Here is a 109129-nt window from a genome sequence, read left to right on the forward strand (position 1 = left end):
CACGGCACGCCCGTGCTGGAGATCCGCGCGGTCTCCAATCCCGTCGGCCCGCGCGACCGCGCCGCCTGGCGCATCGGCGACGCCCTGGCGGCCCTGACCGAGGGATTCGGGAAGCTCGCGCCCGTACTGGAGAGTTGGAAACAGGTATGACTGCCCACGCTGAGCCCGAGGCGCTGCGGATCGCGTACTCGCCCTGCCCCAACGACACCTTCGTCTTCGACGCCCTCGCCCACGGCCGGGTCCCGGGCGCGCCCGCCCTCGACGTCACCCTCGCGGACATCGACCTCACCAACGGCATGGCCGAGCGCGGTGAGTTCGACGTGCTGAAGGTGTCGTACGCGGTACTGCCGTACGTCCTCGACACGTACGCGCTGCTGCCGTGCGGCGGCGCGCTGGGCCGGGGCTGCGGGCCGCTGGTGCTGACGCGGGAGGCGGGGGCCGGGGGCACCTCCCACGCTTTCGGCAGTGGGGGACTCACGGGGGGCACGGTCGCGGTGCCGAGCGAGAAGTCGACCGCCTACCTGCTGTTCCGGCTGTGGGCGGCGGACACGCTGCCCGGCGGGGTCGGCGAGATCGTGGTCATGCCGTTCCACGAGATCATGCCGGCCGTGCGGGACGGGAAGGTCGACGCGGGGCTCGTCATCCACGAGGCGCGCTTCACGTACCGGAACTACGGGCTGCACAGGCTCGCCGACATGGGCGAGCACTGGGAGGACACCACCGGGCTGCCGATCCCGCTGGGCGCGATCATCGCCAAGCGCTCGCTGGGCGCGGACACGCTGCGGCTGCTCGCCGAGTCGGTCCGTACATCCGTGCACGCGGCCTGGGACGACCCCGAGGCCTCCCGGCCGTACGTCATGGAGCACGCCCAGGAGATGGACCCGGCCGTCGCCGACCAGCACATCGGGCTGTACGTCAACGAGTTCACCTCGGACCTCGGCGACGACGGGTACGCCGCGGTGCGGGGTCTGCTCACCCGCGCCGCGGCCGAGGGGCTGGTACCGCCCCTCGGGCCCGACGCGCTCTCGTTTCCCTGACCGGGCGGGTCACACGTCCAGCTGGTCGGCGACCGCCCGCAGCAGGCCGGCGATCTTCTTGCCGGAGGCCTTCTCGGGGTAGCGGCCCTTCTCGAGCATCGGAGTGATGTTCTCGAGAAGGGTCGTCAGGTCCTGCACGATGGAGGCAAGCTCGTCCGGCTTCTTGCGCTGCGCGGCCGCGACCGAGGGTGTGGGGTCCAACAGGATGACGGAGAGCGCCTGGTCGCCGCGCTGACCGGCGACGACACCGAACTCCACCCGCTGCCCAGGCTTGAGCGCGTCGACTCCGGCGGGGAGGACCGAGGAATGGACGAAGACGTCGCCGCCGTCGTCGCGGGAGAGAAAGCCGAAGCCCTTCTCGCCGTTGAACCACTTGACCTTGCCGGTGGGCATGTCTGTCCTCGTCCTCGTATCGTCGGAAAACTGCTTCTGGAAACAGTTCTGGAACGGCTCTTGATAGCACTGGGGCGGGTCGACCATGACCCGCCGGTACCAAGGCTAATGGTCTTGGAGCGGCTGACAAGACGTCGCCCGGTTGTTCCTTCGCGCTGGGAACTACCCTGGTCGGGTGCGTGACAAAACCCAAACGAATTCCGCCGCACCCGGTGACGGACTCATCCGCGCCGGTGCCGTCGTGTTCTTCCTCGGCGCCGTGGCCACTCTCGTCACCGTGGCCCCGCTGTTCTTCGGCGCGAAGCCTTTTCCCCCGTACATGTACGGCCTGTGCATGCTGATGGGCGTCGGCTTCCTGGTCGCGGGCGCCGGCGTGTTGCGGTCGATCGCGGCGGGGCGGCGCCAGGCGCGGGAGGCCGCGTCCCGCTGAGCGGCCCGCCCGCACATGTTCACCGTGGTGCGCGGCGCCCGGCTGTGGGACGACTCCGACGACGGCCTGGACTTCTGCATGTTCGACGACTCGCCGGTCCTCGTCGGCAACACCCTCGCCTGGGGCAACGGGTTCAACCGGTGGAACCTGCCCGACCACCAGGGCGACGGCAACGGGTTCAAGAGGGGCGGCAACGGCGTGGCCGCCGGCCACACCGTGCGCAACAGCACGGCCTGGGGCAACTCGGCCGGCGGCTTCGTCGACAACAACAACCCGGGCACGATGACGATCGACCACTGCACGGCGTGGAAGAACGCCAGGACCGGGTTCGACTTCAGCCGCTCCTCCAGCACGCTGACGAAGAACCTGGCGGTGGCCGACGGCACCGACGCCTCGCTGGGCTCGAAGTCCACCGGCAGCGGCAACTCCTGGAACACCGGCGGCACCTGGTCGCCGGCCAGCACCGACCCGAGCACGATCACCGGCGCCAGGACGGCCGCGGGCGCCATCCCGTCCTCCACCTTCCTGCGTACCGGCAACGGCGCGGACGCCGGAGCACGGTTCTGAGCCACTCCCTCAGGCCGCCGCCCGGTGATCCGCGAGCCAGGCCGGGAGTTCGGTCAGGTCGGTGAGGACCACGTCCGCGCCCGCCGCGCGCAGCTCCTGCGCGTCGCACGGCCCGGTCGCCACGGCCACGGACAGGGCTCCCGCCGTGCGTGCCCCGCGCACGTCACCCACGTGGTCGCCGACATAGACGCCCGCGCCGTGCTCGCGCAGCGCCCGCGCCTTCTGCTCGGCCCACAGGTCACCGACGACCGCGTCGGGCTCGATCCCGAGGTGGGCGAGGTGCAGCTCGGCGTTCGGCCCGTACTTGGCGGTGACCACGACCGTCCGGCCGCCGGCCTCCCGCACCGCGTCGATCGCCTCGCGGGCACCCGGCAGCGCGGGCGTCGCGGCGATGGCGATCGTCGGGTACATCTCCCGGTACAGCTCGCTCACCGCCGCCACCCGCTCGGCCGGGAACCAGTTGACCAGCTCGTCGGCGAGGGGCGGCCCCAGCCGGGTGACCACCAGGTCGGCGTCGATGTACGTCCCCGTCCGCTCCGCCAGGGCCCGCATGCAGGCGCGGATGCCGGGGCGGGAGTCGATCAGGGTCATGTCCAGGTCGAAACCGACGGTCAGCGGGAGTGAGGTCATAGGGGCCATTGTGCCCAGGCGGTACGGCACCCGGGCCCGCCCGGACTGTGAGCCGCGCAACCGTCGGCGTCGCCCGTCACCGTCGCTGCGAACGCCAGACCAGGAACAGCGCCGAGGCCACGGCCGCGCCGCGCACCACCCACGGCCAGGTCCCGGCCAGGGCGTCGTTCATATGACCCTGGGCGATGGGGGCGCCCCAGCGGCCCTCGTTGCGGCCCCACAGCCAGACCACGCCGGCCGCGAGCGCCAGGCCCGGCATGCCCAGCACGGCCCACTTGGTCTCCGCCGGGGTGAGCCGGCGGGAGCCGTACGCGACGAGCCAGCCCAGGAGCAGGACGAACGGGTTGCCCAGGACCGCCCCGGCCACGAGGGCGGCGGCGGCCAGCAGCAGCAGCGGGTTGGTCCAGCCTGCGGCCAGGCGGGGCAGCGGGAGCCCGCGGCGCCGGGCGGGGGCGGCGGGCTCCGCGGGTACGGCGGGGTCCGCGGGTACGGCGTCCGCGGGTACGGCGGGGTCCGCGGCGGCTGTGGCGGCCCCGGCGTCCCTCACGGCGGGCCCGGTCTCCTTCGCCGGCGCCTTCTCCAGGCTCGGCGGCTGCCTGAGCAGTTCGGGGATCTCCACCCCGCCGACGAAGCCCGGCACGCTGTCACCCGCCCCGAAGGGGCCGCTGTCCACCCGCCACCAGTCCGGCTGCGTGGCACTGTCGCCGAGTTCGTCCGCGCCCGCCAGATGCGGCGGGGCCGGGCCACGCGAGGGCGGGGCCGGGTCCGGCTCGGCCGGACGCTGCCGCGGTACGACCCGGCGCAGCCCTTTCGGTGTCCTGGGCCGCGCGCCGTCCTCGACGTCCCGCTGTACGGGCACCGCGGCGGGCGGCGCCTCGGGAACCCCGGCGGTGCCGCCCGCGGCCGCGACGACCTCGTCCGGGGTGCCGAGGCGGTCCAGGATGCGGCGGACCGCGGCGGGACTGTCCACCGTCGTCTTCGCCCGGTGCCGGTCGATCTCGTTGCGCAGCTCCGTCACCAGGCGCATCCGCGCGGACGACGGCAGCTGGCGTTGCTGGGCCACGTCGCCGACGCGGCTCAGGTATGCGTAGACGACCTGGTCGCTCTCGATCCCCACGAAGTCCCTCCGGGGGTTTGGCCGTTTGTCCCCGGGTCGAAGGTACCGCGTACGGGATGGGTGCCGGTGCCGGTGCGGCCGCCTGCCGGGGGCCGCCGCCCCCGGACCCCCGCGTCGGTCCTGAACCCGAACGGGCCTCGTCCTCGAACGCCGGACGGGCCGGGTGATCCGGACCGGGGTCACAGTGGACCGGGGTGACAGTGGACCGGGGTCACCGTCGTGCCCACCCGCTACCGTGGGGCAGATGAGCACCGACGACCGCCCGGCGCCCCGTTCCCTCGCGGAAGCGCTCCGCGCGTGCGACGACGCCTCCCTCGCCGCGCTGCTGCGCGCCCGTCCGGATCTCATCACGCCCGTGCCCACCGACCTCACCCAGCTGGCGACCCGGGCGGGGACCCGCGCCTCGGTGCTGCGGGCGCTGGAGCGGCTGGACCGGTTCGCGTTGCAGACGGCGGAGGCGCTGGCCGTGGCGGCGGACCCGGCGGCGTACGACGAGGTGCTGGGGCTGATGGCGGGGGACGCCGGGGATCCGGTGGTCGCGGCGGCGTTGCCGCGTGCCGTGGGGACGCTGCGCGAGCAGGCCCTGGTGTGGGGCGGGGACGACCGGCTGCGGCTGGTGCGGACCGCCCGTGAGCTGCTGGCGCCGTCCGCGCAGCATCCGTCGCCGACGGGGCTGGGGCCGACCGTGCAGGAGGCGACGGCGGGGATGTCGCCGGGGCGGATCCAGGAGATCGTCACCGCCGTCGGGCTGTCGTCCACCCATGACCCGGTGTCCGCGGCGGCGGCGCTGACCGCCCTGTTCACGGACCGGGAGCGGATGGCGGCACTGCTCGACCAGGCGCCCGCCCCGTCGCTGGAGGTGCTGGACCGGCTGGTGTGGGGGCCGCCGTACGGGCAGGTCACCGCCGATCCGGCGCCCCGGCTGCGCTGGCTGCTCGATCGCGGCCTGCTGCTGCCGACGGCGCCCGGCACGGTCGTCCTGCCCCGGGAGGTCGCCCTGCACCTGCGTGCGGGCCGGGCCCACCGGGAGCCGGAGCCGGTGCCGCCCGCCGTGGAGCCGGTCTCGGCGCACCGGCCGGAGATGGTGGACGCTACGGCGGCGGGGCAGGCGTACACGGCGCTGGCCACCGTCGAGGAGCTGCTGAAGGACTGGGACGAGGGCGGGCCGGCGGTGCTGCGGGCCGGGGGCCTGAGCGTGCGGGACCTGAAGCGGACGGCCGTCGCCCTGGACGTGGCCGAGCCGGTCGCCGCGTTCTGGGTCGAGCTGGCCTACGCGGCCGGGCTGCTGGCCTCCGACGGTGAGGCCGACGAACGGTACGCGCCGACCCCGGCGTACGACGAGTGGCTGGAGCGGCCCGCGGCCGAGCGGTGGGCGCGGCTGGCCGAGGCATGGCTGGCGGCGACGCGGACGCCGGGCGTGGTCGGCGGGCGGGACGCGAAGGACCGTACGCTGTCGGCGCTGGGGCCGGGTCTCGACCGGTCCGCCGCACCCGAGGTGCGCCACCGGGTGCTGTCGCTGCTGGCGGGGCTGCCGGCGGGCGGGGCGCCGTCCGCGGAGGCCGTGCTGGAGCGGCTGCGCTGGGAGCGGCCGCTGCGCGGACCGCAGCGGGGCGACGACCTGCGGTCCCGGCTGGCCACCTGGACGCTGTCCGAGGCGGAGCTGCTCGGGGTGACGGGCCGGGGCGCGCTGTCCGGGCACGGGCGTGCCCTGATCGGGGCGCCGGCAGCGCGTCCGGCCGGGGCGGCGCCCGCCGGGCCGGGGGACAAGCTGCCCGTGCACCACCGTCATCCGTACCAGCCCGCCGTCCGCGAGCCCCTGTCCGCCGCCGAGCAGGCCGTGGCCACGGCCGCCGCCGCCAAGGCGCTCGCCCCGCTGCTCCCGGAACCGCTGGACCACGTGCTGCTCCAGGCCGACCTGACGGCGGTGGCGCCGGGCCCGCTGCGGCGGCCGCTCGCCGACGTGCTGGGTGTGCTCGCGGACGTGGAGTCCAAGGGGGGTGCCACCGTGTACCGGTTCACGCCCGCCTCGGTGCGGCGTGCCCTGGACGCCGGCCGTGCCGCGTCCGACCTGCACGCCTTTCTCGCCGCGCACTCCCGTACGCCGGTGCCGCAGCCGCTCGCGTACCTGATCGACGACGTGGCCCGCAGGCACGGGCAGCTGCGGGTGGGTGCCGCGTCGGCGTATGTGCGCTGCGACGACGACGCGCTGCTGAGCGAGATCCTCGCCGACCGGCGGGCGGCGGCCCTGCGGCTGCGCCGGCTGGCGCCGACGGTGCTGGCCGCCCCGGCCGATCCGGCGACGCTGCTGGAGGGCCTGCGCGCGATGGGGTACGCCCCGGCCGCCGAGTCCGCCGAGGGCGATGTGCTGATCACCCGCGCCGACGCCCGCCGCACCCCGCCGCGCACCGCCCCCGAGCCGGTCCCGGACGGGCCGCCGCCGCCCGACGCCACGTTGCTGTCGGCCGCGATCCGGGCGATCCGCGCGGGCGACCTCGCCGCCACCGCTCCGCGCAAGCCCGCCGCCGGCGGTCCGGTGTCCGACGGCCACCTGCCGCGCACCGGTTCCGCCGAGACCCTCGCCACCATGCAGGCGGCCGTCCTCACCGGCGAAGCCCTGTGGATCGGCTACGTGAACGCCGAGGGCGCCGCCAGCCAGCGGGTCATCGCCCCGATCCGGGTCGAGGGCGGTTTCGTCACGGCGTACGACCACACGGCGGACGAGGTGCGGACGTACCCGCTGCACCGGGTGACGGGGGTGGCGGAGCTGGCGGAGGACTGAGCGCCGGCCTCGGGCAGCGGCCCCGGGCCCCGGCCTCGGGCGCCGGCCTCGGGCGGCGGGGTCCGGCAGCCACGGCTCGGCGGCCGGACCGGTGTCCCAGTTGCGTCCCGGCATACCGCGACCTCCTCACCGCGCCCGCACCCACCGCGCCGCCGCTGCCCTGGTGAGACAGCCGAACGGTAGGTGGAGTCGCCCCGGGGCGGGCCGGGATGCGGCGGGCCCCCGTTTCGGGGCGCGGTGCGGCACACTGGACGTTTGGTCCACGCGGAAGGAATGACGTACGTGAATGGTCCGCTGATCGTGCAATCCGACAAGACCCTGCTCCTGGAAGTCGACCACGAGCGGGCCGACGACTGCCGTCGGGCCATCGCGCCGTTCGCGGAGCTGGAGCGGGCGCCGGAGCACATCCACACCTACCGGGTGACGCCGCTGGGGCTGTGGAACGCGCGGGCCGCGGGGCACGACGCCGAGCAGGTCGTGGACGCGCTCGTGGAGTACAGCCGGTATCCGGTGCCGCACGCGCTGCTCGTCGACGTCGCCGAGACGATGGACCGGTACGGACGGCTGACGCTGACCAAGCACCCGGCGCACGGGCTGGTGCTCACCACCACCGACCGGCCGGTGCTGGAGGAGGTGCTGAAGTCCAAGCGGATCGCACCGCTGGTCGGCAACCGGATCGACCCGGACAGCGTCGCCGTGCACCCTTCCGAGCGCGGGCAGATCAAGCAGACGCTGCTGAAGCTGGGCTGGCCGGCCGAGGACCTCGCCGGGTACGTGGACGGTGAGGCGCATCCGATCGAGCTGGCCGAGGACGGGTGGGCGCTGCGTCCCTACCAGAAGCAGGCCGTGGAGAACTTCTGGCACGGCGGCAGCGGTGTCGTCGTGCTGCCCTGCGGTGCCGGGAAGACGCTGGTCGGGGCCGGGGCGATGTCGGAGGCCAAGTCGACGACGCTGATCCTGGTCACGAACACGGTCTCCGCCCGGCAGTGGAAGCACGAACTGGTGAAGCGGACCTCGCTGACCGAGGACGAGATCGGCGAGTACAGCGGTACGCGCAAGGAGATCCGGCCGGTCACCATCGCGACCTACCAGGTGCTGACCACGAGGCGGAAGGGCGTGTATCCCCATCTGGAGCTGTTCGACTCCCGGGACTGGGGACTGATCGTCTACGACGAGGTGCACCTGCTGCCCGCTCCGGTCTTCAAGTTCACCGCCGATCTCCAGGCGCGGCGGCGGCTCGGGCTGACGGCGACGCTCGTGCGGGAGGACGGGCGTGAGTCGGACGTCTTCTCGCTCATCGGGCCGAAGCGGTTCGACGCGCCGTGGAAGGAGATCGAGGCGCAGGGGTACATCGCGCCCGCCGACTGCGTCGAGGTCCGGGTCAATCTGACGGAGTCCGAGCGGCTGGCGTACGCGACCGCCGAGACGGAGGAGAAGTACCGTTTCTGTGCGACGACGGACACCAAGCGGAAGGTGACCGAGGCGATCGTGCGGCGGTTCGCCGGGCAGCAGATCCTCGTCATCGGGCAGTACATCGACCAGCTCGACGAGCTGGGCGAGCACCTGAACGCCCCGGTGATCAAGGGTGAGACCTCGAACGCCCAGCGCGAGAAGCTCTTCGACGCCTTCCGGGAGGGCGAGATCAGCGTGCTGGTGGTGTCGAAGGTGGCGAACTTCTCCATCGACCTGCCGGAGGCGACCGTCGCCATCCAGGTGTCGGGGACGTTCGGCTCCCGGCAGGAGGAGGCCCAGCGCCTGGGGCGGGTGCTCCGCCCGAAGGCCGACGGCCACCAGGCCCACTTCTACTCGGTCGTCGCCCGCGACACCATCGACCAGGACTTCGCCGCCCACCGCCAGCGGTTCCTGGCCGAGCAGGGCTACGCGTACCGGATCATGGACGCGGACGAGATCCTGGCCGACGACTGAGCCCGGCCCCCGGGCGGGGGCAGCGCGAGCACCAGGAACAGCGCGGCGGCGGCCGCCCGGAGGCGGAGTGCGCGCCGCCGGTGCGTACAGGGCGGCACCCGCGCGGTGACGACCGCCGCGCAGCCGACCCCTTCGCCGTGAGCGGCGCGACCCAGGCTCGGCGGTCACGCCCGGCCGGGTCCGCCGGGGCCGGGCGTCGCCGCCGCGTTGATGTGCTGTGCCGTCATACGGCAGGTCAGGCCCTGCGGGGCACGCCGGTGCGGGCGGGCGCGTCCCCGTCCGCCGGGCTCGCGGCACGCGCCGCGCACAGCGCGAGCAGGGTCAGGCCCAGCAGGGGGTACGGCGCCGCGAGCGGCTGCTGCCACCAGGGGAGCCGGAGGTCCTGGGCGCCCTGGTGCGGCACCAGCCACAGTGTGCGGGCCGTGAACACGACCGCCGTCACCGCCGCGAGGCGGACCCGGTGCTCCGTCAGGAGTACGGCGATGAGCGGCACGCACCACACCCAGTGGTGGGACCAGCTGATGGGGCAGACGAGCAGCGTGGTGAAGGCCGTCAGCAGGATGCCCCAGCGTTCCTCGCGGGCGCGGGCCGCCAGCCAGAGACCGGTCGCCCCGATGGCTGTCGCCGGGAGCAGCCAGGCCGGTCCGGGGGCCGGGTCCCTCAGCAGGCGCGCGATCAGGCCCTGCAGGGACTGGTTGTCGATGATCCAGGGTTTGCCGACGCGGTCGGTCTGGTAGAGGCGGCGGGTGAAGAAGTCGACGCTGGCGGAGGGCAGCGCGAGGGTGCCGAGCAGGACGGTCGCGGCCCCGGCCACGGCCGCCGTGGCCGCCTCCCGGGGGCGGCGGCGCAGCAGCAGGTAGCCGATGAACACGGCGGGCACGAGCTTGATCCCGGCCGCGACGCCCACGGCGGCCCCCTTGGCCCGGGCGCCGGCCGGCCGGGTGAGGTCCCACAGGCTCAGGCAGACGATCGCCAGGTTGATCTGGCCGAACACGACGGTCTGGAAGACCGGTTCGAGCCACAGGGCGAGTGCCGTGGCGCTGCGGAGGGCGGCCGGGGACAGGGTGCGCCCGGCGAGACGGGCGGAGAGGGCGACGAGGCAGACGAGCAGAAGCGCGTTGCCCGCGAGGAAGACGGCCTTGAGGACCGGGGCGGGGAGCCGGGTCGTCGGGACGAACAGGACCGCCGCGAAGGGCGGGTACGTCGCCGGCAGGTGCCATTCGGTGACGGTGAGGCCGTAGAGGTCGCCGCCGTGGACGACGGCCGCGCCCTCGGCCCGGTAGACCAGCGCGTCGGCCATCGGAACGCGCTGCCAGACGCAGAGGACGGCCAGGGAGGAGAGGGAGACCGCGAGCAGGACGCAGGACATCACCGACCGTGTGGGCACGGTGACGAACTTATGCGGTCACTTGCGGCGTATGCCCGCCTCCTCGCCGTACTCGCCGAGGATGACGACACGGAACGCCGCGCTCACGAACACCTTGATGGCGCGGAGCGCGTCGCCCAGGCGGTGGTGGGGGACGCCGTCGACGGCCGTCGCGCCGGCCGGGCGGCCGTGGGCCGGGTGGATGGTTGCTGCGCTCATGTATCCATGGTGGAACCCGGGCAGAGGAAACGCATCGGCCCCAGGGACCGGTTCCGGACGCGTTCCGGTCCACCCGTGGTCGGACCTCTCCGCGCCTTCCCCTAGACCCGGAGTACGAGCCCCCTAGGGGACGGAAATGGATTGGCCGACGCCGGCCCGGCCTCACTACAATCTCCGCTCTTGCCCGCCTCCCTCACGGAGTGCGGCCGTCCGGCCGGCAACCGGACGGCATCCACCCACACGCGCGCCCAGCGGGCCCGGCTTCGGAGGCACCCCCTTGTCCACGCCCACCCACGACCCCCTCGCCCGGGAACGTTCCCATCTCGCCGCCTCCCGCGCCGCCCTGCGCGCCATGCGCGAGGACGTGGAGTCGCTCGACATCAGGGATGTCACCGCGAACTGGGTGAACGCCGAGGTGCTCGCCCGCCAGATCGACGAGCGGATCAAGGCGTTGGCCGATCTGAGCGGCACCCCGCTGTTCTTCGGCCGCCTCGACTACCTGCACGCCCCGGGCGCCGAACAGGCCGAGGGCGCCGAGGGAGAGCAGTTCTACATCGGGCGGCGGCACGTGCACGACGCGGACGGCGACCCGATGGTGATCGACTGGCGCGCGCCGGTCTCCCAGCCGTTCTACCGGGCGTCCAAGAAGGACCCGATGGACGTCGGGCTGCGCCGCCGCTTCGGCTACACCGGCGGCGACCTCACGGCGTACGAGGACGAGCACCTCTCCGACCCCGCCGATCCGTCCCAGGCCGCCACCACCAGCAAGCTGCTCCAGCAGGAGATCGAGCGTCCGCGCGTCGGCCCGATGCGCGACATCGTGGCCACCATCCAGCCGGAGCAGGACGAGATCGTCCGCAGCGGGCTGGGCGGGACCGTGTGCGTGCAGGGAGGGCCGGGCACCGGGAAGACGGCCGTGGGCCTGCACCGGGTCGCGTACCTGCTGTACGCCCACCGTGAGCGGCTCGCCCGCACCGGCACCCTGGTCGTCGGGCCGAACCGGTCCTTCCTGCACTACATCGAGCAGGTGCTCCCGGCGCTGGGCGAGCTGACCGTGCGCCAGGCCACGGTCGACGACCTCGTGGACCACGTCGAGGTACGCGGTACCGACGACGCGGCGGCGGCGCTCGTCAAGGGTGACGCGCGGATGGCGGAGGTGCTCAGACGGGCCCTCTACTCGCACGTCACCCTGCCCACCGAGCCCGTGGTCGTGGTGCGCGGCTCCCGGCGCTGGCGCGTCCCGGCGTACGAACTCGAGGAGCTGGTGCGGGAGTTGCTGGACCGCGGCATCCGCTACGGTGCCGCCCGGGAGGCCCTGCCGCAGCGGATCGCGCACGCCGTGCTGGTGCAGATGGAGCGCTCGGGCGAGGCCCCGGACGACCGGGTGCAGGACGCGGTGGCCCGCAACAGCGCGGTGAAGGCGGCGGTGAAGGCGGTGTGGCCGGCCGTCGACCCGGCGAAGCTCGTCCTGCGGCTGCTGACCGACGCCGGCTTCCTCGCCGCCCACGCCGACGGGATCCTCGACGCGCAGGAGCAGAAGACGATCCTGTGGGCGAAACCGGTGCGCAGCGTGAGGTCGGCCAGGTGGTCGGCGGCGGACGCGGTGCTGATCGACGAGGCGACGGACCTGGTGCGGCGCACGCACTCGCTCGGGCACGTCGTCCTCGACGAGGCGCAGGACCTGTCCCCCATGCAGTACCGGGCCGTCGGCCGCCGCTGCACCACGGGCTCCGCGACCGTCCTCGGCGACCTGGCGCAGGGCACCACCCCGTGGGCGACCCGGAGCTGGGCCGAGGCCCTCGGCCACCTCGGGAAGGCGGACGGGGTGGTGGAGGAGCTGACCGCCGGCTTCCGCGTCCCGACGGACGTCATCACCTACGCCTCGCGGCTGCTGCCGCACATCGCGCCGGGCCTCACCCCGGTCGCCTCGGTCCGGGAGAACCCGGGCTTCTTCGAGGTGCGCGGCGTCGACGGCACCGCGGAGGTGGTCGCCGCGTGCGAGGAGCTGCTGCGCAACGAGGGCTCGACCGGCCTGATCGCCGCCGACGCCCGGGTCCCCGCCCTCGCCGAGGCGCTGACCGCGGCCGGGATCCCGTACCTGGCCCCGGGTGAGGAGACGACCGACCGGACCCGGCTGACCCTGGTGCCCGCCTCGCTCGCCAAGGGTCTGGAGTACGACTACGTGGTCCTCGACGAGCCGCAGGCCGTCGTCGACGGCGAACCGGACGAACGCACGGGCCTGCGCCGCCTGTACGTGACCCTGACCCGCGCGGTGTCGGGCCTGATCGTCACCCACACGGCCGCGTTGCCGCCGCAGCTGTCCTGAGCGGATGTCGGCCCCGGGCCGCCCGCGTCAGGGCCGGGACGCGTCCAGCGTCTCCCGCCACCGGGTCACCGCCGCCGCCGACACCGGCTCGCCCCAGCCGCCGGGTCTGGCCGCCCCGCCGATGTGGAAGCCGTCGATCCCCGCGGCGAGCAGGGACGGCACGTGGTCGAGGCGGAGGCCGCCCCCGACGAGGAGGCGCTGCCGGTACCCGGGCTGGCCGCGCCGGCGGGCCTCGGCGAGCAGGGTGGGCAGGCCGTCGTCCACGCCGGAGGCGGAGCCGGCGGTGAGGTAGCAGTCCAGGCCGGGCAGGTCGGCCAGTTGCTTGCGCAGGGCGGCGCGGTCGGCGGCGCGGTCGATCGCCCGGTGGAAGGTCCAGCGGCAGCCGTCCAGTGCGGCGACGACCCGCTCCACGGCACCGAGGTCGACCCCGCCGTCGGGGCCGAGGAAGCCGAGCACGAACTGGTCGGCACCGGCCGCGCGCAGCTCGCCCGCGGCCCCCACCAGCCGGTCGGCCTCCCCCGCGGCGAACCCGTCGGCGAGCCGCAGCATCACGCGCAGGTCGAGGTCGACGGCGGCACGGATCCCGGCGAAGGTCCGGACCGGCGGGGTGAGCCCGTCGGCGGCCATGTCGGTGACCACCTCGAGGCGGTCCGCGCCTCCGGCCTGGGCGGCGGTCGCGTCCTCGGGACCGAGGGCGATCACCTCCAGCACCGCACGCGTGCTCCTGCTCATCGGGCCCCTTCCGTCGGTGTGCCCTGGTGTTGTCCTGGTACCGCCCTGGAGCGCTTACAGGTCTAGTCCAATCTCAGGGTACGTCGGGAAGGCACCGGCCCGCGAGGGCGCTTCGGGCGGGGCGGCGCGTCAGGCCTACCCGGCCCGAAGATCAGGCCCGCCGGGCGGGGCCTCCGGTCTGGCCGGGGCGAGAGTCCGGCCGTTACCAGCCTCGTCGACGCAGCACAGGTACAACGGTCGGCCTGACCGCGTGACCGGCCGCGCGATCCCGGATGCGGACCTGGCCGCGCGAGGCAGGACGCGGGGGCGCGGGAGGGAGAATAGGGCCATGGCCGATCTCGACGTCCTGCGTGCCCGTTTCGCCCGTGCTCTGGAGGGGGCCCGCGGGTCCGGTGGTGGTCCCGACGCGGTGGCGTACGCCGACAACCTGCTGGCCCGGTGGCAGGAGCCGCAGCGGCACTACCACACGCTGACGCACCTCACGGCGGTCCTCGACCACGTCGACGTGCTGGAGGAGTACGCGGCCGACCCGGACGTCGTACGGCTGGCCGCCTGGTTCCACGACGCCGTCTACCTGCCCGAACGGTCCGAGAACGAGGAGCGGTCGGCGCGGCTGGCCGAGCGCGCGCTGCCCGAGGCCGGGGTGCCGGAGGGGAAGACCGCCGAGGTCGCCCGGCTGGTGCGGCTCACCGTGACGCACGACCCGGGCGACGACGACCGCGACGGCCAGGTGCTGTGCGACGCCGACCTGGCGATCCTGGCCGCGCCGCCCGCCGCGTACGCCGCGTACACCGCCGCGGTCCGCGAGGAGTACCACTTCGTGCCGAACGACGCCTTCCGCTCGGGACGGGCCGCGGTACTGCGCCACCTGCTGGATCTGCCGCGGCTGTTCAGGACGCCGTACGGGCGGGGGAAGTGGGAGGCGACGGCCCGCTACAACCTGGCCGGCGAGCTGGAAATGCTGTCGACCTGAGCGGCCCGGCCCGCCTAGTACTACAGCCGGTGGTTTCACGGTGAGTGAGCGCGGGTGCGGTAGTGGCTGGTGCGGGCCCGGGTCTGGTGGCGGGTGCGCCAACGGCACCGGACATAGGTACCCATGCGCGGCCCGGCACGTACGTTCCGATCGGGCGGGGGCCCTGCTGGGCCACGCAGGGATCGAACTCCTGAAGCGGGTGTCAGGAGGTTCGAATCCCGCCGGGGCACAGAGAGAAGGGCCGGCTCAGGAGAGGTTTCCTCCCGGGCTGGCCCTTCGCCGTATCCAGGCTCGTGCCACTACATCTGTGTGGAGGCCGGATCCCCTGGCCGAAGGTGTGCTGCGAACCGCGGCACGTACATCATCCCCCGCCCGACGAAGTCAGGCGAGCTTCTTCAGCTGCGCGTCGACGATGTCCTGGGGGATGGTCGGGGGTTGGAAGGGGTTGAGGGACAGGAAGGTGGCGATGGTGGAGTCCTGGCGGACGACCAGGATGGTGATGGGGATACTGGGTCCCCCGCTGTTGATGATCTGGGTGGCGTCGAAGGCGAGGGTCTCGTCGCCGTAACCGGAAACGGACCGGGACTGGGTACCGGAATACCCCAGCCCGGCACCCGGGTGGGCAGCGGACGGGCGCATCTCGGCGGTGGCGCACTTCGGAAGCGCTGCGCGCAGTTCGGTCATCACCGTGCGGGCGTCGGCAAGGGTGTAGGACGTCAGGCCGACACTCGCGTGCTGCCCGAGATCGTCGGAGCCGGACACGGCGTCCTGGATGACCTGGGCCGTGAAGTCGTGCAGGCTGCCCAGCTGTGCCGCCGCGAAGACGGGTCGGCAAGGTGAGGGTGTGACGGCGCGGTAGGTCGTGAGGTCGTCGTGGTTCACCGGGCTGCCCTTGCCCGTGACGGTGTTGACGGTATAGCCGGGGACGTCGTGCGCGGTCAGCGCCAGGCGGTCGAGGCCCTTCTGGTTGAGGCCCTTCCCGGCCGCGGAGGCGGGCGATCCGGATGCCTGCTGCGACGCCGAGCTCGCAGATGAGGCGGCCCCGGCGGTCGCAGACTGCTTACGTCCCCCAGCATCGTCCCCGCTGTCCGCACCGCACGCGCCGGTCAGCGCCAGCACCGACACGGCACCCGCCGCCGCAACGACCCGTCTTCCGACCGCAGAAGCATTCATCATTCGCCCACCCCCCGGCGCCCCGACTCGGAGCACCCGCACAAGAAGCCCCGGCGTGTGCCGAGGCTGAAGTTCACAGGGAGCCTAGCGGGAACAGCCGGTGGGTTCACGGTGAGTGAGCGCGGGTGCGGTAGTGGCTGGTGCGGGCTCGGGTCTGGTGGCGGGTGCGCCAGCGGTGCCAGTGCATGACGAGCCAGGTGAGGGCGGTGCGGGCGGGGGCGAGGACGATCCGGTCGTACAGGCGACGGATCTCGTTCACGGTCGGGGGTCGGGTGTCCTGTCCTGGAGTGCGGGGGCTGGTCCGGGGTTCGGCCTCGGGGATATGTGACGGCTCCGGACGGTGGCGAGGAAGGCCATGGCGAGCATGGCGACGGTGGTGTGCCGGTACCACGAGCACCACTTAGGACTGGGAACAGAATGAGGTGCTTGCCGCTTAGGGATGACGGGATATCAGTTCTCGTTGTCAGGCAGGGGGTGGGTGCGACCGAAACGCGCAAGCCGGGGCTGGTCGAGAGCGGGCACAGGAAGCCCAGGGGCTCTACGGCGCGGGCGACTTGCTAGGCGGCTCCCAGCCGTGGGTGAGGATGTCGAAGAGTGCCCCGACGGCGGCCCGGCGGTCCTGCCGGCCGCGAGCGAGGACCGGGATCTCGAGCACGAATCGAGCAAGTGCCACACATGCGAGGTTGTCGTGATCCACGCCGAACTCGTCTGCGATGGCTGCGGCGAGGCTGTCGGTGTACCGGGTCCACATGCGTTCGGCGTACGCGAGCAGTACCGGCGTGGAGTTCACCAGGTTGATGAACTCGACCGCCTGAGGATGTGCCCCGATCGCTGGCCAGGTGTCCAACAGGTGCTGTCGGAGGGCATCGAGGATGCTCTGCCCAGAGGACCGCTGCCGCACTGCGGCGATCAGTTGTGACTCTCGGTCTTCGTCCTGGTCGAAGACCAGCGCCTCCTTGCCGCTGAAGTGCTTGAACACTGTAGCGGTCGACACGTCGGCAGCTTCGGCGATGTCACGGATGCTCACCTGATCGTAGCCGCGCTCCAAGAAGAGTTGCAGTGCGGCGTCGGCGATCGCTTGCCGGGTGGCCGCCTTCTTGCGGTCGCGGCGGCTGACAGAGGGCACGGTCATGGGTAGAGCATACCCGACAGTCGAATCAATCGCTAAGTAGAGTCGTTGCACTTTTCCACTTGCTCTGATTTTATGAACGCTGTGCGTACCTGACCGGCACATCGTCGTCGGCCTCCTCATCGTCTGCACTGCGCCGACCTGTTCATCGGGGAGGCCCCCTGCGTGGCACGTCCGGTGCCGAGATTGACGATGCCCGGCCCTGCTCGCCCCTCTTCGCCGACTGAAGGGAACAACCATGAACTCCCCAGCGCCCGCCCGGGCCCGCATCAGCATCATCGGTGCCGGCCCCGGAGGACTGACCTGCGCCCGCATCCTCCAGCAGCGCGGTATAGCGGTCACCGTCTACGACCGCGACCCTGGTCCCGACGCGCGCAACCAGGGCGGCACCCTCGACCTGCACGCCGACAACGGCCAGATCGCCCTGCGCGAAGCCGGCCTGCTCGACGAGTTCTTCAAGCTCGCCCGCCCCGAAGGGCAGGAAATGCGCCAGATGGACCCGACCGGCACGATCACGTCCCATCAAGTCCCGGAGATCGACGAACTGTTCAAGCCGGAAATCGACCGTGGGCAGCTCCGCAACCTGCTGCTCGACTCCCTGCAGCCGGGAACCGTGCACTGGGGCCACGCCCTCGACACGATCAGCGGACCCGCCAACGGGCCGCGGCAATTGCACTTCACCGACGGCACGACCATCCAGACCGATCTGGTCATCGGCGCCGACGGCGCCTCCTCCCGGGTACGCCCGGCCCTGTCCCCCGCCACCCCCAAGTACACCGGGGTGAGCTTCCTGGAAGCATGGTTCTCAGACGTCGAGAACCGGCACCCGGACATCGCTGACCTGGTCGGCCAGGGCAGCGCCCACGCAGCCGACGGCGAGCGCGGCCTGTTCGCCCAGCGCAACAGCGGAAACCACATCCGCGTCTACATCATCCAACGAGTCCCAGTCGACTGGATCAGCACGAGCGGCCTGACCGTTGAGGACACCGATGGCATCCGCGCCCTCCTCCTCGGCGAGTACGCCCACTGGTCGCCCCGCATGCGCCAGATGATCACCGAAAACGACGGCCCCTACATCGACCGCCCGATCTTCGCCCTCCCTGTCCCGCACACTTGGGAACACAACCCGACGGTGACCCTGCTCGGCGACGCCGCCCACCTCATGCCCCCGCTCGGCGTCGGCGTCAACCTCGCCATGCTCGACGCCAGCGATATCGCCCTCGCTCTCGCGAACGCCGCCACCATCGACGACGCGATCCGCACCTACGAGAAGACCATGCTCCCCCGCTCCACCGAGACGGCCAAGGCCCTCGAAGACGGCGCCGAGCACCTGCTGTCCGCAGGCGTACCCGACTTCAGCAGCGACAACGACGCCCAGCCCTGAGAACTGGGATCAGACTGAGGTCTTCAGTCGTCGCCAGCAGATGATGGCGCAGCCGAGGGTGACGAGGGCTTGATGAATGTCGTCGCGGATCTCCCAGCGGATGCGAAGACGCCGGAACCAGTGCAGCAGCGCGATGGCGCCCTCTACGACCCAGCGGTGGACTCCGAGGCCAGAGCCGTGTTCGGCGCCGCGTCGGGCGATAACCGGGGTGATTTCGAACCGGCGGACCTTGTCGCGGTAGACGTCGTGGTCGTAGCCGCGGTCGGCGTAGACCCGGCGGGGGCGGCGCAGGGGTCGGCCGCTCCTGCCACGAATCGGCGGAACGGCCTGGATCAGCGGGATTAGCTGTGTGACATCGTTACGGTTTCCACCGGTCAGGGTCACCGCCAGAGGGATTCCGTGCGCCTCGACAATCACGTGGTGCTTGCTGCCGGTCTTGCCCCGGTCCACCGGGGAGCGTCCGGTGGCCGGGCCGCCCTTCATCGCGCGCACGTGCGAAGAGTCGACGGCAGCCCGGGAGAAGTCCAACATCCCGGCCGACCGCAGCTCGGCCAGCAGCAGCTCGTGCAGGCGCTGCCACACCCCGGCCTGGTTCCAGTCCCGCAGCCGCCGCCAGCAGGTCATCCCCGATCCGAAGCCGAGCTCCTGCGGCAGGTACCGCCACGGGATGCCGGTGTACAGCACGAACAGGATCCCGCACAGCACCCGACGGTCATCGATACGCCGACGCCCCGGATACCGGAAACGCCGCTCGACCACCGGCAGCAGCGGCTCGATCCGCTCCCACAGACCGTCCTCGACCAGCCACGGCTTGCTCCCACCACGCACCTCGGCCGGACCCACCCCCTTGTCCAGCAGGTACCAACCTGAACTGACAGCCCGTCATTCCCGAGCAGCGAACACCTCATTCTGATCCCAGTCCTTACGCACCTCGTGCTCGTCCAGGCCGACCTGTCCTTTTGCGACCTGGAACGATTCCTCGACCATCCAGCGCTGGCCGGCGGCGGTGATCAGTTCGGCCAGGGTCGCGCCGGGGGCGGTGTGGCATAGGAAGTAGGCAATCTCGCGGACGAGTTGGCCGGTCTTCTTCTCCTTCTTGTTGGGCACGGTGGAGCGGCGGATCAGCAGGTGGCGCTCGAAACCGTCTGCGGTGGAGGCAAGTTGGACGGTGGCCCAGTCGTACTCGCGCGGCCCTTTGGCCCCGCCCGCGCACGAGCGGCGCTCGAACGCCTCCTCAGGCACGACCGCCCACAGCTCGCGGGCCTGCCGGGTGCGGCCGACCGGCAGGGGCAGCACCTCGCTCTTCGGGATCGCAAGCACGTAGCGCACCCGGTGCTCTTCGAGCCAGGCGCGCAGTGGCCGGCACTGCCCGTATGCCTCGTCGGCGAGGAAGTAGCTGAACGGCACCCCAGCTCCAAGGGCGCGTTCCAGCATGCGCCGGGCCAGCTCCGGCTTGGTCGCCACCTGCGCTGCTCGCTCGGGCGGGACGCCCTGCTCCGCGCAGCGGGCCTGGTGCTCGGCGGTGGTGCCGGCCCAGCCCTTGCCGAGGTAGAGCTCGCGGTCGATCAGAGTCCTGCCCCGGCTGGACCCGTACGAGAGGTGCACGCTGACCTGCGCGTTCTCGACCCGGCCCGCGGTTCCCGTGTACTGCCGCTGCACGCCCGCGCTCTTGGCGCCCTTCTTCAGGTCGCCGGTCTCGTCTGCGATCAGCACCGCATCCTGGTCGGCCAAGGCGGCGATAGCGTAGTCCCGTACCCGGTCCCGCAGATCGTCCGCGTCCCACGCGGCCTTGGCCAGGAAGCCCTGAAGCCGGTCGGGGTTCGGGTGCCCGGCCGCCTCCGCGAGCTGCCACACGTTCTTGCGCGGCACCTCGCTCAGCAACCCACGCACCATCGCCCGCAGGTTCTCCCGCGACGCCGGACGCGCGAACACGTCGTCCAGCCACGCGCACAGGTCCTCCAACTCCCGCTCCAGCAAACGGATCTCGGCCTCGTCCAGCTCACCCGTCCGCACACCCGGCTGCAGCATCAATCCCACGAACGGAGCAACGAGCCAACCGCCGTCACGTCACGTGAACAACCGGCTGTAGTACTAGGGTGCGGACTGTGCGTGCCATGGGTGGGGATCAGGTGGAAGAGGCCGTCGCGGGCTGCGTGGCGGCGCTGCGGCCGGCGGTGGAACGGGACTGGGAAGGGACCAAGGCCGGGGGGCTGGACTGGAGTTGCCGGGACACGGCGCTCCACGTCGCCGACGACCTCGTCGCGTACGCCGCCAACCTCGCGGGGCGCGCCCAGGACGGCTGGGTGCCCTTCGGGCTGACCCTCGACGACGGCACCGACAACGCGGGCCTGCTCCAGGTCGTCGAGGCGGCCGGCGCCCTGCTCGCCGCCGCCGTCCGCACCGCCCCGCGCGATGCCCGCGCCTTCCATCCCTACCCCTTCGGCAGCGCCGACCGCGAGGGTTTCGCCGCGATGGGCGTCGCCGAGGTGCTGCTGCACACGCATGACATCGCGCGGGGGCTGGAGCTCGCGTACGAGCCGGCGGAGGAACTGGCCGGGTCCGTCCTGACCTGGCTCTTCCCGCACGTCCGGCCGGGCCAGGCCGCCTGGCCGACCCTGCTGTGGGCCACCGGCCGGGGCGAGCTGCCCGGCCGCGCCCCGGTCACCGGGTGGCGCTGGCGCAACAACCTGGTCCTCCCCACCGAGCGCCTCACCCTGGTCGGTGTCCGCCCCGCCGCCGCCCGCGACCTGCGGCTGGGCGGTGACGGCGGCTTCGAGTGGATCGAGGGCGGGCCGTTCCAGGGCACGCGGGACGCCGCCGGGATGGTGGTCAAGGCGTACGAAGCGGGCGTGCTCCGGCCGGAGTTCGGGCTGTTCGTGCTGGTCCGCCGGGAGGACGGCCGCGCGGTCGGCGGCATGGGCTTCCACGGCGCCCCGGACGAGGAGGGCCGCGCGGAGGTCGGGTACGACCTCGTCGAGGCCGCCCGCGGCCGGGGTTACGCCACCGAAGCCCTGCGCGCCCTGTCGCGGTGGGCGCTCGCCCGGGACGACGTACGGCTGCTGACGGCCACCGTCGACGGGGAGAACCTCCCCTCGCAGGCCGTGGTCACCCGGGCCGGCTTCCACCGGGCGACCGTGGAGGAGGAGCGCACGGCTCACGAGCAGCAGGACGTGGAGAGGGCCAACGCGCTGCGGCTGTACCTGCGCCGCGCCTAGGGGGCCTGCGTCCGGGGGCGGTGCTTGCGCCTGCGCAGGCCGGACTCGTGCAGCAGCAGCACCACCTCGCGGCTGCTGACCTCCACCGCGCCGGCGCGCACGGCGTCCGCGTACCGGTGGGAGGGGATGTCGTAGTGGTCGCGCTCGAACGCCCGCCGGGGCACGCCCAGTTCCGCGGCGAAGGCGTGCAGTTCGTCGTACGACACGTCGCTCACCAGGTGCGACCACACGCGCCCGTGCCCGGGCCAGGCCGGCGGGTCGATGTACACCGTCACGGGAGCCTCACGAGAGCGGCTCCCCGCCCGTCGCCGAGCCCAGCGCTCCGACCGCCGCGACCTTCACGCCCACCTTGTGGCACACCCAATGCGGGTCGGGCCCCAGTTCCGGCTCGACGTCCAGCGCGTGCGGGTCGCCGTGGCCGCACACCGGGCACAGCGGCCAGCGCCCGTACCGGTCCAGGAGCGCGTCCTGCACGTCCTGCGCGACCAGCCCGGCGACGTAGCCCATCCCGTCCGGCCACTGCTCGACCCACCAGCGACGCTGGACGACCGACTCCTCGACCAGCGAGACGACGTCCGCCTCGGCCACGTCGCCCGCGACCAGGTCGGCCAGCACGAGCGCGCGGGCCGCGTGCAGGGCCTGCTCCAGGGGGCTGATGGGGTTCATGCACCCATTGTGCGCACTCTTGACCAGGACACCGAGCCGAAAATATCTTTCATGGGTGACTCGTGACGTGAAGGAAATTTTCGGCGGCGCCCTGGCCGCCAAGGTCCGCACGCTCGCCCCGTCGATGACCCGCTCCATGCAGCGCGTCGCCGAGGCCGTCGCGAGCGACCCGGCGGGCTGCGCGGCCCTCACGGTCACCGGCCTCGCCGAGCGCACCGGCACCAGCGAGGCCACCGTCGTGCGCACCGCCCGGCTGCTCGGCTATCCGGGCTACCGCGACCTGCGCCTCGCGCTGGCCGGCCTCGCCGCCCAGCAGCAGTCCGGGCGCGCGCCCGCCATCACCACCGACATCGCGGTCGACGACCCGATCGCCGACGTCGTCGCGAAACTCGCCTTCGACGAGCAGCAGACCCTCGCCGACACCGCCGCCGGCCTCGACACCGTGCAGCTGGGCGCCGCCGTCGCCGCGCTCGCCGGGGCCCGGCGGACCGATGTGTACGGGATAGGCGCCTCGGGGCTCGTCGCGCAGGACCTCACCCAGAAGCTGCTGCGGATAGGGCTCATAGCCCACGCGCACAGCGACCCCCACCTCGCCGTGACCAACGCCGTGCAACTGCGCACGGGGGACGTGGCGATCGCCATCACGCACTCCGGTTCGACGGGCGACGTGATAGAGCCGCTGCGGGTCGCGTTCGAGCGCGGGGCGACCACCGTCGCCGTCACGGGACGCCCGGACAGCGCGGTCACCCAGTACGCCGACCACGTGCTGACCACGTCGACCGCGCGGGAGAGCGAACTGCGGCCGGCGGCCATGTCGTCCCGGACCGGTCAGCTCCTCGTGGTGGACTGTCTGTTCGTCGGTGTCGCCCAGCGGACCTACGAGACGGCGGCGCCGGCGCTGGCCGCCTCGTACGAGGCGTTGGCCCACCGGCACCGGAGTGGATCACGATAGACGCCCCCAGGGAAGCCGCACGCACCCGCACCGGAAAGAGCCGCCCCCATGACCTCCGCCTCCCCCTCCCGTGACGCCTCGCACCCGAGTGCGCTGCGTGACCAGTTGGCGACCCTGACCACCGAGGCCTTCCGACCGGAGTTCGCCGAGATCGACCGGCTGCCCACCCTGGAGATCGCCCGCCTGATGAACGGCGAGGACACCGCCGTGCCCACCGCCGTCGCCGGGCAGCTCCCGCGGATCGCCGCCGCGATCGACGCCGTCGCCGAGCGCATGCGGCGCGGCGGCCGGCTGGTGTACGCGGGCGCGGGCACCGCCGGACGGCTCGGCGTGCTGGACGCCTCCGAGTGCCCGCCGACCTTCGACACCGACCCCGACCGGGTCGTCGGCCTGATCGCGGGCGGCCCGGACGCCCTGGTGACCTCCGTGGAGGGCGCGGAGGACTCCACGGAGCTGGCCCGCCGCGACCTGGACGCGATCGAGCTGACGTGCGAGGACACGGTGGTCGGCGTCTCCGCCTCCGGCCGTACGCCCTACGCGGTCGGCGCCGTCCGACACGCCCGCGCGCTGGGCGCGCTGACCATCGGTCTGTCCTGCAACCGGGACAGCGCGCTCGCCGCTGCCGCCGACCACGGCATCGAGGTCGTCGTGGGCCCCGAGCTGATCACCGGCTCCACGCGTCTGAAGGCGGGCACCGCCCAGAAGCTGGTCCTGAACATGCTGTCGACGATCACGATGATCCGGCTGGGCAAGACGTACGGGAACCTGATGGTCGACGTACGGGCCTCGAACGACAAGCTGCGGGCCCGCTCGCGCCGTATCGTCGCGCTGGCCACGGGGGCGGCGGAGGAGGAGATCGAGAAGGCGCTGACGGAGACCGGCGGCGAGGTGAAGAACGCGATCCTGGCCCTCCTGGCCGGCGTCGACGGTCCGACGGCCGCCCGCCTTCTGGAGGAGTCCGGCGGCCATCTGCGTGCCGCGCTGGCGGCAGCGGCCGGCTGACCGCACGCTCGGGGTGTGCAGACCTCGAACGAGACCGCCGCCGCCCTGCTCCCCCTGGTCGGCGGCCCCGCGAACGTCACCTCCGTCGCCCACTGCGTGACCCGGCTGCGGCTGGGTCTGGCCGACCGGTCGCTGGTGGACGAGGAGGGATTGCGGGCGCTGCCCGGCGTCCTGGGGGTCGTGGCCGACGACACGTACCAGATCGTGCTGGGCCCGGGAGCGGTGGCGGAGGTCACGGCACGGTTCGAGGCGCTGCTGGGACCCCGCACCAGGGCCGGCGAACTGGCCGCCTTGGGCGCCGAGTTGCGGGAGCGGCGACGGCAGCGCAACGCGACCCCGGCCAAGGCCGCGCTGCGCCGGATCGCGAACGTCTTCGTCCCGCTCATCCCGGCGCTGATCGGCTGCGGGGTCCTCGCCGGAGTGGCCGGGCTGCTGACCAACGCCGGCCTGCTGCCGGGACTGACCCCGGCCCTCGCCGCCGTCGCCTCCGCCTTCATGGCGGTCGTCGCGGTGTTCGTCGGCTACCGGACGGCGAAGGAGTTCGGGGGGACGCCGGTGCTCGGCGGGGCGGTGGCGGCCGTGGTGGTGTATCCGGGCGTGGCGAAGGTGACGGCGTTCGGGGTGCACCTGACACCCGGTCAGGGCGGGGTGCTCGGCGCGCTGGCGGCGGCACTGCTGGGGACATACGTGGAGAGGTGGTGCCGGGGGCGGGTGCCGGGCGCCCTCGACGTGCTGCTGACCCCGACGGTGACGGTGCTGGTCGCCGGGCTGGCGACGCTGTACGGGCTGATGTACGCGGCCGGCCTCGTGTCGTCGGCGATCGGCACGGCGGCCGACCGGCTGCTGGCGACGACCGGCGCGTTTGCCGGACTGGTCCTCGGCGGCCTGTTCCTGCCCCTGGTGATGCTGGGCCTGCACCAGGCCCTGATCCCCATCCACACCACCCTCATCGAACAGCAGGGCTACACGGTCCTGCTGCCCATCCTCGCCATGGCGGGCGCCGGACAGGTGGGCGCGGCCCTGGCGGTGTACGTCCGGCTCCGCCACGACACCTCCCTGCGCACGACGATCAGGTCGGCGCTCCCGGCGGGACTGCTGGGGGTCGGCGAGCCCCTCATCTACGGTGTCTCGCTCCCCCTGGGCCGGCCGTTCCTGACCGCCTGCGCGGGCGGGGCGGCGGGCGGGGCCTTCGTCGGGTTCTTCGCGATGCTGGGCGACCGGGTCGGGGCGACGGCGATCGGGCCGTCGGGCTGGGCCCTGTTCCCGCTGCTGGCAGGGAACAGGAGCCCGGCCCTGACCGCGGCGGTCTACGCGGGCGGCCTGCTGACCGGGTACGCGGTGGGCTTCCTGGCGACGTACGTGGCCGTCCGGCCCGGTGAGCATCGGAGCCCGGCGCTCACCGGTACCGGCGGGGCGTACGGGACCGGCGACAATGAGGGCGACGCGGGCGGCCCGCGGAACAGAGAGGTGCAGCCATGAACCACGCCCAGCTCACCGCGCTCGGCCGTGCCCTGCGGGTGCTCGGCGAGCACGGGGAGGCGCTGACCGCCGACACGCCGGACGCCAGGCTGCACGAGGTCAAGGCCGATCTGCGGCGGGCGCTGGAACTGCTGGAGGAGAGCGTTTCGAGCGCCGCCACGACCACGCGGTGCGCCGAGCACCCGACCGGGCCCGTGGACGAGAGCGCCCCGGATCTGTGCCTGTTGTGCGAGACCCGGCGGCGGGCGGCCCGGCGGGCCGAGTTCGGCGGCGGCCGGCCGCACGCGCCGGAAACGGCCGGTCCGGCCCCCTCCCGTTACGGGGTGCGCGGTGACCGTCCCCAGCCCCAGCAGCGCTGGCTGCCGGAGTTGTGGAACGGCCGGGAGTGGCAGCTGTGCGGCACGCCGCGGCGGGACCGGCGCGAGGCCGAGCTCTACCTCGCCGCCCAGCGGCGCGGCTCACGGCCCGCGATGGCGTACCGGCTCGTGCACGAGTTCACCGACTACGAGGTGCTGCGGGTGTGGGGCACTCCGGTGCAGGTGGACATCGAGCCGATGGGCCATCTGTAGGCCCGCCCCGGCCGCTCCAGGGCCGCCCGGCGACCTCGTGCCCGTCCCGGAGCCGGCTGCTCGCCTCCTCCGGGTGCGCCGGCACCGCGTCCGGGTCCGGCGCCGGACGCCGGCACGGCCGGGTCGCCCGTCCGCGCGTCCGCCGCCCGCGGCCGGCGGACGGGCGCCTGCGTGGCCGGTGTCCCGGCCCCCGCCGTCGCGGGGGCGCGGACTGCTGCTGATCGACGGCGCACTCCACCGCGACCCACAGTCCAGGAAGACCGTCAGCTGAGCGTCTTCAGCGCGGCGGCGTCGTACGGCTTCAGCTCGTCGAAGCGGTCGGCGAGCACCTTGGCCGCCCACTCCGGGTCCTGGAGCAGCGCGCGGCCGACGGCGACCATGTCGAACTCCTCGGTCTCCAGCCGGTCCAGGAGGTTGTCGATGGCCTTGACCGGGGAGCCCTCGCCCTGGAAGGCATTGACGAAGTCGCCGTCGAGGCCGACCGAGCCGACCGTGATGACCGGCTTGCCGGTGAGCTTCTTCGTCCAGCCCGCGAGGTTCAGGTCGGAGCCGTCGAACTCGGGGAGCCAGTAGCGGCGGGTGGAGGCGTGGAAGGCATCGACGCCGGCCGCGGCCAGCGGGGTGAGGATCGCCTCGAGTTCCTCGGGGGTCTCGGCGAGGCGGGCGGTGTAGTCCTGCTGCTTCCACTGCGAGTAGCGGAAGAGGACGGGGAAGCCGGGGGACACCCGCTCGCGGACCGCGGCGACGATCTCGGCGGCGAACTTCGTACGGGCCACCGGGTCGCCGCCGTAGGCGTCGGTGCGCAGGTTGGTGCCGGCCCACAGGAACTGGTCGAGGAGGTAGCCGTGGGCGCCGTGGATCTCCACGCCGTCGAAGCCGATGCGCTCGGCGTCCGCGGCGGCCTGGGCGAACGCGGCGACGACGTCGTCCAGGTCCGCTTGGGTCATGGCCTTGCCGGTGGGCTCGGCACCCGCGGTGACCAGACCGGACGGGCCCACCGCGGGGGCGTCCGGGAACGGGGGCTGGCCCTGCTTGCGGACCATGCCGATGTGCCACAGCTGCGGCACGATCGTGCCGCCCGCCTCGTGCACCGCTCCGGCCACCTTCTGCCAGCCCGTGAGCTGCTCCTCACCGTGGAACCGGGGCACGCGGTCACTGTTGCCCGCCGACTCGTGACCGACGTACGTACCCTCGGTGACGATCAGGCCCACCCCGGCGGCGGCACGACGGGCGTAGTACGACAGCACGTCCTCGCCGGGGACGCCGCCCGGGGAGAACATGCGGGTCATCGGCGCCATCGCGATGCGGTTCGGGACGGTCAGGCCGTTGATCGTCGTCGGCCGGGAGAGGATCTGGGCCGCGCGGGAGGCGTGGGGCGTGGCGGTCACGTGTGGGCTCCTCGTGAGGTGTGGGGACAACCGACTGGTATGTGCACGCGCATTGTTGCACCGCCTTAAGCAAAACACCCGCTCCGGGCCACGCATTCCGCACCCCGGTTCCGCCATCGCGTGATCCAGCACACACCCGGACGTCCTGACCGCCGAGGAGCTCAAGGACTACGCCGACTGAGGCCCACGAAACGCCCGAGGGCGGCACCCCCAGCCAGAAGCTGGACGTACCGCCCTCGGTCCGAAGGACAGGCGATCAACCGTCAGGCCGATCAGAAGTCCATGTCACCGCCCGGCATGCCGCCGCCGGCGGGCGCGGCGGCCTTCTCCGGCTTGTCGGCGATGACGGCCTCGGTAGTGAGGAACAGCGCGGCGATGGAGGCGGCGTTCTGCAGGGCAGAGCGGGTCACCTTCGCCGGGTCGATGATGCCCTCGGCGATCATGTCGACGTACTCGCCGGTCGCGGCGTTCAGGCCGTGGCCGACCGTCAGGTTGCGCACCTTCTCCACGACGACGCCACCCTCGAGACCACCGTTGACGGCGATCTGCTTGAGCGGGGCCTCCAGCGCGAGCTTCACGGCGTTGGCGCCGGTCGCCTCGTCACCCTCGAGCTCCAGCTTCTCGAAGACCTGGGAGGCCTGGAGCAGGGCCACGCCACCACCGGCGACGATGCCCTCCTCGACGGCCGCCTTGGCGTTGCGGACGGCGTCCTCGATGCGGTGCTTGCGCTCCTTGAGCTCGACCTCGGTGGCGGCACCGGCCTTGATGACGGCCACGCCGCCCGCGAGCTTGGCCAGGCGCTCCTGGAGCTTCTCGCGGTCGTAGTCGGAGTCGCTGTTCTCGATCTCGGCGCGGATCTGGTTGACCCGGCCGTTGACCTGGTCCGAGGAGCCGGCACCGTCGACGATGGTGGTCTCGTCCTTGGTGATGACCACCTTGCGGGCCTTGCCCAGCAGGTCGAGGGTGGCGTTCTCCAGCTTGAGACCGACCTCCTCGGAGATGACCTCGCCGCCCGTGAGGATGGCGATGTCGCCGAGCATGGCCTTGCGGCGGTCGCCGAAGCCCGGGGCCTTGACGGCGACGGACTTGAAGGTGCCGCGGATCTTGTTGACGACCAGGGTCGACAGGGCCTCGCCCTCGACGTCCTCGGCGATGATCAGCAGCGGCTTGCCCGACTGCATGACCTTCTCCAGCAGCGGGAGCAGGTCCTTGACCGAGGAGATCTTGGAGTTGGCGATCAGGATGTACGGGTCGTCGAGGACGGCCTCCATACGCTCCATGTCGGTGGCGAAGTACGCCGAGATGTAGCCCTTGTCGAAGCGCATACCCTCGGTGAGCTCCAGCTCCAGACCGAAGGTCTGGGACTCCTCGACGGTGATGACGCCTTCCTTGCCGACCTTGTCCATGGCCTCGGCGATGAGCTCGCCGATCTGGGTGTCGGCGGCGGAGATGGAGGCCGTGGAAGCGATCTGCTCCTTGGTCTCGACGTCCTTCGCCTGCTCCAGCAGGGCGGCGGAGACGGCCTCGACGGCCTTCTCGATACCGCGCTTGAGGGCCATCGGGTTGGCGCCGGCGGCTACGTTGCGCAGGCCCTCCTTGACCAGGGCCTGGGCGAGAACGGTCGCGGTGGTCGTACCGTCACCGGCGACGTCGTCCGTCTTCTTGGCGACTTCCTTGACCAGCTCGGCGCCGATCTTCTCGTACGGGTCCTCGAGCTCGATCTCCTTGGCGATGGACACACCATCGTTGGTGATCGTGGGGGCGCCCCACTTCTTCTCGAGGACGACGTTGCGGCCCTTGGGGCCGAGCGTCACCTTGACGGCGTCCGCGAGCTGGTTCATGCCGCGCTCGAGGCCGCGCCGCGCCTCCTCGTCGAACGCGATGATCTTGGCCATGTGAAGTGGTCCCTCCAGGACTGGGGGTGATTCCTTCGGACCGCGCCCGCGCCCGCGACGGACGGCTCGCGGACCTCGTGGTTCCTTGCCCCACTTGGCCTGCGGGCCTCACCGACCCGGTCCTTCGCTGTCACTCTCACCTTCAGAGTGCTAACGCCAATGATTAGCACTCGGCATGCCTGAGTGCAAGGCGCGCCCGCGAAGCGGGCTCGATGAGGGGTGGCGGTCGGGTGACGGGCGGGCGCAAGCGGCTACGGGGGTCCGGGCGGGGCGCTGCGCCGTGCGCGAACAGGCCGCGCGGCGCCCTCCGGGCAGGGCGAAGGGCCCGCATCCTCCCGGATGCGGGCCCTCCACCCTGTGAAAACGTTCAGGCGGTGACGCGAACCATGTCGGCCTGCGGACCCTTCTGGCCCTGCGAGATCTCGAACTCGACCCGCTGACCCTCTTCCAGGGTGCGGTAGCCGTCCATCTGAATCGCGCTGTAGTGGACGAAGACGTCCGCACCACCGTCGACCGCGATGAAGCCGTACCCCTTCTCCGCGTTGAACCACTTGACGGTGCCCTGAGCCATGCCTAACTCCCCTATTACTGGCCCTTGCACGGATCCACACTTCGCGGATCCGGGTCAGACCTCACCCCCCAACTGGTCTGGGGGCGTGCGCCGGAACGCGTCGACCGCGGCCGAATGTATCTGTCCAACTGCCGTCTGCAACAGGTCAATCGGACGAGAAATCTGGACGGCAGCGGTCGGGAATCTGCCAAAAATTCGGCTGAATTCTGGGCAAGTCGGGCTCCACAAAAGCTGCATAAGGCGCAAAAGGTTCGCACACTTTGGCTACTTCTTGTCGGGTGTGCGATACGAATCCGGGGGCCCTGCCCCGGGTTCCGGGAGCGCGTTCCCCAACTCTACCGTGCTCAACCACACTGAATTGCCCCCTCCGCTTCTCTCGCGGAGGGGGCAATTCGATGAACTCTCGGTGCTACGCATTACCGACGGTAATGTTCGGTCATTCGGTCAGCCGCCGGCCACGGCCGGAATGATGGAGACGCCCGCGCCGTCCGGGGTCTCGGTCTGCAGACCCTGCTCGAACCGCACGTCGTCGTCGTTGACGTACACGTTGACGAAGCGACGCAGCTTGCCCTGGTCGTCCAGGACGCGGGCGGCGATGCCGGTGTGGTTCTTCTCCAGGTCGGCGATGACGTCGGCGAGGGTCGCGCCCTCGGCCTGGACCTCGGCCTGGCCGCCCGTGTAGGTGCGCAGGATGGTCGGGATACGAACGGTGACGCTCATGCGGTGTGACCTCCGATGGGTGAGCGGGGCGGGACGCCTAGGCGAGGCCGGCCTGGCGGAAGGAATCGAGGGTGGGACGGATCGTGGCGGTCAGACCGGTGCCCGCCACCGCGTCCAGCGTCTTCAGCCCGTCGCCCGTGTTGAGGACGACGGTCGTCGCGGCCGGGTCGAGGAGGCCGTCCTTGATCAGCTTGCGGGTGACGCCGACGGTCACCCCGCCCGCCGTCTCGGCGAAGATGCCCTCCGTGCGGGCCAGCAGCTTGATGGCGTCCACCACCTCTTCGTCCGTCACGTCCTCCACCGCGCCGCCCGTGCGGCGCGCGATGTCGAGGACGTACGGCCCGTCCGCCGGGTTGCCGATGGCGAGGGACTTGGCGATGGTGTTCGGCTTCTGCGGGCGCACGACGTCGTGGCCCGCCTTGAACGCGGTGGACACCGGCGAGCAGCCCTCGGCCTGGGCGCCGAAGATCTTGTACGGCTTGTCCTCGACCAGGCCGAGCTTGATCAGCTCCTGCAGACCCTTGTCGATCTTGGTGAGCTGGGAACCGGAGGCGATCGGCACGACGATCTGGTCCGGCAGCCGCCAGCCGAGCTGCTCGCAGATCTCGTACGCCAGGGTCTTGGACCCCTCGGCGTAGTACGGGCGCAGGTTGACGTTGACGAAGCCCCAGCCCTCGCCCGCCGGGTCGCCGATCAGCTCGGAGCAGAAACGGTTCACGTCGTCGTAGTTGCCCTCGATGCCGACGAGCTCGCCGCCGTAGACCGCGGCCATGACGACCTTGCCCTGCTCCAGGTCGTGCGGGATGAACATGCAGGACCTGAAGCCCGCCCGGGCCGCGGCGGCGCCCACCGCGCCGGCCAGGTTGCCGGTGGAGGAGCAGGAGAGGGTGGTGAAACCGAAGGCGCGCGCCGCCTCCAGCGCCTGGGCGACCACCCGGTCCTTGAAGGAGTGCGTCGGGTTGCCGGAGTCGTCCTTCACGTACAGGCGCGACGGCTCGATGCCGAGTTCGCGGGCCAGGTTGTCGGCCTTGACGAGCTTGGTCCAGCCGGGGTTGAGGTTCGGCTTGTCCGCCACGTCGGCCGGGACCGGCAGCAGCGGGGCGTAGCGCCAGATGTTCGCGGGGCCCGCCTCGATGCGCCTGCGGAGCTCCTCGGTGTCGTAGGACGAGAAGTCGTAGGCGATCTCGAGCGGGCCGAAACACTCCTCGCAGGCGAAGACCGGTCCGAGCGGCACCCGGTGGCCGCACTCCCGACAGCTCAGAGCGGCGGCGGGGCCGAGGTCTACGGTGGAGTCGGTGGTGCTTGCAACAGTCTGCACAGCCATGTGAGGCGAGGCCCTTTCTCCTCATCTTCCTCACGACGCATCTCGCCGTGAGACGGATTTGGCACCTTCCCTAGCCGGGAGCCTCGCGGAACGATCAGCTGTGCTGGCACAGCGACCGGTACGAGAACCGACTGGAGGGTTGCCGGGGCTTCATCGGGCCGTGTCCCTCTGCCCCTCTGGATGAGCGGTATTCGGTTGTGAACAGCGGTGACCTCGGACATGCGATGGTCATCCGCGTTGTTCAAGACTGTAACCGAAGGCCGGGACAGTTGAGATAGTCGTCCGAACCGCGAGACAAACAGTGAGGAGCCGCGCACCGTGCTGGAAGAAGTCGAGCGCTGGCTGGGCACCCGCTCCTGGTCCGTGACCGATCGTCCCCTCCACCAGATCCTGGCCGCCAAGCAGCGCACGGGCCAGTCGGTCAGCGTCGTGCTGCCGGCGCTCAACGAGGAGGGGACGGTCGGCGACATCGTCGCGATCATCCGTCACGACCTCATGCAGCAGGCCCCGCTCGTCGACGAGATCGTCGTCGTCGACTCGGGGTCCACCGACCGCACCTCCGAGGTGGCCGCCGCCGCGGGCGCCCGGGTCGTCCACCGCGACGCCGTCCTGCCGCGGATACCGGCCCTGCCCGGCAAGGGCGAGGTCCTGTGGCGGTCGCTGCTGGTCACGAGCGGGGACATCGTCTGTTTCATCGACGCCGACCTGAGGGAGTTCTCCTCGGACTTCGTCTCGGGGATCGTCGGCCCGCTGCTGACCGACCCGGGCGTGGACCTGGTCAAGGGCATGTACGACCGTCCGCTCGGCGGCACGGCGGGCCAGGGCGGTCGGGTCACCGAGCTGATGGCGCGACCGCTGCTGAACATGCACTGGCCGCAGCTGGCCGGCTTCGTGCAGCCGCTCGGCGGGGAGTACGCGGCCCGCCGCTCCCTGCTGGAGCAGCTGCCCTTCCCGGTCGGGTACGGCGTGGAGCTCGGCATGCTGGTCGACGCGCTGCACCTGGTCGGCCTGGACGCCCTCGCCCAGGTGGACGTGGGGGTGCGCAAACACCGCCACCAGGACGGGCAGGCGCTGGGCCGGATGGCCGCCGCCATCTACCGCACCGCCCAGCTCCGGCTGGCCCGCGGTCACCTCGTCCGGCCCGTCCTCACCCAGTTCGAGCGGGGCGAGGACGGCTTCGAGCCGCGCACCTTTTCCGTGGACACGGAGGAACGGCCGCCGATGGTGGAGATCGCGGAGTACGCGGCACGGCGGGTGGCCTGAGCCCGCCCGTATTCCCGTCCGCATCCCGTCCGTATCCCGCCGGTGTCACCGCGCGGGGGAGGGAACGTACGTTTGAGCGTTTGCGGGCCGGGCTAGGTTGAGACTCATGGCTTCCACGCACGGTGCTGAGGTGCTGGTCGCGTCCAATCGCGGCCCGGTTTCGTACGAGGTCCGGCAGGACGGTTCGCTGCACGCCAAACGGGGCGGCGGCGGGCTGGTCTCCGGGCTGTCGGCCATCGGCCCGCACACGGACGCGGTGTGGGTGTGCGCCGCGCTGAGCGACGCCGACCGGGAGGCCGTGCGCCGCTCCGGCGGCGGCCGGCGGCTGTCCGTCGACGAGACCGGCGGTCAGCAGGTGCGGATGCTGGACATCGACGCGACGGTCTTCTCCGACGCGTACAACGGCATCGCGAACTCGGCGCTGTGGTTCGTCCACCACATGCTGTACCAGACCCCGCTGGAGCCGGTCTTCGACGCGGAGTTCCGGCGGCAGTGGGCGTCGTACGAGGCCTACAACCGGGCGTTCGCCGAAGCCCTGGCCGAGGAGGCGGCGCAGGGCGCGGCCGTGGTCGTCCAGGACTACCACCTGGCCCTGGCCCCCCGGATGCTCCGCCGACTCCGCCCCGACCTGCGCATCGGCCACTTCTCGCACACCCCGTGGGCACCGCCGGACTACTTCCGCCTCCTGCCCGACGACATCGCGGCCGAGCTGCTCGGCGGGATCCTGGGCGCGGACCGGGCGGCCTTCCTCACCCAGCGCTGGGCGGACGCGTTCACCGCCTGCTGCCACGCGGTCCTCGGCCCCGGCATCCCCTCCGGCACGCGCATCGGGGTGCACGGGCTCGGCGCGGACGCGGACTTCCTGCGCGAGCGGGCGCACCGGCCGGACGTGGCAGAGCGGATGGCGGCACTGCGGGCGGAGATCGGTTCGGCGCCCGGCGGAGCGGCCCGGAAGACGATCGTCCGGGTCGACCGGACCGAGCTGTCGAAGAACATCGTGCGCGGGCTGCTGGCCTACCGGCAGCTCCTCGACGACCACCCCGAGTGGCGTGAGCGGGTGGTGCACGTGGCCTTCGCCTACCCCTCGCGACAGGACCTCGCGGTGTACCGCGACTACACGGCCGAGGTGCGGCGAGTGGCGGAGGAGATCAACTCCGCCTACGGCACGCCGGACTGGACGCCGGTCGTCCTGCACGTCAAGGACGACTTCGCCCGCTCCCTGGCCGCGTACCGGCTGGCCGACGTGGCCCTGGTCAACCCCATCCGGGACGGCATGAACCTGGTCGCCAAGGAGGTCCCGGTCGTCTCCGACGCGGGCTGCGCCCTGGTGCTGTCGCGGGAGGCGGGCGCGTACGAGGAGCTCGGCGAGGACGCGGTCACCGTCAACCCGTACGACATCACGGGCACGGCCCAGGCCCTCCACCAGGCGCTCACCATGCCGGACGGCGAACGGACGGAACGCACGAAGCGGCTCGCCGCCGCGGCCACGGCACTCCCGCCGACCCAGTGGTTCCTGGACCAGCTGCACGCACTGGATGCCTGACCCACGCCGGACGCCTGCGGCGCCTCGGCCGTACCGGGCCGCCCGACCGGCGCCGGGCGGGCGGCCGCGGCGGCTGACGGCCGGCGGCGGCCGGCCAGTCGTACGGCGGACGGCCGAGTCAAGGTGCGGCCGGCACGCGGGAAGGCCAGGCAGACAGCGGGCGACGGGCAGCCGGGTGAGAGCGCGGCCCCCGCTGGGCGGCCGGCGGGAGGCGGCCGGGCGGCGGACAGCCGTGAACGGCCGAACGGCCGACGACCGGATGCGGGCGACGGCCGGCACCTGCCGGCCCGAGGTCAGGCAGACGGCAGGCGGGCGGCGCACGGCGGACCCGCAGGAGTCGAGTGCGAGCGCGGCCCACGCCGGGTGGTCGGGTGGCGGGGGCGGCGAGCCCTTCCGTGGTCAGTCCAGTGCCGTCGCGAGTCCCCGTAGCAGTGACATGACTCCCCCGGGGCCGTCCACCACCAGGTCGGCGCGTTCCGCGAGTTCCGTGACCTCTGTGCTGCCGCTGCAGACCAGGAGGCCGGGGACGCCCTCGGAGCGGAGTTTGTCGACGGCGGCGAAGGCCGGGAGGTCGCCGAGGTCGTCGCCGGCGTAGAGGACCGACCCGGCACCGATTTCGCGGACGTACTTCAGGAGGGCGACGCCCTTGTCCATGCCGGGCGGGCGGAGTTCGAGGACCATGCGGCCGGGCTCGACGATCAGGCCGTTGCGGGTGGCGAGGTCGGTGAGGGGTTCGCGCAGGGCCTCGAAGGCGGCCTGCGGGTCGTCGGCGCGGCGGGTGTGCACGGCGAGGGCGCGCCCCTTCTCCTCGATCCAGGTGCCGTGCCAGGCGCCGATGCGGTCGAGGAAGCCCGGCAGTTCGGCGCGGACGGCGGTGACGCCGGGGTGCGGTGCGGGGGCGCTGACGTCGCCGGTGACGGCCTCCCAGCGTTCGGCGCCGTAGTGGCCGAGGACGACGAGGTGCTCCAGGCCGGGGACGCCCGCGAAGCCGCCGTACCGCACCGCGACGCCGGCCGGGCGGCCGGTGACCACGGCGACGGAGGCCACCTTCGGGGCGAGCGCGGCGAGCGCGGGGACGGCCTCCGGGTGGGCGCGGGCCTGGTCGGGGTCCGCGACGATCGGGGCCAGCGTCCCGTCGAAGTCGAGGCCGATCACCGCGGAGCGGGGCCGGGTGAGCAGCGCGCGCAGCCCGTCCCGTCCGGCCTGGGTGGCGGGGGCCGGCAGTCCGTCCAGGGGGTTGTCCGGGTCCGTGGGGTCCGTCGTGTCGATGCCCATGGACCGACCCTATCCACGCAACCCGGGATGCACTCCTGGGAGCGTCGCGCGCGCCGGCCCCGCGCGGCGGCCGTCACCGCTCCGAGCGGCGGGCGTCCCGGATCCGGCGCAGGCGGTTGACCGTGACCGGGTCGTGGGCCAGGGCCCGTGCGTCGTCGAGGAGGGCGTTGAGGAGTTGGTAGTAGCGGACGGGGGCCAGGCCCAGTTCCTCGCGTATCGCCCGCTCCTTGGCGCCGGGGCCCGTGAAGCCCCGGCGCTCCAGCGCGAGGATGTCCTGTTCGCGTCGGCCGAGCCGGTCCCGTTCCATGTCCCGAACGGTAGCGCGGGGCACCGACAGCGCCTCAGTTCTGGGCGCTGCTCTCCGCCTCGGTGGCCGACGTCTGGAGCCGGCTGAGGATGGCGGAGGGGTTGCCGCCGGGGGCGACCGCCTGGCCGATGGTCTTCTTGATGTCGGCGCTGACCGCGGCCCAGGAGGTCTTGCCGAAGGGGTAGAGCTCGGAGGTGGGCAGTTCCGAGAGGAAGGGCCGCAGCGCCTTGTCCCGGGACGAGTCGGCCATGATGTCCGACGCGGAGGTGGTGACGGGCAGCAGCCCGTAGCGGCGGGAGAAGTCGAGGACGTTCTTCTCGCTGTAGACGAAGTCGAGGAAGTCGCCCACCTGCTCGGCGTGGCCGTTCTGCTTGAAGGCCATCATCCAGTCGGCGACGCCGAAGGACGCCTTGGCCGGCGCCGTCCGGCCCGGCATCGGCACGGTGCCGAACTCCACGCCCTTCTTCTCGGCCTGCTGGATCAGGGCGGGGTGGCCGTCGATCATGCCGACCTGCCCGTCGGTGAACGCGGCGAACGCGTCGGCGCGGTTGAGCTTGCCGGGGGCGACCGGACCGGTCAGGCCCTTGCCGACGAGGTCGTCCTTGAGCCAGGTGAGGGTGTCGGCGTTCTGCACGGAGGTGAGGGCGTAGCCGCCGATGTCGTCGGTGTAGCCGCCGCCCCCGCTGAGCAGCCACTGCATGGTCTCGGCCTGTGCCTCCTCGGGGCCGAGGGGCAGCGCGTAGGGGTACTTCACGCCCTTCGCCTTGAGCTTCTCCGCGTCGGACGCGAGTTCGCTCCAGGTGCTGGGCGGGGTGAGGCCGGCCTTGGCGAAGAGGGTCTTGTTGTAGAAGAGCACGCGCGTGGACGCGGCGAAGGGCATGCCGTACTGCGTGTGCTTCCACCGGCCGGCTTTGGCGAGCTGGGAGACGAAGTCGGCCTGTACGGGGATGGAGAGCAGGTCGGAGACGTCGTACAGCTTGCCCGCGGCGGCGTAGTCGGCGTAGGCGCCGATCTGCGCCAGGTCGGGCGCCCGGCCGGCGGTGACCATCTCGTTGACCTTGCGGTCGACGTCGTTCCAGGAGTACACGGTGACGTCGATCTTCACGCCGGAGTGCTTGGCCTCGTACTCCTTGGTCAGCTCGTCCCAGTATTTCTTGGAGCTGCCCGCCGTCGAGTCGCCGTAGTCGGCCGCGACGAGTCTCAGAGTCACATCGGACGGTCCGGTGCTCCCGCAGCCACCGAGGACCGCGGTCATGCCCAGTGCGGCGACCGCCGCGATCGTTCCTGCCGTACGACGATCCACTGCTGTTGCCCCAAACCCTGCTGATTCATCGTTCAATAACTGCACTGGTCAGTGTCTACACCACGCGAGTGGACTAGACCTCTCGCGGGTCCGCGGGCCACACTGTCCCCCGTGAGACATGTCATCGCCCTCGACGTCGGCGGTACCGGGATGAAGGCCGCCCTGATCGGCCCGGACGGCGAACTGCTCCACCAGGACCGCCGGGCGACGGGCCGCGAGCGCGGGCCCGACGCGGTGGTCGAGGCCGTCCTCGGCTTCGCCGCCGACCTGCGCGCCCACGGCGAGGAGCGGTTCGGTGAACCGGCCGCCGCGGCCGGCCTCGCCGTCCCCGGAATCGTCGACGAGGTCCACGGGTTCGCCGTCTACGCGGCCAACCTCGGCTGGCGCGACGTGCCCCTGCGGGACCTGCTGGCCGACCGGCTCGGCGTCCCGGTCGCCCTCGGCCACGACGTGCGCACCGGCGGCCTCGCCGAGGGCCGCACCGGCGCGGGCCGGGGCGCCGACCGGTTCCTCTTCGTCGCGCTGGGCACCGGGGTCGCCGGCGCCATCGGCCTCGACGGCCGGGTGGAGTCGGGCGCGCACGGCTTCGCGGGCGAGATCGGCCACATCGTCGTACGGCCCGGCGGCCTCCCCTGCCCCTGCGGACAGCGCGGCTGCCTGGAGCGGTACGCGTCCGCGGCCGCGGTCGGCGCGGCCTGGGCCGCGGCCTCCGGCACCCCGGAAGCGGACGCGGCCGACTGCGCGCGGGCCGTCACGTCCGGCGATCCGAACGCCGTCCGGGTCTGGCAGGAGGCCGTGGACGCGCTGGCCGACGGCCTGGTCACCGCGCTCACCCTGCTGGACCCGCGCACGCTGATCATCGGCGGCGGGCTCGCCGGTGCCGGGGCAACCCTGTTCACCCCGCTCAGGCAGGCCGTCCGGCGGCGCGTCACCTTCCAGAAGCTGCCGTCCGTCGTCCCCGCGGCCCTCGGGGACACCGCCGGGTGCCTGGGCGCGGGGCTGCTCGCCCGGGATCTCCTCGACGCAACCACTGCCCCCTCGGAGGTAACCGCCTGATGCCCCCCACCAAGGTTCTCGCCGGCGCCCGGGTGGTGCTGCCCACCGGGACCGTGTCCGACGGGCGCGTGATCGTCGAGGACGGCCGGATCGCGGCCGGTGCCCGCCCGGACGCGGAGGTCGTCGACGTCAGCGGCCACTGGCTGGTCCCCGGCTTCGTCGACCTGCACAACCACGGCGGCGGCGGAGCCTCCTTCTCCGGGCCGGCGGACGAGGTGCTGAAAGCCGTCCGCGCCCACCGCCGCCACGGCACGACCACGACGGTCGCCTCCACCGTCACCGGCGGGACGGACTTCCTGGCCCGGCAGGCGGGGCTGCTGAGCGAACTGGCCGAGCAGGGCGACATCGCCGGCATCCACTTCGAGGGCCCGTTCATCTCACCGTGCCGCAAGGGCGCGCACTCCGCGGACCTGCTGCGCGACCCCGACCCGGCCGAGGTCCGCAGGCTCGTCGACGCGGCGCGCGGACAGGCGAAGATGGTCACCCTCGCCACCGAACTCCCGGGCGGCATCGACTCCGTACGGCTGCTGGCCGAGCACGGCGTGATCGCGGCGGTCGGGCACACGGACGCCACGTACGAGCAGACGGTCGCGGCGATCGACGCGGGCGCGACGGTCGCCACCCACCTCTTCAACGCGATGCCCGTCCTCGGTCACCGCTCCCCCGGCCCGGTCGCCGCCCTGCTCCAGGACGAGCGGGTCACGGTCGAGCTGATCAACGACGGCACGCATCTGCACCCGGCCGCGCTGGAACTGGCGTTCCGTCACGCGGGCGCCGAGCGGGTCGCGTTCATCACGGACGCGATGGACGCGGCCGGGACCGGGGACGGCCGCTACCTGCTCGGCCCGCTGGAGGTCGAGGTCCGCGAGGGGGTGGCCCGGCTGGTGGAGGGCGGCGCCATCGCGGGTTCGACATTGACCCTGGACCGTGCGTTCAAGCGGGCGGTGACGGTCGACCGGCTGCCGGTGCGGGACGTGGTGGCCGCCCTGTCCGCCAACCCGGCCCGGCTGCTGGGCCTGGACGACCGCGTCGGCTCCCTGGAACCCGGCAAGTACGCCGACCTGGTGCTGCTGGACGAGGAGTTCGACCTCAAGGGCGTGATGCGCCGGGGTGAATGGGTGGTCGATCCACGACTGGGTTGATCCGTCCCCGGGCCGGGAGGCGGTGGCCGGTCCCGCGGACTGGGCCGGTCGCCGTCTGTTTGGCATGATCTGGCTTTTGGAAACGGAATACACGTGTCACGCCCTGGGGGGAGGCCGGCCCGAGTGATCCTGACGGTCACACTGAACACCGCTCTCGACATCACCTATCGCGTACGGACCCTGCGTCCGCACGCCTCCCACCACGTCCAGGAGGTCGTCGAACGGCCGGGCGGCAAGGGCGTGAACGTGGCGCGGGTGCTCGCGGCCCTCGGACACGAGGTGACGGCCACCGGATTCGCGGGCGGCGACACGGGGCGCGCGGTCCGGGAGCGGCTGGCGGACACCCCGGGCCTGGTGGACCGGCTGGTGCCGGTCGGCGGGGCCACCCGGCGCACCGTCGCCGTCGTCGACGAACTGACCGGCGACACGACCCAGTTGAACGAGCCCGGCCCGCACGTCACCCCGGCCGAGTGGGCCGCCTTCCAGAACATCTACGGGCGGCTGCTGGCCTCGGCGTCGGCGGTCGCCCTGTGCGGCAGCCTGCCGCCGGGGGTGCCGGTGGGCGCGTACGCCGGGCTGATACGCAGCGCCCGGGCCGCCGGCGTCCCCGTCCTGCTGGACACCGACGGGGAACCGCTGCGGCGCGGGGTGGCGGCCCGCCCGGACCTGGTCAAGCCGAACGCCGAGGAGCTGGCCGAACTCACCGGCTCCCACGAGCCGTTGCGTGCCACCCAGGACGCCCGGCGGCGCGGCGCCCACGCGGTCGTCGCCTCCCTGGGCGCCGACGGCCTGCTGGCGCACACCCCCGAGGGCCGCTGGCGGGCCACCCCGCCCGCCCGCGTCCACGGCAACCCGGCCGGCGCCGGCGACTCGGCCGTCGCGGGCCTGCTGTCCGGGCTGGTGGAGGGCCTGTGCTGGCCGGACCGCCTGACCCGCGCGGTCGCCCTGTCGACGGCGACCGTGACGGCCCCGGCGGCGGGAGAGTTCGACCGGGCGGCTTACGAGGAGCTGGTGGGGCGAGTGGCGGTGACCTGCGAGGCCAGTGCGGCCCGAGAGCCGCGGGCTACTTCCAGCCCGGCTTCAGCCAGAGCTGGTCGAAGTTGACGTCGCACTGGTTGCCCTGCTCGCAGGAGATCTTGACGGTGTTGGTGCCCTTGTCGAGGGTGATGTCCGCGTAGGTGTTGGTCCAGCCCTTCTTATAGTCACCCTCTGGACCATGGGCGAAGTTCGCCAGGTTGAGCGGGCGGTTCTGGGCCTTGTCGTTGACCGTGAGGGTGGCGTTGGCGTCCTTGCCGGGCACGCCGTAGGTGACGAACAGCGTGTACTTGCCCGCGGCGGGGATGTCACTCACGTTCCAGGTGAGGGACGCGCCGGTCTGGTTGAAGCCGGACACGTAGAAGCCGCCGTCGGCCTTCGCGCCCTCGACGTCCGAGGCCGTGGTCGCTCCGCCGTCCAGCCGCAGGGCCTTCGCGTCGGTCGTGGGGAGGTCTGCCGAGTTCCCCGAACCGCTGCTGGACGGGCTGGGCTTGGTGCTCTGGGACTGGGTCGGCGCGGCGGAGGTCTCGTCGCCGGCCTTCTTGTCCTCGTCCGAGTTGCCGTTCAGCATGGCGATGCCGATGCCGACGACGACCGCGGCGACCACCGCGACCGCGCCGATCAGCAGGCCCTTGGTGTTCGGGCCGCGGCCCCGGCCGCCGCCGGACCCGCCGCCGGGCATCGGCTGCTGGGTGGTCGGCGCGCCGCCCGGGAAGGTCTCCGGCGCCTGGTAGGCGGCGGCGTTCGGCTGGCCGTAGCCGCCCTGCTGCGGGGCGGCCTGGCCGTACTGCGCCTGCTGGCCGCCGTACGTACGCTCGCCGACCGCTCGCACTCTGCTGACCGAGTTCGGGTAGCCGTAACCGCCGCCGGACGGTGGCTGGGCGCCCCTGGCCTGCCCGTCGGCGTACAGATAGCCGAACGGGTCGTCGTCCTCGGGCGTGCTCGGGCCGTTTTCGCCGGGGCTCATCCCTTGGTACTCCTCAACAGGTGCGGGTGGATGCGGTACATGGTGAGAAGGGCGAGCCTACCCGCTCCGTGTGACCCAAACAGGTGACTCCCGTCGCATCGACCCGCTGACCTGGGGATCAACCGGCCCGTCGGTGCTGTTTGGGACGAGATCGTTTCTCGACGTACATCCGTTCGTCAGCGGACTTCAACACTTCGTCCGCCGTCATTCCACAGTGTGCCCATCCGATGCCGAAGCTGGCGCCCACCCGGACGGCCCGGCCCTCGGCCCGGATCGGCTGGATGATCTCGTTGCGCAGGCGTACCGCCAGGTCCTGGGCGTCGGCCTTGCCGAGTCCGTCGGCGAGGATCACGAACTCGTCGCCGCCGAGCCGGGCCACCGTGTCGCCGTCCCGCACGGCCCTGCCGAGGCGGCGGGCGACCTCGACGAGGACGGCGTCGCCCGCGTTGTGCCCGAACCGGTCGTTGATCGACTTGAAGCCGTCGAGGTCGCAGAAGAGGACCGCGAGACCCTTGGTGCCGTCGTCCTGCTCGCCCTCGGGGGCGATGGTGTGCACGTGGTGGTCGTAGCCGTCGAACGACTCCGCGTTCTGCGTGAAGTCGAAGGCGTGGCCGGGCGGGTCGAAGGCGGGGTGGCCGTAGGCCGCGTCCAGCGACTCCAGCGCGCCGGGCTGGGTGGGCCGCTGACAGAGGCGGGCCGAGAGGCGGGAGCGCAGCTCGGCGGAGTTCGGCAGGCCGGTCAGGGAGTCGTGGGAGGCGCGGTGGGCGAGCTGGAGCTCGCGGCGCTTGCGCTCCTCTATGTCCTCGACGTGGGTGAGCAGGAAGCGGGGGCCGTCGGCGGCGTCCGCGACGACGCTGTTGCGCAGGGAGACCCAGACGTACGTGCCGTCGCGGCGGCCGAGGCGCAGCTCGGCGCGGCCGCCCTCGGCGGAGGTCCGGAGCAGGGTGCCTATGTCCTCGGGATGGACGAGGTCGGAGAAGGCGTAGCGGCGCATCGCGGAGGCGGGGCGGCCCAGCAGGCGGCACAGGGCGTCATTGGTGCGCAGGATCCGGCCGTGCTGGTCGCCGCCCATCTCGGCGATGGCCATGCCGGAGGGGGCGTACTCGAACGCCTGCCGGAAGCTTTCCTCGCTGGCGCGCAGGGCCTGCTGCTCGCGTTCCAGGCGGACCAGGGCGCGCTGCATGTTGGCCCTGAGCCGGGCGTTGCTGATCGCGATGGCGGCCTGGAACGCGTACATCTGGAGGGCCTCGCGACCCCAGGCGCCGGGCCGGCGGCCGTTGCGCGGCCGGTCCACGGAGAGCACGCCGAGCAGCTCGCCGCAGGGACCGCCCGGTCCGCCGGGCGTGTACATGGGCGCGAAGAGCCGGTCGGAGGGGTGCCACTCGTCCTCGAAGCGCGGGGCGGGGCCGTCCGTGAACCACTGGGGGACGTCGTCGTCGTCCAGCACCCAGCCCTCGGTGTGCGGTATGAAGCGCAGGTCGCCCCAGGCCTCGCCCATGCCCAGGCGGCGGTCCCAGGAGGCGCGGGAGCCGACGCGGCCGGTGATGAGGGCTTCGGCGGCGGAGTTGCCGGCGAAGGCGGCGACCACGAGGTCGCCGTCGGGGCGTACCAGGTTCACGGCCGCCATCTCGTACCCGAGGGCGTTGACGACGCCGTCCGCGACGGTCTGCAGTGTGTCCGCCAGGCTGCGTGCCGTGTTCATGTCGGCCATGACCTGGTGCAGCTGTCGCAGGGACGCAAGGCGGACGTACGGTTCCGACTCGGTCTCCATGCTCGCCCTCCCCCCGAGACCTCGCAGCGAATCAAGGGTTGTTCTTCGGCGTTTCCTTTCGGTGGCGCCTTTGCTGTGCTCTTGTGGGTTCCCCGCCACTGAATCACAGCGCGCTGCCCACTCGGTACACAGGGTCAACAATTCATGCCCCTTGTGACTCAAGTCACAGGGGAACGTGAACAATTGAGTGGAGTTTCTGCGTTTTTCCTGTGCGTTTACTGAACGCAAGCTTTGCGGGTGTGTGGACATGATGCACGAAGAGTCCGTATCAGGTGCTCCGGTCCAGGTCGGCGCGGTTCGGCGCAGGTCGGCTCGGGGGTCTGCGCGGGGCCGGCGTGGGTCCTAGGACCTTCTCCGGGGGCCCGGTCGGCCGGAGGCCCGATGCGGTCCGTCCGATGCGGAGATTAGCGTTTCCGGCGTGCCGAACATTCCTCCCGCCCCCGCCGTCCCCTTTGCCCCCGCCGCCTCCGGGCATGCTGAAGGGGTGAGCAACGACGAGTTCCGGGCCGCGATGTCCCGGCTGGCCGCCGGCGTGGTCCTGGTGACCGCGCAGGAACCGCCGCTCGATCCGGACGACCCCGGGGCCCCGGCGGGCGAGGACGTCGGCATGACCGCCACCGCCTTCATGTCGGTCTCCCTCGACCCGCCGCTGGTCCTGGTCAGCCTGCGGGAGGGCTCCCGCATGGACGACCTGCTCGCCGAGCAGCCGCTGTGGGCCGTGTCCGTCCTCACCGACCAGCAGCGCCAGACCGCCGGCCGCTTCGCCATGAAGGGCCGCGTCAGCGACCGCCTCCTCTTCGCGGACCTCCCCGTCACCCGTGGCGAGGCCACCGGCGCGCAGCTGGTCGGCGGCGCCCTGGCGACCCTGGAGTGCCGCACCGAGCAGCGCGTGCGCGCCGGTGACCACACGCTGGTGATCGGCCGGGTCCTGACCGCCCGGGTACCGGACTCGGCCGGGCGTCCGCTGCTGTATTTCCGGGGCCGCTACGGGCACTTGACATGACCGGGCCGGCGACGGCCGGACGCGCGGCGGCGCGGTCCGTCAGCCCCAGTCCCGCCCCGACCTGCCCCGCTTGGTGTCCGAACGCTGCTTCTTCTCGCGGAGCCGCCGCTCGTTGATGCCGCGCGGGATGCGGGTCGGCCTGCGGGGCTTCGGCGGGGGTGCGGTGGCCTCGGCGAGGAGTGCCGCGAGGCGGACGGCGGCGGTCTCGCGGTTGCGCCACTGGGAGCGGTGCTCGGAGGCGCGGACGGTGACGACACCGTCGGCCAGCCGCCCGCTCAGCCGGGCCAGCGCCCGCTCCTTCCACACCGGCGGGAACGCCTCGGTCCTCGCCAGGTCGAAGCGCAGCTCCACCTGTGAGTCGCTGGTGTTGACGTGCTGCCCGCCTGGCCCCGAGGACCGCGAGAAACGCCACATGAGCTCGGCCTCGGGCAGCGAGACCGAACCACGGACGACATAGGGACCGGACATGCCGTCCATGGTCCCGCCTCCGCCCGGTCCGCGTCACCCGGATTTCGGGTGGGTAAAAAAGGTAAAGGCACCCGGAACCATGGAGACCCCCCTCGGCGTTCTCCGGGGTGACGGTAGCTTCGTCCCCAGTACGAAGCCCGTACTGATGCAACGAGGGAAGGGACTCCCCCACCATGGCTGTAAGCCTGTCCAAGGGCGGCAACGTCTCGCTCACCAAGGAAGCCCCGGGCCTGACCGCCGTCACCGTGGGCCTCGGCTGGGACGTCCGCAGCACCACCGGCACGGACTTCGACCTGGACGCCTCCGCGATCGCGGTCAACACGCAGGGCAAGGTCTACTCGGACGCCCACTTCGTCTTCTTCAACAACAAGAACACCCCGGACAACTCCATCGTCCACACCGGCGACAACCGCACCGGCGAGGGCGCCGGCGACGACGAGGCGATCAACGTCAACCTCGCCGCCCTCCCCGCCGACGTCGACAAGATCGTCTTCCCCGTCTCCATCTACGACGCCGAGAACCGCGGCCAGAACTTCGGCCAGGTCCGCAACGCCTACATCCGTATCGTCAACCAGGCCGGCGGCGCCGAGATCGCCCGCTACGACCTCTCCGAGGACGCGGCCACCGAGACCGCCATGATCTTCGGCGAGCTCTACCGCAACGGCGCCGAGTGGAAGTTCCGCGCCGTCGGCCAGGGCTACGCCTCGGGCCTGGTGGGCATCGCGCAGGACTTCGGCGTCAACGTCTGAGCGTCGCCCGCTCACCGACGGAGCCCCGGCCGCGCTCGCCCCGCGGAAAATGACCGGGGCTCCGCCGTACCCGGGAGTAGATTGCCCGTCGTGATACTCGAACCCCTGCCCGCCGGCCAGGACATACCGGCGCCCGTCCTCACCGAGATCACCGCCCTGTACGCCTCCAACCGGGAGTTCTTCGCCCTCAGCGGCGACTTCCCGGACCCGGACGACATCCGGCCGGAGCAGGTGGCGGCCGCGCTGGCGGAGGATCTGGCGCATCCGGACGCGGAGGTGCTGCTGGCACGCGGTTCGGGACAGCTGGCCGGACTCGTCGGCACCCGCGCCCACCATCCGGACCCCGCCGACCCCGACCCGTGGATCGGGCTGCTGCTGGTGGACGCCGGCCGGCACGGCCAGGGACTCGGGCGGCGGATGGCGCAGCTGGTCGAGGACCGCTTCCGGGAGGCCGGCCGGGACGCCGTGCGGCTCGCCGTCCTGGAGAACAACCCCAAAGGCCTCGCCTTCTGGACCGCCCTCGGCTACGAGTGCATCGCCCGGCGCCCGGACCGTGCCCTCGGCCGCCCCTGCGCGGTCCTGCGCAAGGTGCTGCGCACCCCGCGCCGCGCGGCCCGGATCGCCGTGCTCGACCCGGAGGGCTCGGTCTTCCTCTTCCGGTACGACAACCCCGAGGTGGGCGTCCACTGGGCCCTGCCCGGCGGCGGCCTGGAGCCGGACGAGACCCCGCGCGAGGGCGCCCTGCGTGAACTGCGCGAGGAGACCGGCTGGAGCGACCTGGACACCGGCCCGCTGCTGTGCACCTGGGAACACGACTTCACCCGCTTCGACGTCCCCGTCCGCCAGCACGAGCACATCTACGTCACCCATGGCCCGCGCCGGGAGCCCACCGGGCCCGGCCTGGCCGCCGCGCACGCCCAGGACGGGATCCTGACCGGGCGCTGGTGGAGCAGGAGGGAACTCGCCCAGGAGGCCGAGCCGGTGTGGCCGCCGGGGCTGGCGCGCATGCTGGACGAGCGGGAGGCCTGAGCCGGTCCCCCTCCCGTCCCCGGACGCGGTCACGGGTGCGCCGGCTTGCCCTCCCCGTACAGCCAGTCGGACCAGATCGCGTCGAAGTCCTGGTCCGGGGCCCGCTTCTCGACGTAGGCGGTGAAGTCGGCGGTGTCCGCGTTGCCGTGCCGGTGGGCGGCGGTCCAGCCCTGGACGATGTCGTAGAAGGTGTCGTCGCCGACCTTCTGCCGGATCTTGTGCAGGACCATCGCGCCGCGCTGGTAGACGGGCGGGTCGGAGATGTGCGCGGCACCGCTCGGCTTCGCGGGTGGGAAGGCCCAGATCTCGTCGGGGTCGTCGACGTCGTCGGACGTGCCGTCGTAGAGCTTGGTGAAGGTCCGCTGCGCCGAGTCGCCGCCGTGGTCCTCCCGCCACAGCCACTCCGCGTACGTCGCGAAGCCCTCGTTGAGCCACATGTCCCGCCAGCTCCGCGGGGTGACGGAGTCGCCGAACCACTGGTGGGCGAGTTCGTGCACGAGGGTCTCGGTGTCCGGGGCGCCGGGGAAGACCGGACGGGTCTGGGTCTCCAGGGCGTAGTCCGCGTCCTCGGGGCGGTCGACGATCGCGCCGGTGCTGGAGAAGGGGTACGGGCCGAAGTTGTACCCCGCCCACTCCATGATCTCGGGGATCTTCGCCAGCACCGCCCGGCTCGCCCCCTCCTGCGTCGGGTCGACGGCCTCGTACACGGGCAGGCCCTTCCCGGTGGTCGTGCGCTTGACCGTGTAGTGGCCGATCGCGACCGTGGCCAGGTAGCTCGCCATCGGCTCGGCCTCGTGCCAGGCGAAGACCGTACGGCCGCCGGTGGTCGTCTCACGCGTCAACTGCCCGTTGGACACGGCCTGCAGGCCCTTGGGGACGGTGACCGTGATGTCGTACGACGCCTTGTCGGAGGGGTGGTGGTTGCCGGGGAACCAGGCCATGGAACCGGTGGGCTGGCCCAGGGCGAGCGCTCCGTCCGCGGTGCGCAGCCAGCCCTCCTCCGAGCCGTCGGGGTCGGTGATCGTCTCCGGGGTGCCCGAGTAGCGCACGGTGGCGGCGAACGTCTCCCCCTTGTCCAGGTCGTCGTGCGGGCGGACGGTCAGCTCCTGGCCGGCCCGGGCGAAGCGGGCGTCCCGGCCCTCGACGGTGACCTTCTCGACGTCCAGACCCTTGAGGTCGAGGTCGAAGGCGGACAGGTCCTCGGTGGCGCGGGCGGTGATCACCGCGGTTCCGGAGAGATGACGGCGGGCGGGGTCGTAGGAGAGGGTCAGACCGTAGTGGGTGACGTCGTAGCCGCCGTTGCCCGACTTCGGGAAGTACGGGTCGCGCACCCCGGAGCCGCCGGGGACGCCGTGTACGCCGCCGTCGCACGCGGAGAGCGGGAGAGCGAGCACGAGGAGGGCGGCCCCCGGGACAAGCCGCGCGGATCTGGACATGTCACCGATCTTACGGGCGCGGGGCCCGGCCGGCAGGCGGGCGGTGATCCTCCACGGGCGTGACACCATCACGTACGTGCTCGACATCGGCTACGCCCTCTCCACCCGCTTCCCCGACCCGCCGCAGACCGACTACCGGCGCGCGGACGTCCACGCCCTGCGCCACGACCTGTTCTCCGGCGACGTCTACCTCGCCGACACCAAGACGGACCGCGAGCTGTCCACAGCCTGGGGATGGGTGCCGGTGCTCGACTTCGCCTGGGCCCTGTGCGACATCGTCGAGCGCCTGGACCGGGACCCGGCGGGCTCCCGCGCCTCCCGCCCCCAGCGGGCGGAACTGGACTTCACCGAGTCCACCGACCGCATGCTGTTCGAGCGCCGCTTCGGCTGGGTGGACATCGCCGCCGACTGGATGCCGGCCGAGGAGGCCCCCCTCACCTTCTCGCACGCCGAACTCCGCCGCGAGGCCCGCGACTTCCTGCACGATCTGATCGCCGACCTGACCGACCTCCACGAGGACCTGTCGGAGAACCCGGCGATCTGGACGCTCCAGGCCCGGTTCCCAAGGGTCCCGTAGCTCGGTGGGAGCTGCCGCCGGGGGCTGCAGCCCCAGCCCCCAGCCCCCCGCTTCGGCCCGAACGGGTCACCCCTCCACCCGGATCCCCAGCTCCCCCGCCAGCACCGGCGCCAGATCCAGCAGCTGCCCCGGGCTGATCACCGCGCCCGCCAGCTGCCCCGCCCCCCGCGCGATCTCCAGCGAAGCGGCCCCGCGCAGGTCCACGTCCGTGAGCGTCACCCCGCTGAAGTCGACACCCTTGAGGACACAGTCGACGAACTCCACCCGCTCCAGGCGGGCTCCGCCGAAGTCGGGCTCGACGAGGACGCACCCCTCGAAGACGACGTCCCTGAGCCGGGCCGTGCGGAGGTTGAGGTAGTCGATCTTGCCGCCGCGGACCAGGACACGCTCCAGGACGGCGCCGTGCAGCTGGGTGCCGCCGAGGCGGGCGTCGTGGAGCTCGACGTCACGCAGCGTGGACTCGGCCAGGTCGGTGCCGACACCCCGTATCCCGGACAGCACCGTGTCCAGGAGCCGGGCGTGGCGCAGCCCCGTCCCGTCCACGGCGCACCCCGTCAGCGCGCAGTCCATGAAACGCGCGCCCGCACCGTCCTGCCCGGCGAAGTCCGCCTCCCGGAACTCCACCCCGTCATAGTCCCCGTCCGGCTCCAGCCCGCCGCCGGCCCAGGGCTCCAGCGGCGGCAGCCGAAGCTCCGGTCGCCGTGCCGCCTTCGTCCCCCCGGCCCCGCCGGTCACCTTCCTCGCCATGCCCCCATGCTGCACCCAGCCACTGACAATCCCTCCGGCCTGCGACGACGGCGCACCGCGCGCCCTCATGGTCCCCAGCATGATCCTCGCCGCCGCCGGCATGCTCGTCCTCACCCGCATGACGGTGCACTCCGACTACACCACCGAGATACTCCCCGCCCTGCTCCTCACGGGCCTCGGCATGGGCCTGACCTTCATGCCCGTCTTCGCCACCGCCACCGCGGGAGTCGCCCCGCGCGACTCCGGCGTCACCTCCGCCACCGTCAACACCTCCCAGCAGGCCGGCGGCTCCATAGGCACCGCGCCGCTCAACACCGTCGCCACCACCAGCAGCACCGCCCACCTGCACCGCCCCGCCCAGAAGGCCACCGTGATCCCGGCCGGCGTCGTCCACGGCTACACCGTCGCCCTCCGGTGGGCCGCCGGCGTCATGCTCCTGGCCGGCCTCGTCGCCGGCCTGATGGTGACCGCCAAGGCCCCCACGTACGGCGCGGCGACGACCACCCCCGTATCCGAGTCAGTGACCTGACGGCCCCCCGCCCAGCTCCGCCAGCGCCCCGTCCGTCAACCGGTACACCGTCCAGCCGTCCTGCGGACGCGCGCCCAGCGACTCGTAGAACCCGATCGCGGGCCGGTTCCAGTCCAGCACCGCCCACTCCAGCCGCTCGTAACCGCGCTCCACACAGACACGGGCCAGCTCCGTGAGCAGCGCCCTGCCGTGGCCGCCGCCCCGGGCCGCCGGACGGACGTACAGGTCCTCCAGATGGATCCCGTGCACACCCCGCCACGTCGAGAAGTTCAGGAACCACCACGCGAACCCGACCGTCTCACCGGTCGAGTCGTCCACGGCGACGTGCGCGAAGGCCGCCGGCCGCGCCCCGAACAGCGCCTCCCGCAGCTGCTCGGGACTCGCCTTCGCCTCCTGCGGGGCCTTCTCGTACTCGGCCAGCTCACGGATCAGGGCGTGGATGACGGGGACGTCGGCGGGGGTGGCGTTACGAATCATGGGGCGAGGCTAACCCCCCGGTGCCGGCAGCCGGCGCCCGGTCTCCAGCCACCGCTCCGCTCCTCGGGTCCCCGCCCACCCGGAATGTCGATCACCCGCCGGACGTTGTTCGTCTGCGTGAATCGGCTCATGCGAGAGAACCGGGGCCCCAGCGGAGCGTGGGCATACGTCCGCAGTGCTCCCGGCACGTACGCGTGGCTGCTGGTCCTGTTCTTCACGACCTTCGCGCTGCACACCATGTCTCCGGGGTTCGAGCAGCACTTCCTGCGGCAGCGGTCGACCAACATCCACGAGCTGTCGCAGAACCCGATGCGGGTGCTGATCGCCAGCGCGATGTGGACCGACGACGGGCACTGGCTGCCGTACGCCGTCCTGTTCACCGTCTTCCACGCCCCCGCCGAACGCTGGCTGGGCACCGCCCGCTGGCTCGTGGTCTGCGCGGCCGCACACGTGCTCGCGACACTCATCAGCGAAGGAGCCCTGCTGAAGGCGGTCCAGGACGGAATGGCGCCGCACTCCGCCGTCAACACCCTCGACGTGGGCGTCAGTTACGCACTCGCGGGAGTGGTGGGAGTGCTGGCGTACCGGATCGCGCCACCCTGGCGGTACGCCTACGCGGCCACCGCCGTCGTCCTCTTCGCCCTGCCGCTCACCACCGGACCGACGTTCACGGACCTGGGCCACTTCGTCTCCGTCCTGATCGGACTGGCCTGCTATCCCCTGGTCAGAGGGCGCGGAGAAGCATGGGATCCGAAGGAGACACTGGACTCCCTCAGGAGGTGACGTCCGGGCATGGGCAGTTCCGCGAGCAGTGTCGTGAACGACTGCGCCCGGCCGCGCGGTCCTCACGCCTGGCCCGGGCCGACCGGGTGGCGGGACGGCACTGACCACCACCGCACCGCCGGACGACCCCGGATGCCCCTGGCGGGCTCCGTGTGAATGAGCCGACGGCGCCTGCCCGGCACAGCCAGTGGTCCGGCAGCCACCGGCGGCGCATGACCAGGTGATGCTCGACAGCCTTCGCGGGCGGCGCGGGGTTGATCCCCCTGCGGCAGAACATGGAGAAGCCCAGGTCAGAAGAATTCGCTGACCTGGGCTTTCGAGCCCCCTGTCGGATTCGAACCGACGACCTTCGCTTTACAAGAGCGGCGCTCTGACCAGCTGAGCTAAGGAGGCCTGCACGCCCGCCGAGGGCGTGCCCGAGCAGTGTACCCAGGTCCCAGGGACCCCTGGCCGAAAATTTCCGCGAAGTTCACACCCCTCGGACTACTGACAGACCAGGTGAACGCCAGGTACCGTCCTGACCCAGTTCACTCCGGTGGACTACACCAGCAACCACCTTCCTACAACGGATCGTCCGGCACGTTCCTGCCGGTAGAAGGGGGCCCATTCACCATGGCCACTGTCTCGTTCGACAAGGCGACCCGCATCTACCCGGGTTCCACCAAGCCCGCCGTCGACGCGCTCGAGATCGACATCGAGGACGGCGAGTTCCTCGTCCTGGTCGGTCCGTCGGGTTGTGGAAAGTCCACCTCGCTGCGGATGCTCGCGGGGCTGGAGGACGTCAACGGCGGCGCCATCCGCATCGGTGACCGTGACGTCACGCACCTGCCGCCCAAGGACCGGGACATCGCCATGGTGTTCCAGAACTACGCGCTCTACCCGCACATGACGGTCGCCGACAACATGGGCTTCGCGCTCAAGATCGCGGGCGTCAACAAGGCGGAGATCCGGCAGAAGGTCGAGGAGGCCGCGAAGATCCTCGACCTCACCGAGTACCTGGACCGCAAGCCGAAGGCGCTCTCCGGTGGTCAGCGCCAGCGTGTCGCGATGGGCCGCGCGATCGTGCGTGAGCCGCAGGTGTTCCTCATGGACGAGCCGCTGTCCAACCTGGACGCCAAGCTCCGTGTCTCCACCCGTACGCAGATCGCCTCGCTGCAGCGCCGGCTCGGCATCACCACCGTCTACGTCACCCACGACCAGGTCGAGGCCATGACGATGGGCGACCGGGTGGCCGTGCTCAAGGACGGTCTGCTCCAGCAGGTCGACTCGCCGCGCAACATGTACGACCGCCCGGCGAACCTGTTCGTCGCCGGCTTCATCGGCTCCCCGGCGATGAACCTGGTCGAGGTGCCGATCACCGACGGCGGTGTGAAGTTCGGCAACAGCGTCGTCCCCGTCAACCGGGACGCGCTGAAGGCCGCCGCCGACAAGGGTGACCGCACGGTGACGGTCGGCGTCCGCCCCGAGCACTTCGACGTGGTCGAGCACAACGGCGCCGCCGCCTCCGCCCTGTCGAAGGACTCCGAGGACGCCCCGGCCGGTCTCGCGGTCTCCGTGAACGTCGTGGAGGAGCTCGGCGCCGACGGCTACGTCTACGGCTCCGCCAAGGTCGACGGCGAGCTCAAGGACCTGGTCGTCCGCGTCAGCGGCCGCGCGGTCCCGGAGAAGGGCGCCACGCTGCACGTCGTGCCGCGGCCGGGCGAGACCCACGTGTTCTCGACCTCCACGGGCGAGCGTCTCTCCGACTGAGACCGCTGCCCCGGGTGAAGTTCACCCGGTTGGACGAAGAGAGGCCCCGCAGCCTGCTGCGGGGCCTCTTCTCATGGCCGCCGGGCATCCCGGCAAGAGGGTCATTTCGAGCAGCGTGCGTCAACATCCCGCCCGGAACAGGGGGGTTCCCCATCCCCCGTAACGGTGACTGAATGTCTCCAAAACATTACGGCACGCTACTCTCACACGCGTGAAGCACTCCACCAACCCTCAGACGCGACGCGGCCACCGGGGCCCTGCCCGCCGGATCGGCCGCACCCTCGCCCTAGTCCTGCCCGTCGTCCTGGTGCTTTCCGGGACCCTCGCGGTCACCCGGGTCAACTGGTCGGGGAACCCCTCGAACTCGGTGCTGACCGCCTCGGACGTCGTCGGGGCCCACGGGGTCTCCCGGAACGTGACGCGCGCTCCGCAGGACGTGCTGCGCGGCCGACTGATGGACGAACTGCAGGAGAAGAACCCGGGCGTGGTTCTCACCCACCTCCAGCAGGCCGTCAACGGGCACCCGTCGCTGGCGAAGCACTGCACCTCGATCGCCCGTGCCCTGGGCCGGGCCGCGGTGCGCCGGTACGGCGCCCCCCGCGCGCAGTCGTACGCCCGTCCGGTGTGCGACACCTCCTACGCCTCCGGCGTGCTGGCCGCGACGCGCGGCTGATCCGGCCCGGAGGAACCCTGAGCGGTAAGCGGCGGGTAACGGCTGATTGAGGAGCCGGTTGCGTCCGCAAGCCGCGAGTGGGGCGCCGCGTACAGTTCGGGCATGACCGATCCGAACGCCGTGTCGCGCCCCACTCAAGCCGTTGTCCTGGCCGGTGGCCAGGGCTCCCGGCTGCGTCCGTACACCGACGACCGGCCCAAGCCGATGGTCGAGATTCCCGGCACGGGCACTCCGATCATCGGCCATCAGCTGTCCTGGCTCGCCGAGGAGGGCGTCACGGACGTGGTGGTCTCCTGCGGCCACCTCGCCGAGGTGCTGGAGAAGTGGCTGGCGAGGGCCGATCTGCCCGTCGCCGTCACGACCGTGGTGGAGTCGGAGCCCCTCGGCCGCGGTGGCGGCCTGAAGTATGCGGCCGCCCGTCTCCCGCACCCGGACCGCCCCTGGTACGCCACCAACGGGGACATCTGGACCCGTTTCTCGCTCCGCGACATGGCGGACTTCCACACCGAGCGCGACGCGGTCGCGACCCTCGCGCTGGCCCGGCCGCGCATTCCGTGGGGTGCGGTGAAGACGGACGGCTTCGGACACATCACGGACTTCATCGAGGCCCCGCCGTCGACCTTCGAGATCAACGCGGGTGTCTATGTGTTCTCGCCGGAGTTCGCGGGTCTGCTGCCCCAGCGTGGTGACCATGAGCGCACCACGTTCCCGCGTCTGGCGCGTGAGCGTCGGCTGGCGGGTTTCCCGATTCCGCAGGGCTCTTACTGGCGTGCCATCGACACGGCGAAGGATCTGACGGAGGCGGCGAAGGAGCTTGCCGCGCTGGGTCGCTGACGTTCGGCCGTCCGGTTCGGCCGTCCGGTTCGGCTGAGCGTGACGTCGGCCGAGCGTGACGGCGGCCGAGCGTGACGGCGGCCGAGCGTGACGGGGCCCCGCACCCTCGTGGGTGCGGGGCCCGTCGTCCGTCGCGGTGCCGCTAGCCGAGGAGGCCGTCCACCAGGCCCGGCTGGCCCGAGGAGGAGCCGTCGCTGCCGGGGCCTCCCATGGAGCCGCCGCCGGTCGCGGTGCCGCCGGAGGTCGGTCCCGAGGTGGTGCTGGGGGCCTGCTGGACCGGGGAGGTGCGCTGGGGCGGGGCCTGGCCCGCGGTGCCCTGGGGCTGGCTGGGTGTGCCGCCGGTGGTGGTACCGGTGGAGTGGGTGGCGCCGGGGGTGGTGGTGGCGCCGGAGGGGCTGGCGCCGGCACTGGCGCCGCCGGTGGACGGGGTGGAGGTCGGTGTCCTGCCGTGGGTCCTGCCGGGTAGCTCGGCGAGCGGGGAGCCGGGGAGGTTGTTGCGGGGGGCTTCGCCGGGGCCGGGGACGACCACGCGGTCGGCGTCGCGTACGGCGCCGCCGAGGAGCGAGCCGACGAGGAGGGTGACGCCGACGGTGAGGGCGGTGACGAGGGCGCCGCGGCGCAGGACGTAGCGGCGCAGCTCCCAGATGTCGGAGCGGGGTCCGAGGGTGCGCCAGGCGTTGCCCGCGAGGCGGCCGTCGACGGAGTAGACGGGCGCACCGGCGATGACCAGGGGCGACCAGGCGGCGAGGTAGATGATGTCGGGAGCGTCGTACGCGGGGACGGTCTTCCAGGTGACGGTGACGATGAGGGCGGCGGAGAGCATCGCGCCGAGGGCGGCGGCGACGCGCTGCCAGCAGCCGAGGATGGTCAGGACGCCGACGACGACCTGGAGGAACGCGATGACGAGGCCCGCGCCGACGGGGTGCTGGAGGGCGAACTGGCGCAGGGGCTCGGCGGCTTCCCAGGGGTGGAGGGTGTTGAGCCACTTCACCATGGAGCCGCGTTTTCCACCGTCGAAGTAGAGCGGGTCGCAGAGCTTGCCCATGCCGGCGTAGATGGAGATGAAGCCGAGGAAGAGGCGCAGGGGGAGCAGGACGACGCCGAGGTTCATGCGGCGGCCGGGGAAGTAGGCGTGCCGGGCCGGGTCGTCGGTGTGGCGTCTGGTGCGGGGGTCCGCCGGTGCGCCGTCGTGCTCGTCGTCGTATCCGCCGTCGTGTTCGTCGTCGAATTCGTCGTCGTATGCGTCGTCGTCCGGGCCGGCGTAGTGGCCTTGCGGGTCGGCGTAGGGGTGGTCGGGGTGGGCGGGCGGGTCGTAGGCACTGCCCACCGTGCGCAGCGGGGGCAGGATGCGGGTCTCGCCGGCGGCGGGGGCGCGCTGGTGGCCGACGACGGGGGTTTCGACGGTCTGCTGGAGCCCGTCGTAGGCGTCGTCGTGGCCGGTGGGGTAGCCGGTGGTGGGGTAGCCGCCGTGGTCGCCGACGCGGGGGATGACCTGCGTGGCTCCGGCGTCGGCGGCGGGTTCGTCGGCGTACCGGACGCTGCCGCCCCGCACGGCCTGGAGCAGCCGGTGGGCGCCGGTGTCGTCGGGGGCGGAGCGACCGCTCCAGACGAGGGGACGGCGACGGGGGGCGCCCACCGTGGGGACGCGGGCGGCGTTCTCGGTGGCGCTCGGGTACCGGGCGATCCGTTGGGATCGCGTTCGCCGGCTCGAGGCGCCCAACTGCACGCGGAAGCTCGCGTGGTTGACGATGACCTGCGCCGGATCGCTCGGCACCTTCACCATGCTCAGCGCGGGAGCGTCGTCGAATCCCGACGAGCGGTCCCCCGTGGGTGTGCGGGGTGTTCTGGTGTCCACACTCATCTAACCGAGTGACGTGGTGTTAGGACACTGCTGTGACCGGCCGGATGTGTCCGGACCGCGTCAATCTCGTACGTGTCGCCCGTCTCGACCCGTACGAGTGACCCCGAGTACGCCTGTTCAGCCGGGCCGGCCGGCCTCAGGCGCGCCGGCGCGCGGCTTCGTACAGCACGATCCCCGCCGCCACACCCGCGTTGAGCGACTCGGCGCCGCCCGGCATCGGGATGCGGACCCGGAAGTCGCAGGTTTCGCCGACCAGCCGGGACAGGCCCTTGCCCTCGCTGCCGACGACGATGGCGACGGGTCCGCCGAGGGCTTCGAGCTCGCCGAGTTCGACGTCGCCGTCGGCGGCGAGGCCGACGACCACGATGCCGGCCTTCTTGTAGGCCTCGAGGGCGCGGGTGAGGTTGGTGGCGCGGGCGACGGGCGTACGGGCCGCGGTGCCGGCGGAGGTCTTCCAGGCGCCGGCGGTCATGCCGGCGGCGCGCCGCTCGGGGACGACGACGCCGTGGCCGCCGAAGGCGGAGACGGAGCGGACGACGGCGCCGAGGTTCCGCGGGTCGGTGACGCCGTCGAGGGCGACGATGAGGGGGTCCTCACCCTCGTCGTAGGCGGCGGTGGCGAGGTCCTCGGGGTGGGCGTACTCGTAGGGCGGGACCTGGAGGACGAGGCCTTGGTGGTTGAGCCCGTTCGTCATCCGGTCGAGCTCGGGGCGGGGGGCCTCCATGAGGTTGATGCCGCCGCGGTCGGCCACGAGTTGCAGCGCCTCGCGGACCCGCTCGTCGTTGTCGATGAACTGCTGGACGTAGAGCGTGGAGGCGGGGACGCCCTCGCGCAGGGCCTCGACGACCGGGTTGCGCCCGACGACCAGTTCGGAGGCGGACCTGCCGCCGCGGCCCCGTGCCGTGGGGCGGCGCACGGCCTGCTTCGCCTTGGCGTTGGCGATGCGGTTCTTCTTGTGGCCCTTGCGCATCTCGGCGGGCGGGGTCGGGCCCTTGCCTTCGAGGCCCTTGCGCCGCTGGCCGCCACTGCCGACCTGCGCGCCCTTCTTGCCGGACATGCGGCGGTTGTTTGCGGCCATGACCTACCTGTCTGTGTGAAGCGTGCGTGTGTGCGTATAGGCAGTGTGCCGCCCGGAGAGCCGGGCGGCACAATCGATCAAGGAATCGACCAGCGGGGGGGTCAGCGCGGGCCGAGGCTCCAGCGGGGTCCCTGCGGGCTGTCCTCGATGGTGAGTCCCGACTGGTTGAGCTGGTCGCGGATGGCATCCGCGGTGGCCCAGTCCTTGCGGGAGCGGGCGGCCTCGCGCTGGTCGAGGACCATGTGGACCAGGCTGTCGACCACGCTGTGCAGGTCTTCGCCGCGGTCGGCCGCCTCGCCGGCCCAGTGGGCGTCGAGCGGGTCGAGGCCCAGGACACCGAGCATGGCGCGCACCTCGGCGAGGCGGGCGACGGCGGCTTCCTTGTCGTCGGCGGCGAGGGCGGAGTTGCCCTGCCGGACGGTGGTGTGCACGACGGCGAGGGCCTGCGGCACGCCGAAGTCGTCGTCCATGGCCTCGGCGAAGGCGGGCGGGACCTCGGCGGACGGCTCGACCGCTCCCCCGGCCTTCTCGACGACGCGCTGGACGAAGCCCTCGATGCGCGCGAACGCGGACTCGGCCTCGCGCAGGGACTCCTCGCTGTACTCGATCATCGAGCGGTAGTGCGGGGTGCCGAGGTAGTAGCGCAGGACGATGGGGCGCCACTGCTTGACCATCTCGGAGACCAGCACGGAGTTGCCGAGCGACTTGGCCATCTTCTCGCCCGCGATGGTGACCCAGGCGTTGTGCAGCCAGTACTGGGCGAAGTCGTCGCCGAAGGCCTTGGCCTGGGCGATCTCGTTCTCGTGGTGCGGGAAGATCAGGTCGATGCCGCCGCCGTGGATGTCGAAGGCGCGGCCGAGGTACTTGTGCGCCATGGCCGAGCACTCCAGGTGCCAGCCGGGACGGCCGGGGCCCCAGGGCGTGGGCCAGGTGGGTTCGCCGGGCTTGGCGGTCTTCCACATGGCGAAGTCGCGGGGGTCGCGCTTGCCGGTCTCGCCCTCGCCCGACGGCTGCAGCAGGTTGTCCAGCTCCTGCCGGGACAGCTCGAGGTAGCCGGGGAAGGAGCGCACGTCGAAGTAGACGTTGCCGTCGGCCTCGTAGGCGTGTCCGCGCTCGATGAGCGTCCGCATCATCTCGACCATCTCGGGCACGTGGCCGGTGGCGCGCGGTTCGTACGTCGGCGGGAGGCAGCCGAGTGCGTGGTAACCGTCGTTGAAGGCGCGCTCGTTCTCGTACCCGATCGCCCACCAGGGCCGGTTCTGCTCGTGGGCCTTGGTGATGATCTTGTCGTCGATGTCGGTGACGTTGCGGACGAACGTGACGCGGTGGCCGCGGTACTCGAACCAGCGGCGCATGACGTCGAAGTTGAGGTACGAGCGGACGTGCCCGATGTGCGGGGGGGCCTGCACGGTGGCGCCACACAGGTAGATCGAGACACGGCCCGGCTCGAGCGGGGTGAAGTCACGGATCTGCCGGGCGCTGGTGTCGTACAGGCGAATCGTCACGACTCCAGGGTAGTGGGCGCGGGGCAGTGCCTCGCGACCCTTCTACCGAAGGGCCACGTATTCGTGACACAGCGGGCGCCACGGGACGCCAGAGGCTGTTTCCCTTTCAACCTGTCCGGGCCGGCCGGCTCACGAACCCCCGCTCCCAAGGGCCCCGCTCACAGGGGCCCCGCTCCAAGGGCCCCGCTCACAGGGGCCCGGCTCACAGGCTCCCCACGACCTTCCGGGGCCGGACCCGCACGACCACGCGCTCCGCATCCTTGGCGGAGGCCGGGTTGAACTCGGCGTACGGCTTCCCGGTGTACTTCAGGCTCAGCTCGTCGATGAGCTCCTGGCCGCCTTCGGTGGTCATCTCGGCGGTGCCGCGGATCTCGGCGTACTCGTACGGGGACTCGGGGTCCTGGACGACGATGCCGGCCCGGGGGTCGCGGTCGAGGTTCAGCTTCTTGCGGCGGTCGACGGTGGTGGAGATCAGGACGTCGTCGCCGTCCCGCTTCGCCCACACCGGGGAGAGCTGGGGGCTGCCGTCGGGCTGGACGGTGCCGAGCACGACGAAGACCGGGCTGTCGAGCAGGGCCTTGAGGCGGTCGGAGAGCGCGGCGGGCATGAGGGTACCTCCTGGGCCTGGGTCAGTGGTCAGTGGTCAGTGGTCACTCCGCGGGTACCCTCGCACGCTCTCGGCTCACCCGCACCACGAGCGCCGTCGCCACGGCCATCAGGCCCTCGTCGCGGCCGGGGAAGCCGAGCCCGTCGGTGGTGGCCCCGGAGACCGAGACGGGGGCGCCCGCCGCTTCGGAGAGGATCTTCTGGGCCTCGTCACGGCGCTTGCCGATCTTCGGGCGGGGACCGATCACCTGCACGGCGACGTTGCCGATCCGGAAGCCCGCCTCGCGGACGATCCGGGCGGCCTCTGCCAGCAGGGTGGTCCCGGAGGCGCCGGACCACTCGGGGCGTCCGGTGCCGAAGTGCTGCCCGAGGTCGCCGAGGCCCGCGGCCGAGAAGAGGGCGTTGCAGGCGGCGTGCGCGACGACGTCGGCGTCGGAGTGGCCGGCGAGGCCGGGTCCCTCGCCCTCCCACCTCAGGCCGGCGCACCACAGCTCGCGTCCGTCCTCGAAGGCGTGGATGTCGGTGCCGATGCCGACCTGCGGCAGCACCGGCGGCGCCTCGGGAGCCCGCGCGGTCTCGGAAGTCCCCGCCGTCCCGGACGTCCCCGCCGTCCCGGACGTCCCCGCCGTCCCGGACGTCCCCGCCGTCCCGGACGTCCCCGCCGTCCCGGACGTCCCCGCCGTCCCGGACGTCTTCGCCGTCTCAGAACCCATCGTTGAGCCTCCTGCGGGCGAGGACCGCCTCGGCGAGGACGAGGTCGAGCGGGCGGGTGACCTTGAAGGCCTCCTCGTGGCCGGGGACGGTCACGACGCGCAGGCCGAGCCGTTCCACCATGCTCGCGTCGTCGGTGACGTCGCCGGTGACGCTCTCGTGGGCGCGTACGAGGGTGTCGCGGTCGAATCCCTGGGGGGTCTGCACGGCGCGCAGCCGCGCCCGCTCGGGCGTGGCGACGACCGGCTCCGGCTCGCCGGGGGTGGTGGCCGGCTCGACCTCCTTGACGGTGTCGGCGAGGGGCAGCGCGGGGACCACGGCCGGTGCGCCGTCGCGTACCGCCTCGATGACGGCGTCGACGGTGTCCACCGGGACGAGCGGGCGGGCGGCGTCGTGCACCAGTACGACGCGGTGGTCGGGCGGGAGGGCCTCGAGGCCGAGCCTGACCGACTCCTGGCGGGTCTCGCCGCCGGGGACGACCAGGAAGTCGGTCCGCTCGGGCAGCGCGTGCGCGTCGAGGAGGGATTTGACCTCGGCGGTGCCGTCGGGGGGTGCCACGACGATCACCAGGGCGACGGCGCGGGAGGCGGCCATCGCGCGGACCGCGTGGATGAGCATGGGTGTGCCGCCCAGCGCGCGGAGTGCCTTGGGGGCGCCCGGACCAAGGCGTACGCCCCGGCCGGCGGCCGGAATGACGGCGGCGACGGGCGCCGGCGCGGGCGAAGGGCGCGAATCGTCAGACATCGGTTCCTGTCAGGTTTGTGTGCGCGGCCTGCGTGGGTATGGCCTCAGCGTGCCACTGGGCGCGCGTCTTGACCGGACCCTTCCGTGACACCGGTCGAGTCGGCTGCCCGGGCCCGGCACGAGCAGTATCGGGGGCTTTCCCCGGTGGCGACGAAGCATCGGTGACTGCGGGTGGTTGCGGCAGTCGCGCAGGCGAGTCGTACCGGGTTGTACGGGTCGCACGTCATGTACGGCGGCAGTCATCACCAGTCACGTCGGCGACGGCGGCGACTGCGCGAGCACGCGTATGCACATGCCGCAGCGCCCGGCGACAGGTGGTGTGTCATCGGGCACCGCGGCATTTCGCTGTGACGAGCGTGCCGAACGGGCAGAGACTTTCGAAAGGCAGAGCCTGTCGAAAGTCAGAGCCTGTCGGAGGCCGGTCCGTCAGGACGCGAGGACCTCGTCGAGCAGGGCCTCGGCCTTGTCCTCGTTGGTGTTCTCCGCGAGGGCGAGCTCGCTCACCAGGATCTGGCGCGCCTTGGCGAGCATGCGCTTCTCACCGGCGGAGAGTCCGCGCTCGCGCTCGCGACGCCACAGGTCACGCACGACTTCCGCGACCTTGATGACATCGCCGGAGGCGAGCTTCTCCAGATTTGCCTTGTAGCGACGGGACCAGTTCGTGGGCTCCTCGGCGTACGGCGCGCGCAGCACCTCGAAGACCCGGTCCAGCCCGTCCTGACCGACCACATCACGCACGCCGACGAACTCCGCATTGTCCGCTGGCACACGCACTGTCAGGTCACCCTGGGCGACCTTCAGCACCAAGTAGGTCTTGTCCACGCCTTTGATCTGGCGAGTTTCGATGGCCTCGATCAGCGCGGCCCCGTGATGGGGATAGACCACGGTGTCGCCAACCTTGAACGTCATGTGACAGGTACCCCTTCCGTGGCTATCCAGGGTAACACGGATACGGCGTCTTCTGAATGGCGTTTTCGCAGGTCAGGGCATATCTCAGGGCTTGACAACAACGACAGGAACGTGCTTCGGACGGTGCGCGGAGGCAGGTATTCGCAGGTGGGAGCGGCTCTCCGGGCGAGGTGAAACGCGTACGTTACACACATCCGGAGACCCCCCCGATGGGCTGAACGTCCAGATTTGTCCGGTTCCAAGTGTGCGACTTGCGCTACTCCGTTCGGTGCCCGGAGCCGGATACGCGGCGAATCCGGAATTGATCACGACGCCGTCGCGAGCGGCCGGCTGATCGGCGTACTCATCAGTAGGTGATCAATGCGTGATCGATATCCGGGTGGCCGCGGATTCCTTCACCGAAGATTTGCGAGCCGCGTTATGTGAATGCCGGACGAGGAGCCGGTCAATGCGGTTCGGGAGTCACCGGAGGGGCCCGGCGTACCGCCTGCCGGAGGGAAGCGGGGGCGTTGGGGAGGGTCGGGTGCGGACGGTCGGGAACGGCTCGGTAACCTGAGGTCGCTGACAGAAACTTAGGGCGGCTTTATAAGGAGGCCGCCCCTGCGTTCAAGGAGTTGCCGCCGCCGTGAGCAGCAGCCTTCGACGCGGCGCCCTCGCCGCCTCCGCCATCGCGTTCTCGATCGCCTCGCTCGCCGCCTGCGGCGCCGGCAACGACTCACAGACCCTGCAGATCAAGCCGGACAACGCGGCCACGTCGGTGGGCACCATCAAGATCCAGAACGCCACCGTCATCACCCAGCCCGACATGCAGTCGACGGGCCCGGCCGTGGTCTCCGCCACCATCTTCAACGGCGGCACCACGCCCCAGACCCTCGACTCGGTCACCGTCCCCGGCACCGGCAAGACCGCCAAGCTCAGCCCCGCCAAGGGCCAGAGCCTCAGCATTCCGGCCGGCGGCTCGCTGATCCTCGGCGGCAAGGACAACGCCTCCGCCGTGCTGGACAACACCAGCGAGGCGCTCCAGGACGGCAACGCCCAGAAGGTCACCTTCACCTTCAGCAAGACCGGTGACGTGAGCCTGCGCGCCTTCGTCTTCCCGGCCAAGAGCTACTTCAGCTCGTGGGGCCCGAGCGAGATCCCGACGGCGTCGGCCGCCGGCTCGCCCGCGGCCGGCGCGACGGCGGGCGGCAACTCCAAGCCGTCGAAGGGCGAGTCCCCCTCCCCGACCGACTCCGCCACCGCCGACGCCACCCCGAGCGACTCCGCGTCCGCTTCGGCCGCGGGCCACTGAGCAACGCCCGAAGGGCGGCACCCCGGGAGGGGTGCCGCCCTTCGGACATCACGCACGACGTCCGCGTACGGCTCACGCCCCGCGCTCTGCGCTCTGCGCTCTGCGCTCTGCGGCCTACGGCTCGCCACTGCGCCTGACTCCGTCCGGCAGGCAGAGCCACGGCCCACCCGACCGAACGGACACCAGGGCCGATCAGGGCTCGAACTTGTACCCCAGCCCGCGCACCGTCACCAGATACCGCGGCGCCCCCGGGTCCGGCTCGATCTTGGCGCGCAGGCGCTTGACGTGGACGTCGAGGGTCTTGGTGTCGCCGACGTAGTCGGCGCCCCAGACGCGGTCGATCAGCTGCATGCGGGTGAGGACGCGGCCCGCGTTGCGCAGGAGCATCTCGAGCAGGTCGAACTCCTTCAGCGGAAGGTCGACCTTGGAGCCGGACACCGTCACCACGTGGCGGTCGACGTCCATCCGGACCGGACCGGCCTCCAGCGCGGCCGGGGTGACCTCCTCCGGCTCGCCGCGCCGGCGCAGCACCGCGCGGATGCGGGCGACCAGCTCGCGCGAGGAGAAGGGCTTGGTGACGTAGTCGTCGGCTCCTATTTCCAGGCCGACCACCTTGTCGATCTCGCTGTCCTTGGCGGTCACCATGATGACCGGGACGTTGGAGCGGCCGCGCAGCTGGCGGCACACCTCCGTACCGGGCAGCCCCGGCAGCATCAGGTCGAGGAGGACGAGGTCGGCGCCGTTGCGCTCGAACTCGTCGAGTCCGTCGGGGCCGGTGGCGGCGACGGCCACCTCGAAGCCCTCCTTGCGGAGCATGTACGACAGGGCGTCGGAGAAGGACTCCTCGTCCTCGACGACGAGCACTCGGGTCACGGAAGGACCTCCGGGGCGGGAAGCGTTTCGTACGCGGTTGAGTCGGGGGATGTGGAGGACGGCCCGGCCTCTTCGTCGAGGTCGGGGTGCTGCTGGGCGCGGTCACGGGCCGCACCGGCCTCCGGCAGCCGCAGGGTGAAGGTGGAGCCCTGGCCTTCGGCGCTCCACACCGTGACCTCCCCGCCGTGCGAGGCGACCACGTGCTTGACGATGGCCAGGCCCAGGCCGGTGCCGCCGGTGGCCCGGGAACGGGCCGGGTCGACCCGGTAGAACCGCTCGAAGATGCGCTCCTTGTCCTTGTCCGAGATGCCGATGCCCTGGTCGGTGACGGCGAGCTCGATCATGTCGCCGCCGGGCGCGCTGATCCGGCGGGCGGCTATGCCCACGCGAGTACGGGCCGGGGAGTAGTTGACGGCGTTCTCGACGAGGTTGCCCAGGGCGGCGGCGAGCTGCCCCCGGTTCCCCCAGACGTACAGGTCGGCCGTGCCGCCCGTCCGTCGTCCGCCACCACCCTGGTCGGCCCCTTCGGGCGTCCATACGTTCGAGGCCATCGTGATCTGTTTGGTGCCGGCCTGGTGCCGGCAGCGGTCGACGGCCTCGGCGACGAGTTCGTCGACGCGGACGGGTTCGGCGTCCTCGAGGGGGTCGTCGTTCTGCACCCGCGAGAGATCGATGAGCTCCTGGACCAGGTTGGTCAGGCGGGTGGCCTCGATCTGCATGCGGCCGGCGAAGCGCTGTACCGCCTCCGGGTCGTCGGAGGCGTCCATGACGGCCTCGGACAGGAGGGAGAGCGCGCCCACCGGGGTCTTGAGCTCGTGGCTGACGTTGGCGACGAAGTCGCGTCGTACGGCCTCGATCCTGCGGGCCTCGGTGAGGTCCTCGACGAGCAGCAGCACGAGCCGGGAGCCCAGCGGAGCGACCCGTGCGGAGACGGCGAGCGCCTCCCCCCGCCCCGTCCCGCGCCGCGGGAGGTCCAGCTCGACCTGCCGTATCTCCCCGTCGCGTCTGGTGTCCCGGGTCATCTGGAGCATGGGTTCGACGGCGAGCTTGCCGCCCCGCACCAGCCCGAGGGCGTATGCGGCGGAGCTGGCCTTGACGACGGCGTCGGCCTCGTCGAGCACGACGGCCGACGAGCGGAGAACGGAGAGGACCGTGTCCACTCCGGGCGGGAGTACGGGATCGGTGTGCAAGGAAGTCCTGGTGGGTCGCTTCTGGTCGCGTTCGCTCCAGCGGAACGCCAGCATGGCGATGACGCCGGTGAGCACCCCGGCGATCGCTGCCGCTGCGGCGACCGCCGCGTTCACGTCCATGCTGCAAGGTTAGGCATGGGATACCTCCTGGCCACAGCCGTCGACGTGCGAGCTCGAACACTCGTCGCCCAGAGTTCACCTTGGAGCCAGTATTGGTTCATTTGGGGTGGCAGAAACGGACGCGTACGGCCCGGAACGTGGGAGCGTGGGGGTCGCACCGCCCCGAAGCACACGTACGAGAGGGAACCCTGATGCGGGACGCGTACCACGAGGAACTGGACTCGATCGGCGACGGTCTGGTGGAGATGGCCCGGCTGGTCGGGTCGGCGATCGGACGCGCCACGACGGCCATCCTCGACGCCGATCTCAAGCTGGCCGAAAGCGTCATCGAGGCCGACAAGAGGGTCGACGAACTGCAGCACGACCTGGAGGCGCGGGCCATAGCCCTGCTGGCCCGCCAGCAGCCGGTGGCGACGGACCTGCGGATCGTCGTCACGTCCCTGCGCATGTCGGCGGACCTGGAGCGTTCCGGCGACCTCGCCCAGCACGTGGCGAAGCTCGCGCGCCTGCGCTTCCCCGAGCGTGCGGTTCCCCAGGACCTGCACGCCACCATCCTGGAGATGGGCCAGCTCGCCCAGCGCCTGATGGCGAAGGCCGCCGAGGTCATCATCACGAAGGACGTCGACCTCGCGCTCCAGCTGGAGCAGGACGACGACGAGATGGACCTGCTGCACCGCACCCTCTTCCAGCACCTGATCGACGAGCGCTGGAAGCACGGCATCGAGACGGCCGTGGACGTCACCCTCCTCGGCCGCTACTACGAGCGCTACGCCGACCACGCCGTCGCGGTGGCCAAGCGCGTCGTCTACCTGGTGACGGGCGAGCACGCGGACGAGATCCAGACGGACATCCAGCCGGTGACGGGGGTGGAGGGAGCGTAGCCCTCCGGGGGCCGGTCCGGGTCCGGGGCCGATCCAGGGGCGGGGCCGGTCCGGGTCCGGGTCCGGGGCGGAGGCAGGAGCCGAGGGCGGGGTCCGGGAACGCGGGCCGCCTGGTCAGGGTTTGCGCCCCACGGCCCGAGGGCCGGCGGCCCGGCGCGTCGAGCGGGTCGTCGCCCGGGGGGCTCGGAGGCTGCCGGGCGGGGCGGGCGGGCGCCACCGTGCGCCGTTGATGCGCCCGCCGGGCCGGGCATGAAATGGGCAAAGGCACCAGGCCCTATCCACTGGGAGGAACCATGGCCGAATCCCCCAGCACCACGCCCGACCCCACGCAGCAGCACGAGACCGACCAGCCCGCCGACCTCAGGAGCCTCCCGCTCATCGCCTCCTGCGGCTGCGGCTCGGGATGCGGCTGCGGGTGCCAGTCGGGCGGCACGTGCCAGTGCGGCTGAGGGCAGTTGCCGCCAGATACGTCGAGGGCCCCGGCGATCACTGATCGCCGGGGCCCTCGACGTACACCGTGGGAGATCGAACGGGCCCCCGGCCACTGCTGAGCGCGGTCGGCGGCCCGGGTTCCCCTTCTCAGGCTTTGCCCCTGCTCTGGGCCTCCGCCTCCGCGATCGTCTCGGCCTCGGGCTCGGCGAGCGCGAGGGCGAGACCGAAGGCCTTGGCCATGTGGCTCGCGGCGGACATGACGCGGGCCGTGCCCACCACGGGGGCGATGGCGACGAGGACGTCCTGCAACTGCTCGGTCGTCAGGTTCGCGTCGGCCGCGGCACCGGCATGGGCGAGGTAGGAGACCGCCGGCGCGTCCATGGCGACGAGCGCGGCGACACGGGTCAGGATGAGCGTGCTCACGTCCAGCCCACACCGTTCGATCGAGTCGACCGTCATGGCGGTGAGCGTGTCGAGGACGGGAGCGTCTGAAGCGGTGGCCATCTACGGACCGCCTTCCTGGGTTGAGAGCTGACGCTCTTCCTTGGTGAGAGCTGACGCTTCGCACGGTAGGACCCGGCACGGCATCCCCACTTCACCCTCTGGGGGTGAGAGCGTCGTCCTCGGCCTCTACGTCCTGGGCCGGGCACGCCACCGCCCCAGCGGCAGCCACCGGCACCGGCGACCCGCGCCATGTCGTCGACTCGGCGGTCATCGTCCGGGCCACGCCGGTGGTCGTCACCGGCCGCGCCGAGGCGCAGGCGTACGACGACCGGGCCGGCGCCGTCGCGGCCGTACCGTGGACCTCGTCCCGCGAACTCGCCGGCGGCGATCTCACCGGCAACCGCGTGACCGCCCTCGGCAGGACTTCAGGCCCGACACCGGCGTCATGGCGCGACGGTCAACGCCCGCCGTGAGCGCGCGAGTCGAGGTCGGCCACCCTGACTTCGTGATCGGCAGTGATGGTTGAGGGCGGGTCACAGGGACGCGGGGCAGCGGTCGTGGCTCTACGGGCGGCGGGAGCCGAGGCGGAGGCCGCAGGACGCGGCGTCAGACCTCGGGGACGAGGCTGAGGCGCAGGCGGACGTAGCGGGCGCCGCCGGGGCCGGGCCGGTGGTGTCCGTCCGGCTTCCACCCATGCCGGGCATAGAAGGCCTGGCCTCGGCTGTTGCGTTCCCAGGCCTCCAACACCCCTGTGTCCAGGGCTCGGTCGCGAAGAAACCGCACGAACGCCGCGTGCAGACAGCCGCCGATGCCCTGCCCCCAGAGGCCGGGGCGCACGTGGATCTGGTAGAGCTGCCCCACGGCCGTGGCATCGACATCGGCTTCGTAGGGAGGGCCCATCGCGAGTACGCCCACCACCTCGCCCTCTCGTTCCGCGCACAGCACAGTCCTGTCGTCGGCCTGGACGGCGCGCAGCCAGGCTTCCCGTCGGCCGGTGCGCGTGCCGGGAGAGACGAGGTCCGCCTCCGACAGCCCGCCTGCCCGGTAGTACGCCGTGCGGGCGAGTGTGTGCAGGTCGGTGATCTGGTCGACGTCGTCGGGGTGCGCGGTCCGCAGGAGGGGGCGAGAAGTCGTCACGGTCGGTCGACGCTCGGGGCGCGAGAGGTGGTTCCCCTGCCGGCCCTTGTCGGCCGCTGCCGAATGGTCGCCGCCGCGGCAGGCGAGGCGGCCGGTAAGGCGGTGACACCCGAAAGGACCATGATCGAAATGCGGTCCGCGTCGCGTGACTCGACGATGGCCATGAAGGGCGGAGCGCGAAGCTTGAAACGGCCGAGCACTCCGCCGAGTCATGCGCCAAAGAAAGAGGGAACCATGACGACAACGACGGAGACTCCCACTCGGGAAAAGGCTGGAGCGGGCCAGGAGGAGTTCGGCGAGGAATCCGCTATCGGCCCGCTCCTGCTGGCAACGATGCTGGCCCGTCGTGAGGAGCGTGGCGAGGAGTCGATCATCGAGCACCCCCTCCTGCTGGCCGCGCTCATGCGTGGCCGCCGCGAGGAGCGCGGCGAGGAGCCCATCATCCAGCACCCCCTCCTGCTGGCCGCGCTCATGCGTGGCCGCCGCGAGGAGCGCGGCGAGGAGTCGATCATCGAGCACCCCCTCCTGCTGGCGGCGCTCATGCGCCGCCGCCGCGAGGAGCGCGGTGAAGAGCCCATCATCCAGCACCCCCTCCTGCTGGCCGCGCTCATGCGTGGCCGCCGCGAGGAGCGCGGTGAAGAGCCCATCATCCAGCACCCCCTCCTCCTCGCCGCGCTCATGCGTGGCCGCGAGGAGCGCAACGAACCGCTGATCCAGCACCCCCTCCTTCTCGCCGCTCTGATGCGCCGCTAAAGGAATCGGTCCACGCCTGCCCTCCGATTGTTGCGATTCGTTGCGATCGTCAGCATCGGAGGGCAGGCCCCGTACGGCAATCGAAGACTTGAGGAACCACAATGGCAGCTGAGCCCGGCGGAGAATCGGATCGGGACCCCTTGGAGGCCTTCATCGACGAGGTCTTCGAGGAAATGGTGCGCGAGACCGGAATTCCGCACACCAGCACTGGTGTCAGGCATGGAAAGGACCCATTGGCGGGTGCCCTGATGGAAGCGGCCGTGGCAGCGCTGTCCCGGCCTCCCTCCCGTTCCTCGGAATTGGAAAGGATGCTGTTCGCGCAGACTCTGGCGACCGCCCTGGCGAACTCCCTCGCACCCGCCCTGGCAGATGTGCTGGCTTCGGAGATCATGAAGGTGCTGAACCACCACGCCGCCTCCCATCACAGCGACACCCAGGAATCCGTCGGCGGGGTCGGACGCGGCCACCGCGCCTCCGGTGGCGGCGGCGGACGCTCCTGAGCAGGCCCCGTGGACGCCGCGGATCGCCACCCGCGCCGGCACCAGGACCGACAGGCCCCCGACCCGCCGCTCTCCGGCGGGTCGGGGGCCTGTCGATACCGGTGCCGCGTTACTTCTTCTTGCCCTGGTTCTTGACCGCTTCGATGGCCGCCGCGGCGGCGTCCGGGTCGAGGTACTTGCCGCCGGGGGTGACCGGCTTGAAGTCGGCGTCCAGCTCGTAGGAGAGGGGGATGCCCGTGGGGATGTTCAGGCCCGCGATCTCGGCGTCGGAGATGCCGTCGAGGTGCTTGACCAGGGCGCGGAGGCTGTTGCCGTGGGCGGCGATCAGGACCGTGCGGCCGGCCAGGAGGTCGGGGACGATGCCGTCGTACCAGTAGGGGAGCATGCGGACGACGACGTCCTTCAGGCACTCCGTCCTCGGGCGCAGCTCCGGGGGGATCGAGGCGTAGCGCGCGTCGTCCGACTGGGACCACTCGGCGCCGTCCTCGAGCGGGGGCGGCGGGGTGTCGTAGGAGCGGCGCCAGAGCATGAACTGCTCCTCGCCGAACTCGGCCAGGGTCTGGGCCTTGTCCTTGCCCTGGAGGGCGCCGTAGTGGCGCTCGTTCAGGCGCCAGGAGCGGTGGACGGGGATCCAGTGGCGGTCGGCGGCCTCGAGGGCCAGCTGCGCGGTGCGGATCGCGCGCTTCTGGAGGGACGTGTGGACCACGTCGGGGAGCAGGCCGGCGTCCTTGAGCAGCTCACCGCCGCGGACCGCCTCCTTCTCGCCCTTCTCGTTGAGGTTGACGTCCACCCAGCCGGTGAACAGGTTCTTCGCGTTCCACTCGCTCTCGCCGTGGCGGAGGAGGATCAGCTTGTACGGTGCGTCGGCCATGCCCCAGAGCGTAATCCACGCATTCGGACCATGGCCCGGGCCGCCCGGAAGGTGGACGGTCCCGGGATCCACGGCAGGGGTCGGAGCCGGTGGCCGTCATCGGGTCCGTTAATACGGTGGCTCGCGCCCCCGTCGTTCACGTAATTTGTGCTCGCCGCATGAGCCACTTACACCCGGGGAGCCGAGCCCATGACCGCCGCCCGTATCGGACGCGCCGCCCGCGATACCGTCTCCGGTCTCCCCCGCGAGTTCTGGTGGCTGTGGACCAGCACCCTGGTCAACCGGCTCGGGGCGTTCGTGGCCACCTTCATGGCGCTCTACCTGACCATCGACCGGGGGTACTCGGCGTCGTACGCCGGTCTGGTCGCCTCCCTGCACGGGCTCGGCGGGGTCGCCTCCTCGATCGGCGCGGGTGTGATGGCCGACCGGCTCGGGCGGCGGCCGACGATGCTCCTCGCCCAGGTGTCCACGGCCGGGGCCGTGGCGCTGCTGGGGTTCGTGAGTGGTCCCGTCTCCATCGCCGCCGTCGCCTTCCTGGTCGGCATGGCGTCGAACGCGTCGCGGCCCGCCGTGCAGGCCATGATGGCCGACATCGTCCGGCCGGAGGACCGCGTCCGGGCCTTCTCGCTCAACTACTGGGCGATCAACCTCGGCTTCGCCGTCTCCTCCATGGCCGCCGGCTTCGTCGCCGAGGTCAGCTACCGGGCGGGCTTCCTCATCGAGGCGGGGATGACGCTGGCGTGCGCGATCGTCGTCTTCGCCCGGCTGCCCGAGTCGCGGCCGGCGCCCACCGCCAAGGAGAGCGGGGCCGACGTCGGTCTCGGGACCGTGCTGCGCGACCGGCGGTACATGGCCGTCGTGGGCCTGTCCTTCCTCGTCGCGCTGGTCTTCCAGCAGGGCTCGGTCGGCCTGCCGGTGGCGATGGGGTCGGCCGGGTTCTCGCCCGCGGACTACGGCATGGCGATCGCCGTCAACGGCGTGCTGATCGTCGCGCTGCAGATCCCCGTCACGCGGTTCATCGAGCACCGGGACCCGCGCACGCTCCTCGTCGTCTCCTCCCTCCTCGCCGGGTACGGCTTCGGGCTCACCGTCTTCGCCGGGTCGGTCGGCGTCTTCGCGCTCACGGTCTGCGTCTGGACGCTGGCCGAGATCGTCAACGCCCCCGTGCAGACGGGGCTCGTCGTGCGGCTCTCGCCGGTGCACGGGCGTGGCCGCTACCAGGGCGTGTACACCCTGTCCTGGTCGGTCGCCGCGCTGGTCGCCCCGCTGATGTCCGGCGCGGTGATCGACCGGCTCGGCGCCAAGTGGCTGTGGGGGATGTGCGCGGTCGTCGGGACGGTCGCGGCACTGGGGTACGGGCTGCTCATGCGGCGGCTTCCGCGGGAACGGCGGGCCACCGGGCCGGCCACGGTGGACGCCGGGCGCGAGGTCACGGCCACCTGACGGCAGAGGTGACGGCCACCTGACGGGACCGGCCCTTACGGTGCGCACCGGTGAGGACCGGTGCGCACCGGTCCTCACGGGTCCCACCGGTCCTCACGGGTGCAGCCGCGCGCCCTTCACCACCTTGTCCACCGCGTTCCTCGGCCCGTACACCGCCAGCCCCACCAGGTCCAGGCCCGCCGTGCCCACCGCCCGGACGGCCGCGCGGTTGTCACGGTCGTTGCCCGTGGCGAAGAGGTCCGAGGTGAACAGGGCTCGCGGCAGGGCGCGGGACAGCGCCCGGCCGTGTGCCGCCGTCAGCGTCTCCTTGGCGGCCTCGAAGACCAGCACCGGCTGGCGGAACATCGGCAGGTACGGCACCCCGTCGGCGTCCTCGTACGGCTCCCCGATCACCTCGGGGACCGTCGTACCGAGGCCGCTGACCAGGAAGGAGGTGACATTGAGGCGCTGCCAGGTCTCGAGGTCCTCGCGCAGCAGTACGGCGATCTTCGTGTCGAAGCGGATGGGTTCAGTGCTCATGGGACGAGACTGCCGACCGCCGTGCGAGGTGGTCTTGTACGTTCTTTGCATGACCGCCCGGCAGGAAGTCAGCGCGTGGCGCCCCCGTGTCCCGGGCGTCACCGAGGTCTTCCACGCCCACTTCACCGAGTACGCCTACCCGATGCACGTCCACGACGCCTGGACGCTGCTCATCGTGGACGACGGGGCCGTGCGGTACGACCTGGAGCGGCACGAGCACGGCACCCCGCACGACACGGTCACCCTGCTCCCGCCGCACGTGCCGCACAACGGCTCCCCGGCCACGCCGGACGGCTTCCGCAAGCGGGTGGTGTACCTGGACAGCAGCCGGCTGGGCGAGGAGCTGATCGGGGCCGCCGTGGACGGGCCCGACCTCAGGGATCCGGTACTGCGGCTGCGGGTCGGGCAGTTGCACTCCGCCCTCGCCCGGCCCGGTGACGAGCTGGAGGCGGAGAGCAGACTGACCCTCGTCGGGGAGCGGCTGCACGACCATCTGCGGGGCGGGGGCGAGGCGCCGCGGGCCCTGCGCGATCCGGGACTCGCCCGGGAGCTGCGGGAGTTGGTCGACGCCCGGGTCGTCGAGGGCGTCTCGCTGGAGGAGGCCGCGCGGCTGCTGCACGCCCATCCCGCTCATCTGGTCCGGGCGTTCAGCGGGGCGTACGGCATCGCGCCGCACCAGTACCTGATGTCACGCCGGGTGGAGCGGGCCCGCCGGCTGCTGCTGGACGGGCTGCCGCCGGGCGCGGTGGCGGCGGCGGCCGGGTTCTACGACCAGGCGCATCTCACCCGGCACTTCAGGAAACTGGTGGGCGTGACGCCGGGGCGCTACCGGCGCAGGTCCCGCTGAGCCCCGGGCACTGGGCGCCGGGCACTGGGCTCCGGGCGCCGGGCGCCGGGGACTGGGAACTGGGCGCCGGGCGCTGAGCCTCGTACAGGATGAGGCCGGGTCAGTCGGCCGGGCGCTGGGTGAGATGGCTGAACGCGTCGAGGTTGCGCGTCGACTCGCCGCGGGACACCCGCCACGCGTACTCCCTGCGGATCGCGGAGGCGAAGCCGAGCTCGAGGAGCGTGTCGAAGCTGCCGTCGGCGGCCTCGAGGACCTGGCCGAGCAGGCGGTCGGTCTCGTCGGCGGTGACGGCGGCGAGGGGCAGGCGGGTGGTGACGTAGATGTCGCCGAGCCGGTCGACGGCGTAACCGATGCCGTACAGCTTGAGGTTGCGCTCCAGGAGCCAGCGGTGGACGGCGGCCTCGTTCTCGTCGGGGTGACGGATGACGAAGGCGTTCAGGGACAGGGAGTGCCGGCCGACGAGGAGGGAGACGGTGGTCGACAGCTTGCGGGTGCCGGGGAGCCGCACGACGTAGTTGCCGGGCTCCGGACTCTCCCATTCCAGCTCGGCGTCCTTGAGGAATTCCTCGATGACCCGCGCCGCCCGCTGCTGTTCCGCGACCTCACCCATGGTGGGAGCGTACGCGACGGCGGTACGACTGGGCCGCGGCCGTGTACACGTCGGCGGTGGCGGCGGCCGAGGCGTCCCAGCCGAAGGACCGGGCGTGCCGGGCGGCGGCCGAGCCCATGCGGGCCGCGAGTGCCGGGTCGTCGGCGAGACGGCCGAGGACGCGCGCGTAGGCGGCCGGTTCGTGGCCCTGGACGAGGAATCCGGTCTCCCCGTCCCGCACGGCCACCGGGAGACCGCCGACCGCCGCGGCCAGCACCGGCGTGCCCGTTGCCTGCGCCTCTATGGCGACCAGCCCGAAGGACTCGCTGTAGGACGGCATGACCAGCACGGAGGCGGCCCGGAACCAGTCGGCGAGCTGCTCCTGCCCGACGGGCGGACGGAACCGTACGACGTCGGCGATGCCGAGCCGCGCGGCGAGCTTCTGCAGGCCCTCGGGCTTGGCGAGGCCGCTGCCGCTGGGGCCGCCGACGACGGGCACGACGATGCGGGAGCGCAGCTCGGGGCGCTCGTCGAGGAGGACGGCGACGGCCCGCAGGAGGACGTCGGGGGCCTTGAGGGGCTGGATGCGGCCCGCGAAGACGGGGATCAGGGCGTCCTGCGGCAGGCCCAGGCGGGCGCGGGCGGCGGCCCGGCCGTCGGCGGGGCGGAAGCGGTCGAGGTTCACGCCGGGGTGGACGACGGCGACCTTGGCGGGGTCGGCCGCGTAGTGCCGGACGAGTTCGTCGGCCTCCTCGGCCGTGTTGGCGATCAGCCGGTCGGCGGCGGCCACTATCTGGGTCTCGCCGATGACCCGGGCGGCCGGCTCGGGGGTGTCGCCGTCGGCCAGGTTGGCGTTCTTGACCTTGGCCATGGTGTGCATCGCGTGCACCAGGGGCACGCCCCAGCGCTGGGCGGCGAGCCAGCCGACGTGACCGGAGAGCCAGTAGTGGGAGTGCACGAGGTCGTAGTGGCCGGGGCGGTGGCCGGCCCAGGCCTGCATCACCCCGTGGGTGAAGGCGCACAGCTGGGCCGGGAGGTCCTCCTTGGCGAGACCCTCGTAGGGGCCGGCGTCGACGTGCCGGACGAGGACGCCCGGGGCCAGCTCGACGCTGGGCGGGAGGCCTCCGGAGGTGGCCCGGGTGAAGATCTCCACCTCGATGTTGATCGCGGCGAGGCGCTGGGCCAGCTCCACGATGTAGACGTTCATGCCGCCGGCGTCGCCGGTGCCGGGCTGGTGGAGCGGTGAGGTGTGCACGGAGAGCATGGCGACGCGGCGGGGCCTGCGGTGCAGCCTGAGCCGCGAGGGGGCCGCCGGAGAGCGACGCCCGAGCCTGCTGCCGTAGTGGCTCACGTGGCGTTCCTCCTTGCTGCGGTCATGCCTGCCGGAGGACCGCGCGCGCCCTCCGAAGGGGTGCAACAGCGAAGGAGTGCCCCGCCATTTCCCGATCAACCGTCTTTACTCAATCATGACCATTGATCGCTCAACCGTTCGAGCGCGTGGTGCGTGGGTGACGGGACGACACGTGGTACGTGAGCGGCACGCGCCGAGCACCGGGCACCGGGCGCGAGACATCCTGACGGCGTGTCCATGACCACCCCTTGACCAGCCGCCGACCACCCCTTCATCGGCTTTTGACCTGCGGTGATACAACCTTTGACAGCGCAGTCACGGGGCTTGTACACGTGGCGGGCTCCGGCTCGTCAACCGTAAGGACAAGCGTGTCCCCGTCCCGCCACTCCCGCCGCACCACCAGGGCGGTCCGCGTCCTGGGCACCTCGGCCGCCGCGGCCGTGCTCTCCGTCGCCGCCGCCCACACGGCGCTCGCCTGCACCATCGGCGACTTCTCCGCGGAACCCGTCTGTGACGCCGAGGGCAAGGGCGTCGTCCGCGTCACCGACAAGGACCCGTCCGGCACCCCGGCCACCATCAGCCTCTACGTGCAGCTGAGCATGCCCGGAGGGGAGCGGCACGTCGACACCCGGACCATCGACCACCCGACCGCACAGGGCGTGAGCGTCGACCTCACTCCCCTGGACTGGTACCCCGGCGAAACGTTCCGGGTCCACGTCAAGGCGGGCGACCGGGTCGACGAGGACATCGAGCCGATGGTGGTCGTGCCGGACGTCACGTGCGAGGCCTCCGCCTCGGCCTCCGCTTCCGCGTCCGCCTCCCCGTCCGCCTCCGCCTCGGCGCCCGCCTGGCCCTCGGCGTCGTCCGAGCCCACGTCCGGCTCCTCCCCGACCCCGCTCACGATCCCCTCGCAGAGCGGCAGCGGCGCCGCCCCCACGCCGACGGCGAGCAGCGCCCCGTCGGCCGCGGGCGGCGGCACCCACCTCGCCGAGACCGGCGCGGGCAACGGCACCCCGGTGGTCGCGGCCACCGCGGCCGCGCTGGTCGTGGCCGGCGGCGGCATCGCCCTCGCCCTGCGCCGCAGGACGGCACACCGCTCGCGCTGAGCGCCCGCCTACCCTCGTAGGCATGACATCCCGCGCGACGCCCCTCCCCCACGCTCGGCATCGCTCGAGCGGGGGGACTCCCGTCGTGGGAACGGTGACGCGCGGGACGACCAACCCCAACCGGCTGCGCCGCATGGACCGCTGGATCGCCGCCACGCACGGCGCCGCGCTGCGCCGGGCCGCCGACCCGGTGGCGGTCGACCTCGGCTACGGGGCCGCACCCTGGACGGCGGTCGAACTCCTCGGCCGTCTGCGCACGGTGGCGCCCCGCGCACGCGTCGTCGGCGTAGAGATCGAGCCCGCCCGGGTCGCGGCGGCCCAGCCGTACGAGCGGGACGGTCTGGTCTTCCGGCACGGCGGGTTCGAGGTCCCCGTCCCCGGACGGCCGCAGCTGATCCGGGCCGCCAACGTCCTCAGGCAGTACGACGAGGACCAGGTGGCCGCCGTCTGGGAGCGGCTGTGCGCGCGGCTCGCCCCCGCGGACGGGCACGGGCGGGGCGGGCTGCTGGTGGAGGGCACCTGTGACGAGATCGGGCGGCGGCACGTGTGGGTCGCGCTCGGCCCGGAGGGGCCCCGGACGGTCACCTTCGCCACCCGGCTGGGCTCCCTGGAGCGCCCCTCGGACCTGGCCGAGCGGCTGCCGAAGGCGCTCATCCACCGCAATGTGCCGGGCGAGCCGGTGCACGCCTTCCTGCGGGACTTCGACCGCGCCTGGGCAGCCGCGGCGCCCTACGCCTCGTACGGCGCCCGCCAGCGCTGGATCCGCGCGGTGCGGGACCTGGCCGCCGACTGGCCGGTGACGGACTCGCCGGCGCGCTGGCGGCAGGGCGAAGTGACCGTGACGTGGGGGGCGTTGGCGCCGCGGGGCTGAGCCCCGACGGAACGGTCTCCGTGAGTCGTTCGTCACAATGACGGGGAGAGCGTCATGCCGGGGAGGACATGGGGGGAGGCACCCGACCGGGCACGACCTCTGTCGTTTTGCGCCGCGCCGTGGCACGATCCCAGGCGTCCGTAAGTTACTGACGGTAAATCAGTTGGGGGCAGGGATGGGAACGGGCAAGCGCGGTCTGCTCACGGCTGCCGTGACCGTGGTCTGCGCGGTCACCGTGCTGGCGGCACCGGGCACGGCGTTCGCGAGCCCCACCCCCACACCGACGGCCTCGCCCGGCGCGTCCCCGAGCCCGAGCCCGACCCCGACGCTCCCGCCGAACAAGGACCTGGAGAAGGTCCGCGAGAGGCTCGACGACCTGTACCACGACGCGGCCGTCGCCACCGACGAGTACAACGCCGCCGAGGAGAAGGCCGACAAGCAGTCCGCCGAGATCGTCGAGCTGGCGAAGAAGATCGTCAAGGGCCAGAAGAAGCTGGACGGGCTGAAGGACCGCGCGGGAGCCGCCGCCCGCGCCCAGTACCGCTCCGGAGGACTGCCCGACGAGGCCAAGCTGCTGCTCAGCGACGACCCGGGGCAGTTCCTCGACGGCGCCGGACGGGTGCTCCAGGGACAGCGGGCCACCAAGGACCTGATCACGGAAATGACCCGCACCCAGGCCGACTTGAGGCAGTACGCGAAGGACGCCTCCGCCCAGTGGGACAAGCTGGAGGCGAACCGCAAGGCCAAGGCGGCCGCCAAGAAGAAGATCGAGAAGCAGATCGCGGCCGCCGAACAGCTCGAGGACCGGCTGAAGAAGCAGGAGAAGAAGAAACTCGCCGAGCTCGAGCAGCGGGCCGCCCTCAAGGCGCAGACCGCCTGGCTGGACACCGGCATCCTGGACGAGATCAAGGGCAAGTCGTCCGAGCAGGGCAAGAAGGCGATCGAGTTCGCGACGCACCAGATCGGAAAGCCGTACGTGTGGGGCGCGGAAGGCCCGGACTCGTACGACTGCTCCGGCCTGACCTCGCAGGCCTGGGCGAACGCCGGGCACCCCATCCCGCGCACCTCGCAGGAGCAGTGGAAGCGGCTCGGGCACGTCGAGGTGAAGGACATGCGCCCCGGCGACCTGATCATCTACTTCGACGACGCCAGCCACGTCGGCATGTACGTGGGCGACGGCGCCATCATCCACGCCCCGCGCCCGGGCCGGACGGTGACGCTCGCGGGAGCGGGGTCGATGCCGATTCTCGGCGTGGTACGACCGGACGCGTGAGGCGGACGACCGGAAGTTCGCCATGCCTCCTGCCCCGGCGTGATGCGCGCCATGTGACTCACTCCACCTCCGGCAACCTCCCAAACTCCGGCGGGACGTGACCTTCGTCATCCCCGCCCGCCCCTGCCCTGTCCAACTGCGGTAGGGAACGCGGCATATGACTCCGACGGGCTGCCAAGCGCCCCACCTCGCACCATTCCGCTGCGGCGGCCAGTACCGCTATGGTCCCCAGTCGGGTGGGTCGAGGTCCCTCGCCCCGCCACGCCCTCGGGGGGAGGGAAGGAACCCAGGACGATGCCCGCACCCATACCGCGGCAGAGAGCGATCCCGGCCGCGGAGAGTGGTCAGGCGCCGACCGCCGCGCCCAACGCCGGCGGCCCCCTCAAGGAAGAGGCCCACCGCGACACGCCCGCCGCACACACCACCGCGGCCGGCGCCACTCTCACCCTGCTGCTGATCGAGGACGACCCCGGCGGCTCGCCGATCGTGCCCGAACTGCTGGACCCGTCCGGCAAGCCGATCCGGGTGCGCACCGCCCGCAACCTCACCGAGGCCGAGCGGCTGCTCACCGACGACGTCCACTGCATCCTGCTGGACCTCGCGCTGCCCGCCCCCGGCGGCACCGGCGCCGACGACGAACTCGCCGTGCTCCGGCACGTCCTCGAGCTCGCGCCCCGGCACGCCGTGCTCGCGCTCACCGCCTCCGGCGACGCCGAGCGCGGCGCCGAGGCCGTGCGGGTGGGCGCGCAGGACTACCTCTTCCGGGACGAACTGGACGACCGGCTGCTCAGCCGCGCCATCCGGTACGCCGTCGAGCGCAAGCGCTCCGACACCGCCGAGCGCCGCCTGGCCGAGGGCCGGGTGCGGGCCCAGGAGAACCGCCGCCTGGAGCGGGGCCTGCTGCCCACGCCCCTGCTGGAGGGCTCCTCGCTGCGCTTCGCCGCCCGCTACCGGCCCGGCCGCTCCCGCGCCCTGCTCGGCGGCGACTTCTACGACTGCGTACGCACGCCCGACGGCACCGTGCACGCCATGATCGGTGACGTCTGCGGCCACGGCCCGGACGAGGCGGCGCTCGGCGTGGAGCTGCGCATCGCCTGGCGGGCGCTGACGCTGGCCGGGCTGTGCGGGGACGAACTGCTGAACACGTTGCAGCAGGTGCTGGAGCACGAGCGCGCGGACGACGAGATCTTCGCGACGCTCTGCACGGTGGACATCACCCCGGACGGCCGCCGCGCCGGGCTGTGCCTGGCCGGCCACCCCTCCCCGCTGATCGCCCGCCCCGGACGGCCCGCGGAACTCCTGCCGTACGACAACAACGGCCCCGCGCTCGGCCTGCTGCCCGGCGCCCGCTGGCCGCGGATGCAGGTGGAACTGGGCCCCGAGTGGAGCCTGATGCTCTACACCGACGGCCTGATCGAGGGCCGGGTCGGCGAGGGCGGGGAGCGCCTCGGCCAGGACGGCATGGTGGCGATGGTCCGCCGCCAGCTGGAGCGGGGCCTGAGCGGCGAGGACCTGCTGCGGACCGCGGTCAGCGAGGTGCGCGACCTCAACGGCGGCGAACTGACGGACGACGTGGCGGTGGTCCTGCTGGACCGGGTGCCGTAACGCTCGCCGCTGGGCTCAGTGCATCCCGGCTCAGCGACCGCCGCCGTAGCCGTACGACACGGAGGCGACCGGCCACCACCGACACGAACGGCCCGCCACCGGCCAGAACCCCCCGCGAACCACGCCCGGCGAGACACGGCTGCCGGGCCGACACGGCGTCGCCCCTGCCGAACCCGCTGCCGCAACGCTCGCGGCCAGGCCCGGACATCCCGGCTCAGCGACCGCCGCCGTAGCCGTACGACACGGAGGCGACCGGCCACCACCGACACGAACGGCCCCCTGGCGCTCGCCGCCGGAGGCGTTTCGTACGGGTTACCGGTTCAGCGGCCGCCGTTGTACGGGCCGTACGGGCCGTCGCTGCTGCTGCCGCGGCGACGTCCCCAGCCGCTGCCGCCGGAGACCTGACGCAGCGCGGGACGCACGTCGACGATGTAGACGATGCTCGCGACCGCGCCGGCGATCGGCAGGATGGACAGGATCGTGAACAGGTAGCTCACCACGAGCGCGATGCCCAGGATGATCAGCCAGAACACCTTGTTCTGCTTGTCGGCCGCGCGGAAGGCGTCCTCGCGCCGGAACGCGGCGTCGAAGAGCCCGAACGCGGCGAGGGCCATCAGGACGATCTTCAGCAGTCCCATGAACCCCGCGAAGCCCAACATCAGCATGCTGTCCACCGCCCGTTGTCTGCCATCCCTACGCGGCCACCGTACCCGTAGAACGGGCCGGACACCCCAGGGGTGCCCGGCCCGTACGTGCGCCGTCGGTCACTTGGCGGGCGGCGTGGTCTTCTTGGCGGCGGCGGGCTTGCGGGCCGGCGCCTTCTTCACCGCGGGCTTCTTCTCGGCGGACTCCGACTCGGCCTCGGCCGGCGCGGCGGGCTCGGCCGCGGCGGGCTTGGCGAACGTCGGCTCGCCCTTCGGCTCGACCACGATGGCGAGCTCCTCGATCTCCTCGGCGGCCTCGCCGCGCCAGCCGCGCACGGCCTGCTCGCCGTGCTCGGCGACCTTCTCGTAGGTCTCGCGGGCCTTCACGGCGTACTCGGCGGCGACGCCGACACCGCGCAGGGCGAGGTCCTGGGCCGACTCCCCGAGCTTCTTCAGGTCGCCGTCGATGCTGCCGAAGAACTCGGTGACCTTGGTCTGGAGGTTCTCCTGCGCCTCCTTGGCCCGTGCGGCGGCCTTCTCCTGCACGGCCTTGGGGTCGGTGTTGCGCACCGCCTCGATGCGGGCCGGGGCCTCGGCGCGCAGCTGCTCGACCAGGCCGGGCACCTTCCGGGCCTGCTGGATGGCCAGGTCGGCGGTGCCGGCGGCGAAGTAGAGCGGGGTCGGGTCGCTGAGGGTCTTGCGCAGGTCGTCGGTGATGGCCATGGTGATGGTCCTCCCGGATTCACGTTCGGCTGAGGGTTTTGTGGTCCGCGGCAGGGCGGCCGGCGCCCTGGTCCGGTTCAGCTGGCCGTCTGCTGCGGATCTGTGCCGGCGTCGTCGCCGTCGGCAGTGCGGGCGCCGCGCGCGGCGGCGGTGCCGCCCGCGACGTCCTCGTCCGTGCTCTCCTCGCCCGCGGCGTCGACCCCGAATCCGTTCTCCTTCCGGAAGGATTCGTAGATCTGCAGGAGCACCTGCTTCTGCCGCTCGTTCAGCGTCGGATCGGCGAGGACGACGGCACGGGTCGCACCTTCACGTCGCCGCTCCTCCCCGTCCCGCTCGGCGTCGAGGATCCCGGCCCGCACGTACAGCGTCTCGGCGGAGATCCGCAGCGCCTTGGCGACCTGCTGCAACACCTCCGCGCTCGGCTTGCGCAGGCCGCGCTCGATCTGGCTCAGATACGGATTGGACACCCCGGCGGCATCGGCGAGCTGCCTGAGCGAGAGCTGGGCGTTCCGCCGCTGCTCGCGCAGGTACTCACCGAGATTGCCGACGTTGAGCGATGCCATGCCTCCACCTTGCCCCAGTCGCGCTAACTATTGCAAGCATCTGCTTGCAATAGTGTGTCGTGTCACCTTCGGCAGACCCCGCGCCCGAGCACGCCGGTCCTGCTCACGAGCGAGGGCGCCGACCGCCGCCAGGGGCGAGTGTCGCGGTCGGGTACGGGCAGCCGACCGCCCGGGTGAGTGCCGCGAACAGCCGGTGCAGACCGCGTTCCTCGGTCTCGGCGACGGCGGCGGGCTCCACGGCGAGGACGTCGTCGGCCGGCCGGATCCGCCGCTTCCTGTGCCCACGCGGGCCGATCCGCTCATCCACGGGGACGACTATCCCAAGGCGCGGGCCAGGTACGGGTTGCCCTTCGGGCGGACCTGCCGGCCCAGTACGGCGGTGGCCGCCGCCAGTGTCATCGCGTAGGAATCGACGGCCCGGCGCACGTTGGGGGCGTCCAGGCTGGCGCCCGTCACCAGGCGGTCGAGGTCCACGTAGGCCGAGCGGACCGTTTCGATCCACCGGTAGACCACGCGGTCCCTCTTCCAGTTCCGGGTGTACCGGGACGGCAGGCCGCGCTCCCAGCGCCGGAACATGCGGTCCCGGATCTCCGGCCGGGTCGGCGTGAGGTGTATGTGGCGGACCAGGTCGTACAGGGGGTCCCCGACCAGCGCCATCTCCCAGTCGATGATGGTCAGCCCCTGCCCGTCGTCGTGGCGGACGAGGTTCCACGGGTTCAGATCGCCGTGCAGCAGGGCCGGCTTCCGCGGGCTCACGTCGTACCGCTGGAGGATCTGCCGCAGTTGTTCGGCGTCGGGCAGGCCGAGAAACCAGGCCACTTTCTGCGACTCCTTCGGCAGCCCCTCCACCAGGAGGACCAGCTGGTCGCTCAGCCACCGGTAGAAGCTCTCCCCGCCGCCGACCGGGTCGAGCGGGCGGTAGTCCACGTCCGTCAGGGCACAGAGCTGGTCCACCAGACTGTCCGCCTCGACCGGCCGCAGTCCGTCCACCGGGTGGCTCGGCGGCCGGTCGACGTCGTGCGGACCGACGTACGTGTGGACGGAGAACATCTCCCCGTCGTCGCCCAGCGCCAGGACCCGCGGTGCGGCGACCGGCGCGCCCGACTCCTCGATGGCCTGGAGCACGGCGTGCTCGCTGAGGAAGCTGGGCTCACGGCGGCACACCTTCGTCACCCTGCGGCGTACCACGACCGGCATGTCCACACCGGTGCACCGGACCACCGAGTTGAGGTGCGCCGTGCCCTTGAACACCCGGCCGGCCGGTGCCGCACCCTCGGCGCGCAGGGCCGCCAGAACCGCGGCGCGGGGGAAGTCCGGGCGCTCGGCGAGCCGCTTGTCCGGCGTCCAGTGGATCTCGCGGGCGGCCCGGCCGCCGGGCCGCCCGGGCCGGGACGCCAGCCACCGGCACAGCAGCCGTTCGATCTCCCGCTCGCCGGGCACACCGCTCAGGCCGAGGGGCCGCGCCGCCGCTTCCAGGGCCCGCCGCACGGAGGCGGTCGCCTCGTCGACGTTCTTCTGGTCGTGCGCGCGCTCCAGGGACTGCGCGGCCCGCATCACGTCGGAGTAGACGGACTGGGCTCGTTCGAAGTCGAGGTAGTGACGCAGGTCCTTGGCCAGACCGTTGACGGCACCGGGCCGGACCCGCCGCATCGCCACGGCCCACGCCTCGACCACCTCGTCCCACTGGTACGAGGGGTAGCGCATGCGCACGAGGTGGGTCGCCAGGTCGTGCAACGGGTCGCCGTACGTGGCCAGCTCCCAGTCGACGCAGATGAGCGGCGGATCACCGTCGTAGGCCACGATCAGGTTGTCCCGGTGCAGGTCGGCGTGGAGCAGGCTGTACGGTCGGCGCGTCATGGCCGGAACCCGGTCGGCCAGCCCCCGCAAGGCGTCCTCCGGGATGCCCAGCGCGGCGAACAGTCCACCGAAAGCAGTCCAGTTGGGCTGGCGGATCTGCCGGTCGGCCAGGTGCACCAGGGTGCGCAGGAAGCCCTGGCTGTCCGTGTCGTTGCTGGGCCAGGTGGGCGGCAGCGCGGGCAGAGTCCCGCGTCTGACCTGCGTCATCTGGGCGAGGAGCTCCGCGAGCGCCTTCATCAGCAGGGTCTCGACGGGTTTCCCGTTCGGGCAGATGCTGGACAGCGGCACACCCTCCACATAGCTGTGGACGGCGTACTTCCCGTTCTTCACCAGGCATTCCGGCACGTGCGGCAGGACACCGCGCAGGGCGCGCAGGATCGCCGCCTCGTCGTGCCAGGTCCTGATCACCACCGGCAGCGCGTCCTCGCGGGGCCGGCGCACCGTCACGCACGTCTGCGGGCTGCGGTGCAGAGCGGCCGCCAGTTCGTCCGTCAGCTGGAACACGAAGTTGTCGTGGTGGTGGCCGCTGATCGCGTGGCCCTTCTTCGCGGCGAGTTCCGCGAAGTTCACGACGACGAAGTCCAGCAGTGCGCCGGCGGCGTCCTCCCCGAACGCGCTCTGGGGAAGTGACACTGCGCCCACTGGCCGCTCCGAAAGTACTCGTGCGAGGGGTGGAAATGTATGACAGAGGCAGTGGTCTGATGACACACCACAGCACCGGAGTCACGGCTGAGTAGCCACAACGGGTGGTGGTGGACTATACGCACGAACACGAGCGGTTGCTCACACGGTGCGCCGCAGCCTACAGCACAGCCCTTGGACCACTCGGCAAGGTGTTTCCAGACGGAGTCGAACCACGACTGCATCGAGTCGACGAGCACCGACCCCGGCGAGTTCTGGTCGGCGTCCTTCACATGGTGGGTCAGGGTGGCCCCCGGGCCGAGGACGTCCAAGGCCGTTGTCTCGTCCCCGGTGTCCAGCACGACCGGGCGTTCGATCACCTCGTACAGGCCGTGCAGCGCCTCGGTGCGCCGCCCGAGCCGGACGGTGAGCGAACCGAGTACGCCCACCGTACCGCCCGGCGTCGGTGTGCCGTGTCGTGATGGAGTGCAGCCGGTCCCGCAGACCGTCGCCGACCGGGTACGGCAGCGGGCACTGTCCCGGGCCGCCCGGACTACGCCCGCAGCACGTGGAGCAACGGCTCGAGCGAGCCGACGACGGCCTTCGCTCCGGCTGCGCGCAAAGGCTTCACTTTCGCTTCGCCATGCGCATAGCCGAGGAACGGTACGCCGGCCCGGCACGCGGCTGCGAGGTCGGAGGGGGAATCGCCGATCATCAGCGCGTCGGAGGGCGTGGTCCCGGTCGAGTTCAGTGCGCGGACGAGGCAGTGCGGGTCGGGCTTGAGGAGGGAGAGATCCTGGCTGCGGCCGTAGACATGGGGGGCGAAGCAGCCCAGCAGGCCTCGGCCGGCCAGGTAGGCACGGACCGCCCGGGGCGAGTTGTTCGTGGTGATGGCCAGCCGGGAGCCGACGGCCGTCCAGGTGCGGATCAGCGGGTCGGCCCAGGGCGTGGGCCAGGCGGAGTCGGCGGCCCGGAGCTCCTCATGGGTGAGACGTTCCTCCAACTCTGTGACCAGGTCGCTCTCGGGATGCCGGCGCCCCACGGCGTTCAGCACCCCGTGCGGATCGACCGACTCGCGCTCCGAACGGGTGAGCAGGCCGTGCAGGCCCCGCCCCTCGAGCCACTCCACCAGTTCCGCGGCCACGCGTTCCGCCTTGTGGCGCGCGAACAGGCGGCAGACCGGGCCGTCGAAGTCCCACAGGACGACCCGCGCCCGCGTGATCAGTTCCCGGACGTCCTGCGCGCTGTCGGTCCCGCCGGCCACCGGTTCAGTCCCCGCCGTGTCAGAAGTCACTAGGAGAGTGTCAGGTCCGTCGTGATGGTTTCCCAGAGGGCGTCGAACCAGTTCTGCGACTGCTGTACGAAGGCCTCGTCCCGCTGCCCCCGCCGCTTCTCGAAGGAGAACAGCAGGGACTGCGATCCGAGGGTGTCGTACATCTCCAGGGTCCCGCTGTCCGTGGACTCCTCGCGGCGGGTGACCATGTAGTAGCCGAGCAGCGCTTCCGTGCCGTTGAGCAGGTAGAGCTTCACCGGCGGGGTGAAGGGGAGCGCGCGGAAGGTGACGTGGACGTCGATGTCGTGCGTGCCGCGCAGGGCCTGCAGGTTGTACCGCACGACCTGGCCCTGGGCGTTGCGCATGGCGAGCCAGCGCTGGTGGACCGGGTCGTCGTCGCCCCTCCCGTCGACCGGGACCGGGAAGGCCAGGTTGATGTCGCGGGACGGCAGGAGGATGCGGACGTCGATGCGCTGGGGGCGTGCCCGGCCTTCGTGGACCATGCGGAGCGGTTCGCTCAGGGCCAGCATGAACGTCTCGGCGGTCAGGCAGACGGCGTCGATGCGGACGTGCGGCACCGAGAAGGCCTCGGCCAGGCGGGGAGCGAGTCCGACCATGGTCGGCTGGGGCTCGTCGCGGGCGGGGGCCGGTTCGGCGATCCGCGGGGGGCTGCCCCGGCTCACGCTGCTGAGCAGGCCGTCCTCCTGGAGTGCCCGCAGGGCCTGGCGCACGGTGCCGCGCTCCACGCCGAACTCCTCGGCGAGCTCGGCCTGGGTGGGCAGGCGGTCTCCGGCCCGCAGGTCCCCGAGCCGGATCCGTTCCCGGAGGGTGTCGGCGATCTCCTGGGGCGTGAGCCTTCTGCTGCCGTTCACTGCCACGTTCTCCTGGGTCACGACCAAACGCTACAACTCGCACCTGGTCAACAGCAGTTGTCCGTAGGTTGTTTATCTATGGGTGCCAAGTGGGGACAACTTAATCAAAGTTGGTTGCCAACTTGGTCTAGTTGGCGGAAGTTTTGCTTCCTGGCAACCTGAAGGGGGAACCACTGTGCCTGCCCTCGCCCTCATCTCCGCGGTCTTCGTCGTCGGCTTCGAACAGATCGTGCAGTGGAAGTACGGCGCCACCGGCATCGTCGGTCTGCTGATGCTCAGCATCGGCCTCAAGGCCAAGTGCCCGGCCGTCAGCTCGGCCGGGGCCGTGCTGCTCGCCGTGCTGCTCGCCGGACCCGCCCTGTGAACCGCTCACGCCGTGAGCACGAGGTCCGAACTGATCGTCTCCCACAGCGCGTCGAACCACAGGTGCGCCTGCTCCACGAAGGCCGCGTCCCGCAGTCCGGCGCCCTGCTCGAAGGCGAACAGCATCGACCGCGTGCCCTCGGCGTCGTACAGCTCCAGGTGCTCGTGCTCGATCTCCCGCTCGCGCCGCGTGAGGGTGTAGTACGCGAACAGCGCCTCGGCCTCGTTGAGGAGGTAGAGCTTCACCGGCGGGGTGAAGGGGAGCGCGCGGAAGGAGACGTGCACGTCGATGCCGTGCGTGGCGCGCAGTGCCAGCAGGTTGTGCTGGAGCACCTGGCCCTGGGCGTTGCGCTGGGCCAGCCAGCGCCGGTGCAGCAGTTCCGTGGCCGACGCGTCCACCGGGGCGGGGAAGGCGAGGTCGATGTCCCGGCTGGGCAGCAGTACGCGGACGTCGACCTTGGCCGGTTTCAGGCGCCCCGCGTGGATCTGGCGCAGCGGCTCGCCGATCGCAAGCGTGAGCGAGACCGCGGTCAGGCACAGGGCGTCGATCCGGACGTGCGGGGCCGCGAAGGCGGCGGCCGTCCGCGAGGCCAGGGCCACCATGGTGGGCTCGGGCGGGGCCGGCGGTCCGGTCGGGGCGCGGCCGTGCGCCGGGCTGGGGGCCACGGTGGCGGGGCTGCCCTTGGTCACGTTGGTGAGCAGGCGCTCCGACTGCAGGATGCGCAGTGCCTGACGCACCGCCCCGCGCTCCACGCCGAACTCGTCCGCGAGTTCGGCCTGCGTGGGCATGCGCTGGCCCGGTGTGAGCACACCGGACTCGATCCGGGCGCGCAGTTCGTCGGCCACCTCGGTGTGTGACTTCTGTGGCCGTGGTGCCCTCTTCCGCCCATGGGCGGTGGCGTGTTCCGGGTCCACGGTCAAACAGTACAACTTTTCGCCATCTTGCGGCAGTTCAGTGAAAGGTGGTTATGAGACGCGTCCAAGCGGAGATAAGTACTGTGCAGTTGGCAGCCAACTTGGAGAACATGGTCAGTCCTCAGGTTGGTTGGACCGCCGGGTTCCTTCCCGGAGGGGAGCCGGGAGCCCGGCCCGAGCACAGCCACAACCGAACAGCGACAACTCAACACCGAAGCGTACAGCCACAACTGAACACCGCTACGGAACAGTCGGCACGGATCTCCGCGGGAGGGAGCGCAGAAGATGTCCGGGCGCCACGGCCGCCTGGACGTACGCAGCAGGGCGTCGGCCACACGGGCGGCGCCCGCTCGGTCTTCCCGGACCCGGCCGAGCGCCACGAGGCAATCCGCCGACTCACCGCCCGTCCCGGCCGCCGCACCCCGGGGCTCCGCCCGGACCCCGCCGGGGGCTCCGCCCCTGAACGCCGCGCGGGACTCCGCCCCAGACCCCGGCGAGGGCACCATCCCCACACCCTCCCCGCCCCGCCCGGCGGAGCACCGCCCCCGCACCCCCATCGGGTTCGGCCCCCTCCGCCCCACCGGGCTCCGCCTCCACAGGCCGGCCGGCGCATGCTCAGCCCGTCCTAGGACGGAGGACGAGGCCCGTTCAGGGCCGATGCGGGGGCCCGACAGCCCCTCACCAAGATCTTCGTGGGCCTTCTAGGCCAGCAGGTCGTCCACCTGTGCCTCGCCCTCCCGGTAGCGGCGGGTGATTTCCGCGCTGCAGTCGTCCGTCGTGCGCTGGAGGCGCTGGCGGCGGCCGGAGACCTGCTGTTCGTAGCGGACCAGGCGGCCCATCGCGGTGTCCAGTTCCAGGTCGGTGCGGGCCTGGAGGTCGGAGAGCTGGACCTCGGCGAGCATCTGGGCGGCCAGTCGCCGGTACTCCTCGTTGTGCGGGGTGCCGAGGGTGACGTGGCGGGCCGAGGAACGGTGGCGGGCCGGGGCGTCGGTGAGGATCTCGGGGAGGCGGGACACCACGGAGGCGACCACCGTCGCGTCCCTGGGGCCGTCCACGGCGACCGGCTTCGGGTCGCCCCGGCGGGCCAGTTCCGCGCGCAGGATGTCGATCCGGCCCTGCAGCAGCCGCCGTACGTAGCTGAGGTCCGCCTCGTCGCGCTGGGCGTCCCGGCGCAGGGTGCGCAGTTCGGGCAGGCTCAGCCGGGTCAGGTCGTGCTCGGACGGCTCCGCGGGCAGCGCAGGGCTGTCGCTGCGCTGCGTGGGCGGCCGCTGGATCCCCGGCAGGCCACCCGGCAGGTCACCCGGCAGGCCACCCGGCAGATCCCCCGATAGGTCCACCGGAAGATCCACCGGAAGATCCAGCCGCTCCGTACTCGGTGTGCTCATGTGCTTCTACCGTCCCCTCAACGCGTAGGGAAGCATCGTGCCACCCCAAGTGGCCGCAATGTGACCGAGTGCCCGCGAACAGCCCCAGATGGGGGCTAAGGAACCATAATGGGCCCCCTGTGACCTGTTCCCGGCCACCCGGCATCATGGTCCGCATGCGAGCAGTGGTGCAGAGGGTTGACGGCGCGAGCGTCGTCGTGGACGGGGAGACCGTGGGCGAGATCGTCGGCGAGGGACTGTGCGTCCTCGTCGGGGTCACGCACGAGGACACCAAGGAGAAGGCGGCCCAGCTCGCTCGCAAGCTGTGGTCCCTGCGGATGCTGCACGACGAGAAGTCGTGCAGCGACGTCGCCGCCCCGCTGCTCGTGATCAGCCAGTTCACCCTCTACGGGGACGCCCGCAAGGGGCGCCGCCCCACCTGGAACGCGGCCGCGCCCGGCGACGTGGCCGAGCCGCTCGTCGACGAGGTGGTCGCCCAACTGCGCGCCCAGGGTGCGACGGTGGCGACGGGCCGGTTCGGCGCGCAGATGCGGGTCTCGCTGACGAACGACGGCCCGTTCACCGTCCTGCTGGAGATGTGAGAGGCAGCGGGCCGAAGGGCGCACGACTCACAGGGCTCAAGGCTCAGGGCTCGACCACGACCTCCTGCGCCGCCGCCGTGTCCCCGGCCATCAGCCGCGCGTCCAGCGGCACGTTCCGCTTCACCAGGGCCAGGGCGACCGGGCCGAGCTCGTGGTGCCGTGCGGACGTGGTGATGAAGCCGATCCGGCGGCCGTCCGGGCCCTCGTCCGCGAGGCGGATCTCCGTGCCGTGCGTCGGCAGGTGGACCTCGCTGCCGTCGAGGTGGAGGAAGACCAGCCGGCGCGGGGGCTTGCCCAGGTTCTGGACGCGGGCGACCGTCTCCTGGCCGCGGTAGCAGCCCTTCTGCAGATGGACCGCCGTGCCGATCCAGCCCAGCTCGTGCGGGATGGTGCGGTGGTCGGTCTCGAAGCCGAGGCGGGGGCGGTGCTGCTCGACGCGCAGCGCCTCGTGGGCGAGGATCCCGGCCGGCGGGCCCGCGGACCCGGCGTACGACTCGAGGTCCGCACGCGGGAGGAAGAGGTCGCGGCCGTACGGCGTCTCGCGTACGACGACGCCCTCGGGCACCTCGGCGATGGAACCGGCCGGCAGGTGCACCACCGCGATGTCGCCGGTACGGTCGGCGACCTCGACGCGGTAGAAGAACTTCATCGACTCCAGGTACGCCAGCAGCGCCTCCTGGGTGCCGGGCTCCACATGCGCCCAGACCGTCTCGCCGTCGTCCACCAGGTACAGCGCGTGCTCGATGTGGCCGTGCGCGGAGAGGATCAGCGCCTCGGTGGCCCGGCCCGCGGGCAGCTCGCTGACGTGCTGGGTGAGCAGCAGGTGCAGCCAGCTCAGCCGGTCCGCACCGGTCACGGTGACGACACCGCGGTGGGAGAGGTCGACGAATCCGGTGCCGTCGGCGAGGGCACGCTGCTCGCGGAACAGATCGCCGTAGTGGGCGGCGACGCCTTCGTCCACGCCCTCGGCGGGGACGGCGCCGGGCAGGGACAGCAGAGGACTCTTCATATGCCAAGCCTACGACTCGGTACTTGAACTCTTGAGAGAGCAGTCCTTGCAGCGGCCGAAGATCGCGAAGTGCTTCATGTCCGTGTCGAAGCCGAACGTCTCGCGCAGCTTGGCCATGAACTCGGACGCCACCCCGACGTCCGCCTCGATCACGTTCTGGCAGTCCCGGCAGACCAGGTGGATGTGGTGGTGCCGGTCGGCCAGGTGGTAGGTGGGAGCACCGTGTCCCAGGTGGGCATGGCTGACCAGGCCGAGTTCCTCCAGGAGCTCCAGCGTCCGGTAGACGGTGGAAATGTTGACCCCCGACGCCGTCTTCCTCACCTCGCCGAGGATGTCGTCGGGGGTCGCGTGCTCCAGGGTGTCCACGGCTTCGAGCACGAGTTGCCGCTGCGGCGTCAGCCGGTAGCCGCGCTGCCTGAGGTCGCTCTTCCAGTCGGTGCTCACCACACACCCCAGTCTAGGGCGGGGCGGACCGGGTCACGGCTCGGCCGGCAGAACGCCGTTCGTCAGGGCGTCGGCGAGGGCGCCACGGTACGCGCGGGTCGCGCGGGCGATCTCGGTATGCGCCTGGATCTTGTCGTCGAGGGCGGATACGCGGCGCCGACGTACTACCGTGTTGCTGAACGTTCTGGGCTCGCCTCTGCATCGCAAGCCACCCAGGGCACAGCCTCCGAAGCCCCGGTCGCAGGCACTGTGCGACCGGGGCTCCGCGCATTCCCGAAGCCCGGTGCTCGCTCCCCCAAGACATCGTCACTGAAGCCACGCGCAGCCGCTCATGACAAGTGCATTGCCATGCAGTGCTTTTTGTTAATGCTTGCTCGGCATCAACAGCCTCATTGAGAGCGGTCAACAAAGCACAACGTCCCCCGGGCCCACTACGGCACGGGGGACGTGAAGAAGCCGACGACGCCGGCGGCGGCTACTTGAAGAAGGCGATGCCGTCGTCCGGGAGGTCGTCCGGGAGGGCCTTGGCCCAGCGCTCGACCTCCTCCGGGGTGACGACCTTCTTCAGGTGAGCCGACATGTACGGGCGCAGCTCGACCTCGGGGGTCTGCTTCTCGCCGACCCACATCAGGTCGCTCTTGACGTAGCCGTACAGGCGCTTGCCGCCGCTGTAGGGGCGGGAGGCGGCCGTGCGGGCCACGGCGTCCGTGACCAGGTCGATCTGCGGCTTCTTGTCGGCGAGCTCGCCGTACCAGATCTCGATGACGCCGTCGTCGCGGGTCATCGTGACCTCGACCTTGCGGTCGGCGTCGATCCGCCAGAAGCCGGACTCCGACTCGAGCGCGCGGACCTTGTTCCCGTCGTTGTCCAGCACCCAGGTGTGGGAGCGGTACTCCAGGAAGTCCCGGCCGTCGTGGGTGAAGCTGACCTCCTGGCCGAAGTTGCACTTCTCCGAGCCGGGGAAGTCGTGCACGCCCGCACCCGCCCAGTCGCCGAGCAGGAAGGCGAGGGGTACGAGGTCCTTGTGCAGGTCGGACGGGATCTCGATCATGATCGGCAGTTCCTAGGTATGGGTCAGCGCTGGCCCTGGTACAGCTTCTTCACGGTCAGCCCGGCGAAGGCGAGCACGCCGACGCAGACCAGGACCAGCAGGATTTCGTAGAAGATCTCCACGGGGGTGCTCCTTGAGCGGGGGTGGGCGTACACAGAGCCGCCCCCAGCTTACGCGGCCGGGATCCGCCGCTCTCCGCGAGGTGGGGGGTCGCGGACCCGGCCGTCGCGATGCGCCGCGGCGTTACCTGTGCCGGCAGGCGTCTGCCATGAACTCCGTCATGGAGACGGTGACCGTGGATTCGTCGCCGTCGTCCGAGACGCGGCACCGGCGGTGGGAGCACCGGGCATGAGGGGCGGCCTGCCGTACGAGGAGTGCAGGCGGCGACAGTACGCCGCACCGCGCGACCGGGCGCCGCTGTACCCGGCCTTCGCGGTCCCGCCGTTCCGTCCGCGCGCGCGGCGGCGGCGCGGGTGGCGGCCGGTCGACGGGGCCGTGGTGAGCGGCGTGCTCTGCGCGGTCTGCGTGGCCGCGCTGCTCGTGGCGGTCGTCGTCGCGGCTACGCTTCCCGCATGACCAAGAAGCTCGTGATCAAGGTGACGGCCGGGGCCGATGCCCCCGAGCGCTGCTCGCAGGCGTTCACGGTGGCGGCGGTGGCCGTGGCCAGCGGGGTGGACGTCTCGCTGTGGCTGACCGGGGAGTCGTCCTGGTTCGCGCTGCCCGGGCGGGCCGCCGAGTTCGAGCTGCCGCACGCGGCCCCGCTGCCGGATCTGATCGAGTCGATCCTGGCGGCCGGGCGGATCACCCTGTGCACACAGTGCGCCGCCCGCCGGGAGATCACCGAGAAGGACGTCATCGAGGGCATCCGGATCGCGGGCGCGCAGGTCTTCGTGCAGGAGGCGCTGGCCGACGGGACGCAGGCGCTCGTGTACTGAGACGCGGCCGCTCGGAGCGGGGGCGCTCGGAGCGGGGGCGCTCGGGCCTGTCTGACACATGAGCGCGGGAGCAGGAGCGGCGTCTGGTGCGTGCGATCGCAGGGCGCGGGAGCGTCCTCGTGGCGGAGCCACGTGGGCGTTTCGGCAACGCGGCGAGCGTGCGTGCCAGGCGTCGCGACGCCGCGGGCATGTGTCAGACACCCCCTAGGAGCGGGGGCGCTTCTTGCCGTCGAGTTCGTCCCACCACTCGTCGGACTGCGGATCGCCCGAGGGGTCGTCCCACCAGCGGTCCTCGGGCCCGCGCCGGTTGGCGACCATCGCCGCGACGGGCGGGATGACCATGGCCACCACGCACATGATGACCGCCGCGGTCACCGACCACAGGCGCACGACCCCCCACGCCAGGACGAAGAGGGCGATGCACACCCCCATCATGGCGAAGTAAACGCGACGTCGCCGTGCGTACATGACTCCAGGGTAGGCGGGCGCACGCCGCTCGGCACGGGCGGCGTGCGCCCGCCGACACCCCGGGCACGCCAAAGGGCCGCACCCAGGCGTCCAACCCGGGGGTGCGGCCCTCCAGCCGGTGCTGAGGTTGCTCAGACCGCGATCGCGACCTCTGCGAGTCCGCCCTGCTGGGCGACGACCGTGCGGTCGGCGGTGGCGCCGGGGACGAGGGCGCGTACGGTCCAGGTGCCCTCGGCCGCGTAGAAGCGGAACTGTCCGGTGGCGGAGGTGGGGACCTCCGCGGTGAACTCACCGGTCGAGTCCAGCAGGCGGACGTAGCCGGTCACCGGCTCGCCGTCGCGGGTCACCTGACCCTGGATGGTGGTCTCACCGGGCTTGATCGTCGAGGCGTCCGGGCCGCCGGCCTTCGCTCCACACATGTCTTTCTCCAGAGGGTCTTGGGGTCTGACCGGAAGGTCGGTCGGATGGGTTACTTGTTGGCGCCGAGCTCGATCGGCACGCCGACGAGGGAGCCGTACTCGGTCCAGGAGCCGTCGTAGTTCTTGACGTTCTCCACGCCCAGCAGCTCGTGCAGGACGAACCAGGTCAGGGCCGAGCGCTCACCGATGCGGCAGTAGGCGATCGTGTCCTTGGCCAGGTCGACGCTCTCCGCGGCGTAGAGCTCCTTGAGCGCGTCGTCCGACTTGAAGGTGCCGTCGTCGTTGGCGTTCTTCGACCACGGGATGTTCCGGGCGGACGGGACGTGACCCGGGCGCTGCGACTGCTCCTGCGGCAGGTGGGCGGGGGCGAGCAGCTTGCCGGAGAACTCGTCGGGCGAGCGCACGTCGACCAGGTTCTGCGAGCCGATCGCGGCGACCACGTCGTCGCGGAAGGCGCGGATCGAGGTGTCCTGCGGCTTGGCCTTGTACTCGGTGGCCGGGCGCTCGGGGATCTCGGTGCCGTCGACCAGCTCGCGGGCGTCCAGTTCCCACTTCTTGCGGCCGCCGTCGAGGAGCTTGACGTTCTCGTGGCCGTAGAGCTTGAAGTACCAGTAGGCGTAGGACGCGAACCAGTTGTTGTTGCCGCCGTAGAGGACCACCGTGTGGTCGTTGGCGATGCCCTTCTCCGACAGCAGCTTCTCGAAGCCTGCCTGGTCGACGAAGTCACGGCGGACCGGGTCCTGGAGGTCCTTGGTCCAGTCGATGCGGATCGCGTTCTTGATGTGGTTCTTCTCGTAGGCGGACGTGTCCTCGTCCACCTCGACGATGGCGATGGTCGGGTCGTCCAGGTGCTCCTGGAGCCAGTCGGCGTCGACCAGGACGTCGCTGCGGCTCATGCTCTTTCTCCTCCGGGGCAGGTGCGGCGGGGCGTGCGAGTGCGTGGGTACGCGGCCCGTTGCGGGCCGGCGCACGGATGCCCTGAGTAGGGCAGGGCGAGGGGGTGAGCGCGGAAGTCGGGCTTCCGCTCAGAAGGGGCGACAGAGCATGGCGGCAACGCGGCACAGGTCCACTGCCCGCCGCTTCGTGAGATCCGCCTGTCGCTTCATGCCGACGATCGTAGGGACGGAGAGCGGCGCGTGTCACCGGGGTGTCGCATGATGAGACGCGATCGTCCACAATGTGGAATGGATGGAGGGAAAGAGGTGCCCGCGTGAAGGATCCGGGCAGCGGCGGACCGGGACGCGCCTGCCTCGCGGACGTGGGCGTCTCGCCTTTCGGACGCCGTTGTCCACCGAGGACGCCGAGGAGGGTCCTACCCGGCGAGCCGGACGTTCGAACCCTGCACGGTGATCTCGACGCCGTCCCGCGCCGCCCGCACCGAGTCCAGCTCGATGCCGCCGGGCAGCTGGTCTATGGCCTGCTGGAAGTCGGTGATCGCGCGGACCCGGTTCTCGGCGAGGTCGGCGCCGCCGATCACGGGCAGGGCGTCGGCGTGCACCTTCACCTTGTCACCCTCGACGGTGACCGAGCTGAGCACGTGGACCGGCTTGGGCAGCTTGCTGCCGAGGACCGTCGCCTCCACCGCGACCTTGATCTTGCCGTTGCCGCCGTCGGAGAGGCCGACCACGCGGGCGGTGACGCCGGGGGCGATCTGGGTGGGCTCGGACTTCGCCGTCTTCAGCAGCTCGGCGTAGGAGACGGTCGCGGTGCCGGTGGCGGTGGACGCGGTGGCGGAGCTGTAGTCGCCGGAGAAGTCGACGCCCTTCATGTCGGCCTTCAGGTCGTCGATGCGGATCTTCTCGGCGCCGTTGCCGGTGGCCGCCTCGTAGTCCTTGATGCCGACCTCGACGTCGTCCAGGGAGCCGCCCGCGAGCTGGGTGAGGAAGGGGAAGCCCTTGATCGACACGTCAGGGGTGTCGGCGAGGCTCTCCGTCGCCTTCAGCCTGTCGGCGGCCTCGCCCTCCGCGAAGTGCACGGCGACGCGGTCGACGATCACGAATAAGCCGCCCAGGATCACGACGACGATCAGCAGTGCTCGCAGGGCGCGCATTCGTTGTTTTCCCCCGGCTAGGCGGTCTCGTGACACGTGCGGCCGCAGAAGTCGTGCGGTCACGGAAATGCGGTACGACCCGACGGTAACCCCGCGGGGCCGGCCCGCGGGGATTTTGTAGATCAGCTGTGACAGGGACGTACGCGCCCTTCCGTCCGCCTGCCCCGTCGACGCCGGTTACCCCAGCGCCCGCCCCAGTACCCACACCACCGGTGCGGCCGCCGCCAGCGGCAGGGCCACGCCCGCCGTGAAGTGGACGAACCGGGAGGGGTAGTCGTAGGCGGCGACGCGGTGGCCGACCAGCGCGCACACCGCGGCGGCGGCACCCAGGACGGCACCCTTGGTGCCCAGGTCCGTCATCCCGCCCAGCGCGATGCCGGCGCCCGCCGCGGCCAGCACGGCTACGGTCACGGAGGCCGGGGTCGGCAGCGGGAGGGCGCGGGCCAGGAGGGCGACCGCCACCGCCGCCGCGCCGACCGTCACCGCGTCGGGTTCGGCACCCAGGTAGCCGGTGGCGATGACCGCCAGCGCGCTCGAGACGACCGTCGCCATCAGGCCGTACATGCGCTCATCGGGCGAGGCGTGCGAGCGCAGCTGCAGCACCAGGGCGAGCAGGACCCACACCCCCAGGGGGCCGAGGATCGCGGCGGGCGCCTGGTCCCGGCCGGCCACCAGGACGGCCACGTCCGCGGTGAGCCCCCCGGCGAAGGCGAGCGCGATGCCCTGCCGGGCGGGCCACATGCCGTTCAGCCGGAACCAGCCGGCGGCGGTCACGGCCTGCAGCAGCACCAGCGGTACGACCAGGGCGTACGTGCCGATCGCCGCCGTACCGGAGAGCAGCAGGCCGAGCAGCGCCGTCAGCGCGGCGGGCTGCATACCGGGGTCGATGATCGGGGAGCGCCCCTCCAGCCGGGCGCGCTGGGCGTCGGTGATGCGGGAGTTGCCGGCGAGGGTGGCCGGTCCGTAGGCGGGCCCGGACCCGGACCCCGGTGCGGAGGGCTCCGGTGCGGCCGACTGCGGTGCGGGGGGCTGCTGGGCCGGGGGCCGCGGATGGGCGGGCGCAGCGTGTGCGCCGGGGGCGCCGGGCGTACCGGGGGCGGCGGGTCCGTAGCCCTGCGGCGGCAGGTACGCCGTCTCGGCGGCCGCGACCGGCGGCTGCACCGGCGGCTGAAGCTGCGTCTCCCAGGTCTGGCCCTGCCACTGCTGGGTGTGCTGCTCCTCGTACCCGGGCTGGTCGTACCCGGACCGGCCGTAGCCGCCGCCCTGGCCGTACCCGGACCGGTCGTAGCCGCCCTGGTCGTACCCCGCCTGCCCGGGCCACGTCTGCGGCTGCTGTTGCTGTTGCTGTTGCTGGTAGGGCTCGTACCCCCCGTAGCCCTGCTGCCCCTGCTGCCCCTGGTACCCGTCGTAACCGCGCTGCCCCTGATGGGGGTCCTGGCCCTCATACGGCTGGTCGGTCATGCTCACCCTCCTGCGAACGGCGGGAGCACCTCGACCGTGCCGCCCTCGGCCAGCCGTACCGTCTCATGCTCCCGGGTGCCCACGGGGTCACCGTCGACGAGGTACGAGCATCGCTGCAGTACGCGCACGAGTTCGCCGGGGTGTCGCTCCCGCACCGCGGTGAGCGCCTCGGAGAGGGTCGCCGCGTCGTACGGCTCCTCGGCGACCCCGGCCGCGGCCTTGGCGGCGGCCCAGTAGCGCACCGTGACCTTGGACATCTGGTTCCTCTGGTTCCTCTGGTTCCTCGATCGAGGCAAGGAGTGATGAGAGACGGATGAGGCCAGGCTAGCTGGCCCTGGCCACCGCCCAGGCTCCGATACGGGCGAGCAGGGCGTCCCCGGCGGCGTGCTCGGCATGGCCCATGCCGGGTTCCAGCCACAGTTCGCCGTGGTCACCGGCCGCGTCGGCCAGCATCCGGGGGTGGTCGAGGGGGAAGTAACCGTCGCTGTCGCCGTGCACGATCAGCAGCGGGGTGGGGGCGATCCGCGGCACCGCCTCGACCGGGGACAGGGGCACCGGGTCCCAGTCGCGGTGGTGGATGCGGGTGCGCAGGCCGTAGCGGCCGACCAGGCGGCCCTCGGGCCGGGTGACCAGCCAGTGCAGGCGGCGCATGGGGGCGGTGCCCCGGTAGTACCAGCGGGCCGGCGCGCTCACCGAGACGACGGCGTCCGTGCCCTCGGCGCCCCGGTGCAGCGCCGCGTGCCGCAGCACCACCGAGCCGCCCATGGAGAAGCCGACGGTGACGACGCACGCGTGCCCGAAGCCGCGGGCCCACTCGACCGCGGCGGCGAGGTCCAGCACCTCCCGGTCGCCGACCGTGGAGCGGCCGCCCGACGCGCCGTGCCCCCGGAAGGAGAAGGTGACCACGGCCCCGTACCGGGCGAGGACCCCCGCCACCCTGCGCACGTGCGGCCGGTCCACGGAGCCGGTGAAGCCGTGCGCGAGGACGAACACCAGGTGACGGGCGGGCGGCGCGGAGGCGTCGTATACGAACCGGCCCGGATCGTATACGGAATCGATCGCGATCCCGTCCGCCGTGTACAGAAACGTCCGCTTACCTGCGCGTCTGCTCGTCTCGGAGTGCGGACGAACGGCGGAACGTGCCGCGTGACCTGCCGGACCGTTGCTCATGTGGGCTATTCTGCTGGGCAGAGGACTCGGGCAGCGTAGCCCCCGGGTCCTTTTGTGCTTTCGGAAGCGTTGTATACGAAGCGGGAAACCGCAGGTGTACGGGGCCTTCGGGATCGCAGAGCAGTTCCGCACCGCACACGTCCTCGCAGGGACCGAGGAGGAACCAGACGTATGAGTTCTCTGCTGCTCCTGACCAACGCCCTCCAGCCGTCGACGGAGGTGCTCCCCGCTCTCGGCCTGCTGCTGCACAACGTGCGTGTGGCTCCGGCGGAGGGACCCGCACTGATCGACACCCCCGGCGCCGACGTCATCCTGATCGACGGCCGCCGCGACCTGCCGCAGGTGCGGAGCCTGTGCCAGCTGCTCCGCTCCACCGGCCCCGGCTGTCCGCTGATCCTCGTCGTGACCGAGGGCGGCCTGGCCGCCGTCACCGCCGACTGGGGCATCGACGACGTACTCCTGGACACCGCCGGCCCCGCCGAGGTGGAGGCCCGTCTCCGGCTGGCCATGGGCCGGCAGCAGATCGTCAACGACGACTCCCCGATGGAGATCCGCAACGGCGACCTGTCGGTGGACGAGGCGACCTACTCCGCCAAGCTCAAGGGCCGGGTGCTCGACCTCACCTTCAAGGAGTTCGAGCTGCTGAAGTACCTCGCCCAGCACCCGGGGCGCGTGTTCACCCGCGCCCAGCTGCTGCAGGAGGTCTGGGGCTACGACTACTTCGGCGGCACCCGCACGGTCGACGTGCACGTACGACGGCTGCGCGCCAAGCTCGGCCCCGAGCACGAGTCGCTGATCGGAACCGTCCGGAACGTCGGTTATCGATTCGTTACTCCCGAGAAGGGCGACCGCTCCCCGGACGAGGCAAAGGCCAAGGCCACCCGGTCACAGCAGGACGATGCGGACACCGCGGACACCGCTGCCGCCCTGGACGCCACCGAGATCACGGCCGACGCCTAGCAGTCGTACGGGCAGGGCATCGCATCCGCACAGCCGGGCCGCGATACGCCCTGCCCAGCGCGGGTCTCTCCGCGTAGACTCCGCGCGTGGCCAAGGTGACTCGGGATGATGTGGCGCGGCTGGCGGGGACGTCCACCGCCGTGGTCAGCTACGTCATCAACAACGGACCCCGGCCGGTCGCCCCGGCCACGCGCGAGCGTGTCCTCGCCGCGATCAAGGAGCTGGGGTACCGGCCCGACCGGGTCGCCCAGGCGATGGCCTCGCGGCGCACCGACCTGATAGGGCTGATCATCCCGGACGCCCGCCAGCCCTTCTTCGGGGAGATGGCGCACGCGGTCGAACAGGCCGCCTCCGAGCGCGGCAAGATGGTCCTCGTCGGCAACACCGACTACATCGCCGAACGCGAGGTCCACTACCTGCGCGCCTTCCTCGGCATGCGCGTCTCCGGCCTCATCCTCGTCTCCCACGCGCTGAACGACCAGGCCGCCGCCGAGATCGAGGCCTGGGACGCCCGGGTGGTGCTGCTGCACGAGCGTCCCGAGGCCATCGACGACGTCGCCGTGGTCACGGACGACCTGGGCGGCGCCCACCTCGCCGTACGCCACCTGCTGGAGCACGGCTACGACTACGTGGCCTGCGTGGGCGGCACCGCCGACACCCCCGCCGTCGGCGACCCGGTCTCCGACCACGTCGAGGGCTGGCGGCGCGCGATGGGCGAGGCGGGCATCCCGACCGCGGGACGGCTCTTCGAGGCGCCGTACAACCGCTACGACGCCTACAAGGTCGCGCTCGAGATGCTCTCCGGCCCGGACCGCCCGCCCGCGGTCTTCTGCTCCACCGACGACCAGGCGATCGGCGTGCTGCGCGCCGCGCGTGAGCTGCGCCTCGACGTGCCCGGCGAGCTGGCGGTGGCCGGGTTCGACGACATCAAGGAGGCGGCGCTGGCCGACCCTCCCCTGACGACGATCGCATCGGACCGCCCCGCGATGGCCCGGGCCGCGGTGGACCTCGTCCTCGACGACGGCCTGCGGGTGGCGGGCTCCCGGCGCGAGCGGCTGAAGACGTTCCCGTCCCGGCTCGTGGTCCGCAGCTCCTGCGGCTGTGCATGACCTGTACCGGCCCGTACCAGGGATGATGAAGACCGCCTGAGAACCCGCCCCCACCTGCGAGGACGGTCTTTACATCGGGCGAACGAGGTTCTGGCGGGCTTCTCAGGGAGCACTCAGCGGGCTCTCATGGTCGCGGGCGAAGCTCTCTGTCATGACCGAGAGCTTCCGCCGCAGCGGCGGTTACGAGGACCCCCAGGGTGACGCCTACCAGGGCGCGTACCCCCAGCAGCACACCTCCGCCTCCCCCGTGGACCCCCAGTGGCCGGCCCCTCCGGCGTACCAGCCCGCGCAGCCGGTCACCGTCGAGCCGGGCACCACCGTCTGGCCAGGGCCCCGGACCGCCACGGACGGCGGCGCCGACGGGCACGGCCACGGCGGGCACGGCGACCACGGCGGCGGAACCGCGGTCCTCGGCACCGTCCCGGCCGACGCCGGCCCGGCGCCCGAGAAGAAGCGCGCCCGGGGGCCGATCGCCCTGCTGGCCGCCGTGGCGATCGTGGCGGCGGCCGTCGGCGGCGGCACCGCGTACGCCTTCCAGGAGCTGACCGGCAAGGACACCACCGCCGCCTCCAGCACCACCACCAACGTGGTGCCCGCCGGCAAGAAGGGCGACGTCGCCGCCATCGCCGCCGTGGTCAGCCCGAGCGTGGTCGAGATCAAGGCGACCCTCGCCAACGGGTCCTCCACCGGCTCCGGCGTGATCATCACCTCCGACGGCGAGATCGTCACCAACAACCACGTCGTCTCCGGCGCCTCCTCGATCAAGGTGACGACCAGCGACGGCACGTCCTACACCGCCGAGGTCGTCGGCACCGACAGCTCCAAGGACCTCGCCCTCGTCAAGCTGCGGAACGCCTCCGGACTGAAGGCGGCCACCCTCGGCGACTCCTCCGGCGTCCAGGTCGGCGACACGGTCGTGGCGATCGGCTCCCCCGAGGGCCTGACCGGCACCGTCACCAGCGGCATCGTCTCCGCCCTCAACCGTGACGTGACGGTCTCCACGGACGAGAGCCAGGGACAGAGCCAGGGCCAGGGCGGCGACGGACAGTGGCCCTTCCAGTTCGGCGGCCGGCAGTTCAACGGCGACACCGGCTCCTCCACGACCACCTACAAGGCGATCCAGACCGACGCCTCGCTGAACCCCGGCAACTCCGGCGGCGCCCTGATCGACGCCGGCGGCAACATCATCGGCATCAACTCCGCGATGTACTCGTCGAGCCAGCAGTCGTCCTCGTCCTCCGACGCGGGCAGCATCGGCCTCGGCTTCGCCATCCCGGTCAACACCGTCAAGTCCGACCTGGCCAAGCTGCGGTCGGGCTCCACCAGCTGAACCACCGGCCTCGCACCGCGACGGCCCGGCACCCCAGGGAGTACGTCATGATCAAGCAGATCTCGCACCCGGTCACCGCCACCGGCCCGGCCGACATCACCCTGGCCCTCGGGGTGGCGTACGAGCTCCACACACCGGCGCCGGTGCCCGCGCCCCGCGCCCCCGAGGTCGCGGCCCGAGCCCCCGAGGTCGCCGCCCCCGCCGTCCCCCAGCTGATGGGTCTGCGTGTCCCCGCCACCCGCCCGCACCGCCACAAGGTCCCGCTGAAGCGCCTGACGGCAGTGCGCGGCTGACCCGGCCCCGGTCCCGGCGCCCCGGTCCCGGCCCCGTCCTTACTCCGCCGCCCGCAACCATGCGACGCTGAAAGCGTCCCCGCCCACCGCACCCCGAGGAACCGCGAGCGATGAGCCCCGCCGAAGGCGACCGTGACCCCCAGCGCATCCTGATCGTCGACGACGAACCGGCCGTACGCGAAGCACTGCAACGCAGCCTCGCCTTCGAGGGGTACGGCACGGAGGTCGCGGTCGACGGCGCCGACGCACTGGAGAAGGCGACCGCCTACCAGCCCGACCTGGTGGTCCTCGACATCCAGATGCCCCGCATGGACGGCCTCACCGCCGCCCGCCGCATCCGCGGCGCCGGGGACACCACCCCGATCCTCATGCTCACGGCCCGTGACACGGTCGGCGACCGGGTGACGGGCCTGGACGCCGGAGCCGACGACTACCTGGTCAAGCCCTTCGAACTCGACGAACTCTTCGCCCGCATCCGCGCCCTGCTGCGCCGCAGCTCCTACGCGGCGGCCGTCTCCGCCGAGGCCCAGGAGGACGAGGCCCTCACCTTCGCCGACCTGCGCATGGACCTCGCGACCCGCGAGGTCACGCGCGGCGGCCGCCAGGTGGAGCTGACCCGTACCGAGTTCACGCTGCTGGAGATGTTCATGGCCCACCCCCGTCAGGTGCTCACCCGTGAGCAGATCCTGAAGGCGGTCTGGGGCTTCGACTTCGAACCCTCGTCGAACTCCCTGGACGTCTACGTCATGTACCTCCGGCGCAAGACCGAGGCCGGCGGCGAGCCGCGCCTCGTGCACACGGTGCGCGGTGTGGGCTACGTCCTGCGCCAGGGCGGCGCCGAGTGAAACGGCTCGCACGCCGCTACCGAGCGCTCCCCATCCGCTCCCGGCTGGCGCTGCTGGTGGCGGCGGCGGTGGCGTTCGCGGTGGCGGCGGTGTCGGTGACGTGCTGGTTCATCGTGCAGGGGAAGCTGTACGACGAGATCGACGACCGGCTCTCGAGCCTCGGCGGCCGAGGGAGCATCCTGAACGCCGCGCAGGTGGCGGCGCTGGTGGACTCGTGTCCGCAGACCGTGAACTCGGCCGGCCGCCCCTCCTTCGTCTACCTCCAGGTCGTGACGGGGGACGGCAAGACCTGTGTCGTGCCGGACTCCGAGGGCGTGGTGAAGGTGACGGCCACGGACAAGAAGGCGGCCAACGACCCCAACCTGCGCGAACGCATCTTCCACAACAGCGTGGACGGCGAAGGCAACGACGTACGGGTGGTGACCACGGCCGTCCCCGTGGGCGGCGGGCCCGACGCCGTGCCGTACCCCGGTGTCGCGATCATGACGTCCGTCTCCCTCAAGGACACCCAGAAGACCCTCAACGACCTGGCGCTCGTGCTGCTCCTCGTCTCCGGCATCGGAGTCGTCGGCGCCGGAGCCGCCGGCCTCGCCGTGGCCCGCGCGGGCCTGCGCCCCGTCGACCGGCTCACCGAAGCCGTCGAACACGTGGCCCGCACGGAGGACCTGAGCATCCGGATCCCGGTCGAGGAGGACAGCGAGGACGAGATCGCCCGCCTGTCCCGCTCCTTCAACTCGATGACCTCGTCCCTGGCCAGCTCCCACGAACTGCAGCAGCAACTGATCGCCGACGCCGGCCACGAACTCCGCACCCCCCTCACCTCGCTCCGCACCAACATCGAACTCCTCACCCGCAGCGAGGAGACGGGCCGCCCCCTCCCCCCGGCCGACCGCAAGGCACTCCTCGCCTCGGTGAAGGCCCAGATGACGGAACTGGCCTCGCTCATCGGGGACCTCCAGGAACTGTCCCGCCCGGAGGGCCAGCGCGGCGAACGCGTCCAGGTGGTCTCCCTGGAGGACACCGTGGAGGCGGCCCTGAACCGCGCCCGCCTGCGCGGCCCGGAGCTGACCATCACGGCCTCCCTGGAGCCCTGGTACACCCGGGCGGAGCCGGCCGCGCTGGAGCGGGCGGTGGTCAACATCCTCGACAACGCGGTGAAGTTCAGCCCCGAGGGCGGCACGGTCGACGTGCGGCTCACCGACGGCGTCCTCACGGTCCGCGACCACGGCCCCGGCATCCCCGCCGACGAACTCCCCCACGTCTTCGACCGCTTCTGGCGCTCCCCCTCGGCCCGCGCCCTGCCCGGCTCCGGCCTCGGCCTCTCCATCGTCGCCCGCACGGTCCAGCAGGCGGGCGGCCAGGTCGGCCTGGCCCCCGCGGAGGGCGGCGGCACGGTGGCGACGGTACGACTGCCCGGGGCGCCCACGCCGCCACCGGAACTCGCGTGAGCCCCTCGGCCCGACCGCCCGTCAGCGGCGCTTCGGGCCGGTGACCGCTTCCCCGATCACGAAACCCTTGGCAGGGCCCGCCGGGATGTGGGCCTCCGTGCCGTACGGTGCCCGCACGACTCCCAGCCAGTCGGCTCTGTCCGGCTGGGGCTCGGTGAGGACGGTGACGGTGCCCTGGTTGTCGTAGTCGTCGACGATGACGTAGACGGGGATACCGGCTCGGGCGTATTCGCGACGCTTGCGGACACGGTCGCGGTCCAGACTGCGCTTGCCGGGAGACGTGACTTCGAAGACCACCCGCACGCCCGCGGCCGTCAGGCCGAGCCCGTCATCCGTCACATAGCGCTCAGGGTCCCGGGCGACGACGAACAGGTCCGGCACCCACGCACGGTTCTCGTGGATGATGTTCGTGTCATTCCGGGCGCCGTAGTCCCCACCCCTCAGAAAGTCCCCCAACGCCTCCTTGAGCAGGAAGACGATCTGACTGTGGGAATAGCGACCGGTGGGCGACACCTCGATGGCTCCCTCGATGATCTCAGCGCGGTAGCCCTCGGGGAGTTCCATGGCCTTCCATGCCTGCCACACGACCTCGTCCAGGTCAGGGCCGTTCCCGGGCGCGGCCTCGGTCCTGATCTCGGTCATGGTCTCGGACCTCTCGTAAGCAAGAGCGGTCATGGTGGCATCACCTCCTCAAGTGTGGGCTGGGCGTGCTCGCGGCACAAGCAACGCGACCGCGAGAGCGACGACCCCGGCACCCTCCTCACCACCGCACCCACCCAGCTCGCGGCCCTCCTCCACCACCTCAAGCGCGCCCCGGCTCCCACCACCGCCTAGCGAACACCAGTTCGCCCCCGATCTAGTCGAGCCGGGCCAGCAAGTGGGCGTCGAGGAAACCCCGTTCGGAGGCGGGGTCGTGGAGCAGGCGGGCGAAGGGGGCGAGTCCGGCTCCGGAGAGCAGTTCGGCGAACCGGTCCGGGGGCCAGCTGTAGGCGGGCGTCACCTTGTGGTCGAAGCGGACCGGCTCGGGGGCGTCGGTCGCGAAGAACGAGACCAGGAGCAGGCCCCCCGGTGCCAGGACGCGTGCCTGCTCGGCGAGGAGCGCGGGCAGTTCCCCGGGCGGGGTGTGGATCATCGAGTAGTGGGCCAGTACGCCGCCGAGCGCGCCGTCCTCGACCGGCAGGGCCTCCATCCGCGCCTCGTCGAACCGCAGCGCCGGATGGGCCCGCCGGGCGTGGTCGACCATGCCCGGGGAGAGGTCGAGCCCGAAGGCGTCCAGGCCCAGGTCGTGCAGCATGGCCGTCAGATGTCCGGGCCCGCAGCCGACGTCGGCCGCCCGCGGGTTCCCCGTCCCGCGCACCAGCTCGGCGAAGGTGCCGATCATGTTCCGCGAGAACGGGTGCGTCTCCAGCCGGCCGGCGAACATCGACGCGTACAGCTCGACGGCCCCGTCATAGGCCGCCCTGGTCTCGTGCTGGTGCTCCGTCACGGGAAGGGAAGCTAACACCCGGACACGTGCGCGGCCTCTCCGGTGCCCGCGTTAGCGATGGTGTTTTCCGGCGCGCTCGGATCGGCGAGCAGTCACTCGAACGGGGCAACCATTCGCTTCGCCGCGGCGACTCCAGGTCACCCCCCAACGGGATCGATCCGAAAAGGAGCCGCTCCATGACCACCCCCCACTCCGCGCCCCGCCACCACAAAGGCCGGACCGCCCTCACCCGCGGCCTCCCCCTCGCGCTGGCCACCTCCGCCGCTCTCGCCTCCGGGGTCCTCGTCCCCGGCGGCGTGCAGCCGGCCTCGGCGGCGGCCGCCGCGACCACGCTCACCGTCGCCAAGGACGGCAGCGGTCAGTACACGACCGTGCAGGCCGCGGTGAACGCCGTCCCCGCGAACAACGCCTCCCGCGTGGTGATCAGCGTCAAGCCGGGCACGTACCGCGAGCTGGTCAAGGTGCCGTCGAACAAGCCGCACGTCACCATCCAGGGCACCGGTGGCAGCCGGAACGACACGGTGATCGTCTACAACAACGCGTCGGGGACGCAGAAGCCCGACGGCTCGGGCACGTACGGCACCGGGGGCAGCGCCACCGTCGCCGTCGAGGCCGACGACTTCCAGGCCCGCAACCTGACCTTCTCCAACGACTTCGACGAGGCCGCGCACCAGGACATCAGCGCCCAGCAGGCGGTCGCCCTGCGCACCGCCTCCGACAAGGTGTTCCTCGACAACGTGACCGTCACCGGCGACCAGGACACGCTGCTGGTGGACACCGCGGCCAAGGAGAAGCTCGGCCGCGTCTACATGAAGAACTCCTCCGTGATCGGCAACGTCGACTTCATCTTCGGTCGCGCGACCGCCGTGCTCGACACGTCGGTCATCACCCTGAAGAAGCGCTGGAACGGCACCTCGGCCGGCTATGTCACGGCGCCGAGCACGGCCGCCGGGCGCCGGGGCATCCTGATCGCCAACTCGACCGTCAGCGGTGACGTGTCGGACCGGACCTTCTACCTCGGGCGTCCCTGGCACGCCGGCGGGGACGCCTCGCTCGACCCGCAGGCCACGGTCCGCAACACGGCTCTGAGCGCCGCGATCAGGACCGCCCCGTGGACCGACATGAGCGGCTTCTCGTGGAAGGACGACCGCTTCGCCGAGTACAAGAACACCGGCGCGGGCTCGGGCGCGGCGAGCAGCGACCGCCCGCAGCTGACCGATGCCCAGGCGGCGGACCAGGAGGTCGCGGACTGGCTGGGCGACTGGACGCCCACGGCTTCCTGACGCCCTTCGACGCCCACGAGGGGCCCGGTACGCGCGGGAAGCGCGTACCGGGCCCCTCGGTGTGCGGTGGCCGGTGAACGGTTGCCGGGGTGCGGTTACGGGACGACCGTGATCCGGCCGGTGGCCGGCGGCGCCAGCGGGCTCGCCGCCGAGGAGTTCGCCGTCAGGTACTTCTCCAGTGCCGTCAGGTCGTCCGCGCCGACCAGGTCGTTCGTGCCCTGTCCCAGCGTGGTGAAGCCGTCGCCGCCGCCCGCCAGGAAGCTGTTGGTCGCGACCCGGTAGGTGGCCGACGGGTCGATCGCCGCGCCGTTCAGCCGGATCGAGTCGGTCACCACCCGGTCGGCGCCCGTCTTCGTCAGGTCCAGCGTGTACGTCAGCCCGGAGGACGGCTGGAGGATCTTCGGCGCCGCCGCGTTCGCGCCGCTCACCTGCTCCTTGAGCGCCTGGACCAGCTGGGCCCCGGTGAAGTCCTGGAGGTTCACGGTGTTGGCGAAGGGCTGGACGGTGAAGCCCTCGGCGTAGGTGACGACGCCGTCGCCCTCAGCGCCCTTGGCCGCGTACGTCAGCCCGGCCCGCACCCCGCCCGGGTTCATCAGCGCGAGGTCGGTCCCGGGGTCCAGCTCCTTGCCGTAGGCCAGCTGCGCGTCCGCGATCAGGTCGCCCATGGGGGACTCGGTGCCGGTGTTGCCGATGTCGGCGGAGATGTAGCCGATGGGCCGGTTGCCGATCGGGGCGGCGAGGGTGTTCCACTTGTCGATCAGCGCGGTCATGTCGGCCGCCTTGGGGACGTCGCGGGTGACCACGCGGTTGGCCGACTTCACCGCCGTACGCGCGATGTCGCCGGTGAAGCGGTCGTACGTGAGGGTCGTGTCCGTGTAGAGGCGGCCGAAGGAGGCCGCCGAGGTGACCATGCGGGGGCGGCCCGCCGGGTCGTCGATCGTGCAGGTGTACGCGGTGTGGGTGTGCCCGGTGACCAGTGCGTCCACCGCCGGGGTCACGTTCTTCGCGATGTCGACGATCGGACCGGAGATGCCGTCGCCGGCGCCCGGGGAGTCGCAGTCGTAGTTGTACGAGCCCGAGGCGGGATAGCCGCCCTCGTGGATGAGCGCGACGATCGACTGCACGCCCTGGCGCTGGAGCACCTTGGCGTACTTGTCGATCGTCTCGACCTCGTCCTTGAACTTCAGGCCCTTGACGCCGTCCGCCGAGACGATGCCCGGCGTGCCCTCGAGGGTGACGCCGATGAAGCCGATCTTGACGTCCTTCTTCTTCCACACCCAGTAGGGGCGCAGGATCGGCTTGCCCGTCTTCTCGTCGAGGACGTTCGCCGCGAGGTACGGGAAGTCGGCGCCCTTGAACTTCTTGTCCGTGTAGCAGCCCGCC

Annotated in this window: 115 protein-coding genes, 1 tRNA gene, 2 pseudogenes and 1 riboswitch (2 of these 119 running past the window's edge); of the genes and pseudogenes, 52 read left to right on the plus strand and 66 right to left on the minus strand. The window is 71.9% G+C overall.

What is annotated here, in order from left to right; translation table 11 throughout:
* Positions 1–150, plus strand: the 3' end of a protein-coding gene (locus ABZX30_RS02020; RefSeq protein WP_355927616.1) for a futalosine hydrolase. The gene continues 549 nt to the left of window position 1, outside the view; 150 of the gene's 699 nt are visible here — the last part of the coding sequence; the start codon falls outside the window, past its left edge; it ends in the stop codon at positions 148–150.
* Positions 147–1037, plus strand: coding sequence for a 1,4-dihydroxy-6-naphthoate synthase (locus ABZX30_RS02025; protein WP_355927618.1), 891 nt, complete (start codon positions 147–149; stop codon positions 1035–1037). The genes ABZX30_RS02020 and ABZX30_RS02025 overlap by 4 nt, the downstream gene beginning before the upstream one ends.
* Before the next feature lie 9 nt (positions 1038–1046).
* On the opposite strand, the gene ABZX30_RS02030 is transcribed toward ABZX30_RS02025, so the two are convergent.
* Positions 1047–1430 (minus strand): cold-shock protein, encoded by a 384-nt coding sequence (locus tag ABZX30_RS02030; protein ID WP_355927620.1) that lies wholly within the window; start codon positions 1428–1430, stop codon positions 1047–1049.
* Between the two features lie 175 nt (positions 1431–1605).
* Between ABZX30_RS02030 and ABZX30_RS02035 the strand changes: the two genes are divergently transcribed.
* Together ABZX30_RS02035 and ABZX30_RS02040 are read left to right on the plus strand one after the other, a co-directional pair.
* Positions 1606–1860, plus strand: coding sequence for a hypothetical protein (locus ABZX30_RS02035; protein WP_355927623.1), 255 nt, complete (start codon positions 1606–1608; stop codon positions 1858–1860).
* Positions 1861–1875: 15 nt separating this feature from the next.
* Positions 1876–2427, plus strand: a complete 552-nt coding sequence (locus ABZX30_RS02040; RefSeq protein WP_355927626.1) for a hypothetical protein — start codon at positions 1876–1878, stop codon at positions 2425–2427.
* A gap of 9 nt (positions 2428–2436) precedes the next feature.
* Here the strand turns inward: ABZX30_RS02040 and ABZX30_RS02045 are convergent, their stop codons facing one another.
* Both ABZX30_RS02045 and ABZX30_RS02050 read right to left on the minus strand, forming a co-directional pair.
* Positions 2437–3066 carry an HAD family hydrolase gene (locus ABZX30_RS02045; protein WP_355927629.1) on the minus strand — a complete coding sequence of 210 codons (630 nt, stop codon included), beginning with the start codon at positions 3064–3066 and terminating at the stop codon, positions 2437–2439.
* 67 nt (positions 3067–3133) lie between these two features.
* Positions 3134–4174 carry a hypothetical protein gene (locus ABZX30_RS02050; RefSeq protein WP_355927632.1) on the minus strand — a complete coding sequence of 347 codons (1041 nt, stop codon included), beginning with the start codon at positions 4172–4174 and terminating at the stop codon, positions 3134–3136.
* A 244-nt stretch (positions 4175–4418) separates the two neighbouring features.
* On the opposite strand from ABZX30_RS02050, the gene ABZX30_RS02055 reads away from it, so the two are divergent.
* Together ABZX30_RS02055 and ABZX30_RS02060 are read left to right on the plus strand one after the other, a co-directional pair.
* On the plus strand, positions 4419–6953 hold the full coding sequence (locus tag ABZX30_RS02055; protein WP_355927634.1) for a helicase C-terminal domain-containing protein: 2535 nt from the start codon (positions 4419–4421) through the stop codon (positions 6951–6953).
* A gap of 282 nt (positions 6954–7235) precedes the next feature.
* Positions 7236–8879 (plus strand): DNA repair helicase XPB, encoded by a 1644-nt coding sequence (locus tag ABZX30_RS02060; RefSeq protein WP_355927636.1) that lies wholly within the window; start codon positions 7236–7238, stop codon positions 8877–8879.
* A 235-nt stretch (positions 8880–9114) separates the two neighbouring features.
* Here ABZX30_RS02060 and ABZX30_RS02065 read toward each other — a convergent pair whose 3' ends face one another.
* A complete protein-coding gene (locus tag ABZX30_RS02065; protein ID WP_355927925.1) occupies positions 9115–10248 on the minus strand; it encodes a glycosyltransferase 87 family protein in 1134 nt (377 codons plus the stop codon).
* Positions 10249–10284: 36 nt separating this feature from the next.
* Positions 10285–10464, minus strand: coding sequence for a hypothetical protein (locus ABZX30_RS02070; protein ID WP_355927638.1), 180 nt, complete (start codon positions 10462–10464; stop codon positions 10285–10287).
* A 352-nt stretch (positions 10465–10816) separates the two neighbouring features.
* Between ABZX30_RS02070 and ABZX30_RS02075 the strand changes: the two genes are divergently transcribed.
* Positions 10817–12790, plus strand: coding sequence for a UvrD-helicase domain-containing protein (locus ABZX30_RS02075; protein WP_355927928.1), 1974 nt, complete (start codon positions 10817–10819; stop codon positions 12788–12790).
* 27 nt (positions 12791–12817) lie between these two features.
* Here the strand turns inward: ABZX30_RS02075 and ABZX30_RS02080 are convergent, their stop codons facing one another.
* On the minus strand, positions 12818–13522 hold the full coding sequence (locus ABZX30_RS02080; RefSeq protein ID WP_355927641.1) for a copper homeostasis protein CutC: 705 nt from the start codon (positions 13520–13522) through the stop codon (positions 12818–12820).
* A gap of 328 nt (positions 13523–13850) precedes the next feature.
* Between ABZX30_RS02080 and ABZX30_RS02085 the strand changes: the two genes are divergently transcribed.
* A complete protein-coding gene (locus tag ABZX30_RS02085) occupies positions 13851–14495 on the plus strand; it encodes a hypothetical protein (RefSeq protein ID WP_355927644.1) in 645 nt (214 codons plus the stop codon).
* A gap of 381 nt (positions 14496–14876) precedes the next feature.
* Here ABZX30_RS02085 and ABZX30_RS02090 read toward each other — a convergent pair whose 3' ends face one another.
* The 3 genes from ABZX30_RS02090 to ABZX30_RS02100 all read right to left on the minus strand — a co-directional run bounded on the left by ABZX30_RS02090 (position 14877) and on the right by ABZX30_RS02100 (position 16800).
* Positions 14877–15614: a hypothetical protein gene (locus ABZX30_RS02090; RefSeq protein WP_355927647.1), complete on the minus strand. Its 738-nt coding sequence runs from the start codon at positions 15612–15614 to the stop codon at positions 14877–14879.
* Positions 15615–15774: 160 nt separating this feature from the next.
* On the minus strand, positions 15775–15927 hold the full coding sequence (locus tag ABZX30_RS02095; protein WP_355927650.1) for a hypothetical protein: 153 nt from the start codon (positions 15925–15927) through the stop codon (positions 15775–15777).
* A 279-nt stretch (positions 15928–16206) separates the two neighbouring features.
* Positions 16207–16800, minus strand: a complete 594-nt coding sequence (locus ABZX30_RS02100) for a TetR/AcrR family transcriptional regulator (RefSeq protein ID WP_355927653.1) — start codon at positions 16798–16800, stop codon at positions 16207–16209.
* Positions 16801–17035: 235 nt separating this feature from the next.
* Here ABZX30_RS02100 and ABZX30_RS02105 point away from each other — a divergent pair, with 235 nt between their 5' ends.
* Complete coding sequence (locus tag ABZX30_RS02105) at positions 17036–18181, plus strand: NAD(P)/FAD-dependent oxidoreductase (RefSeq protein WP_355927656.1); 1146 nt, start codon at positions 17036–17038, stop codon at positions 18179–18181.
* Positions 18182–18190: 9 nt separating this feature from the next.
* On the opposite strand, the gene ABZX30_RS02110 is transcribed toward ABZX30_RS02105, so the two are convergent.
* Positions 18191–19009, minus strand: a complete 819-nt coding sequence (locus tag ABZX30_RS02110) for an IS5 family transposase (RefSeq protein WP_355927931.1) — start codon at positions 19007–19009, stop codon at positions 18191–18193.
* Positions 19010–19063: 54 nt separating this feature from the next.
* A complete protein-coding gene (locus ABZX30_RS02115) occupies positions 19064–20209 on the minus strand; it encodes an IS701 family transposase (RefSeq protein WP_355927659.1) in 1146 nt (381 codons plus the stop codon).
* Between the two features lie 86 nt (positions 20210–20295).
* Here ABZX30_RS02115 and ABZX30_RS02120 point away from each other — a divergent pair, with 86 nt between their 5' ends.
* A complete protein-coding gene (locus ABZX30_RS02120) occupies positions 20296–21396 on the plus strand; it encodes a GNAT family N-acetyltransferase (RefSeq protein ID WP_355927661.1) in 1101 nt (366 codons plus the stop codon).
* On the opposite strand, the gene ABZX30_RS02125 is transcribed toward ABZX30_RS02120, so the two are convergent.
* Both ABZX30_RS02125 and ABZX30_RS02130 read right to left on the minus strand, forming a co-directional pair.
* On the minus strand, positions 21393–21671 hold the full coding sequence (locus ABZX30_RS02125) for a DUF4031 domain-containing protein (protein ID WP_355927663.1): 279 nt from the start codon (positions 21669–21671) through the stop codon (positions 21393–21395). The genes ABZX30_RS02120 and ABZX30_RS02125 overlap by 4 nt on opposite strands.
* A gap of 7 nt (positions 21672–21678) precedes the next feature.
* The gene (locus tag ABZX30_RS02130) at positions 21679–22062 is read right to left on the minus strand and encodes a hypothetical protein (protein WP_355927666.1); all 384 of its coding nucleotides are present in this window, start codon (positions 22060–22062) and stop codon (positions 21679–21681) included.
* 55 nt (positions 22063–22117) lie between these two features.
* On the opposite strand from ABZX30_RS02130, the gene ABZX30_RS02135 reads away from it, so the two are divergent.
* Genes ABZX30_RS02135 through ABZX30_RS02150 form a run of 4 tightly spaced genes read left to right on the plus strand, consistent with a single transcriptional unit; the run spans position 22118 to position 26064 of the window.
* Positions 22118–23014, plus strand: coding sequence for a MurR/RpiR family transcriptional regulator (locus ABZX30_RS02135; protein WP_355927668.1), 897 nt, complete (start codon positions 22118–22120; stop codon positions 23012–23014).
* Between the two features lie 48 nt (positions 23015–23062).
* Positions 23063–24016, plus strand: a complete 954-nt coding sequence (murQ, locus tag ABZX30_RS02140) for an N-acetylmuramic acid 6-phosphate etherase (RefSeq protein ID WP_355927671.1) — start codon at positions 23063–23065, stop codon at positions 24014–24016.
* Between the two features lie 15 nt (positions 24017–24031).
* Positions 24032–25495 (plus strand): PTS transporter subunit EIIC, encoded by a 1464-nt coding sequence (locus tag ABZX30_RS02145; RefSeq protein WP_355927674.1) that lies wholly within the window; start codon positions 24032–24034, stop codon positions 25493–25495.
* Positions 25492–26064, plus strand: a complete 573-nt coding sequence (locus ABZX30_RS02150) for a hypothetical protein (RefSeq protein WP_355927677.1) — start codon at positions 25492–25494, stop codon at positions 26062–26064. The genes ABZX30_RS02145 and ABZX30_RS02150 overlap by 4 nt, the downstream gene beginning before the upstream one ends.
* Positions 26065–26327: 263 nt before the next feature.
* Here ABZX30_RS02150 and ABZX30_RS02155 read toward each other — a convergent pair whose 3' ends face one another.
* The 5 genes from ABZX30_RS02155 to thrC all read right to left on the minus strand — a co-directional run bounded on the left by ABZX30_RS02155 (position 26328) and on the right by thrC (position 31962).
* A complete protein-coding gene (locus ABZX30_RS02155) occupies positions 26328–27452 on the minus strand; it encodes an NADH:flavin oxidoreductase (protein WP_355927679.1) in 1125 nt (374 codons plus the stop codon).
* A gap of 272 nt (positions 27453–27724) precedes the next feature.
* A complete protein-coding gene (gene groL, locus ABZX30_RS02160) occupies positions 27725–29347 on the minus strand; it encodes a chaperonin GroEL (protein ID WP_355927682.1) in 1623 nt (540 codons plus the stop codon).
* Between the two features lie 367 nt (positions 29348–29714).
* Entirely contained in the window at positions 29715–29918 is a 204-nt protein-coding gene (locus tag ABZX30_RS02165) for a cold-shock protein (protein WP_004986573.1), read from the minus strand.
* Between the two features lie 444 nt (positions 29919–30362).
* Positions 30363–30638, minus strand: coding sequence for a ubiquitin-like small modifier protein 1 (locus ABZX30_RS02170; RefSeq protein WP_355927684.1), 276 nt, complete (start codon positions 30636–30638; stop codon positions 30363–30365).
* A 37-nt stretch (positions 30639–30675) separates the two neighbouring features.
* Positions 30676–31962 carry a threonine synthase gene (thrC, locus tag ABZX30_RS02175; protein WP_355927686.1) on the minus strand — a complete coding sequence of 429 codons (1287 nt, stop codon included), beginning with the start codon at positions 31960–31962 and terminating at the stop codon, positions 30676–30678.
* An 18-nt stretch (positions 31963–31980) separates the two neighbouring features.
* Positions 31981–32149, minus strand: a riboswitch (SAM riboswitch).
* Positions 32150–32280: 131 nt separating this feature from the next.
* On the opposite strand from thrC, the gene ABZX30_RS02180 reads away from it, so the two are divergent.
* Positions 32281–33225, plus strand: coding sequence for a glucosyl-3-phosphoglycerate synthase (locus ABZX30_RS02180; RefSeq protein WP_355927689.1), 945 nt, complete (start codon positions 32281–32283; stop codon positions 33223–33225).
* A gap of 106 nt (positions 33226–33331) precedes the next feature.
* Entirely contained in the window at positions 33332–34768 is a 1437-nt protein-coding gene (locus tag ABZX30_RS02185) for a trehalose-6-phosphate synthase (RefSeq protein WP_355927691.1), read from the plus strand.
* Between the two features lie 399 nt (positions 34769–35167).
* Here ABZX30_RS02185 and otsB read toward each other — a convergent pair whose 3' ends face one another.
* The 3 genes from otsB to ABZX30_RS02200 all read right to left on the minus strand — a co-directional run bounded on the left by otsB (position 35168) and on the right by ABZX30_RS02200 (position 37605).
* Positions 35168–36043: a trehalose-phosphatase gene (otsB, locus tag ABZX30_RS02190; protein ID WP_355927693.1), complete on the minus strand. Its 876-nt coding sequence runs from the start codon at positions 36041–36043 to the stop codon at positions 35168–35170.
* A gap of 73 nt (positions 36044–36116) precedes the next feature.
* Entirely contained in the window at positions 36117–36350 is a 234-nt protein-coding gene (locus ABZX30_RS02195) for a DUF3263 domain-containing protein (RefSeq protein WP_355927695.1), read from the minus strand.
* Between the two features lie 34 nt (positions 36351–36384).
* A complete protein-coding gene (locus ABZX30_RS02200; protein WP_355927933.1) occupies positions 36385–37605 on the minus strand; it encodes an extracellular solute-binding protein in 1221 nt (406 codons plus the stop codon).
* A 159-nt stretch (positions 37606–37764) separates the two neighbouring features.
* On the opposite strand from ABZX30_RS02200, the gene ABZX30_RS02205 reads away from it, so the two are divergent.
* From ABZX30_RS02205 to ABZX30_RS02215, 3 genes are all read left to right on the plus strand, one after another.
* Positions 37765–38709: an ROK family protein gene (locus ABZX30_RS02205; RefSeq protein ID WP_355927698.1), complete on the plus strand. Its 945-nt coding sequence runs from the start codon at positions 37765–37767 to the stop codon at positions 38707–38709.
* Positions 38709–39851 carry an N-acetylglucosamine-6-phosphate deacetylase gene (nagA, locus tag ABZX30_RS02210; RefSeq protein WP_355927699.1) on the plus strand — a complete coding sequence of 381 codons (1143 nt, stop codon included), beginning with the start codon at positions 38709–38711 and terminating at the stop codon, positions 39849–39851. The genes ABZX30_RS02205 and nagA overlap by 1 nt, the downstream gene beginning before the upstream one ends.
* 123 nt (positions 39852–39974) lie before the next feature.
* Entirely contained in the window at positions 39975–40955 is a 981-nt protein-coding gene (locus ABZX30_RS02215) for a 1-phosphofructokinase family hexose kinase (protein ID WP_355927702.1), read from the plus strand.
* Here the strand turns inward: ABZX30_RS02215 and ABZX30_RS02220 are convergent.
* Complete coding sequence (locus tag ABZX30_RS02220) at positions 40915–41853, minus strand: carbohydrate-binding protein (protein ID WP_355927705.1); 939 nt, start codon at positions 41851–41853, stop codon at positions 40915–40917. The two genes, ABZX30_RS02215 and ABZX30_RS02220, sit on opposite strands and share 41 nt — an antisense overlap.
* 118 nt (positions 41854–41971) lie before the next feature.
* Positions 41972–43624: a diguanylate cyclase CdgB gene (gene cdgB, locus ABZX30_RS02225; RefSeq protein ID WP_355927707.1), complete on the minus strand. Its 1653-nt coding sequence runs from the start codon at positions 43622–43624 to the stop codon at positions 41972–41974.
* Positions 43625–44042: 418 nt separating this feature from the next.
* Between cdgB and ABZX30_RS02230 the strand changes: the two genes are divergently transcribed.
* Positions 44043–44627, plus strand: coding sequence for a flavin reductase family protein (locus ABZX30_RS02230; protein ID WP_355927710.1), 585 nt, complete (start codon positions 44043–44045; stop codon positions 44625–44627).
* A gap of 39 nt (positions 44628–44666) precedes the next feature.
* On the opposite strand, the gene arfB is transcribed toward ABZX30_RS02230, so the two are convergent.
* Positions 44667–45104 carry an alternative ribosome rescue aminoacyl-tRNA hydrolase ArfB gene (gene arfB / locus ABZX30_RS02235; RefSeq protein ID WP_355927712.1) on the minus strand — a complete coding sequence of 146 codons (438 nt, stop codon included), beginning with the start codon at positions 45102–45104 and terminating at the stop codon, positions 44667–44669.
* Positions 45105–45268: 164 nt separating this feature from the next.
* On the opposite strand from arfB, the gene ABZX30_RS02240 reads away from it, so the two are divergent.
* The gene (locus ABZX30_RS02240) at positions 45269–45844 is read left to right on the plus strand and encodes a TerD family protein (protein ID WP_355927714.1); all 576 of its coding nucleotides are present in this window, start codon (positions 45269–45271) and stop codon (positions 45842–45844) included.
* Between the two features lie 90 nt (positions 45845–45934).
* Positions 45935–46873 (plus strand): bifunctional GNAT family N-acetyltransferase/NUDIX hydrolase, encoded by a 939-nt coding sequence (locus ABZX30_RS02245; protein ID WP_355927716.1) that lies wholly within the window; start codon positions 45935–45937, stop codon positions 46871–46873.
* Between the two features lie 29 nt (positions 46874–46902).
* Here ABZX30_RS02245 and ABZX30_RS02250 read toward each other — a convergent pair whose 3' ends face one another.
* Positions 46903–48309 carry a M1 family metallopeptidase gene (locus tag ABZX30_RS02250; protein WP_355927719.1) on the minus strand — a complete coding sequence of 469 codons (1407 nt, stop codon included), beginning with the start codon at positions 48307–48309 and terminating at the stop codon, positions 46903–46905.
* Positions 48310–48385: 76 nt separating this feature from the next.
* Here ABZX30_RS02250 and ABZX30_RS02255 point away from each other — a divergent pair, with 76 nt between their 5' ends.
* Positions 48386–48886 (plus strand): hypothetical protein, encoded by a 501-nt coding sequence (locus ABZX30_RS02255; protein WP_355927935.1) that lies wholly within the window; start codon positions 48386–48388, stop codon positions 48884–48886.
* Positions 48887–48952: 66 nt separating this feature from the next.
* Here ABZX30_RS02255 and ABZX30_RS02260 read toward each other — a convergent pair whose 3' ends face one another.
* Positions 48953–49633 (minus strand): pentapeptide repeat-containing protein, encoded by a 681-nt coding sequence (locus tag ABZX30_RS02260; RefSeq protein WP_355927722.1) that lies wholly within the window; start codon positions 49631–49633, stop codon positions 48953–48955.
* 55 nt (positions 49634–49688) lie between these two features.
* Between ABZX30_RS02260 and ABZX30_RS02265 the strand changes: the two are divergent.
* Positions 49689–50162: pseudogene (locus ABZX30_RS02265) on the plus strand (MFS transporter); the annotation flags it as partial.
* Here ABZX30_RS02265 and ABZX30_RS02270 read toward each other — a convergent pair.
* The gene (locus tag ABZX30_RS02270) at positions 50151–50639 is read right to left on the minus strand and encodes a GNAT family N-acetyltransferase (protein ID WP_355927724.1); all 489 of its coding nucleotides are present in this window, start codon (positions 50637–50639) and stop codon (positions 50151–50153) included. The pseudogene ABZX30_RS02265 and the gene ABZX30_RS02270 sit on opposite strands and share 12 nt — an antisense overlap.
* Before the next feature lie 129 nt (positions 50640–50768).
* Between ABZX30_RS02270 and ABZX30_RS02275 the strand changes: the two genes are divergently transcribed.
* Positions 50769–51422 carry a rhomboid-like protein gene (locus ABZX30_RS02275; RefSeq protein WP_355927727.1) on the plus strand — a complete coding sequence of 218 codons (654 nt, stop codon included), beginning with the start codon at positions 50769–50771 and terminating at the stop codon, positions 51420–51422.
* Between the two features lie 319 nt (positions 51423–51741).
* Here ABZX30_RS02275 and ABZX30_RS02280 read toward each other — a convergent pair.
* Positions 51742–51815: transfer RNA gene (locus ABZX30_RS02280), tRNA-Thr, on the minus strand.
* Between the two features lie 219 nt (positions 51816–52034).
* Here ABZX30_RS02280 and ugpC point away from each other — a divergent pair.
* The 3 genes from ugpC (at position 52035) to ABZX30_RS02295 (ending at position 54678) form a co-directional block, all read left to right on the plus strand.
* Positions 52035–53171, plus strand: a complete 1137-nt coding sequence (ugpC, locus tag ABZX30_RS02285) for a sn-glycerol-3-phosphate ABC transporter ATP-binding protein UgpC (protein WP_355927729.1) — start codon at positions 52035–52037, stop codon at positions 53169–53171.
* A gap of 211 nt (positions 53172–53382) precedes the next feature.
* Positions 53383–53844 (plus strand): hypothetical protein, encoded by a 462-nt coding sequence (locus ABZX30_RS02290; protein ID WP_355927732.1) that lies wholly within the window; start codon positions 53383–53385, stop codon positions 53842–53844.
* 102 nt (positions 53845–53946) lie between these two features.
* Positions 53947–54678: a nucleotidyltransferase family protein gene (locus tag ABZX30_RS02295; protein ID WP_355927733.1), complete on the plus strand. Its 732-nt coding sequence runs from the start codon at positions 53947–53949 to the stop codon at positions 54676–54678.
* A 142-nt stretch (positions 54679–54820) separates the two neighbouring features.
* On the opposite strand, the gene ABZX30_RS02300 is transcribed toward ABZX30_RS02295, so the two are convergent.
* The 7 genes from ABZX30_RS02300 to ABZX30_RS02330 form a co-directional block, all read right to left on the minus strand.
* Entirely contained in the window at positions 54821–56539 is a 1719-nt protein-coding gene (locus ABZX30_RS02300; RefSeq protein ID WP_355927736.1) for a DoxX family membrane protein, read from the minus strand.
* A gap of 136 nt (positions 56540–56675) precedes the next feature.
* On the minus strand, positions 56676–57617 hold the full coding sequence (gene rlmB, locus ABZX30_RS02305; protein WP_355927738.1) for a 23S rRNA (guanosine(2251)-2'-O)-methyltransferase RlmB: 942 nt from the start codon (positions 57615–57617) through the stop codon (positions 56676–56678).
* A 101-nt stretch (positions 57618–57718) separates the two neighbouring features.
* The gene (gene cysS / locus ABZX30_RS02310) at positions 57719–59122 is read right to left on the minus strand and encodes a cysteine--tRNA ligase (RefSeq protein ID WP_355927741.1); all 1404 of its coding nucleotides are present in this window, start codon (positions 59120–59122) and stop codon (positions 57719–57721) included.
* A gap of 202 nt (positions 59123–59324) precedes the next feature.
* Positions 59325–59729 carry a PPOX class F420-dependent oxidoreductase gene (locus ABZX30_RS02315; RefSeq protein ID WP_355927743.1) on the minus strand — a complete coding sequence of 135 codons (405 nt, stop codon included), beginning with the start codon at positions 59727–59729 and terminating at the stop codon, positions 59325–59327.
* A 43-nt stretch (positions 59730–59772) separates the two neighbouring features.
* A complete protein-coding gene (gene ispF / locus ABZX30_RS02320) occupies positions 59773–60276 on the minus strand; it encodes a 2-C-methyl-D-erythritol 2,4-cyclodiphosphate synthase (RefSeq protein ID WP_355927937.1) in 504 nt (167 codons plus the stop codon).
* A 154-nt stretch (positions 60277–60430) separates the two neighbouring features.
* Positions 60431–61183, minus strand: a complete 753-nt coding sequence (gene ispD, locus ABZX30_RS02325) for a 2-C-methyl-D-erythritol 4-phosphate cytidylyltransferase (protein WP_355927745.1) — start codon at positions 61181–61183, stop codon at positions 60431–60433.
* A 426-nt stretch (positions 61184–61609) separates the two neighbouring features.
* Positions 61610–62092: a CarD family transcriptional regulator gene (locus tag ABZX30_RS02330; protein WP_003953493.1), complete on the minus strand. Its 483-nt coding sequence runs from the start codon at positions 62090–62092 to the stop codon at positions 61610–61612.
* Between the two features lie 625 nt (positions 62093–62717).
* On the opposite strand from ABZX30_RS02330, the gene ABZX30_RS02335 reads away from it, so the two are divergent.
* A complete protein-coding gene (locus ABZX30_RS02335; protein WP_355927747.1) occupies positions 62718–63383 on the plus strand; it encodes a DUF461 domain-containing protein in 666 nt (221 codons plus the stop codon).
* A 192-nt stretch (positions 63384–63575) separates the two neighbouring features.
* Here ABZX30_RS02335 and ABZX30_RS02340 read toward each other — a convergent pair whose 3' ends face one another.
* On the minus strand, positions 63576–64256 hold the full coding sequence (locus tag ABZX30_RS02340; protein WP_010358452.1) for a response regulator transcription factor: 681 nt from the start codon (positions 64254–64256) through the stop codon (positions 63576–63578).
* The gene (locus tag ABZX30_RS02345; RefSeq protein WP_355927750.1) at positions 64253–65566 is read right to left on the minus strand and encodes an ATP-binding protein; all 1314 of its coding nucleotides are present in this window, start codon (positions 65564–65566) and stop codon (positions 64253–64255) included. The genes ABZX30_RS02340 and ABZX30_RS02345 overlap by 4 nt, the downstream gene beginning before the upstream one ends.
* Positions 65567–65757: 191 nt before the next feature.
* On the opposite strand from ABZX30_RS02345, the gene phoU reads away from it, so the two are divergent.
* Together phoU and ABZX30_RS02355 are read left to right on the plus strand one after the other, a co-directional pair.
* Positions 65758–66447 (plus strand): phosphate signaling complex protein PhoU, encoded by a 690-nt coding sequence (gene phoU, locus ABZX30_RS02350; protein ID WP_355927752.1) that lies wholly within the window; start codon positions 65758–65760, stop codon positions 66445–66447.
* 293 nt (positions 66448–66740) lie between these two features.
* A complete protein-coding gene (locus ABZX30_RS02355) occupies positions 66741–66896 on the plus strand; it encodes a hypothetical protein (protein WP_355927755.1) in 156 nt (51 codons plus the stop codon).
* Positions 66897–67026: 130 nt separating this feature from the next.
* On the opposite strand, the gene ABZX30_RS02360 is transcribed toward ABZX30_RS02355, so the two are convergent.
* Positions 67027–67383: a carboxymuconolactone decarboxylase family protein gene (locus tag ABZX30_RS02360; protein WP_355927757.1), complete on the minus strand. Its 357-nt coding sequence runs from the start codon at positions 67381–67383 to the stop codon at positions 67027–67029.
* A 104-nt stretch (positions 67384–67487) separates the two neighbouring features.
* Between ABZX30_RS02360 and ABZX30_RS02365 the strand changes: the two genes are divergently transcribed.
* Positions 67488–67796, plus strand: a complete 309-nt coding sequence (locus tag ABZX30_RS02365; protein ID WP_355927759.1) for a hypothetical protein — start codon at positions 67488–67490, stop codon at positions 67794–67796.
* 133 nt (positions 67797–67929) lie between these two features.
* Here ABZX30_RS02365 and ABZX30_RS02370 read toward each other — a convergent pair whose 3' ends face one another.
* Positions 67930–68460, minus strand: coding sequence for a GNAT family protein (locus ABZX30_RS02370; RefSeq protein ID WP_355927761.1), 531 nt, complete (start codon positions 68458–68460; stop codon positions 67930–67932).
* Positions 68461–68694: 234 nt separating this feature from the next.
* Here ABZX30_RS02370 and ABZX30_RS02375 point away from each other — a divergent pair, with 234 nt between their 5' ends.
* Positions 68695–69213 (plus strand): hypothetical protein, encoded by a 519-nt coding sequence (locus tag ABZX30_RS02375; protein WP_355927763.1) that lies wholly within the window; start codon positions 68695–68697, stop codon positions 69211–69213.
* 101 nt (positions 69214–69314) lie between these two features.
* Complete coding sequence (locus tag ABZX30_RS02380; protein WP_355927766.1) at positions 69315–69713, plus strand: hypothetical protein; 399 nt, start codon at positions 69315–69317, stop codon at positions 69711–69713.
* Positions 69714–69822: 109 nt separating this feature from the next.
* Here the strand turns inward: ABZX30_RS02380 and ABZX30_RS02385 are convergent, their stop codons facing one another.
* On the minus strand, positions 69823–70584 hold the full coding sequence (locus ABZX30_RS02385) for a phosphoglyceromutase (RefSeq protein WP_355927769.1): 762 nt from the start codon (positions 70582–70584) through the stop codon (positions 69823–69825).
* Between the two features lie 189 nt (positions 70585–70773).
* On the opposite strand from ABZX30_RS02385, the gene ABZX30_RS02390 reads away from it, so the two are divergent.
* Positions 70774–72027 (plus strand): MFS transporter, encoded by a 1254-nt coding sequence (locus tag ABZX30_RS02390; protein WP_355927772.1) that lies wholly within the window; start codon positions 70774–70776, stop codon positions 72025–72027.
* A 93-nt stretch (positions 72028–72120) separates the two neighbouring features.
* Here ABZX30_RS02390 and ABZX30_RS02395 read toward each other — a convergent pair whose 3' ends face one another.
* Entirely contained in the window at positions 72121–72597 is a 477-nt protein-coding gene (locus ABZX30_RS02395; RefSeq protein WP_355927775.1) for a DUF2000 domain-containing protein, read from the minus strand.
* On the opposite strand from ABZX30_RS02395, the gene ABZX30_RS02400 reads away from it, so the two are divergent.
* Positions 72596–73393 (plus strand): AraC family transcriptional regulator, encoded by a 798-nt coding sequence (locus ABZX30_RS02400; RefSeq protein WP_355927776.1) that lies wholly within the window; start codon positions 72596–72598, stop codon positions 73391–73393. The two genes, ABZX30_RS02395 and ABZX30_RS02400, sit on opposite strands and share 2 nt — an antisense overlap.
* Positions 73394–73493: 100 nt before the next feature.
* Here the strand turns inward: ABZX30_RS02400 and ABZX30_RS02405 are convergent, their stop codons facing one another.
* Positions 73494–74003 (minus strand): YbjN domain-containing protein, encoded by a 510-nt coding sequence (locus ABZX30_RS02405; protein ID WP_355927779.1) that lies wholly within the window; start codon positions 74001–74003, stop codon positions 73494–73496.
* Positions 73996–75333, minus strand: coding sequence for a D-inositol-3-phosphate glycosyltransferase (mshA, locus tag ABZX30_RS02410; RefSeq protein WP_355927780.1), 1338 nt, complete (start codon positions 75331–75333; stop codon positions 73996–73998). Before mshA ends, ABZX30_RS02405 begins: the two co-directional genes overlap by 8 nt.
* 368 nt (positions 75334–75701) lie before the next feature.
* Here mshA and ABZX30_RS02415 point away from each other — a divergent pair, with 368 nt between their 5' ends.
* From ABZX30_RS02415 to ABZX30_RS02430, 4 genes are all read left to right on the plus strand, one after another.
* Positions 75702–76439 (plus strand): LAETG motif-containing sortase-dependent surface protein, encoded by a 738-nt coding sequence (locus ABZX30_RS02415; RefSeq protein ID WP_355927782.1) that lies wholly within the window; start codon positions 75702–75704, stop codon positions 76437–76439.
* A gap of 133 nt (positions 76440–76572) precedes the next feature.
* Positions 76573–77310: a class I SAM-dependent methyltransferase gene (locus ABZX30_RS02420; RefSeq protein WP_355927940.1), complete on the plus strand. Its 738-nt coding sequence runs from the start codon at positions 76573–76575 to the stop codon at positions 77308–77310.
* Between the two features lie 175 nt (positions 77311–77485).
* Entirely contained in the window at positions 77486–78583 is a 1098-nt protein-coding gene (locus tag ABZX30_RS02425) for an NlpC/P60 family protein (RefSeq protein WP_355927785.1), read from the plus strand.
* Positions 78584–78877: 294 nt separating this feature from the next.
* Complete coding sequence (locus tag ABZX30_RS02430) at positions 78878–80188, plus strand: fused response regulator/phosphatase (protein WP_355927786.1); 1311 nt, start codon at positions 78878–78880, stop codon at positions 80186–80188.
* Between the two features lie 320 nt (positions 80189–80508).
* Here ABZX30_RS02430 and ABZX30_RS02435 read toward each other — a convergent pair whose 3' ends face one another.
* From ABZX30_RS02435 to ABZX30_RS02465, 7 genes are all read right to left on the minus strand, one after another.
* Entirely contained in the window at positions 80509–80853 is a 345-nt protein-coding gene (locus tag ABZX30_RS02435) for a DUF2516 family protein (RefSeq protein WP_355927943.1), read from the minus strand.
* 99 nt (positions 80854–80952) lie between these two features.
* Complete coding sequence (locus ABZX30_RS02440; protein WP_355927788.1) at positions 80953–81555, minus strand: hypothetical protein; 603 nt, start codon at positions 81553–81555, stop codon at positions 80953–80955.
* Positions 81556–81632: 77 nt separating this feature from the next.
* Positions 81633–82118, minus strand: coding sequence for a helix-turn-helix transcriptional regulator (locus tag ABZX30_RS02445; RefSeq protein ID WP_355927790.1), 486 nt, complete (start codon positions 82116–82118; stop codon positions 81633–81635).
* A gap of 103 nt (positions 82119–82221) precedes the next feature.
* Positions 82222–82425: a hypothetical protein gene (locus ABZX30_RS02450; protein WP_355927792.1), complete on the minus strand. Its 204-nt coding sequence runs from the start codon at positions 82423–82425 to the stop codon at positions 82222–82224.
* Between the two features lie 8 nt (positions 82426–82433).
* Positions 82434–84545, minus strand: coding sequence for an aminoglycoside phosphotransferase family protein (locus ABZX30_RS02455; RefSeq protein WP_355927945.1), 2112 nt, complete (start codon positions 84543–84545; stop codon positions 82434–82436).
* Positions 84546–85149: 604 nt separating this feature from the next.
* Complete coding sequence (locus ABZX30_RS02460) at positions 85150–85890, minus strand: HAD family hydrolase (RefSeq protein ID WP_355927793.1); 741 nt, start codon at positions 85888–85890, stop codon at positions 85150–85152.
* Positions 85890–86768: a winged helix-turn-helix domain-containing protein gene (locus ABZX30_RS02465; RefSeq protein ID WP_355927794.1), complete on the minus strand. Its 879-nt coding sequence runs from the start codon at positions 86766–86768 to the stop codon at positions 85890–85892. The genes ABZX30_RS02460 and ABZX30_RS02465 overlap by 1 nt, the downstream gene beginning before the upstream one ends.
* A gap of 148 nt (positions 86769–86916) precedes the next feature.
* Here ABZX30_RS02465 and ABZX30_RS02470 point away from each other — a divergent pair, with 148 nt between their 5' ends.
* The gene (locus ABZX30_RS02470; protein WP_355927795.1) at positions 86917–87105 is read left to right on the plus strand and encodes a hypothetical protein; all 189 of its coding nucleotides are present in this window, start codon (positions 86917–86919) and stop codon (positions 87103–87105) included.
* A 5-nt stretch (positions 87106–87110) separates the two neighbouring features.
* Here the strand turns inward: ABZX30_RS02470 and ABZX30_RS02475 are convergent, their stop codons facing one another.
* Both ABZX30_RS02475 and ABZX30_RS02480 read right to left on the minus strand, forming a co-directional pair.
* On the minus strand, positions 87111–88025 hold the full coding sequence (locus tag ABZX30_RS02475; RefSeq protein ID WP_355927797.1) for a GntR family transcriptional regulator: 915 nt from the start codon (positions 88023–88025) through the stop codon (positions 87111–87113).
* Between the two features lie 695 nt (positions 88026–88720).
* Positions 88721–89404: an aerial mycelium formation protein gene (locus ABZX30_RS02480; protein ID WP_355927799.1), complete on the minus strand. Its 684-nt coding sequence runs from the start codon at positions 89402–89404 to the stop codon at positions 88721–88723.
* A 155-nt stretch (positions 89405–89559) separates the two neighbouring features.
* Between ABZX30_RS02480 and dtd the strand changes: the two genes are divergently transcribed.
* Positions 89560–89985, plus strand: a complete 426-nt coding sequence (gene dtd, locus ABZX30_RS02485) for a D-aminoacyl-tRNA deacylase (RefSeq protein ID WP_355927801.1) — start codon at positions 89560–89562, stop codon at positions 89983–89985.
* Between the two features lie 43 nt (positions 89986–90028).
* Here dtd and ABZX30_RS02490 read toward each other — a convergent pair whose 3' ends face one another.
* The 3 genes from ABZX30_RS02490 to ABZX30_RS02500 all read right to left on the minus strand — a co-directional run bounded on the left by ABZX30_RS02490 (position 90029) and on the right by ABZX30_RS02500 (position 92489).
* A complete protein-coding gene (locus ABZX30_RS02490) occupies positions 90029–90994 on the minus strand; it encodes a folate-binding protein (RefSeq protein WP_355927802.1) in 966 nt (321 codons plus the stop codon).
* A 9-nt stretch (positions 90995–91003) separates the two neighbouring features.
* The gene (locus ABZX30_RS02495; protein WP_355927804.1) at positions 91004–91441 is read right to left on the minus strand and encodes a Fur family transcriptional regulator; all 438 of its coding nucleotides are present in this window, start codon (positions 91439–91441) and stop codon (positions 91004–91006) included.
* 472 nt (positions 91442–91913) lie between these two features.
* Positions 91914–92489 (minus strand): FABP family protein, encoded by a 576-nt coding sequence (locus ABZX30_RS02500; protein ID WP_355927807.1) that lies wholly within the window; start codon positions 92487–92489, stop codon positions 91914–91916.
* Between the two features lie 348 nt (positions 92490–92837).
* On the opposite strand from ABZX30_RS02500, the gene ABZX30_RS02505 reads away from it, so the two are divergent.
* Complete coding sequence (locus ABZX30_RS02505) at positions 92838–93065, plus strand: hypothetical protein (protein ID WP_355927810.1); 228 nt, start codon at positions 92838–92840, stop codon at positions 93063–93065.
* Complete coding sequence (locus tag ABZX30_RS02510; protein ID WP_355927812.1) at positions 93062–93424, plus strand: DsrE family protein; 363 nt, start codon at positions 93062–93064, stop codon at positions 93422–93424. The genes ABZX30_RS02505 and ABZX30_RS02510 overlap by 4 nt, the downstream gene beginning before the upstream one ends.
* 204 nt (positions 93425–93628) lie before the next feature.
* Here the strand turns inward: ABZX30_RS02510 and ABZX30_RS02515 are convergent, their stop codons facing one another.
* The 8 genes from ABZX30_RS02515 to ABZX30_RS02550 form a co-directional block, all read right to left on the minus strand.
* The gene (locus tag ABZX30_RS02515) at positions 93629–93892 is read right to left on the minus strand and encodes a DUF3099 domain-containing protein (RefSeq protein ID WP_355927815.1); all 264 of its coding nucleotides are present in this window, start codon (positions 93890–93892) and stop codon (positions 93629–93631) included.
* Positions 93893–94023: 131 nt separating this feature from the next.
* Entirely contained in the window at positions 94024–94311 is a 288-nt protein-coding gene (locus tag ABZX30_RS02520; protein ID WP_010351646.1) for a DUF1416 domain-containing protein, read from the minus strand.
* 50 nt (positions 94312–94361) lie between these two features.
* The gene (locus tag ABZX30_RS02525) at positions 94362–95207 is read right to left on the minus strand and encodes a sulfurtransferase (RefSeq protein ID WP_355927818.1); all 846 of its coding nucleotides are present in this window, start codon (positions 95205–95207) and stop codon (positions 94362–94364) included.
* A gap of 129 nt (positions 95208–95336) precedes the next feature.
* Positions 95337–95417, minus strand: coding sequence for an Ms5788A family Cys-rich leader peptide (locus tag ABZX30_RS02530; RefSeq protein WP_350751515.1), 81 nt, complete (start codon positions 95415–95417; stop codon positions 95337–95339).
* A 206-nt stretch (positions 95418–95623) separates the two neighbouring features.
* Positions 95624–96361 carry a DUF2993 domain-containing protein gene (locus ABZX30_RS02535; protein ID WP_355927821.1) on the minus strand — a complete coding sequence of 246 codons (738 nt, stop codon included), beginning with the start codon at positions 96359–96361 and terminating at the stop codon, positions 95624–95626.
* A gap of 177 nt (positions 96362–96538) precedes the next feature.
* Positions 96539–97822 (minus strand): hypothetical protein, encoded by a 1284-nt coding sequence (locus ABZX30_RS02540; protein ID WP_355927822.1) that lies wholly within the window; start codon positions 97820–97822, stop codon positions 96539–96541.
* A 2-nt stretch (positions 97823–97824) separates the two neighbouring features.
* Positions 97825–98079, minus strand: a complete 255-nt coding sequence (locus ABZX30_RS02545) for a MoaD/ThiS family protein (RefSeq protein WP_355927825.1) — start codon at positions 98077–98079, stop codon at positions 97825–97827.
* Between the two features lie 67 nt (positions 98080–98146).
* Positions 98147–98992, minus strand: a complete 846-nt coding sequence (locus ABZX30_RS02550) for an alpha/beta fold hydrolase (protein WP_355927827.1) — start codon at positions 98990–98992, stop codon at positions 98147–98149.
* A 171-nt stretch (positions 98993–99163) separates the two neighbouring features.
* Between ABZX30_RS02550 and ABZX30_RS02555 the strand changes: the two genes are divergently transcribed.
* From ABZX30_RS02555 to ABZX30_RS02580, 6 genes are all read left to right on the plus strand, one after another.
* Positions 99164–99952, plus strand: coding sequence for a response regulator transcription factor (locus tag ABZX30_RS02555; protein WP_355927830.1), 789 nt, complete (start codon positions 99164–99166; stop codon positions 99950–99952).
* An 86-nt stretch (positions 99953–100038) separates the two neighbouring features.
* Entirely contained in the window at positions 100039–101061 is a 1023-nt protein-coding gene (locus ABZX30_RS02560) for a LacI family DNA-binding transcriptional regulator (protein WP_355927832.1), read from the plus strand.
* 151 nt (positions 101062–101212) lie between these two features.
* A complete protein-coding gene (locus ABZX30_RS02565) occupies positions 101213–102391 on the plus strand; it encodes a trypsin-like peptidase domain-containing protein (protein ID WP_355927834.1) in 1179 nt (392 codons plus the stop codon).
* Between the two features lie 47 nt (positions 102392–102438).
* Positions 102439–102684 (plus strand): hypothetical protein, encoded by a 246-nt coding sequence (locus tag ABZX30_RS02570; protein ID WP_355927836.1) that lies wholly within the window; start codon positions 102439–102441, stop codon positions 102682–102684.
* A 110-nt stretch (positions 102685–102794) separates the two neighbouring features.
* On the plus strand, positions 102795–103529 hold the full coding sequence (locus tag ABZX30_RS02575; RefSeq protein ID WP_355927837.1) for a response regulator transcription factor: 735 nt from the start codon (positions 102795–102797) through the stop codon (positions 103527–103529).
* On the plus strand, positions 103526–104977 hold the full coding sequence (locus tag ABZX30_RS02580; RefSeq protein WP_355927839.1) for a HAMP domain-containing sensor histidine kinase: 1452 nt from the start codon (positions 103526–103528) through the stop codon (positions 104975–104977). The genes ABZX30_RS02575 and ABZX30_RS02580 overlap by 4 nt, the downstream gene beginning before the upstream one ends.
* Before the next feature lie 21 nt (positions 104978–104998).
* Here the strand turns inward: ABZX30_RS02580 and ABZX30_RS02585 are convergent, their stop codons facing one another.
* Positions 104999–105652, minus strand: a complete 654-nt coding sequence (locus tag ABZX30_RS02585; RefSeq protein WP_355927841.1) for a Uma2 family endonuclease — start codon at positions 105650–105652, stop codon at positions 104999–105001.
* A 21-nt stretch (positions 105653–105673) separates the two neighbouring features.
* Here ABZX30_RS02585 and ABZX30_RS02590 point away from each other — a divergent pair, with 21 nt between their 5' ends.
* Entirely contained in the window at positions 105674–105811 is a 138-nt protein-coding gene (locus tag ABZX30_RS02590) for a hypothetical protein (RefSeq protein WP_355927843.1), read from the plus strand.
* Between the two features lie 22 nt (positions 105812–105833).
* Here the strand turns inward: ABZX30_RS02590 and ABZX30_RS02595 are convergent, their stop codons facing one another.
* Positions 105834–106463 carry a class I SAM-dependent methyltransferase gene (locus ABZX30_RS02595; protein ID WP_355927845.1) on the minus strand — a complete coding sequence of 210 codons (630 nt, stop codon included), beginning with the start codon at positions 106461–106463 and terminating at the stop codon, positions 105834–105836.
* A 314-nt stretch (positions 106464–106777) separates the two neighbouring features.
* On the opposite strand from ABZX30_RS02595, the pseudogene ABZX30_RS02600 reads away from it, so the two are divergent.
* Positions 106778–107746, plus strand: a pseudogene (locus tag ABZX30_RS02600) (pectinesterase family protein); the annotation flags it as partial.
* Positions 107747–107841: 95 nt separating this feature from the next.
* Here the strand turns inward: ABZX30_RS02600 and ABZX30_RS02605 are convergent.
* Positions 107842–109129, minus strand: the 3' portion of a protein-coding gene (locus ABZX30_RS02605) for a bifunctional metallophosphatase/5'-nucleotidase (protein WP_355927848.1). Its footprint extends 518 nt past the window's final position; the window shows 1288 of its 1806 coding nt (coding positions 519–1806); its start codon lies beyond the right edge, outside the window; the stop codon is at positions 107842–107844.

This window comes from Streptomyces sp. NPDC004542, from assembly GCF_040610035.1.
In the GTDB taxonomy this organism is placed as follows: Bacteria; Actinomycetota; Actinomycetes; order Streptomycetales; family Streptomycetaceae; genus Streptomyces.

Excerpts from the sequence above, each read along its gene's own strand:
- ABZX30_RS02025 (WP_355927618.1), top strand. The coding sequence starts at position 147 with ATGACTGCCCACGCTGAGCCCGAGGCGCTGCGGATCGCGTACTCGCCC.
- ABZX30_RS02030 (WP_355927620.1), bottom strand. The coding sequence starts at position 1,430 with ATGCCCACCGGCAAGGTCAAGTGGTTCAACGGCGAGAAGGGCTTCGGC.
- ABZX30_RS02040 (WP_355927626.1), top strand. The coding sequence starts at position 1,876 with ATGTTCACCGTGGTGCGCGGCGCCCGGCTGTGGGACGACTCCGACGAC.
- ABZX30_RS02045 (WP_355927629.1), bottom strand. The coding sequence starts at position 3,066 with ATGGCCCCTATGACCTCACTCCCGCTGACCGTCGGTTTCGACCTGGAC.
- ABZX30_RS02055 (WP_355927634.1), top strand. The coding sequence starts at position 4,419 with ATGAGCACCGACGACCGCCCGGCGCCCCGTTCCCTCGCGGAAGCGCTC.
- ABZX30_RS02065 (WP_355927925.1), bottom strand. The coding sequence starts at position 10,248 with ATGTCCTGCGTCCTGCTCGCGGTCTCCCTCTCCTCCCTGGCCGTCCTC.
- ABZX30_RS02070 (WP_355927638.1), bottom strand. The coding sequence starts at position 10,464 with ATGAGCGCAGCAACCATCCACCCGGCCCACGGCCGCCCGGCCGGCGCG.
- ABZX30_RS02075 (WP_355927928.1), top strand. The coding sequence starts at position 10,817 with ATGCGCGAGGACGTGGAGTCGCTCGACATCAGGGATGTCACCGCGAAC.
- ABZX30_RS02080 (WP_355927641.1), bottom strand. The coding sequence starts at position 13,522 with ATGAGCAGGAGCACGCGTGCGGTGCTGGAGGTGATCGCCCTCGGTCCC.
- ABZX30_RS02085 (WP_355927644.1), top strand. The coding sequence starts at position 13,851 with ATGGCCGATCTCGACGTCCTGCGTGCCCGTTTCGCCCGTGCTCTGGAG.
- ABZX30_RS02100 (WP_355927653.1), bottom strand. The coding sequence starts at position 16,800 with ATGACCGTGCCCTCTGTCAGCCGCCGCGACCGCAAGAAGGCGGCCACC.
- ABZX30_RS02105 (WP_355927656.1), top strand. The coding sequence starts at position 17,036 with ATGAACTCCCCAGCGCCCGCCCGGGCCCGCATCAGCATCATCGGTGCC.
- ABZX30_RS02115 (WP_355927659.1), bottom strand. The coding sequence starts at position 20,209 with ATGCTGCAGCCGGGTGTGCGGACGGGTGAGCTGGACGAGGCCGAGATC.
- ABZX30_RS02120 (WP_355927661.1), top strand. The coding sequence starts at position 20,296 with ATGGGTGGGGATCAGGTGGAAGAGGCCGTCGCGGGCTGCGTGGCGGCG.
- ABZX30_RS02130 (WP_355927666.1), bottom strand. The coding sequence starts at position 22,062 with ATGAACCCCATCAGCCCCCTGGAGCAGGCCCTGCACGCGGCCCGCGCG.
- murQ (WP_355927671.1), top strand. The coding sequence starts at position 23,063 with ATGACCTCCGCCTCCCCCTCCCGTGACGCCTCGCACCCGAGTGCGCTG.
- ABZX30_RS02150 (WP_355927677.1), top strand. The coding sequence starts at position 25,492 with ATGAACCACGCCCAGCTCACCGCGCTCGGCCGTGCCCTGCGGGTGCTC.
- groL (WP_355927682.1), bottom strand. The coding sequence starts at position 29,347 with ATGGCCAAGATCATCGCGTTCGACGAGGAGGCGCGGCGCGGCCTCGAG.
- ABZX30_RS02165 (WP_004986573.1), bottom strand. The coding sequence starts at position 29,918 with ATGGCTCAGGGCACCGTCAAGTGGTTCAACGCGGAGAAGGGGTACGGC.
- ABZX30_RS02170 (WP_355927684.1), bottom strand. The coding sequence starts at position 30,638 with ATGAGCGTCACCGTTCGTATCCCGACCATCCTGCGCACCTACACGGGC.
- thrC (WP_355927686.1), bottom strand. The coding sequence starts at position 31,962 with ATGGCTGTGCAGACTGTTGCAAGCACCACCGACTCCACCGTAGACCTC.
- ABZX30_RS02185 (WP_355927691.1), top strand. The coding sequence starts at position 33,332 with ATGGCTTCCACGCACGGTGCTGAGGTGCTGGTCGCGTCCAATCGCGGC.
- otsB (WP_355927693.1), bottom strand. The coding sequence starts at position 36,043 with ATGGGCATCGACACGACGGACCCCACGGACCCGGACAACCCCCTGGAC.
- ABZX30_RS02195 (WP_355927695.1), bottom strand. The coding sequence starts at position 36,350 with ATGGAACGGGACCGGCTCGGCCGACGCGAACAGGACATCCTCGCGCTG.
- ABZX30_RS02200 (WP_355927933.1), bottom strand. The coding sequence starts at position 37,605 with ATGACCGCGGTCCTCGGTGGCTGCGGGAGCACCGGACCGTCCGATGTG.
- nagA (WP_355927699.1), top strand. The coding sequence starts at position 38,709 with ATGCCCCCCACCAAGGTTCTCGCCGGCGCCCGGGTGGTGCTGCCCACC.
- ABZX30_RS02220 (WP_355927705.1), bottom strand. The coding sequence starts at position 41,853 with ATGAGCCCCGGCGAAAACGGCCCGAGCACGCCCGAGGACGACGACCCG.
- cdgB (WP_355927707.1), bottom strand. The coding sequence starts at position 43,624 with ATGGAGACCGAGTCGGAACCGTACGTCCGCCTTGCGTCCCTGCGACAG.
- arfB (WP_355927712.1), bottom strand. The coding sequence starts at position 45,104 with ATGGACGGCATGTCCGGTCCCTATGTCGTCCGTGGTTCGGTCTCGCTG.
- ABZX30_RS02240 (WP_355927714.1), top strand. The coding sequence starts at position 45,269 with ATGGCTGTAAGCCTGTCCAAGGGCGGCAACGTCTCGCTCACCAAGGAA.
- ABZX30_RS02250 (WP_355927719.1), bottom strand. The coding sequence starts at position 48,309 with ATGTCCAGATCCGCGCGGCTTGTCCCGGGGGCCGCCCTCCTCGTGCTC.
- ABZX30_RS02260 (WP_355927722.1), bottom strand. The coding sequence starts at position 49,633 with ATGGCGAGGAAGGTGACCGGCGGGGCCGGGGGGACGAAGGCGGCACGG.
- ABZX30_RS02270 (WP_355927724.1), bottom strand. The coding sequence starts at position 50,639 with ATGATTCGTAACGCCACCCCCGCCGACGTCCCCGTCATCCACGCCCTG.
- ABZX30_RS02275 (WP_355927727.1), top strand. The coding sequence starts at position 50,769 with ATGCGAGAGAACCGGGGCCCCAGCGGAGCGTGGGCATACGTCCGCAGT.
- ugpC (WP_355927729.1), top strand. The coding sequence starts at position 52,035 with ATGGCCACTGTCTCGTTCGACAAGGCGACCCGCATCTACCCGGGTTCC.
- ABZX30_RS02295 (WP_355927733.1), top strand. The coding sequence starts at position 53,947 with ATGACCGATCCGAACGCCGTGTCGCGCCCCACTCAAGCCGTTGTCCTG.
- ABZX30_RS02300 (WP_355927736.1), bottom strand. The coding sequence starts at position 56,539 with ATGAGTGTGGACACCAGAACACCCCGCACACCCACGGGGGACCGCTCG.
- rlmB (WP_355927738.1), bottom strand. The coding sequence starts at position 57,617 with ATGGCCGCAAACAACCGCCGCATGTCCGGCAAGAAGGGCGCGCAGGTC.
- ABZX30_RS02315 (WP_355927743.1), bottom strand. The coding sequence starts at position 59,729 with ATGCCCGCCGCGCTCTCCGACCGCCTCAAGGCCCTGCTCGACAGCCCG.
- ispD (WP_355927745.1), bottom strand. The coding sequence starts at position 61,183 with ATGTCTGACGATTCGCGCCCTTCGCCCGCGCCGGCGCCCGTCGCCGCC.
- ABZX30_RS02330 (WP_003953493.1), bottom strand. The coding sequence starts at position 62,092 with ATGACGTTCAAGGTTGGCGACACCGTGGTCTATCCCCATCACGGGGCC.
- ABZX30_RS02345 (WP_355927750.1), bottom strand. The coding sequence starts at position 65,566 with ATGGACGTGAACGCGGCGGTCGCCGCAGCGGCAGCGATCGCCGGGGTG.
- phoU (WP_355927752.1), top strand. The coding sequence starts at position 65,758 with ATGCGGGACGCGTACCACGAGGAACTGGACTCGATCGGCGACGGTCTG.
- ABZX30_RS02355 (WP_355927755.1), top strand. The coding sequence starts at position 66,741 with ATGGCCGAATCCCCCAGCACCACGCCCGACCCCACGCAGCAGCACGAG.
- ABZX30_RS02360 (WP_355927757.1), bottom strand. The coding sequence starts at position 67,383 with ATGGCCACCGCTTCAGACGCTCCCGTCCTCGACACGCTCACCGCCATG.
- ABZX30_RS02375 (WP_355927763.1), top strand. The coding sequence starts at position 68,695 with ATGACGACAACGACGGAGACTCCCACTCGGGAAAAGGCTGGAGCGGGC.
- ABZX30_RS02380 (WP_355927766.1), top strand. The coding sequence starts at position 69,315 with ATGGCAGCTGAGCCCGGCGGAGAATCGGATCGGGACCCCTTGGAGGCC.
- ABZX30_RS02385 (WP_355927769.1), bottom strand. The coding sequence starts at position 70,584 with ATGGCCGACGCACCGTACAAGCTGATCCTCCTCCGCCACGGCGAGAGC.
- ABZX30_RS02390 (WP_355927772.1), top strand. The coding sequence starts at position 70,774 with ATGACCGCCGCCCGTATCGGACGCGCCGCCCGCGATACCGTCTCCGGT.
- ABZX30_RS02400 (WP_355927776.1), top strand. The coding sequence starts at position 72,596 with ATGACCGCCCGGCAGGAAGTCAGCGCGTGGCGCCCCCGTGTCCCGGGC.
- ABZX30_RS02395 (WP_355927775.1), bottom strand. The coding sequence starts at position 72,597 with ATGCAAAGAACGTACAAGACCACCTCGCACGGCGGTCGGCAGTCTCGT.
- ABZX30_RS02405 (WP_355927779.1), bottom strand. The coding sequence starts at position 74,003 with ATGGGTGAGGTCGCGGAACAGCAGCGGGCGGCGCGGGTCATCGAGGAA.
- ABZX30_RS02420 (WP_355927940.1), top strand. The coding sequence starts at position 76,573 with ATGGACCGCTGGATCGCCGCCACGCACGGCGCCGCGCTGCGCCGGGCC.
- ABZX30_RS02425 (WP_355927785.1), top strand. The coding sequence starts at position 77,486 with ATGGGAACGGGCAAGCGCGGTCTGCTCACGGCTGCCGTGACCGTGGTC.
- ABZX30_RS02430 (WP_355927786.1), top strand. The coding sequence starts at position 78,878 with ATGCCCGCACCCATACCGCGGCAGAGAGCGATCCCGGCCGCGGAGAGT.
- ABZX30_RS02435 (WP_355927943.1), bottom strand. The coding sequence starts at position 80,853 with ATGCTGATGTTGGGCTTCGCGGGGTTCATGGGACTGCTGAAGATCGTC.
- ABZX30_RS02440 (WP_355927788.1), bottom strand. The coding sequence starts at position 81,555 with ATGGCCATCACCGACGACCTGCGCAAGACCCTCAGCGACCCGACCCCG.
- ABZX30_RS02445 (WP_355927790.1), bottom strand. The coding sequence starts at position 82,118 with ATGGCATCGCTCAACGTCGGCAATCTCGGTGAGTACCTGCGCGAGCAG.
- ABZX30_RS02480 (WP_355927799.1), bottom strand. The coding sequence starts at position 89,404 with ATGAGCACACCGAGTACGGAGCGGCTGGATCTTCCGGTGGATCTTCCG.
- dtd (WP_355927801.1), top strand. The coding sequence starts at position 89,560 with ATGCGAGCAGTGGTGCAGAGGGTTGACGGCGCGAGCGTCGTCGTGGAC.
- ABZX30_RS02490 (WP_355927802.1), bottom strand. The coding sequence starts at position 90,994 with ATGAAGAGTCCTCTGCTGTCCCTGCCCGGCGCCGTCCCCGCCGAGGGC.
- ABZX30_RS02500 (WP_355927807.1), bottom strand. The coding sequence starts at position 92,489 with ATGATCGAGATCCCGTCCGACCTGCACAAGGACCTCGTACCCCTCGCC.
- ABZX30_RS02505 (WP_355927810.1), top strand. The coding sequence starts at position 92,838 with ATGAGGGGCGGCCTGCCGTACGAGGAGTGCAGGCGGCGACAGTACGCC.
- ABZX30_RS02510 (WP_355927812.1), top strand. The coding sequence starts at position 93,062 with ATGACCAAGAAGCTCGTGATCAAGGTGACGGCCGGGGCCGATGCCCCC.
- ABZX30_RS02515 (WP_355927815.1), bottom strand. The coding sequence starts at position 93,892 with ATGTACGCACGGCGACGTCGCGTTTACTTCGCCATGATGGGGGTGTGC.
- ABZX30_RS02520 (WP_010351646.1), bottom strand. The coding sequence starts at position 94,311 with ATGTGTGGAGCGAAGGCCGGCGGCCCGGACGCCTCGACGATCAAGCCC.
- ABZX30_RS02525 (WP_355927818.1), bottom strand. The coding sequence starts at position 95,207 with ATGAGCCGCAGCGACGTCCTGGTCGACGCCGACTGGCTCCAGGAGCAC.
- ABZX30_RS02530 (WP_350751515.1), bottom strand. The coding sequence starts at position 95,417 with ATGAAGCGACAGGCGGATCTCACGAAGCGGCGGGCAGTGGACCTGTGC.
- ABZX30_RS02535 (WP_355927821.1), bottom strand. The coding sequence starts at position 96,361 with ATGCGCGCCCTGCGAGCACTGCTGATCGTCGTCGTGATCCTGGGCGGC.
- ABZX30_RS02540 (WP_355927822.1), bottom strand. The coding sequence starts at position 97,822 with ATGACCGACCAGCCGTATGAGGGCCAGGACCCCCATCAGGGGCAGCGC.
- ABZX30_RS02545 (WP_355927825.1), bottom strand. The coding sequence starts at position 98,079 with ATGTCCAAGGTCACGGTGCGCTACTGGGCCGCCGCCAAGGCCGCGGCC.
- ABZX30_RS02550 (WP_355927827.1), bottom strand. The coding sequence starts at position 98,992 with ATGAGCAACGGTCCGGCAGGTCACGCGGCACGTTCCGCCGTTCGTCCG.
- ABZX30_RS02555 (WP_355927830.1), top strand. The coding sequence starts at position 99,164 with ATGAGTTCTCTGCTGCTCCTGACCAACGCCCTCCAGCCGTCGACGGAG.
- ABZX30_RS02565 (WP_355927834.1), top strand. The coding sequence starts at position 101,213 with ATGACCGAGAGCTTCCGCCGCAGCGGCGGTTACGAGGACCCCCAGGGT.
- ABZX30_RS02570 (WP_355927836.1), top strand. The coding sequence starts at position 102,439 with ATGATCAAGCAGATCTCGCACCCGGTCACCGCCACCGGCCCGGCCGAC.
- ABZX30_RS02575 (WP_355927837.1), top strand. The coding sequence starts at position 102,795 with ATGAGCCCCGCCGAAGGCGACCGTGACCCCCAGCGCATCCTGATCGTC.
- ABZX30_RS02585 (WP_355927841.1), bottom strand. The coding sequence starts at position 105,652 with ATGACCGCTCTTGCTTACGAGAGGTCCGAGACCATGACCGAGATCAGG.